This is a genomic window from Lysobacter sp. Root690, from assembly GCF_001427785.1.
GTDB lineage: Bacteria > Pseudomonadota > Gammaproteobacteria > Xanthomonadales > Xanthomonadaceae > Lysobacter.
On sequence record NZ_LMHM01000001.1, the window covers coordinates 307,561 to 404,402 of the forward strand.

The 96,842-nt window shown below is 65.1% G+C and carries 85 protein-coding genes and 1 tRNA gene; 34 read left to right on the plus strand and 52 right to left on the minus strand.

Translation table 11 applies throughout. The annotated features are described in order from the left end of the window. Window positions 1-4 precede the first annotated feature (4 nt). On the minus strand, window positions 5-943 hold the full coding sequence (locus ASD86_RS01315) for a tryptophan 2,3-dioxygenase family protein (RefSeq protein WP_056106066.1): 939 nt from the start codon (window positions 941-943) through the stop codon (window positions 5-7). 207 nt (window positions 944-1,150) lie between these two features. Between ASD86_RS01315 and ASD86_RS01320 the strand changes: the two genes are divergently transcribed. From ASD86_RS01320 to ASD86_RS01350, 7 genes are all read left to right on the plus strand, one after another. Further along, on the plus strand, window positions 1,151-4,735 hold the full coding sequence (locus tag ASD86_RS01320; protein WP_056106068.1) for a lamin tail domain-containing protein: 3,585 nt from the start codon (window positions 1,151-1,153) through the stop codon (window positions 4,733-4,735). 267 nt (window positions 4,736-5,002) lie between these two features. Further along, window positions 5,003-8,494 carry a lamin tail domain-containing protein gene (locus ASD86_RS01325; RefSeq protein WP_056106069.1) on the plus strand — a complete coding sequence of 1,164 codons (3,492 nt, stop codon included), beginning with the start codon at window positions 5,003-5,005 and terminating at the stop codon, window positions 8,492-8,494. Window positions 8,495-9,332: 838 nt separating this feature from the next. After that, window positions 9,333-10,406, plus strand: a complete 1,074-nt coding sequence (gene pdhA, locus ASD86_RS01330) for a pyruvate dehydrogenase (acetyl-transferring) E1 component subunit alpha (protein WP_036106687.1) — start codon at window positions 9,333-9,335, stop codon at window positions 10,404-10,406. Beyond that, the gene (locus ASD86_RS01335) at window positions 10,403-11,434 is read left to right on the plus strand and encodes an alpha-ketoacid dehydrogenase subunit beta (protein ID WP_046657893.1); all 1,032 of its coding nucleotides are present in this window, start codon (window positions 10,403-10,405) and stop codon (window positions 11,432-11,434) included. The genes pdhA and ASD86_RS01335 overlap by 4 nt, the downstream gene beginning before the upstream one ends. Window position 11,435: 1 nt before the next feature. Continuing rightward, the gene (locus tag ASD86_RS01340) at window positions 11,436-11,789 is read left to right on the plus strand and encodes an SH3 domain-containing protein (RefSeq protein ID WP_056106072.1); all 354 of its coding nucleotides are present in this window, start codon (window positions 11,436-11,438) and stop codon (window positions 11,787-11,789) included. A 40-nt stretch (window positions 11,790-11,829) separates the two neighbouring features. Next, a complete protein-coding gene (locus tag ASD86_RS01345) occupies window positions 11,830-13,200 on the plus strand; it encodes a dihydrolipoamide acetyltransferase family protein (protein ID WP_056106074.1) in 1,371 nt (456 codons plus the stop codon). A 229-nt stretch (window positions 13,201-13,429) separates the two neighbouring features. Then, on the plus strand, window positions 13,430-13,819 hold the full coding sequence (locus ASD86_RS01350; RefSeq protein ID WP_056107017.1) for a VOC family protein: 390 nt from the start codon (window positions 13,430-13,432) through the stop codon (window positions 13,817-13,819). 19 nt (window positions 13,820-13,838) lie between these two features. On the opposite strand, the gene ASD86_RS01355 is transcribed toward ASD86_RS01350, so the two are convergent. From ASD86_RS01355 to ASD86_RS01370, 4 genes are all read right to left on the minus strand, one after another. Continuing rightward, window positions 13,839-15,005, minus strand: a complete 1,167-nt coding sequence (locus ASD86_RS01355; protein ID WP_162253589.1) for a sensor domain-containing diguanylate cyclase — start codon at window positions 15,003-15,005, stop codon at window positions 13,839-13,841. 152 nt (window positions 15,006-15,157) lie between these two features. Beyond that, window positions 15,158-16,165, minus strand: a complete 1,008-nt coding sequence (locus ASD86_RS01360; protein ID WP_082577960.1) for an MBL fold metallo-hydrolase — start codon at window positions 16,163-16,165, stop codon at window positions 15,158-15,160. Window positions 16,166-16,276: 111 nt separating this feature from the next. After that, entirely contained in the window at window positions 16,277-16,600 is a 324-nt protein-coding gene (locus tag ASD86_RS01365) for a hypothetical protein (RefSeq protein ID WP_235567630.1), read from the minus strand. Next, window positions 16,597-17,934: a tryptophan--tRNA ligase gene (locus tag ASD86_RS01370; protein ID WP_056106078.1), complete on the minus strand. Its 1,338-nt coding sequence runs from the start codon at window positions 17,932-17,934 to the stop codon at window positions 16,597-16,599. Before ASD86_RS01370 ends, ASD86_RS01365 begins: the two co-directional genes overlap by 4 nt. 220 nt (window positions 17,935-18,154) lie before the next feature. Here ASD86_RS01370 and ASD86_RS01375 point away from each other — a divergent pair, with 220 nt between their 5' ends. Then, window positions 18,155-19,003 (plus strand): hypothetical protein, encoded by an 849-nt coding sequence (locus ASD86_RS01375; protein WP_056106080.1) that lies wholly within the window; start codon window positions 18,155-18,157, stop codon window positions 19,001-19,003. Window positions 19,004-19,186: 183 nt separating this feature from the next. Here the strand turns inward: ASD86_RS01375 and ASD86_RS01380 are convergent, their stop codons facing one another. The 9 genes from ASD86_RS01380 to ASD86_RS01420 form a co-directional block, all read right to left on the minus strand. Continuing rightward, on the minus strand, window positions 19,187-19,387 hold the full coding sequence (locus ASD86_RS01380; RefSeq protein ID WP_036106652.1) for a CsbD family protein: 201 nt from the start codon (window positions 19,385-19,387) through the stop codon (window positions 19,187-19,189). 298 nt (window positions 19,388-19,685) lie between these two features. Next, entirely contained in the window at window positions 19,686-19,835 is a 150-nt protein-coding gene (locus ASD86_RS01385; RefSeq protein WP_036106649.1) for an entericidin A/B family lipoprotein, read from the minus strand. Between the two features lie 183 nt (window positions 19,836-20,018). Further along, window positions 20,019-20,942, minus strand: a complete 924-nt coding sequence (gene rocF, locus ASD86_RS01390) for an arginase (RefSeq protein WP_056106082.1) — start codon at window positions 20,940-20,942, stop codon at window positions 20,019-20,021. A 416-nt stretch (window positions 20,943-21,358) separates the two neighbouring features. Beyond that, window positions 21,359-21,434: transfer RNA gene (locus ASD86_RS01395), tRNA-Thr, on the minus strand. A gap of 110 nt (window positions 21,435-21,544) precedes the next feature. Next, complete coding sequence (locus ASD86_RS01400; protein ID WP_056106084.1) at window positions 21,545-22,390, minus strand: hypothetical protein; 846 nt, start codon at window positions 22,388-22,390, stop codon at window positions 21,545-21,547. Window positions 22,391-22,424: 34 nt separating this feature from the next. Next, on the minus strand, window positions 22,425-23,183 hold the full coding sequence (locus tag ASD86_RS01405) for a type III pantothenate kinase (protein ID WP_056106086.1): 759 nt from the start codon (window positions 23,181-23,183) through the stop codon (window positions 22,425-22,427). After that, on the minus strand, window positions 23,180-24,178 hold the full coding sequence (birA, locus tag ASD86_RS01410; protein WP_056107023.1) for a bifunctional biotin--[acetyl-CoA-carboxylase] ligase/biotin operon repressor BirA: 999 nt from the start codon (window positions 24,176-24,178) through the stop codon (window positions 23,180-23,182). Before birA ends, ASD86_RS01405 begins: the two co-directional genes overlap by 4 nt. After that, window positions 24,178-24,858, minus strand: a complete 681-nt coding sequence (gene plsY / locus ASD86_RS01415; RefSeq protein ID WP_056106088.1) for a glycerol-3-phosphate 1-O-acyltransferase PlsY — start codon at window positions 24,856-24,858, stop codon at window positions 24,178-24,180. Before plsY ends, birA begins: the two co-directional genes overlap by 1 nt. Before the next feature lie 303 nt (window positions 24,859-25,161). Then, entirely contained in the window at window positions 25,162-27,021 is a 1,860-nt protein-coding gene (locus tag ASD86_RS01420) for a DegV family protein (RefSeq protein WP_056106090.1), read from the minus strand. Window positions 27,022-27,234: 213 nt separating this feature from the next. Between ASD86_RS01420 and ASD86_RS01425 the strand changes: the two genes are divergently transcribed. Beyond that, window positions 27,235-27,510: a hypothetical protein gene (locus ASD86_RS01425; RefSeq protein WP_056106092.1), complete on the plus strand. Its 276-nt coding sequence runs from the start codon at window positions 27,235-27,237 to the stop codon at window positions 27,508-27,510. 36 nt (window positions 27,511-27,546) lie between these two features. Next, window positions 27,547-28,353: a M90 family metallopeptidase gene (locus ASD86_RS01430; RefSeq protein ID WP_235567631.1), complete on the plus strand. Its 807-nt coding sequence runs from the start codon at window positions 27,547-27,549 to the stop codon at window positions 28,351-28,353. Window positions 28,354-28,594: 241 nt separating this feature from the next. Here the strand turns inward: ASD86_RS01430 and ASD86_RS01435 are convergent, their stop codons facing one another. The 5 genes from ASD86_RS01435 to dusA form a co-directional block, all read right to left on the minus strand. Continuing rightward, window positions 28,595-30,004, minus strand: coding sequence for an ATP-binding protein (locus ASD86_RS01435; protein ID WP_056106093.1), 1,410 nt, complete (start codon window positions 30,002-30,004; stop codon window positions 28,595-28,597). Window positions 30,005-30,076: 72 nt separating this feature from the next. After that, window positions 30,077-30,760 (minus strand): response regulator transcription factor, encoded by a 684-nt coding sequence (locus tag ASD86_RS01440; RefSeq protein ID WP_036106626.1) that lies wholly within the window; start codon window positions 30,758-30,760, stop codon window positions 30,077-30,079. 57 nt (window positions 30,761-30,817) lie between these two features. Next, window positions 30,818-31,168, minus strand: coding sequence for a hypothetical protein (locus ASD86_RS27615; protein WP_235567632.1), 351 nt, complete (start codon window positions 31,166-31,168; stop codon window positions 30,818-30,820). A gap of 201 nt (window positions 31,169-31,369) precedes the next feature. Then, on the minus strand, window positions 31,370-32,296 hold the full coding sequence (locus tag ASD86_RS01450; protein ID WP_056106097.1) for an arginine deiminase-related protein: 927 nt from the start codon (window positions 32,294-32,296) through the stop codon (window positions 31,370-31,372). A 16-nt stretch (window positions 32,297-32,312) separates the two neighbouring features. Next, on the minus strand, window positions 32,313-33,302 hold the full coding sequence (dusA, locus tag ASD86_RS01455; RefSeq protein ID WP_056106099.1) for a tRNA dihydrouridine(20/20a) synthase DusA: 990 nt from the start codon (window positions 33,300-33,302) through the stop codon (window positions 32,313-32,315). A 145-nt stretch (window positions 33,303-33,447) separates the two neighbouring features. On the opposite strand from dusA, the gene ASD86_RS01460 reads away from it, so the two are divergent. Next, window positions 33,448-34,671, plus strand: coding sequence for a tyrosine-type recombinase/integrase (locus ASD86_RS01460; RefSeq protein WP_056106100.1), 1,224 nt, complete (start codon window positions 33,448-33,450; stop codon window positions 34,669-34,671). 145 nt (window positions 34,672-34,816) lie between these two features. Here ASD86_RS01460 and ASD86_RS01465 read toward each other — a convergent pair whose 3' ends face one another. After that, a complete protein-coding gene (locus ASD86_RS01465; protein ID WP_056106101.1) occupies window positions 34,817-35,080 on the minus strand; it encodes an acyl carrier protein in 264 nt (87 codons plus the stop codon). Window positions 35,081-35,103: 23 nt separating this feature from the next. Here ASD86_RS01465 and ASD86_RS01470 point away from each other — a divergent pair, with 23 nt between their 5' ends. Continuing rightward, window positions 35,104-37,188, plus strand: coding sequence for an ATP-binding protein (locus ASD86_RS01470; RefSeq protein ID WP_056106102.1), 2,085 nt, complete (start codon window positions 35,104-35,106; stop codon window positions 37,186-37,188). A 4-nt stretch (window positions 37,189-37,192) separates the two neighbouring features. Here the strand turns inward: ASD86_RS01470 and ASD86_RS01475 are convergent, their stop codons facing one another. Then, entirely contained in the window at window positions 37,193-38,089 is an 897-nt protein-coding gene (locus ASD86_RS01475) for a crotonase/enoyl-CoA hydratase family protein (protein ID WP_056106103.1), read from the minus strand. Between the two features lie 27 nt (window positions 38,090-38,116). Further along, the gene (locus tag ASD86_RS01480) at window positions 38,117-39,361 is read right to left on the minus strand and encodes a beta-ketoacyl-[acyl-carrier-protein] synthase family protein (RefSeq protein ID WP_162253591.1); all 1,245 of its coding nucleotides are present in this window, start codon (window positions 39,359-39,361) and stop codon (window positions 38,117-38,119) included. 187 nt (window positions 39,362-39,548) lie between these two features. On the opposite strand from ASD86_RS01480, the gene ASD86_RS01485 reads away from it, so the two are divergent. Together ASD86_RS01485 and ASD86_RS26305 are read left to right on the plus strand one after the other, a co-directional pair. After that, window positions 39,549-40,391, plus strand: coding sequence for a hypothetical protein (locus tag ASD86_RS01485; RefSeq protein WP_056106106.1), 843 nt, complete (start codon window positions 39,549-39,551; stop codon window positions 40,389-40,391). Between the two features lie 463 nt (window positions 40,392-40,854). After that, window positions 40,855-41,025 carry a hypothetical protein gene (locus ASD86_RS26305; RefSeq protein ID WP_157475980.1) on the plus strand — a complete coding sequence of 57 codons (171 nt, stop codon included), beginning with the start codon at window positions 40,855-40,857 and terminating at the stop codon, window positions 41,023-41,025. Window positions 41,026-41,483: 458 nt separating this feature from the next. On the opposite strand, the gene ASD86_RS01495 is transcribed toward ASD86_RS26305, so the two are convergent. From ASD86_RS01495 to ASD86_RS26320, 4 genes are all read right to left on the minus strand, one after another. Continuing rightward, complete coding sequence (locus tag ASD86_RS01495; RefSeq protein ID WP_056106109.1) at window positions 41,484-41,768, minus strand: pyocin activator PrtN family protein; 285 nt, start codon at window positions 41,766-41,768, stop codon at window positions 41,484-41,486. Next, the gene (locus tag ASD86_RS26310) at window positions 41,765-42,610 is read right to left on the minus strand and encodes a hypothetical protein (RefSeq protein ID WP_157475982.1); all 846 of its coding nucleotides are present in this window, start codon (window positions 42,608-42,610) and stop codon (window positions 41,765-41,767) included. Before ASD86_RS26310 ends, ASD86_RS01495 begins: the two co-directional genes overlap by 4 nt. Window positions 42,611-43,207: 597 nt before the next feature. Beyond that, entirely contained in the window at window positions 43,208-43,519 is a 312-nt protein-coding gene (locus ASD86_RS26315) for a hypothetical protein (RefSeq protein ID WP_157475984.1), read from the minus strand. After that, window positions 43,500-43,646 (minus strand): hypothetical protein, encoded by a 147-nt coding sequence (locus ASD86_RS26320; protein ID WP_157475986.1) that lies wholly within the window; start codon window positions 43,644-43,646, stop codon window positions 43,500-43,502. The genes ASD86_RS26315 and ASD86_RS26320 overlap by 20 nt, the downstream gene beginning before the upstream one ends. Window positions 43,647-43,816: 170 nt before the next feature. Between ASD86_RS26320 and ASD86_RS25670 the strand changes: the two genes are divergently transcribed. From ASD86_RS25670 to ASD86_RS01510, 4 genes are all read left to right on the plus strand, one after another. Further along, window positions 43,817-44,278, plus strand: a complete 462-nt coding sequence (locus ASD86_RS25670) for a phage virion morphogenesis protein (protein ID WP_082577962.1) — start codon at window positions 43,817-43,819, stop codon at window positions 44,276-44,278. 134 nt (window positions 44,279-44,412) lie between these two features. Then, on the plus strand, window positions 44,413-46,698 hold the full coding sequence (locus ASD86_RS01505) for a hypothetical protein (protein WP_157475988.1): 2,286 nt from the start codon (window positions 44,413-44,415) through the stop codon (window positions 46,696-46,698). Between the two features lie 265 nt (window positions 46,699-46,963). Further along, a complete protein-coding gene (locus ASD86_RS25675; protein ID WP_162253592.1) occupies window positions 46,964-47,902 on the plus strand; it encodes a PIN domain-containing protein in 939 nt (312 codons plus the stop codon). Beyond that, a complete protein-coding gene (locus ASD86_RS01510; RefSeq protein WP_056106115.1) occupies window positions 47,902-50,319 on the plus strand; it encodes a hypothetical protein in 2,418 nt (805 codons plus the stop codon). The genes ASD86_RS25675 and ASD86_RS01510 overlap by 1 nt, the downstream gene beginning before the upstream one ends. A 262-nt stretch (window positions 50,320-50,581) precedes the next feature. Here the strand turns inward: ASD86_RS01510 and ASD86_RS01515 are convergent, their stop codons facing one another. Continuing rightward, entirely contained in the window at window positions 50,582-52,054 is a 1,473-nt protein-coding gene (locus ASD86_RS01515) for a hypothetical protein (RefSeq protein WP_056106117.1), read from the minus strand. 274 nt (window positions 52,055-52,328) lie between these two features. Here ASD86_RS01515 and ASD86_RS01520 point away from each other — a divergent pair, with 274 nt between their 5' ends. The 4 genes from ASD86_RS01520 (at window position 52,329) to ASD86_RS01540 (ending at window position 58,339) form a co-directional block, all read left to right on the plus strand. Beyond that, window positions 52,329-53,312 (plus strand): hypothetical protein, encoded by a 984-nt coding sequence (locus tag ASD86_RS01520; RefSeq protein ID WP_056106118.1) that lies wholly within the window; start codon window positions 52,329-52,331, stop codon window positions 53,310-53,312. Beyond that, a complete protein-coding gene (locus ASD86_RS01525) occupies window positions 53,306-54,064 on the plus strand; it encodes a hypothetical protein (protein WP_056106120.1) in 759 nt (252 codons plus the stop codon). The genes ASD86_RS01520 and ASD86_RS01525 overlap by 7 nt, the downstream gene beginning before the upstream one ends. A 963-nt stretch (window positions 54,065-55,027) precedes the next feature. Then, window positions 55,028-57,085 (plus strand): DUF11 domain-containing protein, encoded by a 2,058-nt coding sequence (locus tag ASD86_RS01535; protein ID WP_056106124.1) that lies wholly within the window; start codon window positions 55,028-55,030, stop codon window positions 57,083-57,085. Between the two features lie 468 nt (window positions 57,086-57,553). After that, window positions 57,554-58,339: a CatB-related O-acetyltransferase gene (locus tag ASD86_RS01540; protein ID WP_157475990.1), complete on the plus strand. Its 786-nt coding sequence runs from the start codon at window positions 57,554-57,556 to the stop codon at window positions 58,337-58,339. A gap of 43 nt (window positions 58,340-58,382) precedes the next feature. Here ASD86_RS01540 and rtcA read toward each other — a convergent pair whose 3' ends face one another. From rtcA to ASD86_RS01555, 3 genes are all read right to left on the minus strand, one after another. After that, entirely contained in the window at window positions 58,383-59,405 is a 1,023-nt protein-coding gene (rtcA, locus tag ASD86_RS01545) for an RNA 3'-terminal phosphate cyclase (protein ID WP_056107028.1), read from the minus strand. A 132-nt stretch (window positions 59,406-59,537) separates the two neighbouring features. Beyond that, on the minus strand, window positions 59,538-60,779 hold the full coding sequence (locus ASD86_RS01550; RefSeq protein WP_056107030.1) for an RtcB family protein: 1,242 nt from the start codon (window positions 60,777-60,779) through the stop codon (window positions 59,538-59,540). Between the two features lie 1,073 nt (window positions 60,780-61,852). Then, window positions 61,853-63,403, minus strand: a complete 1,551-nt coding sequence (locus ASD86_RS01555; RefSeq protein ID WP_056106129.1) for a TROVE domain-containing protein — start codon at window positions 63,401-63,403, stop codon at window positions 61,853-61,855. 178 nt (window positions 63,404-63,581) lie between these two features. Here ASD86_RS01555 and rtcR point away from each other — a divergent pair, with 178 nt between their 5' ends. Continuing rightward, complete coding sequence (gene rtcR, locus ASD86_RS01560) at window positions 63,582-65,174, plus strand: RNA repair transcriptional activator RtcR (RefSeq protein WP_056106130.1); 1,593 nt, start codon at window positions 63,582-63,584, stop codon at window positions 65,172-65,174. 34 nt (window positions 65,175-65,208) lie between these two features. Here rtcR and ASD86_RS01565 read toward each other — a convergent pair whose 3' ends face one another. The 3 genes from ASD86_RS01565 to ASD86_RS01575 form a co-directional block, all read right to left on the minus strand. Continuing rightward, window positions 65,209-66,513: a YcaO-like family protein gene (locus ASD86_RS01565; protein ID WP_056106132.1), complete on the minus strand. Its 1,305-nt coding sequence runs from the start codon at window positions 66,511-66,513 to the stop codon at window positions 65,209-65,211. 51 nt (window positions 66,514-66,564) lie between these two features. Then, the gene (locus ASD86_RS01570) at window positions 66,565-66,744 is read right to left on the minus strand and encodes a hypothetical protein (protein WP_056106134.1); all 180 of its coding nucleotides are present in this window, start codon (window positions 66,742-66,744) and stop codon (window positions 66,565-66,567) included. A gap of 343 nt (window positions 66,745-67,087) precedes the next feature. Then, entirely contained in the window at window positions 67,088-67,909 is an 822-nt protein-coding gene (locus tag ASD86_RS01575; RefSeq protein ID WP_082577964.1) for a penicillin-binding transpeptidase domain-containing protein, read from the minus strand. A gap of 233 nt (window positions 67,910-68,142) precedes the next feature. Here ASD86_RS01575 and ASD86_RS01580 point away from each other — a divergent pair, with 233 nt between their 5' ends. After that, complete coding sequence (locus tag ASD86_RS01580; RefSeq protein ID WP_056106138.1) at window positions 68,143-70,026, plus strand: ABC transporter ATP-binding protein/permease; 1,884 nt, start codon at window positions 68,143-68,145, stop codon at window positions 70,024-70,026. 239 nt (window positions 70,027-70,265) lie between these two features. Here the strand turns inward: ASD86_RS01580 and ASD86_RS01585 are convergent, their stop codons facing one another. The 8 genes from ASD86_RS01585 to ASD86_RS01620 form a co-directional block, all read right to left on the minus strand. Next, the gene (locus tag ASD86_RS01585; protein WP_056106140.1) at window positions 70,266-70,793 is read right to left on the minus strand and encodes a GNAT family N-acetyltransferase; all 528 of its coding nucleotides are present in this window, start codon (window positions 70,791-70,793) and stop codon (window positions 70,266-70,268) included. A gap of 230 nt (window positions 70,794-71,023) precedes the next feature. Further along, on the minus strand, window positions 71,024-71,716 hold the full coding sequence (locus ASD86_RS01590) for a hypothetical protein (protein ID WP_056106142.1): 693 nt from the start codon (window positions 71,714-71,716) through the stop codon (window positions 71,024-71,026). Window positions 71,717-71,902: 186 nt separating this feature from the next. Further along, window positions 71,903-72,376, minus strand: coding sequence for a hypothetical protein (locus ASD86_RS01595; protein WP_157475992.1), 474 nt, complete (start codon window positions 72,374-72,376; stop codon window positions 71,903-71,905). Between the two features lie 232 nt (window positions 72,377-72,608). Then, on the minus strand, window positions 72,609-73,091 hold the full coding sequence (locus ASD86_RS01600; RefSeq protein WP_157475994.1) for a hypothetical protein: 483 nt from the start codon (window positions 73,089-73,091) through the stop codon (window positions 72,609-72,611). A gap of 184 nt (window positions 73,092-73,275) precedes the next feature. Continuing rightward, window positions 73,276-74,022, minus strand: coding sequence for an HAD family hydrolase (locus ASD86_RS01605; RefSeq protein WP_056106149.1), 747 nt, complete (start codon window positions 74,020-74,022; stop codon window positions 73,276-73,278). A 315-nt stretch (window positions 74,023-74,337) separates the two neighbouring features. Beyond that, window positions 74,338-74,712 carry a hypothetical protein gene (locus ASD86_RS01610; protein ID WP_056106151.1) on the minus strand — a complete coding sequence of 125 codons (375 nt, stop codon included), beginning with the start codon at window positions 74,710-74,712 and terminating at the stop codon, window positions 74,338-74,340. 562 nt (window positions 74,713-75,274) lie between these two features. After that, entirely contained in the window at window positions 75,275-76,429 is a 1,155-nt protein-coding gene (locus tag ASD86_RS01615) for a winged helix DNA-binding domain-containing protein (protein ID WP_200957153.1), read from the minus strand. An 88-nt stretch (window positions 76,430-76,517) separates the two neighbouring features. Continuing rightward, the gene (locus ASD86_RS01620; RefSeq protein WP_046657918.1) at window positions 76,518-76,706 is read right to left on the minus strand and encodes a CPXCG motif-containing cysteine-rich protein; all 189 of its coding nucleotides are present in this window, start codon (window positions 76,704-76,706) and stop codon (window positions 76,518-76,520) included. A gap of 409 nt (window positions 76,707-77,115) precedes the next feature. On the opposite strand from ASD86_RS01620, the gene ASD86_RS01625 reads away from it, so the two are divergent. The 3 genes from ASD86_RS01625 (at window position 77,116) to ASD86_RS01635 (ending at window position 79,952) form a co-directional block, all read left to right on the plus strand. After that, entirely contained in the window at window positions 77,116-77,643 is a 528-nt protein-coding gene (locus ASD86_RS01625; protein ID WP_157475996.1) for a DUF4189 domain-containing protein, read from the plus strand. Between the two features lie 270 nt (window positions 77,644-77,913). After that, entirely contained in the window at window positions 77,914-78,417 is a 504-nt protein-coding gene (locus ASD86_RS01630) for a hypothetical protein (protein ID WP_056106155.1), read from the plus strand. A gap of 371 nt (window positions 78,418-78,788) precedes the next feature. Further along, a complete protein-coding gene (locus ASD86_RS01635; RefSeq protein ID WP_056106157.1) occupies window positions 78,789-79,952 on the plus strand; it encodes a PQQ-dependent sugar dehydrogenase in 1,164 nt (387 codons plus the stop codon). A gap of 191 nt (window positions 79,953-80,143) precedes the next feature. On the opposite strand, the gene ASD86_RS01640 is transcribed toward ASD86_RS01635, so the two are convergent. Next, a complete protein-coding gene (locus tag ASD86_RS01640) occupies window positions 80,144-80,938 on the minus strand; it encodes a lytic transglycosylase domain-containing protein (protein WP_056106160.1) in 795 nt (264 codons plus the stop codon). Window positions 80,939-81,172: 234 nt separating this feature from the next. Further along, complete coding sequence (locus ASD86_RS01645; protein ID WP_056106162.1) at window positions 81,173-81,358, minus strand: hypothetical protein; 186 nt, start codon at window positions 81,356-81,358, stop codon at window positions 81,173-81,175. A gap of 852 nt (window positions 81,359-82,210) precedes the next feature. On the opposite strand from ASD86_RS01645, the gene ASD86_RS01650 reads away from it, so the two are divergent. From ASD86_RS01650 to ASD86_RS01660, 3 genes are all read left to right on the plus strand, one after another. Continuing rightward, window positions 82,211-83,473 carry an APC family permease gene (locus ASD86_RS01650; protein WP_162253609.1) on the plus strand — a complete coding sequence of 421 codons (1,263 nt, stop codon included), beginning with the start codon at window positions 82,211-82,213 and terminating at the stop codon, window positions 83,471-83,473. 96 nt (window positions 83,474-83,569) lie between these two features. Further along, on the plus strand, window positions 83,570-84,145 hold the full coding sequence (locus tag ASD86_RS01655) for an NAD(P)H-dependent oxidoreductase (protein WP_056106166.1): 576 nt from the start codon (window positions 83,570-83,572) through the stop codon (window positions 84,143-84,145). After that, complete coding sequence (locus ASD86_RS01660) at window positions 84,142-84,648, plus strand: RidA family protein (protein ID WP_056106168.1); 507 nt, start codon at window positions 84,142-84,144, stop codon at window positions 84,646-84,648. The genes ASD86_RS01655 and ASD86_RS01660 overlap by 4 nt, the downstream gene beginning before the upstream one ends. 114 nt (window positions 84,649-84,762) lie before the next feature. Here the strand turns inward: ASD86_RS01660 and ASD86_RS01665 are convergent, their stop codons facing one another. Further along, window positions 84,763-85,566 carry an N-acetylmuramoyl-L-alanine amidase gene (locus ASD86_RS01665; protein WP_056107033.1) on the minus strand — a complete coding sequence of 268 codons (804 nt, stop codon included), beginning with the start codon at window positions 85,564-85,566 and terminating at the stop codon, window positions 84,763-84,765. Window positions 85,567-86,008: 442 nt separating this feature from the next. Between ASD86_RS01665 and ASD86_RS01670 the strand changes: the two genes are divergently transcribed. Further along, complete coding sequence (locus tag ASD86_RS01670) at window positions 86,009-86,200, plus strand: hypothetical protein (RefSeq protein ID WP_056106169.1); 192 nt, start codon at window positions 86,009-86,011, stop codon at window positions 86,198-86,200. Between the two features lie 112 nt (window positions 86,201-86,312). Here the strand turns inward: ASD86_RS01670 and ASD86_RS01675 are convergent, their stop codons facing one another. The 8 genes from ASD86_RS01675 to ASD86_RS01710 form a co-directional block, all read right to left on the minus strand. After that, a complete protein-coding gene (locus tag ASD86_RS01675; protein WP_056106171.1) occupies window positions 86,313-86,792 on the minus strand; it encodes a hypothetical protein in 480 nt (159 codons plus the stop codon). A 137-nt stretch (window positions 86,793-86,929) separates the two neighbouring features. Beyond that, window positions 86,930-87,415 (minus strand): hypothetical protein, encoded by a 486-nt coding sequence (locus ASD86_RS01680; RefSeq protein ID WP_056106172.1) that lies wholly within the window; start codon window positions 87,413-87,415, stop codon window positions 86,930-86,932. 131 nt (window positions 87,416-87,546) lie between these two features. Further along, complete coding sequence (locus ASD86_RS01685) at window positions 87,547-88,020, minus strand: hypothetical protein (protein WP_056106174.1); 474 nt, start codon at window positions 88,018-88,020, stop codon at window positions 87,547-87,549. Window positions 88,021-88,311: 291 nt separating this feature from the next. Then, a complete protein-coding gene (locus ASD86_RS01690; RefSeq protein WP_082577967.1) occupies window positions 88,312-89,559 on the minus strand; it encodes a glycosyl hydrolase family 8 in 1,248 nt (415 codons plus the stop codon). A gap of 270 nt (window positions 89,560-89,829) precedes the next feature. Then, complete coding sequence (locus tag ASD86_RS01695; RefSeq protein ID WP_157475998.1) at window positions 89,830-91,080, minus strand: heparan-alpha-glucosaminide N-acetyltransferase domain-containing protein; 1,251 nt, start codon at window positions 91,078-91,080, stop codon at window positions 89,830-89,832. 304 nt (window positions 91,081-91,384) lie between these two features. After that, window positions 91,385-92,290: a phosphogluconate dehydrogenase (NAD(+)-dependent, decarboxylating) gene (gene gnd / locus ASD86_RS01700; RefSeq protein WP_056106175.1), complete on the minus strand. Its 906-nt coding sequence runs from the start codon at window positions 92,288-92,290 to the stop codon at window positions 91,385-91,387. A 154-nt stretch (window positions 92,291-92,444) separates the two neighbouring features. Further along, window positions 92,445-92,852: a hypothetical protein gene (locus ASD86_RS01705; protein WP_056106177.1), complete on the minus strand. Its 408-nt coding sequence runs from the start codon at window positions 92,850-92,852 to the stop codon at window positions 92,445-92,447. A gap of 76 nt (window positions 92,853-92,928) precedes the next feature. Further along, window positions 92,929-94,020, minus strand: a complete 1,092-nt coding sequence (locus tag ASD86_RS01710; protein ID WP_056106179.1) for an alpha/beta hydrolase — start codon at window positions 94,018-94,020, stop codon at window positions 92,929-92,931. 259 nt (window positions 94,021-94,279) lie between these two features. On the opposite strand from ASD86_RS01710, the gene ASD86_RS01715 reads away from it, so the two are divergent. The 3 genes from ASD86_RS01715 to ASD86_RS01725 all read left to right on the plus strand — a co-directional run bounded on the left by ASD86_RS01715 (window position 94,280) and on the right by ASD86_RS01725 (window position 96,470). Then, complete coding sequence (locus tag ASD86_RS01715) at window positions 94,280-94,672, plus strand: YciI family protein (protein ID WP_056107039.1); 393 nt, start codon at window positions 94,280-94,282, stop codon at window positions 94,670-94,672. 190 nt (window positions 94,673-94,862) lie between these two features. Next, window positions 94,863-95,915 carry a DUF1615 domain-containing protein gene (locus ASD86_RS01720; protein ID WP_200957193.1) on the plus strand — a complete coding sequence of 351 codons (1,053 nt, stop codon included), beginning with the start codon at window positions 94,863-94,865 and terminating at the stop codon, window positions 95,913-95,915. A 189-nt stretch (window positions 95,916-96,104) separates the two neighbouring features. Further along, window positions 96,105-96,470, plus strand: coding sequence for a DUF1428 domain-containing protein (locus ASD86_RS01725; protein ID WP_056106180.1), 366 nt, complete (start codon window positions 96,105-96,107; stop codon window positions 96,468-96,470). The last annotated feature ends 372 nt before the right edge of the window (window positions 96,471-96,842 follow it).

Here is a 96,842-nt window from a genome sequence, read left to right on the forward strand (position 1 = left end):
AACGTCAGGCCGGACCGGCCCCACCGCCGACCGGACAGCCCTGACCGGGCTCGTCCGCCCCGTAGCCGCCGGCGGCTCCGTACCCATCAGCGACCCCGATGCTGGTGCGCACCTCGAACAACTCCGGAAAGAACGTCAGCTCCAGCGCCTGCTTGAGAAAACCCACGCCGCTGGACCCGCCGGTGCCGCGCTTGAAGCCGATAATGCGCATCACCGTGCGCATGTGGCGGAACCGCCACAGCTGGAACTGGGTCTCCAGGTCGACCAGGTCCTCGCACAGCGCGTATTCGCGCCAATAGATGTCGGTGTTCTCGTAGATGCGTTCGAACACCGGCTGCAGCGCCGGGTCGCTGACGTGCGGGCGGCGCCAGTCGCGCTGCAGATGGCTGGCCGGGATGTCGTGGCCGAAACGCGACAGGTACATCAGGAATTCGTCGTACAGGCTCGGCGCGGACAGCGCGCGTTCCAGCTCGACCTGGCCGTCGGGGTCGTGCGCGAACACCCGCAGCATCGCCTCGTTCTTGTTGCCGAGCATGAATTCGATGGTGCGGTACTGCAGCGACTGGAAGCCCGAGGACGGCCCCAGCGTCTCGCGGAAACCCATGTACTCCGACGGCGTCAGCGTTTCCAGCACCGACCATTGTTCGGTCAGCTGGCGCAGCACCTGCTTGCAGCGCGCGATCACTTTCTGGCTCTGCCAGACCTGATCGCGACGCAGGTGGATCAGCGCGGCGCTCAGCTCGTGGACGATCAGCTTCATCCACAGCTCCGAGACCTGGTGCTGGATGATGAAGAGCATCTCGTCGTGGTGCGCGGGATCAGCCAGGCCGCGCTGGGCCGACAGCAGTTTGTCCAGCTGCAGATAGCCGCTGTAGGTGATGCGTCCGTGCAGGTCGGTATGGATACCGCTTTCCAGTTCGCGCTGGTTCTTCTCGACGGACATCGGCGGGGCTCGCGGCAGGGGCGCAAAGCGTAGCGCATCGCGCCGGGCGCGGGGCCGCGAAGCCTGCGCCATCGCATGCTCTCGCCATGCGCCGCGGGCACGCTGTCGCGATCCGTGCGACACAGCGGACGTAAAATAAACGCGCCTGCCCACTACAGCGCAACGCTGTCGGTTCCAGTCCGCAGGCGCACTTTCCAAGGGGAATTCATGCACAAACTCACAATCCGCGCGCTCGCGGCGGGGATCGCTTTGGCCTTGTCCTCGGCCGGCAACGCTCAGGCCCAGGTCGTCATTTCCCAGGTCTACGGTGGCGCGGGGAGCACCACCAGCGGATACAACGCGGACTTCATCGAGTTGCACAACAACGGCAACAGCGCCGTCAGCCTCAACGGCTGGAGCGTGCAATACGCGCAGAACAACGGCAACTGGCTGCGCACGCCGCTCAGCGGCAGCATCGCGGCCGGCGGCTATTACCTGATCCGGCAAGGTAGCGGCGCCGGCAATCTGAGCCTGCCGCCGTACAACGCCAGCGGCGGCATCGCGATGACGCCCGGCCTGGGCAAGGTCGCGCTGGTCGCGAACAACATCACCCTGAGCGCGGCCTGCCCCACCGGCCTGGTCGATTTCGTCGGCTACGGCGCGGCCAATTGCGCCGAAGGCGCCGCGCCGGCCTCCTCCGCGTCGAACACCACCGCGCAATTGCGCAAGAACGGCGGCTGCACCGACACCCAGGTCAACGCCGCCGATTTCGTCGTCGCCACCGCCAAGCCGCGCGGCAGCACCGCGCCCAAGCTGGTGTGTTCGACCTCGGTGCCGCCGGTGCTGACCGCGAGCGTGGGCGAGATCGTCGAAGGCGATTCGGGCTACACCGATGCGCCGATCACGCTGCGGCTCGATCGTCCGGCCGGTGCCGACGGCGTGGCCTGGAGCGCGTTCACCACCGCCGGCGGCAGCGCCTCGCCGGCCAGCGATTATCTCGCGATCAACAAGTCTGGAACCATCGCGCCGGGCCAGAGCGAAGCCATCGTCGTGCTGCCGATCAAGGGCGACACCGTGGCCGAAAGCGACGAAACGGTGAACCTGCAGATCAAGGTCGCCACCGGCGCGATCACCGCCAACGGCGATTACCTCGACCTCACCGCGACCATCCGCGACAACGACCGCGCGCCGCCGCCGACGCTGACGGTGTCGCCGGTCGCGCGCAACGAAGGCGACGCGGGCATCACGCCGTTCGAATTCGAGCTGCGGCTGGATCGTCCGGCCGGCGCCGGCGGCGTCGCCTGGAGCGCGCTGATCCTGCCCGGCGGCAGCGCCGTGCCGGGCGAGGACTACAACGCGATCGATCCCAGCGGCCTCATTCCCGCCGGACAGACCAGCGCGCGATTCGTACTGCCGGTGCTCGGCGACCTGGGTTACGAAACCGATGAAACCGTCAACCTGCGGATCAAGATCGCCTCCGGCGCGGTCACCGCCAACGGCGATTACCTCGACACCCAGGCCACGCTCATCAACGACGATTTGCGCGTCACGCCGATCCACGAGGTGCAGGGTCGCGACGCGGTGTCGCCGTTGCGCGATCAGTCGGTGATCGTCGAGGGTATCGTCACCGCGGTGGTCAAGGACGGTTTCTTCCTGCAGGCCGACGCCGGCCAGGCCGACGCCGATCCGGAGACCTCCGAAGGCGTGTTCGTGCAGACCGCGTCGGCGCCGTCGCCGCAGCTTCGCGCGCAGCGCGTGCGCGCGAGCGGCACGGTCATCGAGCTGATGAGTCCCGGCGACAATCCGCAGCGCGAATCGATGACCGCGATCGGCGGTTCGCCCTCGGTCACGCAACTGAGCGTCGCGCCGGTGCTGTTGCCGCCGCCGGCGAGTGCGTTGCTGCCGGATTACCACATCGGCGCGCGCGGTTACGAACACTACGAAGGCATGCGGGTAACGTTGCCGCAAACGCGCGTGGTCGGGCCGACCGGCGCGATCACCGACGCAAGCTCGGGCCAGAGCGTCAGCGACGGGCGCTTTTACGTCGTCGACGGCGGGCAGAATCCGGCCGCGCCGTTCGTCGCGCCCGAGCGCGAACCCGGCACCCGCTATCCGGTGTATTCGCAAGGCCAGTTCCAGGGCTGGCTGCCGCGCTGGGACGGCAATCCGGAAGTGCTCGGCGTCGACAGCGCCGCCGCCGGCCATGCGCCGATCGATCTCGCCACCGGCGCGCCGATCGGCGGCCTGATCGGGCCGCTCGATCATCGCAGCGGCCGTTACAGCATCGTGCTGGACGCCGATGCGCCCGCCTGGCTGCCACCGCAATCGCCGCGGGCGCCGTCGCTGATCGCCGCGGGCGCGCCGGACCAGCGCGCGACCACGCTCGCCCATTACGACCTGCGCGATCTGTTCGATTTCAACAGCCCGCCCGGCTCCGGCCAGCCCGCGCCGACGCCGTTCGCGCTGGAACGGCGACTGGGCAAGATCTCGCGCGGTATCCGCGAAAACCTGCGCATGCCCGACATCGTCGCCGTCAGCGGGGTCGAGAACGAACTGTTGCTGCAACGGCTGGCCAACCGCATCGACAGCGATGCCATGAGCAACGGCCAGCCCGCCGCGCAATACCGCGCGATCGCCCCGCCCGGTAACGACCCGAACGCGACCAACCTCGGCTTCCTGGTGCGTAGCGACGCGATCGTCAACGTCGGCGCGCGGGTGATCGTGGACAAGATCGAACAGCTCGGTTCGAACGCCTTCGCGCAGGCGCCGGGCGGCGGCATGATCGCCTTGTTCGATCAACCGCCGCTGGTCATCGACACGCGCAGCAACTACGCCGACGGCAGCGCGTTGCGAACGCGGATCGTACTGGTGCGATTGCAATCGCTGGACGGCATCGACGCCGACAGCGTGCACGCCGAGCGTTTGCGCGACCGTCGCCGCGATCAGGCCCAGTTCCTGGCGCAATGGGCGCAGCAGCAGCAACACGCCGCGGATGGGTTGCCGCTGTTGTTCGTCGGCGATTTCCAGGCGCATGCGTTCAACGACGGCCTGGTCGATCCGCTCGGCACGATCGTCGGCAAGCCCAGCGATCCGCTGCTGACGATGGTCGCGCACGACGGCGCCGATCAGGTCGAACCGGACTTGATCGATCTCAGCGCGATCCAGGCGCGGGAGCAGCGCTACTCGTCGATCGATCAGGGCAGCCGGCAGGAACTGCAGCACGTGCTGGCCGATGAGCGCCTGCTGATGCAGACCGAGTCGATCGAACTCGAACGCGCGCGCATCAACGCCGATTTCCCGGCGCGATGGCGCGACGACGAGACCAGCGCGATACGCGGCGGCGACACCGATCCGGTGCATGTGCGGCTGGTGCCGCGCGACAAGGCCTCTTTGCGGGTGTGGGCGCAACACTCCGCGCCGAGCCATCGGGTCGGCGAGTCGATGCAGCCGACCTTCACCGCGCAGGTGCAGAACCTCGGGCCGGAGGTGGCCCGGCAGGTCGGCCTGGGCCTGGCCCTGTCGGAACCGGTCGAGCCGCTGTGGGTGAGCGTGCATTCGCCCAACTGGAGCTGCGAACCGCCGGTGACCGCCGACGGCCGCACCAGCGTGGCCTGCACCGGCCTGAACGTCTCGCCGCAAGGTCCGTCGAGCAACGCGGTGAGCCTGAGCTTCTCGGCCACGCCCGAGCGGGCCGGCCGATCGATCACCCTGGCCGCGTCGGTGGTCTCCTCGGCGCTCGATGCCGATCCGTCCGACAACGCCGCCCAGACCTCGATCGAGATCCTGCCCGCCCTGCCCGTGCCGCAGCCCTGACCCCGGCGTCGCGGCGTCCATGGGGCGCCGCGGCCCGCGGCAAGGCGCGGATGATTCGCCCCCGGCGCGAGCCGGGGGTTCTTGCTGCGACGCAGCAGGCGCGTGCCGGGGTTCGCGCGGGCCGCACCGCTGAATGCGCCCGGACCGGCGCGGACGGGCTCAGCGTGACCCGCGTCATGCTCCTGCAACGCCAAAAAGTGAGTATTGATGCACAATCCAGCCGTCTGCGACCGGGGAGGTCGGGCAGACGCTCACATGGGGAACCACATGGACAAGCGCACGAGCCGCCTTTTGGCGGCGGCGGTATTGACCTTAGCGGCGGCCGGTTCGGCGCAGGCGCAGGTCGTGATCAGTCAGGCCTACGGCGGCGGCGGCAACAACGGCGCCCGCTACAAGAGCGATTTCATCGAGCTGCACAACAACGGCACCAGCGCCGTCGATCTGAGCGGCTGGAGCGTGCAGTACAACTCGTCCGCCGGCACCGGCGCCTGGCAGCGCACCACGCTGACCGGCTCGATCGCGCCCGGCGGCTATTACCTCATCAAGCAGGCCGACGGCACCGGCGGCACCGACGTGCTGCCCACGCCCGACGTGGTCGGCACGATCGCGATGTCCGGCACCGCCGGCAAGGTCGCGCTGGTCAACAACAGCACCGCGCTCAGCGGCGCCTGCCCGGCCGGCCGCGTCGACACCGTCGGCTTCGGCAGCGCGACGACGTGCTCGGAAGGCACGCCGACCGCGAACACCGCCAACGCCACCGGCGCGGTGCGCAAGAACAACGGCTGCACCGACACCGACAACAACAGCGCCGACTTCGACATCGTCGAACCGACTCCGCGCAACGCCGCCTCGCCGGTGTTCGCCTGCGCCGGCGGCAACCAGCCGGTGCTCTCGGTCGCCGACGTCTCGCTCGACGAAGGCAACGCCGGCGCCACCTCGTTCGTGTTCACCCTGAGCCTGAGCCAGCCGGCCGGCGCGGGCGGCGTGGCCTGGTCGGCCTCGACCGTCGACGGCACCGCCACCGCGGGTAGCGACTACGTCGCCCTGGCCGGCGCCACCGGCACCATCGCCGAGGGCCAGAGTTCGGCCACGGTGACGGTCACCGTCAACGGCGACACCGTCCAGGAACCCAACGAGACCTTCCAGTTGCAGGTCCAGGTCACCAGCGGCGGCCTGCCGGTCCCGCCGGCGTTCGCCCAGGCCACCGCGACCATCGCCAACGATGACGTGACCCTGGTGCCGATCCACGACATCCAGGGCAATGGCGCGACCTCGCCGCTGACCGGCCAGACCGTGACCTTCCAGGGCGTGGTCACCGGCCGCAAGAGCAACGGCTTCTTCGTCCAGGCCAGCGACGCCGAGGCCGACGCGGATCCGGCGACCTCCGAAGGCATCTACGTGTTCACCAGCACCGCGCCGACCGCGGCGGCCACGGTGGGCAACCGCGTGCGCGTGAGCGGCACCGTGGTCGAGTTCATCCCGACCGCCGACCTGGGCCAGCTGCCGCTGACCGAGATCAGCTTCGCCACCTACACCCAGACCGGCACCGACACCCTGCCGGTGCCGGTGGTGCTGCCGCAGGTGCTGCCGACCTCGCCGCTGGATGCGCTGGAACGCTTCGAATCCATGCGCGTGGCGATCAACAGCTTCACCGTGACCGCGCCGACCAAGGGCAGCACCAACGAGCCCAACGCGACCGGCACCAGCAACGGCATCTTCCACGGCGTGATCGGCAGCGTGCCGCGTCCGTTCCGCGAGCCGGGCATCCAGCCGGGCACGGCGATCCCGGGCGGCGGCACCTCGCCGCCGATCCCGCGCTGGGACGGCAACGCCGAACTGATGACCGTCGACAGCGACGCGCTCGGCGCGCCGAAGCTGGAAGTGGCCAACGGCGCGGTGATCACCGGTATGACCGGCCCGCTCGACTACGGCTTCCGCCGCTACACCCTGCTGGTCGATCCGGGCGCGACGGTCAACGTCACCCCGGGTCCGGCGCCGCACGCGGCGGTGGAAACGGTCGACCCGAACGCGGTCTCGGTCGCCGGCTACAACCTCGAGCGCTTCTTCGACACCGTCAACGACCCGGCGATCGGCGAACCGATCCTGACCGCGGCCGCGTACGAACTGCGCAAGAAGAAGGCGTCGCTGGGCATCCGCGACTACCTCAAGACCCCCGACATCCTCGGCACGGTCGAAGTGGAAAACCTGACCGTGCTGCAGGACCTCGCCGCGCGCATCAACGCCGATGCGGTCGCCGCCAGCCAGCCGAACCCGAACTACGTCGCGTACCTCATGGAAGGCAACGACGTCGGCGGCATCGACGTGGGTTACCTGGTCAAGACCGGCGAAGTGCTGCCGGGCAAGCCGCGCGTGCAGGTCGTGTCGGTCATTCAGATCGGCAAGGACACGCTGTGGACCGAACCGGCGGGCGGCAGCAGCCTGCTCAACGATCGTCCGCCGCTCGCGCTCGATGCGATCGTGCATTACGCCGACGGCCGCGAGTTCCCGCTCAGCGTGGTGGTCGTGCATCAGCGTTCGCTCAACGGCGCGGAAACCGACGATGCCGACGGCCAGCGCATCCGCGCCAAGCGTCAGCGTCAGGCCGAGTTCCTGGCGACCTACCTCAACCAGCGCCAGACCGACAACCCGTCCACCCGCCTGATCGTGCTCGGCGACTTCAACGCGTTCGAATTCAACGACGGCTACGTCGATGCGATGAACGTGGTCACCGGCACGCCGAGCGCGGACGCGGCCACCGTGGTGCCCGGCGACGGCGCCGATCTGGTCAATCCCGACCTGATCAACCTCGCCAGCATCACCGAGCCGAGCGAGCGTTATTCGTTCGTGTTCGACGGCATGGCGCAGAGCCTGGACCATGTGCTGGTCAACGAAGAAATGGTCGTCAGCACCAGCCAGATCCTGCCGGCGCATGCGCGCATCAACGCCGACTATCCGGAGATCAACCGCAACCTGGCCGACTCGCCGTCGCGCCTGTCCGATCATGATCCGGTGGTGACCTATCTGTTCCCGCGCGAAATCGCCGACATCGCAGTCCACGCCAGCGCTCTGCCGGACCCGGTGCCGGTGGGCCAGCCCTACGGTTACGCGGTCAACGTGCGCAACCAGGGCCCCGGACTCGCCACCGCGGTCGGCCTGGGTCTCGCCCTCGACGCCGAAGTGCCGTCGCTGAGCGTGACCGCCTTCGGTCAGGGTTGGACCTGCGATGCACCGCAGATCGCCGACGGCAAGACCTCGGTCGCCTGCAGCAAGGCGCAGCTGGCGGTGAACACGCAGGACACCTTCTCGCTGTCGGCCACCGCCACCGCCGACCTGGTCGGCAAGACGGTCAAGCTCGCGGTCTCCGGCACCACCAGCTCGCAGGATCCGCTGGCGCAGAACGACACGGCGCAAGCCTCGGTGTCGATCATCGCCGCTGGCCCGACGGCCACGCCGATCACCAACGGCCAGAGCGTGCTGGTGTCCGGCGCGGCCTACGAAGCGCGCGTGTATCGCATCGACGTGCCGGCCGGTGCGCGCAACCTGCGCATCGTCACCGTCGGCGGCAGCGGCGACATCGCCCTGTACGCCAAGCGTGGCAGCGCGCCGACCGCGAGCGACTACGACCAGCGTTCGATCCGCACCGGCAACAACGAAGTGATCCTGATCGGCGCGCCGCAGGCAGGCAGCTGGTTCATCACCGTCCTCGGTGGTTCGGGCGCCTTCGCCAACGTGTCGCTGCGTCCGAGCTTCGTGCCCTGATCGCGATCGATTGATATATGGCTGTACGCACCACCTAGACCCCGGCCTTGCGCCGGGGTCTTTTTTTGCCTCGGCGATTGTGTCGAGCGAATGCCGTGTCGTTGCGATGCGATGCGCTGCCGTGATGGCCGCGCTCCTGAACGAACGTTGCAAGCATCCGACCTGATCGCGTTGTCGATCGTGTCGCGCGTCAAGCTCGCCCCTCATCCGACTCGCACACTGCGTTCGCCCGACCCGTCGGCCCCGCCGCGATGCTCGACCGCTTTGCCAAAACAGGCCGCTGCGCAACCATCGCCGCGCACGCAACTGTCATCGATATCCATACCGCGCCGTCCTGTACCGATTCGCGCAGGATCGAAACCAAGTCACATTCAGCAAGACACCTCGCGACGCAACGCGACACTCGCATGCAGCGCGGACACGGCGCGCGGCTAGCGCAATCCAGGCCAGCGCGCAAACCCGCGTCGCCGACGCAAGTCGCGACGCCATAACGAAATTCCGATCCGTCATCGTCCGCGCGCCGCGTTTGAATTCCGGGCGAGTTCACGAAATCGGTGATTTCGCCGCAAGCCGCCCGACGCCTAGCGGGTTTCCGCGCGCAATGCATGCCGCAGCGCGCAACGGCGCTTAACACGCGTTTGGGTATCATCCGCGCCATGACGCAGCGCCCCAGGCCCCGATCAAAGGCCGCGGGCGCTGCGGCTTTAGCCCGGCCCGGCTGACTCCGCACTGGAACGGAGAACCGGACCCAGCCGTCTGAAGCTGACCAGCGCGCCCGGCACTGGATCCGGGACCGGAACGATTCGGACCTCATCCCCACCCGTGAGGACCCTTCCCGATGACCGTCGCCGCGACGTTCGAAATCGAATACCTGCAATACCTCGGTGCCGACGGTAAGCCCGTCGCCGAGATCCCGGCCGCGTTCAAGGACGCGAACACCTTGCTGCCGCTGTTCAAGCAGATGCTGTTCGTGCGCACCTTCGACACCAAGGCCATCGCGCTGCAACGCACCGGCAAGCTCGGCACCTACGCCGCCTGCCTGGGCCACGAAGCCACCCATGTCGGCATCGGCGCATCGATGCAACCTGATGACGTGTTCGCGCCGAGTTATCGCGAATACGGCGCCCAGTTCATGCGCGGCGTGCAACCGCGCGAAGTGCTGATGTACTGGGGCGGCGACGAACGCGGCAACGACTTCGCCGGTCCGCGCAAGGACTTCGCCTGGTCGGTGCCGATTTCGACCCAATGCCTGCACGCGGCCGGCGCCGCATTGGCGTTCAAGCTGCGCAAGGAACAAAACCTCGCGGTCGCCTGCTGCGGCGACGGCGGCTCGTCCAAGACCGACTTCTACGCCGCGCTCAATTCCGCCGGCGCGTACGAATTGCCGCTGATCCTGTGCGTGATCAACAACGGCTGGGCGATCTCGGTGCCGCGCAAGGCGCAGACCGGCGCCAAGACGCTCGCGCAGAAGGGCCTGGCCGGCGGTCTGCATTGCCTGCAGGTCGACGGCAACGATCTGATCGCCGTGCTCGAAGGCATGCGCCGCGCCGCCGAACTGGCGCGCAGCGGCGGTGGCGGCAGCGTGATCGAATTCCTGACCTACCGCCTGCACGACCACACCACCGCCGACGACGCGCGCCGCTACCGCGACGATGCCGAAGTGAAAGATGCCTGGACGCGCGATCCGATGCCGCGCCTGCGCACCTACCTCACCGATCAGGGCGTGTGGAACGAGGAGCTCGAAAAAGCCTGGGCCGAGGAATGCGGCAAGAAGGTCGACATCGAGATCAACGCCTACCTGGAAACGCCGGTGCAGCCGGTGGAAGCCATGTTCGATTACCTGTACGGCGACATGCCTGCGGATCTGCAGGCGCAACGCGCCGAAGTACTTGCTCTGGAGGGTCGTCGATGAACGTCGCGACGAAAGCCAACGTGGATACGAGTCAGCCGGTCGCCACGCCCGCCGCGATCACCCTGATCGAAGCGATCACCCAGGCGCTCGCCTACGAGATGCGCCACGACAGCACCGTGCTGGTGCTCGGCGAGGACGTCGGCGTCAACGGTGGCGTGTTCCGCGCCACCGCCGGCCTGCAGCAGATCTTCGGCAGCGAGCGCGTGCTCGACACGCCGCTGGACGAAACGACCATCGCCGGCCTCACCGTCGGCCTGGCCGCGCAGGGCATGAAGCCGGTCGCCGAAGCGCAGTTCGACGGCTTCGTCTATCCGATGCTCGATCACATCATCTGCCACGCCGCGCGTTTCCGGCACCGCACCCGCGGCCGCCTGACCTGCCCGATGGTGTTGCGGGTGCCGTGGGGCGGCGGTATCCGCGCGCCGGAGCATCACAGCGAAGCCAACGAGTCGTTGTTCACCAACGTGCCGGGCCTGCGCGTGGTGCTGCCGTCGTCGCCCGCGCGCGCCTACGGCCTGCTGCTGGCGGCGATCCGCGATCCCGATCCGGTGATCTTCTACGAACCCAAGCGCATCTACCGCCAGTACAAGGAAGTAGTCGCCGACGACGGCGAAGCGCTGCCGCTGGACGTGTGCTACGTGTTGCGTGACGGCACCGACATCACCCTGGTCAGCTGGGGCGCGCAGGTCAAGGAAACCCTGGAAGCGGCCGAGAAACTGGCCGGCGAAGGGATCAGCTGCGAAGTGATCGACGTGGCCACGCTCAAGCCGCTGGACTTCGCCACCATCGCCGAATCGGTCGCCAAGACCGGCCGCTGCGTGATCGTGCACGAAGCGCCGCGCACCGCCGGCTTCGGCGCCGAGATCGCCGCGCGCCTGGCCGAGGAGTCGATGTACGACCTGCTCGCGCCGGTCGAACGGGTCACCGGCTACGACACCCACATCCCGCTGTTCCGCCTGGAAATGAAGTACCTGCCGAGCGTCGACAAGATCGTCGCGGCGGCCAAGCGCGCGCTCGGCCATGGCTGAGATGCGCGCGCTCGTGGTCGCCGATTACCGCACCAAGTATCACGATCCCATCCGCTTCGAGGCGGGTGAGATCGTGCACTTGGGCGAACGCGACCACGAGTGGCCCGCTTACGTGTGGACCCGCCTGGCCGACGACCGCGCCGGCTGGGCGCCGTGCGATCTGCTGCGCCCGCTCGACGCCGAACGCGCCGAAACACTGGCCAGCTACGACGCGCGCGAACTCGACGTGTCGGTCGGTCAGTCGCTGCGATTGCACGACGAACTCGGCGGCTGGTGGTGGGCGCAACGCGAGGACGGCGCGCAGGGCTGGGTGCCCGCGCGCCATCTGCAAGTCATCCAGGACGATGCGTCGTGACGCCGCGTCCCAACTCCCTATTTCAGAGACGAACCCGTTTATGAGCGATACCAAGACCTTCCTGCTTCCCGACCTCGGCGAAGGCCTGCCGGACGCGACCATCGTCGAATGGGCGGTCAAGGTCGGCGACACCATCCGCCTCGACGACACCCTGGTGTCGATGGAGACCGCCAAGGCCGTGGTCGAAGTGCCCTCGCCCGTGTCGGGCAAGGTGCTCAAGCTGGCCGGCGCGGCCGGCGATATCGTCGTCACCGGCACCATGCTGGCCGAGTTCGAACTCGACCTGAGCCAGCCGCAGCGCGCCGACGGTCAGGACACCGGCCATAACCACGGTCACGCCGCGCCCGCGGCACCGGCGCCCGCCGCCGAAGCCGCAACGGCCAAGCCGGCCGAAACCAAGTCCGCGGAAAGCGCCGAACGCGCCGACAGCGGCACCGTGGTCGGCGCGATGCAGTCCTCCGACGCGGTGCGCAGCGAACAGGCGGTCGCGGTCGGCGGAGTCAAGGCGATGCCGGCGGTGCGCGCGCTCGCGCGCAAGCTCGGCGTCGACCTGAGCCGCGTGCGCGCCACCGGCGCTGATGGCGTGGTCAGCAACGACGACGTCAAGCGCGCCGCCGCCGATGGTTCGGCCAAGGTCGGTTCGGCGCCGTCCGCCGCGGTCGCCGCACCGGCGCAAAATCGCGCTCCCGTCGCCGAAGCGCCGGCCGCATCGCGCAGCACCCTGTCGCAGGCCGGCCGTCCGATGCGCACCCAGCCGCCTGGGGTGGCCGCGAGCGGCCAGCCCGAACAGCTCAAGGGCGTGCGCCGCAACATGGCGCGGGTGATGGCCGACGCGCACAGCAAGGTCGTGCCGACCACCCTGGCCGACGACGCCGACATCCACGCCTGGGCGCCGGGCAACGACATCACCGGCCGTCTGGTCCGCGCCATCGTCGCCGCGTGCAAGGCGGTGCCGGCGCTCAATGCCTGGTTCGATGGCGACAAGCTCACCCGCACCCTGCATCCGCATGTCGACATCGGCATCGCCGTGGACACCGACGACGGCCTGTTCGTGCCGGCGCTGCGCAATGCCGACGTGCTCGACACCCGCGGCGTGCGCGAAGCGATCAACCGCCTGCGCGTGCAGGTCGAAGACCGCAGCATCCCGGCCTCGGAACTGACCGGCTACACGATCTCGCTGTCGAACTTCGGCATGTTCGCCGGCCGCTACGCCACCCCGGTGGTGGTGCCGCCGACCGTGGCGATCGTCGCCGCCGGCAAGGGCCGTCACCAGATGACCCCGGTGATGGGCGGCTTCGAATCGCACAAGGTCATTCCGTTGTCGTTGACCTTCGACCACCGCGCCTGCACCGGCGGCGAAGCCGCGCGCTTCCTCAAGGCCATGATCGACGATCTGGCCCGCGCCAACTGATCGACCCGCGCGGCGCCGGTCCCTCGCGGGCCGGCGCCCGCCTCGCGACACCTTGCATGAGCGCGAATACCCGGCGCGCTGAGTGCGCGCGCAGTTAGCGAGCAAAACCGATGCGATGGCCGCGCAAAAAAATCGCGCGCGAACTGCGACCGCTTCGACACCCGGACACTTCCGCATTCGCCGCCCGCGCGGCAGTCTGTCGCTCGACCTCGGACAACGGAGCGACGACATGGCCCACCGCAGCCGCCTGGCCGGCTTCATCATCGATTGTCAGACCGGCGAGATCGACCCCGCCGCGGATTTCTGGAGCGGCGCGCTCGGCCTGGCCCGCGGCGAAACCGACGAAGACGATGGCGACGGCGCGCAATACGCGCAGCTCGCCAACACCGCCGACGAGCTTTACGTCGCGGTACAGAAGGTCGCGCATCCCTCACGCGTGCACCTGGACATCGAAAGCGACGACATCGAAGCCGAAGCCGATCGCCTGGAAAAACTCGGCGCCACCCGGGTCGAATTCATCAATCGCTGGTGGGTGATGCAGGCTCCGACCGGCCATCGCTTCTGCGTGGTGCAGATGAAGCACCCCGAGCGCGGACCGCCGCCGAATCAGTGGGATTGAACGCGGACGCGTCGCGCGCTCAACTGTCGTCGACCACCAGCCGATCGCGCCCCGCCGCCTTCGCGCGGTACAAGGCCTGATCGGCGCGATCGAACACCTGCTCGGGCGCATCGCGTCCGGGCTCGCCGCCGGCCACGCCGATCGACACGGTCAGCGCGAACGGCAAGGACGAACGCGCGACGCGCTGGCGAATGCGTTCGCCGATTTCGCTGGCGGTCGCCAGACGCGTGCCCGGCAACACCACCAGGAATTCTTCGCCACCGTAGCGCACCGCGACATCGTCTTCGCGTATCGACGCGGCCACCGCGTCGGCCACCGCGCGCAAGGCGCGATCGCCGAGCAGATGGCCGTGGCGATCGTTGACCTGCTTGAAGTGGTCGACGTCGATGACCATCAGGGTGTAGGCGGCGCGACCCAGGCGCTGCATCGCGTCCGGGCTGTCCTGCAACTGCGCCAACGCGCTGCGATTGAGCAGGCCGGTCAGCGCGTCGTGGCTGGCGCTGTGCTGCAGCAGGTCGTGACGCCGCTGCAGATCGGCCTGCGCGCTTTCCAGTTGCTGCGCGAAGGCCTCGCGCTCGGACAACAGGCGGCGCTGTTCGATCGCATACCGGCGCAGTTCGAACAGATGCTGGATCTGCCGCGCCAGCGCGGCCAGGCCGTCGGCCTGCGCCGCCGACAGCGCGCGCGGTTGAGTGTCGAGGACGCACAGGGTACCGAGCGGATGGCCGTCGGGGCTCATCAGCGCCGCGCCGGCATAGAAACGCAGCGCTTGCCCGCCTTGCAGGCTCAGGCCGAGCGCGGCGAAACGCGGGTCCTGGGCGACGTCGCCGATGAGCAGCAGGCGATCGGGCCGGGCCTGTCCGATCAGTTGATTGCAGATCGAATGCGAGCGCGGCAATTGCTCGGCGTCGACACCGTGCCGCGCCTTGAACCAGACCCGCTCGCGATCGATCAGCGCGATCGCCGCGCCGTGGGTGCCGCATAAGGTCGCGGCGAGTCGGACCAGATCGTCGTAGGCCGCCTCCGGCACGCTGTCGAGCAAACCGTAGGACTCCAACGCGTATTGGCGGCCGTCGTCCAGCCCGTCATCGAGTGAACCCGACGGCGAATCGGCCGCGGGCGCATCGTCCTGCGCGGGCAGGCCCGGGATCGACAGCGGCAGGAAGTGGCGAAGTCGCAGCGGCACGACGGGCATCGGCGATGTAGGGGGGGAGGGATGCTACGTGGTCTCGCTCAAGCTACCCCGGCAACGATTCAATGCCCGTGACGGCCGCGCGGCCTAACCGTGGCGATCCGGTGTCGGTTCAGCCAATCGGTCGCGGCGACGGCCGCGACCGCTCAGCCGCGCCGATCCAGCCAGACTTCCAGGCCTTGGGCGTTGAGCTCGATGTCGACCGCCAGCACCGCCTGCATCTGCGCCGGGCTCAGCGCGCTGCCGTGCGCCCGTGCGCGCGCCAGGAAATAGTCGGCCAGCGCCGCGACCAGATGTGCATGCCGGTCGCCGCCGGCCGCCGACGCGCCGCGCGCGAGCCGCACCATCGCATCGATCTGCTCGATCAATTCGGCGCCGAGCCGCTGCACGTCGCCGACCCGGCCGTAGTGGGTCAGGTACATCGCCTCGGGATCGCGCGCCAGCAAGGTGCGGATCGAGGCCTTGAGCGGCTCGGGTTCGAACTGCACCGGCGAACTGGTCGGCACCACGAACGGGCCGCGCGGCGCATCGAATTCGCGATACGACAGACCGAAGGTGTCGCCGGTGAACCAAGCGCGGCTGCGCTCGTCCCACACGCACAGGTGATGGCGCGCATGCCCGGGCGTGTCCACGCACAGCAGCGGCCGCCCGGCCAGATCGACGACATGACCGTCCTTGGCGACGACCACGCGCTCGGCCGGAATCGGCACGATCTGCCCGTAACTGCGCTCGATTTCCTCGGCGCCGTAGACCGCGGTGGCACCGGCCACCAATACCGAAGGATCGATCATGTGCGGCGCGCCGCGCGGATGCACGACCGCGCGCGCATTCGGCAGGCGCTGCATCAGCGCGCCGGCGCCGCCGGCGTGATCGAGGTGCACGTGGGTGAGGATCAGCCAGTCGACCTCGGCCGGAGTCAGCCCCTGCCGCGCGAGCGCATCGAGCAGGGCCGGGATCGAATGCTGGGTGCCGCAATCGACGAAGGCGGCGCGGCCGTTTTCGACGATCAGATAGGCCGCGTCGAACACCGGACGATGAAAGCCGGTGTCGATGGTGACGATGCCGTGCGAGTCGGTTGCGTGCGAGTCGGCTGGGTGCGAAGCCGCGGCATGCTCGGAAGCGGCGTTCGTGCTCGGATCGGAAGCTGAGGTCATGGCAGAGAATCGGGCTGTGACTGGCTTGCAGTCTATGCCTTCATGGCGCGCCGCCGCGATGCGGCTTTGGTCGGCATCATTTCGCGGATTCGCCGGCGGTTTCGCCCGCTCTCACTCGCGATGATCGACCACCCCGCGCAACCATCGCCAACGCACTAAGCACGCGATCGCCAGCACCAGCAGGAACACGCCATACCCCAGCGAGGTGGCGAGAATCTGCGGCCACATCGCGCCGTGCCCGCGTCCGGCATGCAGGTGCGCCCAATGCACGGTGAGCACGAACGCGCACACCGACACCGCCAGCGACACCGCATCGAACAATTTGCGCGCCGGGTTGCGCGGCCGGCGCGGATACAGCCAGAACAAGGCGCCGAGGATCGCGAACCACGGCAGGAACAGGATCAGCGCCAGATTGAGTTCGACGAAGCGACTCACGACTGGGCCGACTCCTTGGCCGCGCGCGCGTCGGCTTCGGCCTGCGCGATCGCCGCCAGCGCCGCGGCGATCGCGGCGCGCTGCGATGCATCCACCGGATCGGACGCGGCCAATACCGCGTCCAGGTCGCCGCGACCGGCCTTCACCGCGCCGATCAGCTGGCCCACATCCTTGGGCGAGGCGAAACCGCGGCTTTGCAGCAACACCTGTTCGCCATCGGCAAGCTTGAAATAGAACTGCCCATCGGCTTCGCGATACTGCTTGAACACCGGCACCGAATCCGCTTTCGCATCGGCATGCGCGGACGCGGACTCGGCCGACACTTGCGACAGATCGCGCAAGCCCACCGCCGCGCGCAGGCGCTTCATGGTCGAATGCGCGTAACGCTCGCGCACCCGGCGCGCGCCATCGATCAGGATCGCTTCGATCTTGTGCGGTTGCGCGATCAGCGTTTCGTACTTCTCGCGCAGCGGAGAAATTTCCGCGTCGATGCGCTCGAACAAGGCCTGCTTGGCCTCGCCCCAGGCGATGCCGTCGGCGAATGCGCGCCGCATCGCTTCGGTCTCTTCGACGCTAGCGAACGCCTGGTAGATCTGAAACAGCGCCGAGCCTTCGGTGTCCTTGGGTTCGCCGGGCATGCGCGAATCGGTGACGATCGAATAGATCAACTTCTTCAACTGCTCGCGCGGCGCGAACAGCGGAATGGTGTTGTCGTAGCTCTTGCTCATCTTGCGGCCGTCCAGGCCCGGCAAGGTCGCCACGCTTTCCTCGATCAGCGCCTCGGGCAGCACGAAATGCTCGCCGTACAGATGATTGAAGCGCTGGGCGAAATCGCGCGCCATCTCGATGTGCTGGACCTGATCGCGACCGACCGGGACCTTGTGCGCGTTGAACACCAGGATGTCGGCCGACATCAGCACCGGGTACATGAAAAGACCGGCGTTGATCGCCGCGTCGTCGTCCTCGCCCTCGGCGCGGTTCTTGTCGACCGCGGCCTTGTAGGCGTGCGCGCGGTTGAGGATGCCCTTGCCGGCGACGCAGGTCAGGAACCAGCTCAGCTCCGGAATCTCGACGATTTCGCTCTGCCGGTAGAACCACACCTTGGCCGGGTCCAGGCCGCAGGCCAGCCACGCCGCGGCGATCTCCAGGGTCGAGCGCTGCACGCGCTCAGGTTCGGTCACCTTGATCAGCGCATGCAGGTCGGCGAGGAAATAGAAACTCTCCACGTCCGGCGTGAGGCTGGCGGCGACCGCCGGGCGGATCGCGCCGACGTAGTTGCCGAGGTGGGGAGTGCCGGAGGTGGTGATGCCGGTCAGGACGCGGGTCTGGGTCATGGTGAATCGCGGGTGGATCGTGGTCGGCCAGTGTACCCGCTGGCCGCCGCGGCCGACCTCTGAGCCGCGCCGCCCGCGGGGCTGTCCGGCTGAGCGGCGGCTGAGCGCCGTCGGCCGGCGAGGCCGCGCGATCGGGCCTGTGATCGCAACCACAACCCCGTTTCGATCGGGCGGGCGTTTGCAGGATCGACCACCTCATCGACCCACCAGGAGACCCGCCATGTTCCGCTCGCTAGTCCTGCTCGTCGGCGCCGCACTGACCGCAAGCGCCTGCACCCCGAGCTACGCCCGCCCGCTGGTCGATGTCGCCGTGGTCGACCGCGACAACGGCGACTGGCTGCCGAGCTGGCCCCATCGCGGCCAGCAGTGGATCGCCGGCACCCCGGGCCACCGTTATTCGGTGCGTCTGACCAACACCACCGGCCAGCGCGTGCTGGTGGTGCTGTCGGTCGACGGCGTCAACGCGGTCAGCGGCCAGACCGCCAACCCCTCGCAGGCCGGTTACGTGCTCGATGCGTGGCAGTCCACCGAGATCAACGGCTGGCGCAAGTCGCTCGACGACGTCGCCCAGTTCGTGTTCACCGATCTGCCCGACAGCTACGCCGCGCGTACCGGCCGGCCCGACAACGTCGGCGTGATCGGCGTGGCGGTGTTCGAGGAGCGCGTCTATCGCGAACCGCCGCGGCCGTATCCCACGCCTTATCCCTATGGGTATCCGCCGATGGCGCGCGAAGGCGAAGCGGCCAAGGCCGAGCGTCGCGCATCGGGCAACGCCGCACCCGCGCCGGCGGCGAGCGAGATGGGCCGCGAATCGGCCGCCGCCGATGCGGCCGCGCAATCGATCGGCACCGGGCACGGCTCGCGCGAATGGTCGCCGGTGTCGCAGACCCAGTTCGTGCGCGCCTCGCGTTCGCCCGCGCAGATCGTGCAGTTGCGCTACGACGATTACCGCAGCCTGGTCGCGCGCGGCGTGGTGCCGCGCCAGCGCGATCCCTACTACCGCAATCGCAACGAACCCAACGCATTTCCGAGCGGCTTCGTCGCCGATCCCCCGTCGCGCGGGTGGTGAGCGGGAATCGGCTCGCGTCTTGCTTGACCAGTCGACCGCACCTGCGATGAAAAACGCGAGGCAATAAAAACGGGCCGGATTCGCATCCGGCCCGCTTCTCCTCGTACCTCGCAACGGCGGCTGTCCACAACCCCGCCGATGCGATTGGCGCNGCCGCTGATTACATCATCCAGACCCGTCGGGTCAGTTCAAGGTCTTGCCGAACTCGCGCACTTCCTTCTCGGCGCGGTCTTTTTCCCAGCCATAGCGTTCCTGCAGCTTGCCGGCGAGGTATTCGGAGTTGCCCTCGGCGACATCGAATACGTCGTCGGTCAGGTCGCCCCACTTCGCCTTGGCCTTGCCTTTGATCTGGGTCCACTTGCCGGCAATGATGTCTTTGTTCATCGATGTCCACTCCTTCAGTTGGGGGATTCGGATTCGGCGCCGCGCACTGCGTCGTGTCGATCGCGTCGTGCGTGATCGGCCTGCCGAGATCACGAGGCCAGCTTCGCAGCCGCGACATTCGCATCCGATCACGATTGCGTTAGCCCGGACTTGATGTCGATGAACGAAGTGAATCCTTCAGCCGCAAACTGAGCGCTGCGTGGCGTAACCACTGTCGTCGCGTGGTTTCGAACAAAACGCCAGGCAAACAAAAAGGCCGGATCGCTCCGGCCTTTTTGCTTGTAGCGGTTCGCGCTGCTTACTTGCCGTCGCGTACTTCTTCGGCCTTCTGCTCGACCTTCTCGCCGGCCTTCTTCACGTCCTTACCGGCGCCGGCCACGGTGTTGCAAGCACTCAGGGTGCCCATCGAAAACAGGGCCAGCAGCAACAGGGCAGTCAAACGCTTCATAGAATCTCCTTGGTCATAGCGGCCGCGCCACTCGTCGCGTCCTGGAGCCGATCAGACGCGAATGAACGTGAAGCCCGCGTGGAGTGAGGCGCGAAAGCTACGCGAAACAATGCCTTACATGGGTTCGTCGCGTCCGGCGTCAGCCGCGATTCATCGCCGCGGCCGACATTGGCGCGATCTGCCTCACTCGCGCATCAAGGTGGATTTTCCGAACAGGCTTTCGACCAGGTCCACCGACAACTTGGCGGTGCGGTTGCGCTTGTCGAGGATCGGATTGAGTTCGACGATGTCCAGCGACGCGAGCCGTCCGCTGTCGGCGATCATCTCCATCACCAATTGCGCTTCGCGGTAGTTGGGGCCGCCCGGCACCGTGGTGCCCACGCCCGGCGCGATGCTCGGATCGAGGAAGTCGACGTCGAAGCTGACATGCAGATGGGTGTTGTCGTCCACGCCTTCCAGCGCTTCCTCCATCACCCGCTTCATGCCGATCTCGTCGATGTAGCGCATGTCGTACACATCCAGGCCGTGTTGCTGGATCAATTGCTTCTCGCCCGGATCGACCGAGCGGATGCCGATCTGGCGAATGTCTTCGGCGCGCATCGCCGGCGCCGGGCCGCCGAGCGTGGTCAGTTCCTGCGGGCCGATGCCGCACAGGCACGACACCGGCATGCCGTGGATGTTGCCCGACGGCGTGACCTGGCTGGTGTTGAAATCGGCGTGCGCATCGAGCCACAGCACGCGCAGCTGCTTGCCGGTTTCGCGGCAGTAGTTCGCCACCGCGGTGATCGAACCGAGCCCCAGGCAGTGATCGCCGCCGAGCAGGATCGGCATGCGCCCGGCGCGCAGTTCCGCGCCTACCGCGTCCATCACCAGACGGTTCCAGGTCACCACTTCGGGCAGATGGCGATAGCCTTCGACCGGTTTCTGCCAGGGATTGCGCGGGCCGTCGAGATTGCCGCGATCGACCACGTCAACGCCGCGCGCGACCAGGGCTTCGCCGAGGCCGGCGATGCGCAGGGCTTCGGGTCCCATACGCGCGCCGCGGTGGCCGGCGCCGACGTCGGTCGGCGCACCGATCAACGAAACCGGGGGATAGGTACGACTCATAAGGATGTCCTCTGCCGCGCTGGCTGACGGATGAGCGCGCGGCATCGATAGGTGAACGCGGACGATGCCCGCGGCATCGCGCGATCGCCGCAACAGGGCCGTTGCGGCCGCCGACGATGGGGGCATTCTAGTGCCTAAGCGCGAACTGGGCTTAACCGTGAAGGCGTGCGCAAAAACGCGGGGGGGTGAATGGCGAATGCGTTGATTCGTGGCGAGGCGATCGCGCCGTGAGGCCAGGCATGGGTGCTGGGGAGTTTGCTGTTGTTGGTTTCGTTGGCGCGGGGCGCGAGTTGGGCGCGGCATGCTGAGCTGATGTGCTTGCTCGGATGCGGTTGGGGTGCGGCTGGGAGTGCGGCCGGAATTGGCGCGGCCTTCGGATGCGGTGGCCGGGCGGTTGTTTTCTTCTCGGCTTCACGTGGTGCCGCTTGTCCGAATCGAACGGACGACCGCTCGCTTACAAGGCGAGTGCTCTACCAACTGAGCTAAAGCGGCAGCTTGACGTGACGGGCGACCAGCGAGCGGATCGATGGCGCTGGCGCATTCTATCGCGCCCGGGTCTCATCGCGACAGCGCGACGCGTGCGGGCTGCGAATGGGCCGCTATCAACCCAGACCGGCGCAGGAACGGCCGCGCCAGCGCGAGGCGCCGGCGGCGCGGCGCAACGCATCGCCGTTGGAGGTGGTGGTGGCGACGTCGATCCAGGTCGGGCCTTCGCCGCTGTCGCCGAGCGCTTCGACCCGCGCGGTGAAGCCGGCCGCGCTCAACTCGGCGCCGCGCTTGCGCGCCGATTCCTCGCTGCGGAAACGGCCAAGCGCGATGGCGTTGGCTTCGCTGCCGCTCATCACGAACAGATCGCTGAAACCGGCCGCGCGGATGCGCAGCGCGGTGGCCTGCGCGGCCTCGGCGCTGGCCTGCGGCATGTACACGCGCCAACCGCGTGCATTGCTGGTGCTCGCCTGGGTGCGCGTGGCCAGTTTCTGGGCCAGCGGCTGCAGCTTGGCGCGTGCCTCGGCGGCCGCGGCGGTATCGGCGAACGGCCCGATGCTGAAGCATTGCGGCTTGGCTTCGGGCGGTGGTGCGATCGGCGCGGGTGTGGCAGCGGGTGTCGTCGGCAACGGCGTGGCCGTCGCTACCGTGGCGGTCGCAGACGGCGTTGCGGCCGGCGGCGTCTGCGGTTTCTCCGTCGCCGGGGCCGGCGCCGAATTCGCGGGCGCGGCCGACGCGGGCTGCGACGACGGCGCCACCGACGCGGCGGCGACCGTCGTCTTCGGCGGCGTAACGGCTTGCGGCTTGGCCGCGCTGCGCGGTTCGTCGACCATCTGCAGCCGCGCCACGCCGAGCGGAAGTTGTTCGCGCGGCGGCGCGGGCGGCGCGGGCCGCGCGATCCACCACGCGGCGACGCCGAGGTTGAGCGCGATCAGCAGGACGATGAGGGCACGAACGAGCATGCGCAGATTCTAGCCTGCCCGATCGCCGCCCCGCTCAGCGCGAAGTTTCGATTCCGGCCCAGATCGCGAGACCTTCCAGCACCAAGGTCGGCGCGGCGATCGGCGAAGGCAACGCGGCGGCGAGCGCGTCGCTGCCGCCGCCGTGCAGCAGCAACTGCGGCACGGTGCCCAACTTCAACTTGGCCACCGTGAGGCTGCGCTCGATCAGCGCCAATGCCGCGCCGTCGCAGCCCGACGCCAGCGCATCCTCGGTATCGGAGGCGAACGACATGCGCTGGCCGCCGAGCTCGGGCAATTGCGGCGCGCGCCCATGCAGCGCTTCGCGCATCAGCGTCGGCGACGGCGCGATCAGGCCGCCGTGATGCAGGCCGTCGGCGTCGAGCAGGTCGATGGTCAACGCGGTGCCGACCCCGCAGATCAAGGCCGCGCCTTCGCCGCGCGCGTGCGCGCCCAGCAGGGCGAGAAAGCGGTCGACGCCGAGCTTGCGCGGGTCGGCATAGGCGATGCGCACGCGGCCGAAACCGTCGAGTTCGAAACTCGGCTGGGTGCGCGCGATCGAGATCCGTCCGCACCGTTCGGTCAGCGCCTGCAACACCGCCATGCGCAGCGCCGGATGGGCGACGCTGGCCAGATAGGCGACCTCGATGCGCTCGTCCGGCAACGCGTCGGCCAGGGCCGCGGCGACGTCTTCCTCGCGATGCGGCAGCGCCAGCGCCGGGCCGGGGCGGCCGTGCGCATCCAGCGGCGCACACTTGAGCCGGGTATTGCCCAGATCGAACAGCCAGGCGCTCATCGCGCGTCTCCCGCGCCACGGCGCACGCTGACTTCGCCGGCATGGAAGCGGCGTTCGTCGCCGTCGGCCAGACGCACCCGCAACGCGCCGTCGTCGGCCAGACCGATCGCGGTGCCGGCGTGATCGGCCTGCGCGCCGTGGACGGTCACCGCCTGCCCGGCCAAGGCGTCGAACGCGGCATAGCGATCGATGAAAGGCGCCAGGCCGGACGCATCGAATTCGTCCAACGCCGGCAGCAGGCTGTCGAGCAACGCAGCAGCGACCGCATTGCGCGATAGCGGGCGCTGCGCCGCAAGCGTCGCCAGATCGCACCACGGCTGATCGATCTGCGCCGCGGCCGCGGCCGGCATGCGCACGTTGAGGCCCAGGCCGATCACTGCCCGTGCCGGGCCGGCGTATTCGCCGCCGCCTTCGATCAACAGGCCGCCGAGCTTGCGCAGCCCGGCGCCGTCGAGCACGACCAGATCGTTCGGCCACTTCAATCGCACGTCGGCATAGCCCAAGCGCTGCAGGGCCTCGACCGCGGCGATGCCGGCGACCAGGCTCAACCCGCCCAGGCGTGCGAGGCCACCGCCGAAATTGCGCGACAGCGACAGATACAGATGCGCGGCCAGCGGCGAGGCCCAGACCCGGCCGCGCCGACCGCGCCCGCCAGTCTGGCGTTCGGCCAGCAGCACCGCGGCGCCCTGCGCGGGCGTGGGCCGGCGCAGCAATTCGCTGTTGGTCGAATCGATCGTCCAGGCCACGTCCAGCGCCGTCAGGCGCGCGCGCGCGTCGGCGTACATGGCGGCGGTGATCGCCTGCGCATCGAGCAAGTCCAGCGGCTGCGACAAGGCATAGCCGCGACCGGGCTTGGCCTCGATCGCGACCCCGGCTTCGCGCAGGGCTTCGATGCGTTTCCACACCGCGGCGCGGGTCTGCCCGGCCGCGCTGGCCAGCGCGTCGCCGGTGGCGGGACCTTCGATCAGGCGTTGCAGCAGCGCGCGATCGTCCATCAGCTCCGGCGCCAACGGTGCAGCAGGCGCGCGCCGTTGAAGCGCGATTCGGTGCCGGCGCGCAGGCGCGCGATATTGCCGCGATGGGTGAACACGATCAGCACCGCCGTGGCCAGGGCGAAATACAGCCGCGGCAAACCGGCATCGCCGAGCCAGGCCAGCAGCGGCAGGCACAGCGCGGCGATCACCGTGGCCAGGCCGACATAGCCGCTGAGCACGATCACCATCGCCCACACCGCCAACAGAATCGGCAAGGCGAACGGCCACAACACCGCCAGCCCGCCGACCAGGGTCGCCGCGCCCTTGCCGCCGCGAAACCCGTGCCAGATCGGCCAGACATGGCCGAGCACCGCGGCAAACGCGGCCAGATAGCCATGCGAGGTCACCGACAAGGCATGCCCGACCGGCGCATAGCGCAGCGCCAGCCAGGTCGCCAATGCGCCCTTGCCGATATCGAACACCACCACCGCCGCGGCGAACCGCAGCCCCTGGGTGCGGAAGGCGTTGGTGCCGCCGGCATTGCCGCTGCCCTGGGTGCGGATGTCGACCCCGCGCAGCTTGCCCAGCAGCAGGCTGCCCGACAGCGAACCGATCGCGTAGGCGGCCACCAGCAACGCCACCGATACCGGCGCCAGTTGGGTGACCACGGACAATTGCGGAGACAGGAGGTCGAACGGCATGCGCGGATTATGCGCGAGCCGGCGCGGGTTCGAGCGCGGCGCGGATCGATTGGCGATCGGCGCAAACCGGTGGTGGCGTGCGGGTTGTGACCCGCGTGCTGATTGCGTGCACCGCCGCGCGGGTCGTCGCGACGGCAGCCCCGTATCCGACTGTAGGAGCTGCGCAAGCTGCGACCGCGAAACCGCGGCAACGACGTTAGTTGCAGGGACCCGCGCCGCAGCCCCATTGGCGCGGTCGCGGCTCACGCCGCTCCTACAGGTAGGCCATACGGCGGCGGTCCCGCGCGCTGTCCGACGCCACCCTCAAACCGCCCCGGGCACCGGCTGCAACGACACCAGCAACGCGCCGCGCCCCGCATGCGCGCCCAGCGCCGGGCCGGTCTCGACCAGCCAGGCCTGTTCCAGGTCCAGTCGCCGCCGCAGCGCTTCGAGCAGGCGTTCGCCGTCGGTGCGCGCATCGCAATGGCCGACGATCGCGCGCCAGCGCTGGCCGCGCGGCGCGCGCCGGGCGATGTAGCGCGCGAACGCTTCCGGCGCGCCGGCCTTGGCGAACACCCCGCCGCTGACGCCCAACCGGCCTTCGGGCTTGATCTTCGCGATCGGGGTCAAGCCGGTGAACCGCACCAGCGGCACCGCCCACGGCGGAACCCGGCCGCCGCGCACCGCATGCGAGATGTCGCGCGCCATCGCCCAGGTCAGGGTCAACGGCCGCAGCCGTTCGAGTTCGGCCACGATCGCCGCCAGTTCGATGCCGTCGGCGGCCAGCTCGGCCGCGCGCCAGGCCAGCAAGGCCTGGCCACCGGCGGCGTTGAACGTGTCGAACACCTGGACCCGGCGAGCGCCGCTGTCGTCGGCGCGGCCGGCGGCCTGTTCGCCCGACTGCAAGGTGCCCGACACCGCCCGCGACAGCCCCACGTACAGGACCTGGGCGCGATGGCCCAGCAGGAATTCGAAGGTCCGGCGGAAATCGCCCGCCGGCGGCTGGCTGGTGCGCGGAAGATCCGCGCTGACCGCCATGCGCCGGTAGAACTCCGCGGTCGCCAGTCCGATCTTGTCGAGGTAATCGCGGCCGTCGATCGACACCCGCACCGGCACCACGTGCAGGCCGTAATGCTCGGCCAGTTCCTCGGGCAGGTCGGCGGCGCTGTCGGTGACCACGGCCACCCGTTGCACGCGTTCGATGCTGCGCTGCTGCGCGAGCATATCGTCGGCCTTCATGCCCTCGACCGCGCCGAACCGCGCGCACGCGTCGAACAGCGTCTGCGGGGCGCCGACGTGGGCATGCACGCGCATCCGCGTGGCGCCGCCGGCCAGCACCAGCGAATCGGCGCCGATCGCTTCCAGCGCGTCGCGCAGCCGGTCGCGTTGCAGGCCCTCGCCGACCAGCAGGCATTCGCTGCACCAACGGCGCAGCGGATCGACCGTTTCGTGCAAGGCGGGAATCGCCGGGTCGGCGTGATCGCCCGCGTGGGCATGCCCACCGCAGCCTTCGTTCGCGGCGATGCCGGCGCCATGCATGCGCAGCGCGCGCGGGCCGCCGTCGACGAATTCGGCGATGCCTTCGAGCAGGTCGACGAAACCCTGCGCGCCGGCATCGACCACACCGGCCTTTTGCAGCAACGCCATCTGCTGCGGCGTGTACGCCAGTGCCGCGCGCGCCCGTGCCAGTGCGCTGACGAAGCCCGGGCGCGGGTCGCCGTCGGCGCTGGCCGCGGCGGCTTCCTCCAGCGCATCGGCAAAGGCGTTGATGACGCTCAGGATGGTGCCTTCAACTGGATGCGCCAGCGCGGCGCGGGCGTTGGCCGCGCCATGGCGCACCGACGCGGCCAGGGTGGTCGCGTCCAGCTCGGGTTGGGCGCGCGCGTGTTCGGCCACGCCGTGCAGGAACTGGGCCAGGATCGCCCCGGAATTGCCGCGCGCGCCGTCGATGGCGTCGTCGCCGATGCGCTTGAGCAGTTCGCCGATGTGGCGGCTGCGGCGGCTCAGCGCCCCGTTCAGCAGGCTGCCCAGGGTATGCGCGAGGTTGTTGCCGGTATCGCCGTCGGCGACCGGGAACACGTTGATCCGATTGAGCAGGTCGCGCCCGGCGATGACCCGGCGCGCGCCGGAGATCAAGGCCCGGCGCAGGGCGGGCGCGGTCAGCGGCAGGCGGGCGTTGGGCATGGAGCCAGTCTGGCGCAAACACGGATCGGCGCTTGCTGCGGCGCACAAGCGACGCTCCGGTCGAACGGCCGGGCGCGCTTGGCGACCATCCGGCCGAACGGCCGGGCGCACGTGACAACCATCCGGCCGAACGGCCGGATTCGGTAACGGTTTCGCGCTATAGTCGGCAATGGTCCCGGGCGCATCGCCGGGCCGACCTCCAAGGATTCCGCCATGTTACGGATCTGCACCTGCCTGCTGCTCGCTCTCGCCAGTGTCCTGGTCGTCGCGGAGGTGAGTGCGCGCGAGGTCAACAAGCTCAGCCCGGCCGACGCCTGCTCGGCCTCGCAGAAGACCGCCGCCGCCGACCGTCCCGCCGCGCGCACCAGCGCGCCGCCGCCGACCGCGCGCGACACCAAGGCCAAGCCGAGCATGCACAGCGATTCGGACAGCACCAACCGGCTGCAGTCGCCGCGCTGGCACAACTTCCTGCCGGGCATGTTCCGCTGATCGGACCGTTCCGCTGATCGTCTAGGCCGCCGCACCTTGTTCGAGTTCCTGCGCCGTCTGCGGCGCCCCGCCCCATCCATCGACGACGAACTGTGGCGCATCACCGTCGCCGCCCTGCCGTGGGCGAACGATCTGGATGCGTCGCGACAACAGCGGCTGCGCGAACTGAGCGCGCGCTTCCTGCATGAGAAGACCATCACCCCGGTGCAGGGCCTGCATCTGGACGAAGTCCAGCACTGCATGCTCGCGGCGATGTGTTGCCTGTCCTTGCTCGAATTCGGTGCCGAAGGCCTGCACGGCTGGTCGCAGATGCTGGTCTATCCCGACGAGTTCCGGGTCAAGCTGGTCGACTTCGACGAAAACGACGTGCAGCACGAGTGGCACGAGGAAATCAGCGGCGAGTCGCACGACAACGGCGTGCTGATCGTGTCCTGGGCCGACGTCGCCGCCGAATGCGCGGCGCCGCACCGCGGCGACATGGTCGTGGTCCACGAAATGGCGCACAAGCTGGATCTTCTCGACGGTCTGGTCGACGGCACCCCGCCGTTGCCGCGCGAATGGCAGCTCGAATGGGCGCGCGATTTCCAGGCGGCCTACGAGGATTTCGGCGACGAGGTCGATGCCTTGCTCGATGCCGAGGACGAAGACCCGGATCGCTCAGCGAACGACGACGAAGACGCCGGCTACCTGCACGGCATCCGCATCACCGCGGCCGACGCGCCGGAGGAATTCTTCGCCGTCGTCAGCGAATGCCATTTCAGCAATCCCGACGCGTTGCTGGCGCGCCTGCCGCGGGTGGCCGCGCACCTGACCCGGTTCTACGGGCCTTCGCCGTTCGCCTGAACGCACTCGCTTCGATTCGCGCGGATGCATCGGCCCGGACAATCGTCGCGAGCACGAAGTTTTTTTGAGAGAGGCTTCAGCCGCGGTGCTTTACCTTCGACTCACTCGAAGGTCCGCGGCGATCCGAGCGAAAAGCATCCGGTCCGAAGCGTCGTCCACGCAAAACTTTATGAGTCGCGGGTCTCGACGATCCTGCGCGCACAGCAAACGCACGCCGCCGAAAACATCGCACAACCCGGGCCTACAACCCCGGCGGCAACTTCACTTCGAATCGCGTCCCGCCCAATTCCTCCGACGGCGTGACATCCAGAGTGCCGCGGTAGCCGCGCACCAGATCCTGCACGATCGCCAAGCCGATGCCGTGGCCGTGCACACGTTCGTCGCCGCGCACGCCGCGCTGCAGGATCGAGGCGACCTTGTCGGGCGGAATGCCAGGGCCGTCGTCGTCGACCGCGAGCAACAGACCAGGCCTGCGATTGGCCGCGGTCTCGCCGGGCTGGACCGTCAGCAGCACCCGCGAATTCGCCCACTTGAACGCGTTTTCCAACAGATTGCCGAGCAGTTCCTGCAAGTCGCCGGGTTCGCCGTGAAACTGCACGCCGTCGGCGAGATCGAACTCGCACAGCACGCCCTTCGAGGCATAAACCTTTTCCAGGCCGCGCACGATTTCCTCGGCATGCGATTCGATCGCGATCGGCGCGGCGAACAGCGCATGCCCGCCCGACGCGGCGCGCGCGAGCTGGTACGACACCAGATCGTTCATGCGCCGCAATTGCACGCTGACGTCTTCGCGCAATTCAGGATCGATCGGCACCGGCCCGTTCTCGTCATCCAGGCGCGCGTGCAGCACCGCCAGCGGCGTTTTCAGACTGTGGGCAAGATCGGCCAGGGTGTTGCGCTGGCGATCGAGATTTTCGCGTTCGCTCTCGATGAAGGCGTTGATGCTTTCGGTCAGCGGTTCGAGCTCGCGCGGATGGCGTTCGCTCATGCGCGAGGCCAGGCCGCGCTGCACGCGCTTGAGTTCCTCGATCACGCGTTTGAGCGGACGCAGGCTCCACTGCATGATCAAGGCCTGCAACAGCAGCAGGATCACGCCGGCGCCGCCGAGATAGCGCCACAGCGCCTGACGGAACACCGCGACCTGATGGCGCAGCGCGCTGGTGTCTTCGAGGATATAGATCGTGTACTGGAATTCGGCCTTGGCGTCGCCGTCGACGCTCCAGATCAGGCCGCGCCCGTAACGGTAGGCCTCGCCGGTGCGGCCGCTGATCTCGGTGACCGGCAGCGGGCCTTCAAAGGTTTCCTCGGTGGGCTTGAGCATGCCGCCGTCGGGCAGCACCGGGCCTTGCGCTGACATCGAATCCCAGTGCCCGTCGGGCAGGATGACTTCGGCATACAGACCGCTGCCGGGCCGGTCGAAACGCGGGTCCGGCGGATCGTAGGGCGGGATGATTTCGCCGCCGCGACCGAAATCGGTGTCGGCCGCGTAGGCCAGCGCGTAACTGGTCAGGCGCTGGCGCAGATTGCTTTCGGCGGTCTCAAGGAAAGCGCGGTCGAGCGCGTAACCGGCCAGGGCCAGGAACGCCAACAGGCCCAGGCTCGCGGCCAGCAACTGGCGCGCGCGCAGCGAACGCGGCTGCCCCCAGCTCACGGCATCGGGCGGGCAACGCGGCCCGCATCAGGAAAAGACGCGGGCCGCATACGGTCCGTCAGGTACTCCGGATCAGTCGCCGCTGCGCGGAATGGCGAAACGGTAACCGCGGCCGCGCACGGTCTCGATCGGCTTGAGCGCGCCGTCGGGATCGAGCTTCTTGCGCAGGCGGCCGATGAACACTTCCAGCACGTTGGAGTCGCGGTCGAAGTCCTGTTGATAGATGTGCTCGGTCAGGTCGGCCTTCGAGACCAACTCGCCCGCATGCATCATCAGGTACTCCAGCACCTTGTACTCGTAGCTGGTGAGGTCGACGTTGGTGCCGTTGACGCTGACCGTCTGCGCGGCCAGGTCCAGCATCACCGGGCCGCATTCCAGGGTCGGCTTGCTCCAGCCCGCGGCGCGGCGCACCAGCGCGTTGAGACGCGCCAGCAGTTCCTCGACGTGGAACGGCTTGACCAGGTAATCGTCGGCGCCCTGCTTGAGGCCCTCGACCTTGTCCTGCCAGCTCGAACGCGCGGTCAGGATCAACACCGGGAATTTCTTGCCCTCATCGCGCAGGGCCTTGATCAGTTCCATGCCCGACATCTTGGGCAGGCCCAGATCGATGATGCCCAGGTCGAACGGCACCTCGCGGCCCATGTACAGGCCTTCCTCGCCGTCTTGCGCGGCATCGACCGCGAAGCCCTCGCGCTTCAAGCGCGCGGCCAGGGTCTCGCGCAGAGGCGCTTCGTCTTCGACCAGCAGAATTCGCATGGGCACTCCCTTGATGAAGTCGGTCCGACCGGATCGTTTGGACCGTCGGAGCGAAGGTTAGTCGTTATCGTTGTCGTCGCGGCGTGTAGGGCGATCGTCGTCGCGGCGCCCACGCTGCTGGGGATCGTCCATGTAAACACGGACCCGGCCACTGGAATCGACCACTTTGACCCGATTTACGTCACGGCCGTCAAAAGGGATGCGTTCGGCGCTGAGCACCTGGCCGCCGCCGCTTTCGCGCTCGACCCGGCGGATCGCGTCGGACAGGGAGCGGTGGTCCTCGCGACGGTCGTGGCCGCGCCAGGGCCGGCCGCCGTCGTCTTGCTGCTGCGCCACGGCCTGGCCGACCGCCGCCGACGAGGCGACGAGCAGCAGCAAGGACAGGACGCGGGCGGACCGGATGCTCATGACTTCGAAGTTGACCCCAGCGGAACAATAAAGTGCGTAAATCGCAATGTGCAGGCATTTTCGAAACGTAGCGGTGAATCCGATCTGAACTTTTCCGAACGGTCCCAGCCGCCATTCAGGCCGGTACGACCGCCATCACACGTTGGCGCTGTTGAAACGGGCCCAAGCGTGGGCCGAAGCCCGGGCCAATCATCGGCACGATCAGTAGATTTCGCCGACACAGCAACGCAGCGACCCGCCGCCAGCCTCGATCGCGTCCAGTTCGACCGTCGCCACCGCGAACCCGGCCTCGGCCAGTCCGGCCCGGGTCGCGGGCGTCAGCGAACGCCCGGCCGCGGCGCTCATCCAGACTTGGTCCGAAGACAGCGCGATCGAATTGGCCGCGAACGCCGCGTGCTCGGCGGCCGACAGCAGCCAACCGTGCGGGGCATGGAAGCCGGCGATCGCCTCGGCCACGCCAGCATCGGCGAATCCGCCCGGACACACCAGCGCGGCGCGGCCGGCCAGCACCGCCAGCACCACATTGGTGTGGTATTCGCCCGGCGCCAGGTCGAACAGCAGGGTCGCGCGCAGCCCCAGCGCCTCGTGCATCAGCCGCGCGCCGGCCTCGTCGCAGCGTTCCGACAGACCCACGTAGCCCAGCCCGCGGGCGCGATCGATCACCAGCGCGCCGGTGAGTTCGCACGGATGCGGCTGGGTCGACAGGTCCACTTCGGCGTAGCCCAGCATCTGGGTGAAGAAGGCGCGGATGTCGGCGCGGGTCGCCTCGCGCTGGCGCACCGGGTGGCGCATGCGCCCGATCACGCAGCGCGGGCCGGTGGCCGCGCCGGCGCTGGTGGCGAAGACGTTGTTCGGAAACAGCGCGTCCGGGGTGTCCGGGTCGCCGGCGAAACAGATCGTCGGCAGCACCGGCGACAAGGCACGCTGCAGCGCGCGGTGCTGGGCGCTGGCCCGGCCCGGGTCGAACTCGTCGGCCTGGGCCATGTAGCGGTTGTCGCCGGCCGATTGCTCGGCGCGGGCGAAGCCATCGGGCGCGACCAGGAACGCGGCGCGCGCGGTCGCCGCGCCGAAATCGGCCGACAGCGAGCGGGCGTGGGCGAAGAAGGCGGCGTGGTCGCGAGTGATCATGCGTGAGTGCAGCCGCTCAGGCGGCGTCGCGCGCGGCGAACGATTCGGTCACCGCCAGCGCCTGTTCGATCAGCGACCAGTCCGCGCCGGGCTTGTGCGCGCCTTCGCTGAGGACCTGCCGGAACGCGCGACCGCCGCGCTCGCCATGGAACAGGCCGAGCATGTGCCGGGTGATGTGCTTGAGGAACACGCCGCGTTCGAGCTGGCTTTCGACGTATGGGCGCAGCGACCGCAACAGTTCGGCGCGGCTGCGCAGTTCGCCGCCGAACCACTCCGTGTCGAGCCGATGCAGCACATAAGGCTCGTGGTACGCGGCGCGGCCCAGCATCGCGCCGTCGGTGTGCTGCAGATGCGCGGTCGCTTCTTCCGGCGTGGCGATGCCGCCGTTGACGACCACCTGCAGCGCCGGGCGTTCGAGCTTGAGCCGATACGCCCAGTCGTAGCGCAGCGGCGGCACCTCGCGGTTTTCCTTCGGCGACAGGCCCTTGAGCCAGGCGTTGCGGGCGTGCACCACGAACATCCGGCAGCCGGCCGCGGCGACCTCGTCGACGAAGGCCAGGAACACTTCGAAACGATGGTCGTCGTCGACCCCGAGCCGGCACTTGACCGTGACCGGCACATCGCAGGCCTCGACCATCGCCGCGACCGAGGCCGCCACCAGCGCCGGCTCGCGCATCAGGCAGGCGCCAAAGCGTCCGGCCTGGACCCGGTCGGACGGGCAGCCGCAATTGAGATTGATCTCGTCAAACCCCCACTCGGCGCCGGTCCGCGCCGCCTGCGCCAGAAAGGCCGGTTCGCTGCCGCCGAGCTGCAACGCGACCGGATGCTCGATCGGATCCATCGCCAGCAAGCGCGCGCGGTCACCGTGGATGACCGCGTTGGCGTGGACCATCTCGGTGTATAGCCGCGCATGCGGGGCCAGGGTGCGGTGGAAGACGCGGCAGTGCGAGTCGGTCCAATCCATCATGGGCGCGACAGAAAGCATAATTTCTTTCTTATTCAACATTTTAGGTGGCTTTTCACCCCATGAGGCGGTGCAGTTCATCCCGCTGAGTCATTGGCACTCCCTCCCAATCGCATTCCAGCGTAACGTTGCTGCACCACGTGGAATCGGGTGTATCAACAAGAGGGGGTAGTCGAAAAACGCGGGAATGAAGTGGCGCGCGATGGTGCGGTTGAAGGGCCATCCTACCAAGACCTCGACCTTCCACGGCCGGAAGACGGCAGAGGACTGGGCGCGCGACACGGAGGATGCGCTCCGCTCCGGCAAGACCTTGCCGGGTCCGAGCCCTACCCTTTCGGCCGTGATCGACCGCTATATCAAGGGGCTACAAACCTTCAAACCGGTGTCCGACACCAGACTCGGCAATCTCACACGCCGGAAAGAATCGCTCGGTGATCGTAAAGTTGCGAGCCTCACTGGGCAGGATGTCCTCGACCACGCCGCCAAGCGCTGCGAGGTCATTGGACCTGCAACGATGCAGATCGAGTTGGGGTACCTCGCCGAGACGCTGAAGGCCGCGCGAACTTTTTGGGTTATGACCATCCCAGACATCGTTGCCGCGGCGCGGCCGACTCCTGTACGCACCGGCATGATCGGAGACCCCTACGAGCGCGACCGGCGTCCGACCGCTGAGGAGTTGAAGAGCCTTGAGGCGTTCTATCGCTACAACCTCGCGCGGACGCCAATGCGAGATTTGATTCCCTTCGTGATCGACAGCGCAATGCGACTAAGCGAAATCACATCGATTCGCTGGGAGGACTACCGCCCAGGCAACAAGCCGCTGGTCCTAATCCGAAGCCGGAAAGACCCGAAGAAGAACATCAATCATCAGTGGGTCCGCTCTTGGGACCTTGCGCCGAGATTATCGATCGCCAGCCGAAGAAGGGTAAGTGCATCTTCCCCTCACAAGCCGGACACCATCGGCTCCAGTTTCCGCCGTGCGTGCCTGCGTCTGGAAATCGCTGACCTTCCCTTCCACGATTTGCGCCACGAAGGCACATCGCGACTGTTCGAAGCGAATTATGACATCCGGCGGGTCGCCATCGTGACCAGCCATCGCGACTGGAAGTTACTGAAGCGCTATACGAATCTGAAGTCCGCTTCACTTCATCCCGAAAAGCCCGTTGCTCTGATCCAGTTCTACCCCTCAAAGAAGCGGCCTGACATATCGGTCGCGCAGTCGCCTCATGCATGCAGCCTTCATGAGCGGACGACGGGGCTGGCACGATCAGTGCGCGGCGGCCGATTGGAACGGATGAAGGAAGTTCACGATGGCGGGATTAGCCTGCCACCGGCCCTTTTTTTGTTCCCGACAATCGTCCTGTGCCGCACACACCAGCTAAGAAGCTTTGGCCAGCGCCGTACAGTGTGAAGCCGGTCAATGACGATGACGTTTTCTAGGCTAATGTGCCAGCGCGCGGTGCAGCCCAGGCCGCCGACAATCGTCACTATTCGGCCGTGTCCGACGCTTGCAGCATTGTTCGATGACGCAGAAGAGTCGCTACAACCGTCGACGTTCAGCCATTTAAATTCGCCTCAATAAGATCGGCTATGTCATTGAGCGACGGGTTTTTAGGAAACTGCAACTCCCGAAATTCGATGCCAAACCGCTCTTCAACATCCATCATCAGATCGACCATTATTATCGAGTCGATGCCGAGTTCGCCTTGAGTCGTCGAAGCACTTACGCTTTCCGGTTTCAAGTCGAACTTGTCCACTATCATGCTCTTCAACTTATCTAGTATCTCGTCCCGCAGCATAAATAAGCCCCCGTCGTTCATTCAGTGGCAGCAAGGTTAAAGGGATGGATCAGGTAACGCCAGAGCAATTAAAACAGAGTGTACAGGCTCAGTCCTCGGTCAGGGTCAAACTCGGCGTGCCTGTGGCGCTTGCCACCATCGCTGTCAACTTATTTTCGCAATCTGCCAGCGAGGCTTCCACCTCTGGAATAGGCGTACTTGCTGGTTACATATTTTACGCTCTAACCACGTACGTCGTGGCGCGCCATCCAGGCCACCTCTCGTGGCGCAATATAGCGATAGGCACGGCAGCACTCGATCCCATCATTCTATCCGCCTGGCTGTACTTCGAAGGCGAAGCAGCGATTCTGATAGTCGGTTTTTACCTCTTCACAATACTTGGATTTGGCTTCCGCATCGGCCCAAAGATAATGCGGTTCTGCCAAACGGTCGCCATAGGCTGTTTTGGCCTGGTGCTCATGGGCTCTCCAATATGGAGAGATAACCTATTCTTCGGCCTATCCCACCTGATTCTCCTTCTTATCGTTCCGATGTATGCCGGATCGCTCATGCGCGACTTGCGTGCAGCGAAAGCTGATGCCGAGCGTGAAAGCAAGGCCAAAACACAGCTACTGGCCAATGTCAGCCACGAGCTGCGCACTCCGCTCACGGGCATCGTGTCTGCCGCGCAGCTATTGGACAGTCACAGCAATACGCCCGAAGCCAACCGGCTAGCAGCCACCATACTCAAGCTGTCTTCTTCTCTCGACGCTGAGATCAGCCAGCTCTTGGACTTGTCCAAACTTGGCATTCAACCTGCTGCCGGTCCACCGATCGCGTACGAGCTTCGCACCGTCATCAACACGATCGAAGTGGCGCTGAAAGAGATTGCAGCATCGAAAGGGGTTGAATTAAAGACGGAAATTTCACCGGACATCGCTCGACCGGTGCTGGGTCATCCCCATGAATTGACGAGCATCCTCATGAACCTGGCTGGCAATGCCGTCAAGTTCACCCACACCGGCTCGGTGACCATTCAAATCAACTTGAAGGCCGCCACGGAGCGCACTTACTCGCTCGCGTTCATCGTCTCCGACACCGGTATCGGCATACCGCTGGAGCACCAGGAAAAGCTGTTCGAACCGTTCTATAGGATCGAGACCGGCGATCGGCGCCAGTACCGCGGAACCGGATTAGGCACGACCATCGCACGCGAACACGTTCGGCGGATGGGCGGTGAGCTTTTGGTTTCCAGTTCCCCTGGCGAAGGCTCCACGTTCTGGTTCGACATCGAACTGCCCATAGCCAGCTTGCCGGTCGTGCCCGTAGACGACCAGCCACCACCGATCCTTGCTCCGAAGCGCATCCTCGTGGCGGACGACAACGCCCTCAATCTGGAACTGCTACTGCAAATGCTGGCGCGAGACGGCCACATAGTGACCGCAGCCCACAACGGCAATGATGCGTTGAGCCAACTCGCGCTGGATGACTTCGATGTCGTCATGCTCGATTTCAACATGGATGACCTTGACGGCCTTTCCGTTTTTCAAACCTACGCGATGGGCCGCCTGCATCCCGCACCGACGTTCTTCGTCACTGCCGACACATCAAGTTCGACCGCCGCGAAATTGAGCAAGGCGGGTGCGGCCGGCGTGGTGTATAAGCCACTGACGTTCGACAAGCTACGCGGCGCGATCGCTTCCGTCTTTCCGAACGAGGCCCCGGTCGCCCGGCCCGACGCCACCGATCACGGCGGGACTCGACTGAGCGCTGTTCCTGTCGAGCACATCGATCCGGCGATCTTGGATCTATTGCGCGAAATCAAAGATCAACCGGAGTTTCTGCATAAGATCATCGGCGATGGCATTGCCGACCTGCGCGATCTTTTCAGCCAACTGTCCGACGCCATCACCGATCGCGACCTCCATCTGGTCCATCACCGCGCTCACGCCATGCGCGGTGTCGCGCTAAACATCGGAGCAGTCAGATTAGGCGCTCAATGCGAGCGCCTAATGGACATCCCCATGGATCAATTGAACGCATCCAGCGAGCGGCTTCATGATGAACTGGTATCAACCTGGAAGGAGGCGCTGCAGGCGCTTGAAGAACTTCGCGCCCCCTTCGCCGGCACCGCGCACCCGACGGCATGATCGCTTATTTGCCGCCAGCGGCATCTCGCGATTGCATCAGGATCAGCATTTCCATGGTGCGAATCTCTTCAGCGCTCAGATTCATGGCGGTTTCAACCCAGTCCTCGACGACCCTGACCCCTTCGTCATAGTTGAGCGGAGCCGTCCTGTATCTGCTTGCTTGCACCTTCAACAAGGCCTTCTGCCTGCGTGAGTGCTCGGCGACATACCTCTCCACGGCACGCTCACCTTCTCCATCGCGGCATAGCTCATCAATGATGCCCATTTCGTACAGCTCGGCGGCGGAATAAATCCGTTTGTTCGTCATCATCTTCTCGGCCTGCCTCGCACCAACCTTGCTGGCCAACAGCCCCATGGCTCCTGTGCAGGGAAACAAGCCGAACATGATTTCAGGAAAACCAAACGAGCTCCGCTGCTCGGCGATTACATAGTCGGTGCTCAGCACCATCTCGAATCCACCGCCCAATGCCCGACCCTGCACCAGACTGATCGACGTGCTCTCGCCCTTGAGCCGCGTCGACCAACCGTGCATCAGATCGAGGCAGGCCATCGAGTACTGCCTGAGCCTCTCTTCGTCGCGGGCCGCGATGCAGGAGCGAAAGAACCGCAAGTCGCCGCCAACACTGAAGTAGTCGGGGTGCGTCGACTGGATCACGGTGTACCGGGTGGGCAACGCAGCCGTCACACCAACGGGCCTGCGGATCGAGTCCAGTACGCTCTGGAATTCACCTACCAACGCGGGAGTGAAGTTTTGAAGACCGGAATTTTGATCTGGGGAAAACCGCACCCAAAGCACGTTAGACGCCAGCCGCCTATTTTCCGTCACGATGCGACGGGAAAATTGAACGGGCTGGATCGACGATTTGGGCAGATAACTCTGCAAAACGGGCATGGCGCTCATAATTAAATCCTCGGGAGGTTGGCGTGGTTACATCGAAAGGCTGCGCTCGGTGCCTAGCACCAGAGCAGCATTTGTTCCACCAAACCCGCAAGAGAAGCTAACTGCCAAGTCAATTCTGCAATCTGTGCGCGGAAGCTCTCCTACGTGATTTAGGCTACAACGTTCATCAACGACTCCAATGTTGCCGCTCGCCGGCAACAACGACTCGTTCATTGCAACTACGGTGATAAGACATTCCATTGCGCTGGCCGCGCCGAGCAAATGTCCATGGACAGATTTGGTCGAACTGACAGCCGCTGAGGCCGGACCATCACCGAAGACCCCCCTTATCGCCGCCGCTTCTATTACATCGCCGCCTTCCGTAGCCGTGGCATGTGCATTTATATATCCCACCTCTTCCGCTTCGACTCCGGCGTCCTCTAACGCCGATTGCAAACATTCGATCTGGCCGGCACTATGCGGCATTCCGATGTGATACGCGTCGCATGAGACTCCGTAGCCGCGTACATATCCGTGAATTTTCGCTCCGCGTCGTTCGGCCAAATCGGCGGCTTCCAGCACGAGAAAAGCGGCGCCTTCGCCAAGCACCAATCCGCTGCGGTCCTTTGAGAACGGTCTGCAGGAATGACCGGGATCGTCGATACGCGGTTTCGACAGAGCGCGCGTGCCATCAAACACAGCAATCAGGGCCGCGCTCAGTGGCGCTTCCGCTCCCCCCGTCACGGCCACATCAAGATACCCATCGGCAATGGCTCTCATCGCCTCACCGATGGCCACTCCCGATGAGGCGCACGCGCTTGAGTGGGTGATAACCGGCCCGCGAATCTTGTGGCGGATCGCAATTTGAGCGGCGCCGCTATTGGCCATGATGGACATCGCGGTGAACGGCCTGGATTTATGCTTCCCGTTTAACAGCGATTCCTCAAACCAATTTTGAAGGGACGCCATCCCGCCATTGACGTTTCCATAGTAAACGCCTGCCTTAGAGCCAAAGCTTTCAAAAGTACCCAGCCCAGCGTCAGTGATCGCGTCACCGGCGGCGATGACCGCCATTTCATGGCATCTATCCAGAAACGGCCGCTCGATATAACTGAATCGTTCCGAGAACGTCCCTTTCACGGTGCCCGCTACGTGTTGGCTCGGCAATCTAGGAACCGTGATCAGCTCGATCCCAGTCGTGCCGACACGTAACGCGCCTGCCACTTCGGAGACCGACAGACCGAGCGGACTGAGCACGCCCATACCTGTAATAGCAACTTGCCGCCTTTTCATCGTGGCCCCCCTGTGAGCCGACCGTTGCGACGGCCAGGGCGCATGAAGCACCATCCTCAGGCCGCCGCCGTGCCAATTACGTCACAGTAGGCGCCCTTTTCGCCGTTTTGCAACCGTGAATCGGCCCAAACCGACCGCCGATAAAACCGGGTAGCCTTTCTCGTCTGCCTCTTCCGCGAGACCATCCTTGTCTGGCCCCACCCGCCCCGCGCCTAACGGCATTACGACCCTTCAGACATCAATCGCCAGGCATCGGCGCGATGTTCAGCCGATTGCCGGCGTCGTTCTGTCACCAGGCTCCGCAGAGCGGCACCGTATTCAGGAAATTCTGCGGCGCGCTGGGCACACGATCTTCTCCACGGGCGACTCCGAGGACGCACTCGACCTCTATGCCGATGAGCAGCCCACGCTATTCATGATTGTGGCTGACGAGGGCCAGGACGCAGACGTGCAGGACGCAGTCGATGCGTTGAAGCAGCTGAGAGTGCTCCGTGCGGGTTGGCGAAAAGAAGTAAAAATCATGGTGATCGGAGACGGCGTACCAGGAGAGTTCGTTGACCTAAGGCTCGGACCCGGAGTCACCGCGGAAGCTTTACTGACCTCAGTGGAGACGTTGTTCCGCCGATCACGAGAATCGGCAACGATGCACACTGAAACGCAGGGCTCTGACGTCCAGGCCTCTCATGAGCACCTCGCCGATATTGCGGCAAGTTTGGGAGTGGACTTTGCCGCTGAATACGTTCGATGCAGCCTCAGCGACATACAACGACAAGCACGGATGCTGGAAGTCGAGTTGTTCCGCAAAAACCCCTCAGCCATCAGATCGTCGCTGCATGCCATCCAAGGCCTAGCGCTCAATGTTGATGCCACAGAGCTAAACACCTCATGCCGCGAGTGGCGCGCAAAAACGGACGATGAACTTTTGCACTCGACCGTTCTGATTGCCCAGTCGATTTGGAACATGCTTCCATCGGCCCGTGAACGAGCTAAGCAGGCACTTTCCAAGCTCGGCCACGGCGTAGACGTTTAGCTGAAGGCAAACAACACATGCGCTCTAGAATTGACATACGACCGCGCAAGAAGATCCTTATAGTGGACGACGTTCCATCCGGGAGAATGCTTCTTGCGGCAGTCCTGAGCAAGCACGGCTAACCACCTCAGAAGCGTCCTTTGGTGACGCAACCACTGAGCTGCTGGCTACTCAAAAGCACAATGCCGTAATTCTGAATGTGTCGATGTTGGCTACCAGCATCGAGTATGTGCATAAGGTGCGGTCACTGATGAAGCCCGAAGCACATCTGTTCGTCGCCAGTGCAAATGACCAAGGCGACTTGGAGCAGACGGTTGTCCGAGCTGGAGCTCACCATTTCCTGAGAGCACCTATCGGATTTGAAGATCTCCTCGCGAGGCTTGAGGCTATCGACCCGCCCGGGGCAGCTACGTAAGCCTGCAGACATGGATCAGGGGCTTCGATTCCTCTCGCCGATACCGCGATGAAAATCGCAATTCTCGGCGATGTCTCTTACGGCAGTCAGCCGCCACCAGCGAGGCGCTTTCGCACGGTGCTTAATTTCGGGATTCGGCATGACGCGAAACTGTTCGCGGCAGGTCCCGGACAGCACCGCTTCGGGCGACTGATCTCGCACGCCCAGGTCAAGCGCTGACAGTGTAGACGTCGAAGGCTGAGATGCCCCTACCGTAAATAGCGAGGTGAATGGCAAGACCATGAGTTGCAGCGCGCGACGCAAGACCAATTCAATGTCCAAAAGGACTTCCCTATCCCAGCCATGCAGAATATCTATCGGCCGCCCCTGGCGAGTGGAATTTGTCACATTTTCTAGCGTACCTTTCAATCTGCAGTTTTATTATGCCTAGATATAAATGGCTCAAACGGCAGCCCATGGATGTATCAAGCTCGCCCGAACCGGGATAGCATCTAGATCCAATCACGAAAAGGACGTTCTCATGACCGACATCAGGGATGCAATTAATGCAAGAACCACAGCGATGTATTCAGTTCTCATCCTCAATACCTTTTGATCCTGCGCGCCTGTTTGAATGGCGCGAGTGCAGCCGCAAGTGAGCGATACCATCGGATGGCGGCACGCCGATGCGCTCGACGTCATAGCGATCGCCTATCCAACAGAGAGACAGCGAGTTGGCTGTTGATTCGCCGCCACTCGTCCGCGGCCTTGGCCTTCTGCTTGTCTAGGTAGTCGGCAAGCTGCGTCGCATCCACAATCCATGGAGACTTCTGGCTGCCGACGCGGTACACAGGCACAGGTAGTGCATGTCGGCAGGCGCGCTTCGCCGCCTCCGCCGGCGTCATCCCGAACAAGTGAGAGCACCGATCCAAAGGAATCTGTGCGGTTTCGTACTCGGCCATCAACAAGAGCAGAGTATTCACGCCCCCGTCCTCCCTCGAAGCACACGCTGAATCTCAGCGATATGGGCTTGGGCCGCTGAAGGGTCGATATGGGTCCGTTGCTTTATGTCGACTCGGTTGGCTGCTTGCTCCGCTTCTCGCTTCCGACGCTCTCTAACCTGAGCACCAAGATCTAGAACGAATGCACCAGCAACTGCAGATCGAGCCAAGCCTCGCAGTAAGCGCAATGGCGAGGACCTAACTTCACCACGTTCGATAGCCCCCTGCAGTTCATCCAGCACGTCTTGCTGAAGGTGGCTAGGGCACCCCTCCTTGGCGAGGATCTGCGTAGCAGATAGGGCCTGCGCAGCGGCTAACTGCGGGGGCACGCTTAGATCCTTAAGCACTTCAACAACCACGGCATTCGACGCCTCACCTAGCAAATGGGCTTCCGGCTGTAGTTGTTGTGCTTTGCTTATAGTCTGGTGCTTGGTACTACTGCTCTTAGCGCCTAGACGCCCGGCTTTCGGCAGTCCAGCCGTCGGTTTTCCAGTCATCGGGCGACCGACGCCTGAAAACCCGTCGTCGGTAGATGGGGTATCGGAGATCGTGACCTCGGTGGTCCAGCGACCGCGATCGTTCTGCCGCTTACGCCGACGCAGATATCCGGCAATCTCAAGTTCGCGTAGTGCTGCCCGAATAGCATCACGTCCCTCCGCGCGCTCGCTGGCGAGATCATCTGAAGTCATGGTGTAACCGTCGGCGTTCGAAAGCAGCCGGATCGCAACCCCTAGGGCGCGATGGGTGATTCGGAAGTCGCGAATCAACGTATGAGGAACGATCTCAAACTGGCCACTTCTCGGTGCTCGGACGATTGCCGTCATGGCTTCGCCCTCTCGGAACCCGCACCCGGCGCGCTTTCATGAAGGATGTCTGCGACGATCGAGACGTCGAACAGAACGCGCCGACCCGCACGACGCTTTGCCGTATTCAGTCGGCGCGCGAAATCGGTGTCCAGGCGACTGAGGGATACTCGCAGGCCATCCTGACTCCAAGTGCCGCCAAGAATCTTTGCAAGTCCTGCATATCCGGTATATGCACCGAACGCGGTTAACAAGTAGTCCTTAGCCGATGGTCGAGCTGGACTCGCTGTCTCTGTAGTACCACTGCCAGAGCTCACCTAGAAATCTCCGTTAGCTACAAGTAACGGAGAGAATCAGAGCGAAGCCTCGGCGGTTACAAGACACCTCAGCAAGTTTAGGTTTGACAATGGATTTCCGTTGCCTTGCTCTCACTCAGACTTCCTATATATAGGAAATCCGAACGAAAATCAGTGAGAATTAGCCAACTCTCACATGAAGAACAGTTTATAAGACATTCAGCGAATTTCATCCGAGCATCGCCGTAAGTCTCAACAGTGCGCGAAGCAACGCACTTCGCCCTGCTCTGCAAGCATCTATCCTTGGATCAGGAACTCGTTCTCACTGGCCACGATCTTCATTAACAAAAAGTCGCTCCAAAGTCGCAGGCAGCAGGGTCGCATTGGCCTCGCGGAACGCGGCATGTCGGAACTTGAGTGCCGAGACAGTGGCTTGCAGATCGACGAAGACCTGCTGAACGGCAAGCGGAGGAATAGCGACTTGGATCTTGGCCAGTTTTCCACGCCCAGTGTGCGGTTGCGTCCAGCCCCTCCTGGTGAGCCTCGCCGACCTTTTCCAAGCCAGCAGGGCTGAGTAAGTAGTACAGCAGAAAGTCCACCAGCACACTTGTTGTTCATTGACGACGCAGGTCATGGTTGATCTTGTTGATCACGTCACGCAGCGGGTAGCCGCTGAGCATGCGGTTCTGCACGCCCTTGAACACGCTGGAGATGACGCGGCGCTCTCCGCCATTGGTCTCGCGGTCGGCTAGGGAGCGCAAGCAGGCGAACACGCCCTGACGGAGCTTGCGGTCCAGACCTGACGCTGACCTGACCGACCACGAATGCGCCGAAGTGAAAATCCGTTTCCGCCGAGCGGAGAAGAACGCATTACACCGTGGCCCGAGCCGAGATTCGATCGCGATTCGTGGGACAACGTCGGCCCGCAGCCGTGAGCGATCTTGAGCAATGGGAAACGTGGGCGCCGCCGCTGATTGTGGCGCTGGCCCCGTCTGCGCGGCGCGTGTTGCTACAAGCGATAGCCGTCGATCTGCGACGGTCACAACAGCGGTGTGTCGTGCAGCAACGCAACCCGGACCGCAACGCGTATGCGCCGCGTAAGCCGCAGCGTGAAGACCGCGCCGGCCGCATCCGTCGCGGTGCCATGTTCCGCCGCATCCGCGTGGCCCGGCATCTGCGAGCGACAAGCGACGCGGACGGCTTGCGCGTCGGTTACGCCGGGCGCGTCGCGCGCATCGCCCGCGCCCACCAAGACGGCGGGACCGACCACGTGTCATGCAGCGGCGCTCTTGTCCGCTATGCCCGCCGCCAACTACTGGGATTCAGCGACACTGATTGGGAACGGATTCGCGTCTGCCTTCTCAATTATCTGACGCGTCAGGGCAAGACATAGGCTATCCACCGAAATTCGCTAGCTTCGACTTTTGAAAGTTGGCTGTATCAGGGCACAACCACAACCAATCCTGCCGATTGTTGCTAGATTTAGGTGCCGGCGCATACTCAGCCGAACCGAGAACCTTACGGAAGATGCACGACTTCAAAGCACTTTCACCCCCAGACTTCGAGCACCTTACCCGGGACCTAATTGGCAAGGATCTAGCCCTGAGCTTTGAAGGTTTCTGTGCAGGTCCTGATGACGGGATAGATGGTCGCCATGCTGCAGCGGGGAAAACCACTATCTTGCAAGCCAAGCACTATGCAGGATCTTCATTCTCTAAGCTGAAGTCGGCCATGAAGCAGGAGCGGCCAGCAATCGATCGCCTAGCGCCCGATCGCTACCTGTTGGCAACGTCTTGTCCGCTTACTCCAGCCAACAAGGCGGAGCTCGCGAAGATCATTGGCGGAAAGCTGCAACAACTCGCCGACATCCTGGGGCCAGAAGATCTCAACGCGCTACTCAGAAAATACCCGAACATTGAGAGAAGCCACGTCAAACTTTGGCTATCCAGCGCCATGGTTCTGGACCGAATTGTTCGCTCCGCACATTACGATTTCGCCGCATTCACGCGAGAAGAGATGCTAGAGAAGGTGAAGATTTATGCGCCAAACTCCAGCTTTGAAAGATCTTTCGAGAAGCTGGAGAAACACCACATCCTAATCATTTCTGGCCCGCCCGGCGTGGGCAAAACCACCCTGGCTGAGATGCTTGCTTATAGCTATATCGGTGACAACTGGGAATTAATACCGATTCGTAACCTGGACGACGGCTTCGGCGCATTGAATGATACAAAGAACCGCGTTTACTACTTCGACGATTTCCTCGGGCAGATCTCGCTAGACCCAAAAACACTTGCAACAAAAGACGCTGAGCTAGCCAAGTTCATTCGAAAAGTTCGAGCCACGAGAAACGCACGATTCATCTTAACCACACGCGCTTACATTTTTGAAGAGGCCAGGACTTTATCGGAATACTTGGGAGACCCAAGCTTAAACGTCAGCAAGTACGTGCTGGACGTTGGCGTCTACACTCGCAAGATTAAGGCACTCATTCTTTACAATCACCTACTCGCCCGGAACACGCCCCAACAGTTCGTAGACGCGTTAATTCTTAGCGGGAAGTTAAAAAGCATTATTGACCACAAAAACTACAATCCACGCGTAATCGAATGGATGACTGATGTTCAGCGCATCCAGGATATCGTGCCAACTCAGTACGCAGAATCCTTCCTTCACTCATTGGCCAACCCCAAGAAGCTCTGGGAAAAAGCCTTTGACAAGCACATCAAGCCACACTGCCAACATCTGTTGATGGCGTTGTTCTTCATGCCCGAACACGGCGCAGACATAGATGAACTGCGGTTGGCATTTGACGCACTTCACTCCGTACTATGCGAGAGACACTTTCTGTCCTCTACGCCAAAAGACTTCAACGAATCGATCAGAATTTTGGAAGGTGGTTTTATTGCCCTAACCAACCACAAAGTCTCGCTCATAAACCCCTCACTTCGCGACTACTTATCTACTTACTTGAACGACCTTAGCTTGCTCCTTGCCATAGCGTCAACTGCAAAATTGGCCGTTTGGGCAAAAAATTTATGGAAGCACGCAAAATATATAAAGTCAAATGAAGAAGAACAAAAGCAACTCGCATTTGCTTTAGTTTCGGTAGCCAAGAAATTCCGAAGCTTCCCTGTCTGGAAACGCAGCCGCCAAAGTCACAATGGGCTCGAGTCACACGATATCTCAAGTGGCGAAAGACTTGGCTTGCTCCTTGAGTGGTGGCGTGTTACCGAATCGAAGACGCTTGCAGGCGTGGCGCTGGCATTTGCCAAAAGCCCAGTGGAATCTTTCGAAGCTTGGAACGATGTGGAAGAGATTGTAAAAATCTTTGATGATCTAGCGGAAGGTGACTTCGATAGATTCGATGGATACAGCAAGCTAGTGACTGAACTTGAGGGTATTCTGACGAGTTTGCTCTTAGAAGATTTAAACGGTGACCAGTTAGGCCAATTGACCAGAGCAGTAAAGTCATCTCATCACCATATAAGCGCGCAAGCCAAGATCGACCTAGTCAAAGCGATCCGACATCAAGTTAAGCAGGCCGGAAAAATAAGCTTCGACTCTGAATCCGTGTCAGATCTGTCTGATTTCGAGGATGCGTTGAGAGACCTCGCCCCACGCGCAAGCATTCCCAAAGCAGACCTCGACTACGCGATTGACATACTCCGCGAACGGCAGCAGGACATCGAGGAGAGGATGACGAAGACTCCCGCGCCGTCCATTTCACGAGTGCGCCGGAAAGAGCCGGACGATTTCAGCGACAACGAGTTGAGCAATCTTTTCAACGCTCTACTGTCTCGACCAGAGGAGTAGATATCGCTACAGCTTCTTTTACCGGCTGCACGCCTGATGCACGTTCGACGCATCTTGATGAAGTTACCAGAATTTAGTGGATGTGGAACATCACGCCATCTAGCCCCTAGCACTGTCGATGATGCCCCTTAAACCAATCGCCGCCACCTCTCTGCGCTCGGAATAAAAACTGATTACAATTGGGACTAGCGCAGCTCCTCAGGCGCGATATCATGGCTCAATTTCTCGACTTCCAGCCCGGAAGATCGACAGCATGACCTGAGCCATGGACATATTTCACGTCATCATCGACACCAGCATTTTGACCCGCACTCCTTTTAGAAGCGGAGGCTTTGATCGGCTCTTGCTTCGCGTGCAGCAGGGTCTAATTAAGCTCTATATTCCGCATATTGTTGTAGAAGAGCGGCGCTCGCAACTACTGTCCGAATACAGCAAACACGCAGAGGCAGTAAAAGCGGCACTACAACAGATGCAGCGCGGCCATATGGCGATGCTCCTAGAAGGCTTACCGGCGGTTGAATGCGTAGTTCCAACCCGTGAAGAAGTAGATAGAAATTCGCGTTCGGTTTTCCAACGGTACTTGGCGGACAACCGCGTTAACGTACTACCTTTCACCTTCGACCATGCATCAAAGGCGCTAGAACGGTACATGCTTGGAGCCCCGCCGTTCAACCCCAATGAAAGCCGCACTGGCGAGCGCAAGCACATTCCTGACTCTTGGATTTTGGAAGCCGCCCTCGAAATAAAAATGAAACCCGGTCGGCACTGCGTTCTGGTCGACGATGCGCGATTTGAATCGGCATTGAAGAATGCGGAGTTTGAGGTCTTCAAAGATCTCGACACACTTGACTCTGAAATCGAAACAGCAACCGCTGTAGTGCCGATCCTCGGAATTAACCCAGCCCCGCCGAGCAGTAGCCAGCCTGCACCACTCAACAAACTTCGAGGCGTAGCATTTAAAGATGTAGATGTTATTGTCTTGGGCATAAACGAAGCATTGAGCAACCCGAGTAAAGAGAAGCTTTTCGGGACCCTGGCGGACATGGGTATCGAGCGAACGATTGCAGAGCATGAAGCGAGAACATTAGTTCTATCAGGCGTCTTGACAGATACAGGCAGCCATCTCGTGCCGACGAACACAGAATTGGCCCGCAGCGCGGCAAGCGAACAAGTGGTAATAGACCTGCTACTGAGAGTAATCTGATGATGGACCTTGAACTCCGCTTGTCTGCGCTGAGGAATTTGGTACCCGTCAAGACTGACGAAGTAGAACAGCGGCTACTAGCAGAACTAACGCGCGTAGAGGGCGTGCTGCAGAATGGCGTGGACTACGATGAACTGTCAGCCGCCTTGAAGGCTCTAGCCGTACTAGCGCCTAGATTTCACGCACGCGTGATACCGATGCTATCTGACTTCGTGCGGTCTGTTCTGAATCGTACTTTAGAGCAGGGTGGGGAATCTATTCCAACATCGTGGATCAAGTATCGATCCGCCAGCCATTTGGTTCGCGAGGCAATCGACGTTCCTCACGCCGTGCGCTTCGTGCACACAGCGCCTCTATTGGACTTTCTGCTGGATCTGTGGAAGCTGGACGATGAAGAGGTTCAGAATAAAGCAGCGCGGATGCTGGAAGCTATAGCCGAGTTCGATCTGAATCTCTTTTATGGTCAACAAGGCCTCGGCGCAAGACCACAAGCCGAGATCGTGGCGTATTTCGGTGCATTTGACGATCAATCCCTCGTCATGCACGCTGATATTATTTTAAAGATGTTGCGTAAAGTGTTATCTCCATCGATCGAGGGCCACACCTGGAACTACAACAGCATGACCATCAGCCGCAGCGGCGTTAGGGCTTCTAGCGGTATAGCAGACATGCGCAGGTCTGCCATCTTCTTACTGAAACGCATGTATGCTCTCGACGATAACGTTAGCTACCGAAAGCGGCTTCTGAGCACCCTAGGCGAAGCGACACGCCGAGAACAGCCGAGCAATGATGCCGAAACGGCTGCAATGTTCGACCGAGACGCGGTGGATATCCTGGACTTCCTACGCTGTCAAATTCCTTCTGAGCAACTACCGCTTGTTCAAGCCATAGAGCACGACGCCTACTGGAACTACTACCACGCTGCTTCGAATGTGATTTCTGAAGCCGCAATCCACGTACGAGATTCCATTGAGGCGCGCGGCGATTATCAGATCTACAAGCAATTGATCGGCTTTGAAGGGATACATGGCTCCTGGGAGGAGCTGAAACGCTCTGAGGCAGCTTGGGAGTACGGAGACGATAAGCGCCTGCGCGCCGCCGAGCAATATGTTGACGGCATTAATGACGATAACCACATCGTCTGGCGCGACCGTATTCTAGAGTTCTCAAAAACCCGATCAGACGACTTGGCAACCTTCCCTGTCTACTACGAGTTTCTGAAATCTGTCGGCCAGAAGCGACCAGATCTTGCGTTGGAGCTAGTGCAAGACCATCAGGAGGTCATGGAACCATTTTTGATTGCGTTATTGCGCGGTCTTTGGTCTAGCGAGCGCAATGCGGAAGTTGAGGCGATCGCACAGCAATGGCTCACTAACCAGACCCACTTGGCTGATTTAGCAAAATCTCTAAATGTAGATTATCGCCCGAGATTTGATCTTCTAATCAAAGTGATCTCGGAGGCTGACCGTGTTGGGGATACGATCGCCATTATTCATGCGATGGGCGTGGCAGCTCGCCAGTACGCGCTAGGGCATACAGAGGCAAAGTCAGTATTCATGCAGGGCCTGCGCGAAGTAGCCAAGCGTGAGGATGCCCGCTGGGCAAATGTCATTTGGTTTAACCGAGACTTCGCGAAGCTCATTGAATCGATGCAGCCTGCCGAGCGGGCTGAGATAATGGCCAGCATGACACCTCTAACAAAAATCGACTATCAAGCCGAAGAAATTCTGTATGCCATTGGCCGAAGCGACCCGCCAGCGCTCGTTAGCTTTCTGATGACGCGAATACGCGAAGAGCATATCCGTGATGAACAGAGGCGCGAAGCCGCGACAGATGAAGAAAAGGGTTTCGAAGCAATACCCGATAGCCTACACAAGTTGAACAAGGTGCTGGTGGAGATGCCGGGGCCTCTACTGTCTGAAATACGTGCCAATTTTGATGCGGGCAGCTCAAGCATGTTCCCATACAGTAGCAGTGCGCGCTTGGTTATGGCTGTATTCCCAGCCTTTGAGAAGCCACTGCAAGACCAACTGTTGACCTATATCCGAACTGGGGGAACTGAGGACATCGAATTCGCAATCGCGATTCTTCGCGCATATGGAGGTACCGCACCTATCCTTCCGCTTTGCAAGGAGATCATCAAAGCCGTCCCAGAAAAGTCTAACGCCTGGAAAGGAATAGCAGCTTCTTTTCAGTCGACTGGCGTCGTGTCTGGCGAATACGGCATGGTCAACGCATTTGAAGCTAAACGCGTCGAGATTTCGTCTTGGCTGGAGGATGACAACGCGAAGGTGCGAGCGTTCGCGGAGTGGCTCACGGAGAACCTGAGTCATTTAATTGTGCAAGAGCGCCAGCGCGCGGACGAAGATTTAGCCCTGCGCAAGCACAGATACGGAATCGGCACGAACGACACTTGATGCACGTTATCAACTGAAGACAAATTCTCGCAGCCCGTGCGCCAAGATCGTCCACCGCGAGCACGCGCCGTCGCGCGAGTTCCATGTCGATGCGACCGACATCAAGCGCATCCGCAGGCCACCGGTTTGTCGCTGGCTAAGCTCATTAACATCCTAGTGAGCACGCTGCAGAACTGGGAGCAGGTGCGCTGCGAAACCAGCGGCGCCGCACGTGCTCGAAAAGGATCCTGAGCACATAATGCAAGCGCTGATCTGATTGTTTTTAGCCTGGCTCGACGTCTTTCTCATCGGGCCGACCGAACTCCTGGCGTAGGATCAGGTCCACACGCTTGGGCACCTTGCCCGCATCGTCGACCGTTGACTCGAAGACCAAGGCCAGCATCTTGACGATGACTCCCTCGTCCATCAGGTAGTCCTGGATGGCCCGGATATAGAAGCTCGTTCCTTCGGACTGGAACAGTGCATCCCCTTGGCGGCGGGAGATCTTCGCGTTGCGCGGGTCCGTGCTGTCCACATTAAACCCGGCTCCTTCCAGCGCCTGGAACAACCAAGCCGGGTTGTAGGCGGTGCCAACGATCATTTGCCGGAATACCACCGGCTTAAGAGCGTCGGGACTCAGCGGCCACCAGAACGGGTGCGTCATCCCGGGCAGATAGTGGAAGTGGCCGTCCTGTCGATAGAAGAACCAGCTCAACAAGACGGCGTTGTCCAGTCGGCCCGGCACGAGGATCTCCTGAACCTTGTTCGGCAGATCCTCCAGCCCGCGCATCATCTTCCTCGCTGGCTTGCCCATATTGCGAAGCCTCTTCGACAACGGCTGCGAGGCCAGGCGGTACGCGAACAACGCCAAGCTGCGGCCGGAAACCGCATAGGCAACACGACCGGCAGGCGCTCGCCGGAGTAACCGCTGCATCGCAACGACGCGGTTCTCTGATTCGATCGATGCCAGCGAGTCCGGCTTCTTCCGCGCCTCGACGTGGGATTTCTGGATCCGGTCCATCTGCCGCTTTAGCCGGTCCTTGGCAGCTTTGGTCAATTGGTCCACGACGTTGAACAAGGGTGCTTCGGGCACAGGCTCGGGCATTCCCTGATGCAGATCGATACCCGATCCTTCGCCGAGAATGGACATCGAGACAACGACGTGCCCGGCTTGGTCGGAATGCGATTTGAGCTCGCCGATCCCTACCACCTTGAATCCGTGCAAGTCGATCAGCGTCACATCGCCCAGCCGAAGCATGCTGGTGACGCAGTGATGCACTAGGAAATAGCCGCCGAGTAAGCGCATGTTCTTGGCAGCCTGGAGTTCGCCGATGCCGCCGATTCCCGTCGACATCACCCCCGGCTTGGGCTCTCGCACCTGCTGCGCAAGGAACTGCACCTCCTTCTGATAAAAGAAGAACGCATAGGCATCGCCGATACTACGTCCGATCTGCAACGCTTCTACCAGCCGCTCTTGTTGGCGGCTCAGGAATGACATGCGCGCCTTGAACCATGACGGCGCGTAACGGCGCTTGTCCGAGATCCTGGCTTTGCGCTCCTTGGCAATCTGAGCATGGACCTTGGACAGATCGAACAAGGCCGAGGCCAGGATCGGCTGGAACTCGACAAGCGGATCGAGCTTGTCCTTGCTGAACTTCCCAGCTTTGATGGCCGTCAGGTAACACCAGCATTTGTTGAACCTGCGCTCAGCGCGGTCCAGGGCGGTATCGACGTCCTGCTGGCGAATTCCGGCCAAACCGATTGACCTGTATAAGACGATCGGCACCGAGTCTAGTTGAAAATCCCGGGGAGCCCGGCCTAGTCGGTGCCCGCGTACGCCAGGACTACATCGCGATCGACCAGCAGTCGCACGGGAGACGCCGCCCGTACGGTCAACGTCGGCGGTAGGTCGAGGTTACGATGATTAGGTCACTCCGGTATAAATCTATATAAATTAAAAACTTAACAATTAAATTGCACAATAACAATAACAATGTTAGCGTGCTGAAACTTTGTTACTGTGGCCTTGCATGGAATACCACGGCATCCAGCGCTACCTGCAGGAAGTCCTCGCAACCAGCGTCCGCATCCGGCCGTGGGACGACGCACAGCAACTGCCGTTCTATCTCCGCAACGCCTACGACTTCGCCGAAGTCGCCCTGTTCGACACTCCTTGCTTACTGGTCATCGCGGACCGCCCTCTCGACATCGAAGCCGACATCCGCCGCCACCTCGACGTGGTGGCGAAGCACGCGCCCCAGGATGTGCTCCCGGTTTACGTCACCACGGCACTGGCGTCCTATGAGCGCAAGCGGCTAATCGCCCAAGGCGTTCCCTTCATCGTGCCCGGCAACCAGTTGTTCCTACCGCCGCTGGGGATGGACCTGCGCGAGTATTTCCGCGAGCGCCCGGACAACACCAGCAATGCGTTGAGCCCAGCCACACAGGCACTGCTGTTCACTGCCCTACTGCGCCCATGGAAGGACGAAATCCACCCGGAACGATTAAACGAGCGATTCGGCTACACGCCGATGACCGTGTCGCGTGCCACCCGGGAACTGCAGGCCGCCGGGCTGGCCAGGACATTCGCGGTCGGACGCGAGAAATGGCTGCGGTTCGACCAGCGACCGGAAGCCGTCTGGCAGCGCGCGCAATCTTGGTTGCGCAGCCCGGTACGCAGGAGCGTCTGGGCCGTGCATGCCGTCGACCCAATCAATGACGCTCCGCTCGCCGGGTTGAGCGCACTGGCCGCACAGTCCGCGTTGGCGGACTCGGCCTATCCGGAGCGCGCTATGTCTAGTGAGCGCTGGAAGCATGCGCAGCACAAGGGTCTGCTGCTCCTGCACGCACCGGAGCCAGGCGCGACCCGCTGGCAGATCTGGCGCTACGATCCCAGCCACCTCGCCGACCACGGCTTGGTTGATCCATTGTCGCTGATCGTCAGTCTTCGCGAGGACACCGACGACCGCGTACAGCAAGCCGCCGAGCAACTGGAGGCTAAGCTGCCATGGTGAGGGGCCTCGATCGCTTCCGCGAGCACTTCGTGGGATTCAGCGACCGCTATGTATTGATCGGCGGCACGGCCGCGACCGTGACGATGGAAGAGGCCGGCCTCGAATTCCGAGGCACGAAGGATCTGGATATCCTCCTGGTCGTGGAAGCGCTGGACTCCGCCTTCGGCGACCGGATGTGGCAGTTCGTAGAACGGGCCGGCTACGAGATCCGGCAGACAAGCACCGGACACCCCCGGTTTTACCGGTTCGAGAGGCCCGCCGATGTCGCTTATCCGCACATGATCGAGTTGTTCTCGCGGCGGCTCGACGACCTGGTGCTGGGCGACGATGCCTACCTCACCCCGTTGCCGATGGATGGAACGGTGTCCAGCCTGTCGGCGATCCTGCTGGACGACGACTACTACGCGTTCGTCATGGAGGGACGCCGGCAGACCGACGAACTTGCGTGGATTGAAGCCGATCGGCTCATCCCGCTGAAGGCCAGTGCGTGGCTGGATCTGAGCGCGCGGGAGGCGGCAGGGGAACCGGTCGACGGGCGCGACATCCGCAAGCATCTCAACGACGTGTTCCGGCTTGCGCAACTGCTTTCCGGCGACCAACAGATCGTGCTGCCGGGAAAGGTCACGCAACAGTTCACGGAATTTCTGGCACGTGCGGACCAGGAGAAGATCGACCTCAAGCAGCTCAAGATCGTTGGCACCACTCAAGCCGAGACCATTGCCCGGCTTCGCGACATCTACCGCGGACCATGATCAACGCGCCGCCACGGACACAATCGTCCGAACTGACGGGCGGCGCCGGGTTCACTACGAGGCTAATGTCGCCGCGCGCTATCTGGTCGCGCTGCTGACCGAAGTATTGGCGCCGGGATTGAACCATCGGATCGTCGAACGAGTCGCGTTGCAGCAGGGCGCAGGCGAACCGCTGGATGACATCATCGTCGATGCGGCCGCCAGCAGAGACGAGCTGGCAATACAGCGCACTGAAGACCTTCGGCGACTAGAGGCTGAAGAACGACATCGGAAAAAAGAGGAGCGCGACGAGCTCCTGCGCCAGAAGGCGGAAGAGAAAGGAGCTCGCGCGACGCATTGTTACCAGCCCGATGGGTTGACCAAGGCCTGCCTAATCGCGTCTCAGGTCACACTATCGGAAGGGGACAGCTGTGTCTGCACCGGGCTCTGGCGTGGCGTGCAATTGACCATCACTAGAGATTCGGCCGGCATGAGGCGAAGCGCGAGGGTCGTTTTCAAGAGGCTCGGCGCAGGAGCTGGCCAGGCTCGTCGACGGGCGGCCACGGCTGGCGCGAGATGACCGGGCTAGCGTGCGGGGTGCTGCGTGAGTGTTACACCGACTTCAGCGGCCGGCCTAACTAGCTGAACTAGTTCACGTATTTCCCGGCATCGATCCAATCCATCATGGGGGCGACGGACAAGCGCAACTGCGCGGCGGGAATGGCGGGGGTTGGAATCATCGCGGCCCATTGTAATGGCGGGACCGTAATCGCAAGAGCCGTGGCGATACGCCGACAGCCGGTGGCTACCGAGGCATGGCCGCCTGCCGGGGCGCGACTCGCGATTTGCGACTAAGCGCCCGAAACCCGGAAAAAGGCCGCATTTTATGCATCATTTTTGATCTTAATTTCATCGTAACAAGCGGATTTTGAGTGCGTGCCGGACGCGTCCATGGGGGATGCCGGATCGCGCCGGGGGAGCCGCATGTTCAGATCGGAGCGAAACCGCCGGACCGGCCTGTCGGCCGCGGCCCTCCTGGCCGCGATGCTGTCGTGCATGTCCGCCGCGCAGGCCCAGTTCAAGGTTTCCTCGACCTTCCGCAACAACACCGAGCCCGGCTGGACCATCACCGGCACCAACAATGCCGGCATCAACGACAGCGGCATCCTGACCGGCGGCTACGGCGCCATTCCCAACAACGTCAACGACGCCAACGGCAGCGGCTGGCTGCGCCTGTCGACCAACAGCAACAACCAGCAGGGCCTGGCGTTGTATACCGGCGGCTCGTTTCCGTCCTCGCAGGGCGTCATCGTCGAATTCGACTACGTCAACTGGGGCGGCAATGGCGCCGACGGCACCACGTTCTTCCTGTACGACGCGCTGGGCACCATGGTCGGCGCGCAACCCGGCGGCAGTCTGGGCTATTGCGGCGGCAACGGCGGTTACCTGGGCATCGGCCTGGACGAATTCGGCAATTTCTCCGGTTCGCTGCCCGGCGTGCTCGGCGGTTGTCCCGCCAACAGCAGCAGCCCCGGCAGTCAGGCCCAACGCGTGGTGCTGCGCGGACCGGTGACCGATAACAACCGCTGGCTCGCCAACGCGGCCGTCAGCGGCGGCATCGACACGCCCAACGTGACCACCCGCCCGGCCGCCGAGCACATGTTGGTGGCATTGCTGCCGAACACGCCGCAGCCGGGCTATACGGTGACCGTGTCGATCGGCGTCAACGGCGGCACCCCGACCACGGTGCTCAACAACGTCAATTTCAACTACCTCGCCCCGGCCAATCTGCGCATGGGCTACGCCGGTTCGACCGGCGGCCTCAACAACGTCCACGAAGTGCGCAACATGACCGCCTCGGTGCCGGCCGACATCGGCATCACCAAGACTGTCTCGGCCGCGCGCGTGCGCCGCGGCCAGCCGGTGACGTACACGGTCGTGGTCAGCAATCTCGACATCAACCCGGTCGTCGCCGGCAACCAGGCGCCGTCGATCCCCGGCACCGACGCACCCGACATCACCGACACCTTTCCCAGCCAGCTCACCGGAACCACCTGGACCTGTGCTGCCAGCGCCGGCTCCACCTGCCCGGCGCCGACCGGCACCGGCAACATCGCCGTCACCGGCGGCTACAGCCTGTTGCCGGGCGGCACCCTGACCTACACCGTGACCGGCACGGTCGCCAACAACGCCGCCTGCAACGCGACCGTGACCAATACCGCGAGCGCGGTGTTCTCCGACACCGATCGTTTCGGCGACATCAATGCGGCCAACAACACCGCCAGCGCGAACTTCGCGGTCGACTGCATCAACTTGGCGGTCGACAAGACCGCCGCGCAGACCCAGTTCACCGCCGGCGGCACCGGCACCTACAACATCGCGGTCAGCAACAGCGGCACGATCGCCACGACCGGCGCGCTCACCGTCACCGATACGTTGCCCGCCGGCCTGAGCGTGCCCGATGGCGCGGTCGCGCTGAGCGGCGCCAATGCCGTCAACTGGACCTGCGTCGCCGCGTCCAACACCTTGACCTGCACCAGCACCACCGCGATCGCCGCCGCGGCCAGTTCGACCTTCGGTTTCAACGTCGCCGTCGCCTTCGCCGCGACCGGGCCGGCGGTCAACACCGCGCGCGTGGCCGGCGGCGGCGACGCCAACTGCCCGCTCGCCACGCCCTGCGCCGACCCCACGCCCACGAGCACGCCGATCGTGCGTCCGTCGGTGAGCCTGCGCATCAGCAAGACCGATGGCGTCGGCAGCTTCACCCCCGGCGGCAGCGCGACCTATGTCATCACCGCCTGCAACCAGAGCGGCCCGGATCCGGCCAACGGCGCGACCATCACCGACCCGCTGCCCGCGGGCGTGACCCTGAGCGGCCCGTGGACCTGCGCCGGCAGCGGCGCGGTGCTGGGCACCTGCCCGGCAAGCGGCGGCGCGATCGGAGGCAACGCAGTCTCGGTGACCGGCGTGGTGCTGCCGGTCGGCGGCTGCGTGAGCGTGAATGTGCCGGTGAGTTTCAGTTCGAATCCGGCGGATTATTGAACCTGGCGGTGGCGTGACCGCGCCGCCGCCGACGCGCCTGCCGTCATCGGCAATGAGCGCGTTCGACGACGCGGTGCAAGCTCGCACTCGACCGAGCCGACGCAGTGGAACTAATGCGCTTACGTGTCAATTGCATGCTCGCCGTATCGGCGGGTCTTTTCGGCTCGCCCGACAGGCGCGCACCGCATGAGCGAGTAATAAGCCGCGCGATCGCAGCCGGTTTACGCTGCATGTCTCGACATAGCAACGTCCATTGCGCAATGCGTGCGCAGTGCAGGCGATGTGCATCGTTTGAGTCGAATGCGCGCATTCCAAACATGCTTGATCCATGCCCGACGCATACGACCGTTCCAGCCGCCTCGCATCGCCCCGAAAACGCCGATAGGATCGGCCGACTGATGCGTCACTGTCGCTGCACGCCGCGACAAAGCGCCTAACACCCCGATCGTGTACCTGTCGAAGATCATCATGCCGTTCAATCTCACCGTAACCCAGGCCCTGCTCGACGACTTATTTTCCAGGCGCATCCTGCTGCGGTTCAATTCTCCGGCGCCCGCCGCCGGCCAATACGGATGGCTGCGCGAAGATCAGACCATCACGCTGTCGAGGCAGCTGACGATCGAACAGAACGTCGGGCTGTACGGTGGCGCCTACGCGCCGATGGTCGGCGGCATGCCGTCGAGCGGCCTGTGCAGTATCGGCGCCTTCAGTTATTCCTATTCGCCGCTGCCGGACTATCTGAGGGTAGGCCGCTATTGCTCCATTTCCACCGGCCTTCGCTTCATCGACTCCCATCATCCCACCCATGCCATCACCACCTCGGCGATGACGTTTCGGCCGCACAATCATCTGTTCGCCGATCACGTCACCGATGCGGTGCGGAAGTTCGCGGAAAAATTCCAGGTAGGCGGCGAAAAACCGGGCCCGGTCATCGAACACGATGTGTGGATCGGCGCCAACGTGACCCTGGCCATGGGCATCACGCTCGGCACCGGCAGTATCGTCGCGGCCAACAGCACGGTCACCAAGAGCACGCCGCCCTACGCGATCGTGGGCGGCAACCCGGCCGTCATCATCGGCTTCCGCATCGCCCATGAGCTGATTCCCGCGCTGCTGTCGACCCGTTGGTGGGACCATCGGCCCGATCAGGTCTTCGCGCTCGGCTTCGAGGACCCAGCAACGTTCATCGATGCTTTTTCCGCGCAGCGGCCCGAGCCCATGGCGTTCGATTCGATTCTGCTGGCTCCACCCTGAGCGCGGAAGACGACAGATCGGCCGCCCCGCGGCGACCGATCCGTCAAGAGCGCACGGTGACGCGCCAGCACTTGTGCTCGACCTGCACCCAATCGATCTCCACCGGCAGGAACTTCTCGATCAGGCGCGCGTTGCTCGACAGGTGATCGCTGATGAACGCGGTGGTGAACTCGCCGCCGCCGGCCAGCGCCATCGGCAACAGCAACTGATCGGACAAGTGCTCGCCGACCGCGGCGCTCGACGCCAGGTAGTCCGATACCTGCTTGACCACGCCGATCGCGACCTGCTCGGCGCTGAGACCGCGCTCGCCCAAGGCCGTGAACAATTCGGTGTGCTGCTGCTCACCCTGCACACGCAGCATCAGCACATTGCCCGGGCTCTGCGCGAGCGCGGCGCGACGCAGGTGCTGATGCTCGGGCGCCAGACCCAAACGTTCGGCGACGACCTGCAACTCGCGCTGGCCGATCTGGTCGTGCAAGGCCGACAGCAATGCGGTCGCGTCCAGTTGCGGCGCCGGGTCGCGCTGATCGAACACATGCGTGCGCAGTTGCGCGTTCGGCGCGACCCGCAGCTGCAAGGCGCCGCCACCGGCCGGGAAGAAGCCGTGACGCAGCAAGGCGAATTCGGTGTCCACGCCCATGCGCCGCAAGGCCGGCAGGTAGGCCTCGGCGATGAAGTCCGCGCACGGCGCGAGCGGGTTGTGGGTGCCGCCCTCGATGGTCACCTCGGACGGCCCGTCGCACGACCACAGCGCCGGCAATACCGTCTGCATCACCAACGTCGCCGAACCGGCGGTGCCGATCGAGAAACGGTAACGCCCCGGATTGACCGCGCCCGGGATGAAACGCAGCGTGGTCGCGCCCAATTGCGCGCCATCGACATGCGCGCAGCCGATCTGCGCGGCCGCACCGACCGCGGTCAGATGCTGGCGCATCAAGCCCGGGCGCGAACGCTTGGCGCGGATGTGCTGCATCTCGAACGCGGTGCCGGTGCACAGGCTCAGACTCAATGCGGTACGCAGCAGCTGTCCGCCGCCCTCGATCCCGCTGATTTCGATCAATTCCATCTTGCGATCCATGACTCGGGGCGGCCTTGCGGACGCCCGCACTCCTTTGTCTATCCAATTTCGTCGAACGGCCAACACCGTCCATGTGTATCGCCGACCCGCGCGCGGACCAACTTCATCCGCGCCACGGCATCAGCCCTTGACGCACACCACCTGCCGCAGCGTATGCACGATTTCGACCAGGTCGCTCTGCGCGGCCATGACCGCGTCGATCGACTTGTAGGCGGCCGGCGACTCGTCGACCACCTCGGCATCCTTGCGGCATTCCACGTGCGCGGTCGCCTTGGCGTGATCCTCCAGGCTGATGCGCTTCTTCGCCTCGGTGCGGCTCATCACCCGGCCCGCGCCGTGACTGCAGCTGTGGAAGCTGTCGGCGTTGCCGAGGCCGCGCACGATGAAGCTCTTGGCGCCCATGCTGCCCGGGATGATGCCCAACTCGCCCTTGCGCGCGCTCACCGCGCCCTTGCGGGTCACCAGCACGTCCTTGCCGAAATGGTGCTCGCGGTTGACGTAGTTGTGGTGACAGTTCACCGCCTCGGCCTGGGCCTCGAACGGCTTGGCGATCACCGTGCGCACCGCGTCGACCACATGCTTCATCATGATCTCGCGGTTGCTGCGCGCGAACTGCTGCGCCCACTCGACCGCGTGCACGTAATCGTTGTAGTGATCGCTACCCTCGGGCAGATAGGCCAGGTCCTGATCCGGCAGATTGATCATCCAGCGGCGCATGTCCTGCTTGGCCAGTTCGATGAAGTGGCTGCCGATCGCATTGCCGACCCCACGCGAACCCGAGTGCAGCATGAACCACACGCGGTTCTCCTCGTCCAGGCAGACCTCGACGAAGTGGTTGCCGGTGCCAAGCGTACCCAGGTGATTCAAGTGATTGCTGCGCTCGAGCTTCGGATGCTTGGCGATGATGCGATCGAAGCCCGCGTGCAGGCCCGACCAGCGCTGCAACGAAGCCTCGGGCGGGTTCGCCCAGGCGCCCTTGTCGCGCAGACCGCGGCCGACGGTGCGGCCATGCGGCACCGCTTTCTCGATCGCCGCGCGCACTTCGCCCAACTGATCCGGCAGATCCTCGGCCATCAACGTGGTACGCACCGCGATCATGCCGCAGCCGATATCGACACCGACCGCCGCCGGCACGATCGCGCCCACGGTCGGCACCACCGAGCCCACGGTCGCGCCCTTGCCGAGATGCACGTCGGGCATCACCGCGATCCAGCGGTGGATGAAGGGCAGCTTGGCGATGTTCTGCAACTGGCGGCGCGCTTCGTCTTCCAGCGGCACGCCGCGGGTCCAGTGCTTGATCGGCACCGAGCCCGGGTCGTTGATGACGTCGTAGTGGACGGCGGCGTTGGTATTGGCGTTCATGCTCTTGCTCTCTGTGTTGCGGGCCTTGCGGCCCTCGCTCCCGCCGTCGATCCTCGCCGGCGGGAAGGTGAAGGATGCAGCGTCGCGGCGCATGCGGCCAGCGCTGGTCAGCGCCCGGGGCACGGCGACCGCTCGCGGCGGTAAAGGGCGCGGCACGATGCGACCAGTAAAAACGGAACCTTGAACTTGGAAGGTTGTAGTTCCGCCCGCATTCGCGTCGTGACGCGTTTGAAACAAAAGCCGATGTATCGCGACCAGGTTTACGTGGAACGTTCTGTGCTCTACCGACTGAGCTACCGTCTCGCAACGGGCGGGGATCGAACCCGCGACAACAGGTCAATGTAGTTCCACAGGCATTCGCGATACAGCGGTAAAACGGTTGAAGCGTTGCAAGGATCGCCCCTCGCAATCCTCCAGTTCGTCATTCCCGCGGACGCGGGCTGCGCTTCACTTCGGCGGAGCCGAACATCCAGCGACTTTCGTGCAGGTAGCGGCAAAGGCACTGGATTCCCGCGTTCGCGGGAATGACGAACTGATGGATTCGTTGATTCTTGAAAAAATCGATGCATCGCGACAAGAAACGACGAAACGTTTACCTGCTCTACCAACTGAGCTACCGCTTCGCGGCGGACGGGACTCGAACCCGCGACCTGGACATTCAGAGTGTAGTTTCGCCAAGCATTCGCGATGCACCGACAAGTTAAAGCACACGCTGGAACAATGGACGACTTGAAACCTTGCATACCGACATATCGCGACTAGAAACGACGAAACGTTTTCCCGCTCTATCCGCTGAGCTACCGTCCTGCGACGGGTGGGATTCGAACCCACGACCTGGCACGTGATAGGTGTAGTTTCGCCAAGCATTCGCGATACATCGCCAAACCAGAATCCTGGGCCGGCCGGCGGACCCTATTGTCCGCCGGCCCTTCCTGTACCGCATCGCACCTCCATGGCGCGTGCGGCCGACGGACCGTCCTGGTCCGTCCGCGCGAACGTATCCCTCGTTCGCGTCGCGGCGCGTCCCTGCGCCGCGCGGCACCGTCCTGTTGCCGCTTGCAATCGATCAGCGCTTACAGCGCGATCGAATCAATCCGCTCCACCCATCGCGCCGCCGTTCCGCCCTGCGCCGCGTACACCGCCAACAGGTCGAACACCGCGTCGCTGAAGCCACCGATATGCAACACGTCCGGCGACTCGACCGTCTGGCTGGTCGCGGTCGGCTGCAAGTCGATGCAGACCAGCCGCGCATCCGGGCAACGCGCCTTGATCTGCGCCCACTCGCGCATGGTCGCGGTCGCGCCGCCGTTGCGGGTGTCGCGCCAGCTTTCGTTGTCCGACACCAGCACCAGCAAATCGACCTTGGACTTATCGCGATTCAACTGCGCCAACGGCGCGCTGACCGCGGTACCGCCACCGCACAAGCCCGCCAACTGCATCGCCAGCGTCATCACGCTGTCGCGCGGATTCAAACGCAGCTTGCGCACCTCGGTATCGAACGGCATCACCCGCGCACCCTTGTGGTTGCGCTGGATGCAGGCCGCGACCAGCGCCGCCACGTCGACGCAACGCATCTTGGTGGTCGCGCCCTTGCGGTAGCCGGTGACCGGCGAAGCCATCGAACCCGACACGTCCACCGCGACCACGACCTCGCCTTCCAGCGCCGGCACCTGACGGGTCGCGATCTCCATCGCGTCCTGCAGAGCCTCCACGATCGGCGTCGGCATATCGGCGGCGGCGTGGTACGCGCTCAACAACTGGTACGGAAACACGCGGGCGTTGCGGATTTCGTCGGCATCGGTCAAACGCGCGACGATTTCGTACACCACCGCCTTGTCATCGAACACACCATGGCGCTGGAACGTGTTGAGGTTCATGCGCAGCGTCTGCCACGACACCGTCCGCGCCAGATGGATCCAATGCGACTTGGTCAGCGGCAACGAGCTGAAGTACTGCATCGGCAGCTTCGGCATCGGCGTGGACTGCGAGCGCTTGAACGCCTCATACGCCCGCACCTTGGCCGGCAACACCGCCTCGTCGACCGGCTTGCCGATCAACCACGCATACAGCGCGGCGCGCTCGGCATCGGCCGGCTTCGGGTGGACCATCTTGATCACGTCGGCGAGCGAAGGCTGGTTGCCGATCGCCGCGTTCAACAACTGATCCACCGAAGCGCGATCGAGCCACTGTCGCACCAGCCGCTTGGGACGCGAGCCCAACGACTTGCGACCGACCTGCCCGCTGCGCACGATCTGGACGAAGTTGCGCAGCATGCGGCCGTTGTCGATCACCCGGCCGAACGCGCGCTCGAACGCCTCGCCGTCGCGGCCGGTCAGGCTGGCCAGGAACAGCGCCGGCATGTCCTTCATATGGCCGCGCTGGCGGGTATAGATCGCGGTCTTGGCGACGAACGCCGGCTCGACCTGCGCGCACAGCTTCAATACGTGATCGAGTTGCTGCTCGGCGCTGGCGTAGAAGGTGTTGTTCAAGCAGCCGGTGGCCGCGTACAGCGCCAGCGCCGACTCCGGGCGGCGCGCATGCGCCAGGCCACCGGCCTCATTGCGCGAGGTGGCCGCCGGCAGCGCCGGGCCGCGGGTCGAAGCGAAGAGGTTGAGGTTGGCCATCGGGGTATTCCGGGTTGGGACTTGCCTGTACTAGAGCAAGCGCCGTGCCAACTTCTCGCCGCGATAGCTAACCAGTTGAATAAATAGATATTTCCATCGTTATCGGGTCGGCAGCTCGGAAACCCGACAGAGATATATCTATACTGTCAGATATAAATTTATCCATACAGATATCCCAATGAAGCGCCAAGTCATCATCGGCATGCTCGGCACCCAACTCGACGCCGCCTCCGGCCCGGGCCGCTGGGAAAAATGGCGCCCCACCGTCTCGCTGGGCATGCACGAGGACTTCCTGCTCCACCGCCTGGAACTGATCGTCGACGAGCGCCGCTTCGGCAAGCTCGCCCATCTGGTCGCGCAGGACCTGGCCCAGGTCTCGCCGGAAACCCAGGTGCGGCGTCACGACACCTTCCTCGCCGATCCCTGGGATTTCGAGTCCGTCTACGGCGTGCTGCACGACTTCGTGCGCGCTTACGACTTCCAGCCCGAGGAAGAGGACTACTACGTCCACATCACCACCGGCACTCACGTCAGCCAGATCTGCTGGTTCCTGTTGACCGAAAGCCGATTGTTTCCGGGACGCCTGCTGCAGACCGCGCCGCCGCGCAAACAGACCGGCGAGGCGCCGGGCACGTATGCGGTGATCGACCTGGACCTGTCGCGGTACGACCGCATCGCCCAGCGTTTCGCGCAGGAACGGCTGCACGATCGCGACCTGCTCAAGAGCGGCATCGCCACACGCAATCCCGCCTTCAACCGCATGATCGAGCAGATCGAGACCGTGGCCACGCGCTCGAAGTCGCCGATGCTGTTGATGGGCCCGACCGGCGCCGGCAAGAGCCAGCTCGCGCGGCGTGTGTTCGAACTGAAGAAGCAGAAGCACCAGTTGCCCGGCCGTTTCGTCGAAGTGAATTGCGCGACCCTGCGCGGCGACGGCGCGATGAGCACCTTGTTCGGCCATATCAAGGGCGCCTACACCGGTGCTTCGACCGATCGCGCCGGCTTGCTGCGTTCGGCGCATCAGGGCCTGTTGTTTCTCGACGAGATCGGCGAACTCGGCCAGGACGAGCAGGCGATGCTGCTGCGCGCGCTGGAGGAAAAACGCTTCCTGCCGGTCGGCGGCGACAAGGAAGTCGAAAGCGATTTCCAGTTGATCGCCGGCACCAACCGCGACCTGCAGGCCGCGGTGCACGAAGGCCGCTTCCGCGACGACCTGCTCGCGCGCCTGAACTTGTGGACCTATCGCCTGCCCGGCCTGGCCGAACGCGCCGAGGACATCGAGCCGAACCTGGATTTCGAACTCGAACGTCACTCACGCGAAAATCGCCAACGGGTGACCTTCAACCGCGAAGCGCGCGAACGTTATCTGAGCTTCGCGCGCAGCGGCGAAGCGACCTGGGGCGGTAATTTCCGCGACCTGGGCGCGTCGGTGATGCGGCTGGCGACCTTGGCCGACGGCGGCCGTATTCGCCTGGATCTGGTCGACGAGGAAATCGAACGCCTGCGTCGGCAGTGGCATGGCGCGGGCGCGCAGCGATCGCTGCTCGACGAGATGCTCGGCGAAGGCGCGGCGCAACTCGATCGCTTCGACCGGGTGCAGCTGGACGACGTGCTGCGCGTATGCCGGCAGGCGAAGAACCTGTCGCAGGCCGGGCGCGAGCTGTTCGCGGTGTCGCGTTCGCTCAAGGCCAGCAGCAACGACGCCGACCGGCTGCGCAAGTATCTGGCGCGGTTCGGGCTGGATTGGGAACAACTGCGCGCCGGGATGTGATCCAGGCGCGCCGCGCGGCGATCAGGCTTGGGGATCAAGCCTCCTGGGGCTGCGGCTCGCGCTGCGTCTGCGCCGCCAATGCTTGACGCGCCAGACACTCGCGCCCACGCCGGCCCGGCGCCATCAACAGGCCGGTGCTGGCGAGGAAGAAACGCTCCAGCTCCATCGACACACTGCTGACCACGCAGAACTCGTCGCCTTCCTGGTGATTGATCGCGTGGTACAGGCCGATGCCACGCGCTTCCAGATCGGCCACGACCTGCGGCAGCAATTGCTTCGGCGGCTGCCACGGCAACTGCGGATAGTCCCAGTCGGCGTGATGCAGGCGTCGCGGATCGATCTCGCCCATCACGCAGGCGCGCAGCTTGGGGTAGTCCAGCAGCAGATCCAGGGCGAGCTGATCGAGTTCGACCAGATGCGGCGCGTTTTCCTTGATGTCCACGCACTGGGTCAGCTCGGTCAATGCGCGCGTCGCCGCGTGCGCGGCATACGGCGATGCGCCGCAGCCGTGCGGGAACACGATTTCCTCGGCCAATCGTTCCTGGGTCGTGGCGATGAAGGCCGGATAGGCCAGATCGCTGGTCACGTCGATCAGCAGCACCCGACGCTCGAGACGACGCTGCGCCAACTCGTGGATGCGCGCAAGCTCGGCCGGCAGCGAGGCAGGCTCGATCAAGCGGCCGTAACGCGCCGGTGCGCCAAGATAGTGCGCGAGCATGAACAACGCCCACGCATCGCGTTCGACGATCTCGCCGATGCCGTGCAACGCGGCTTCCTCGAAGCTGGCGCCGATCGCGGTGCCGCTGTTGGAGCTGTAGCGGGTCGCGCTGTGGTAATCGAAATCATCGCGCGGATCGCGCAGTTCGGGCGCGGGCGGATAATCGGGGAATACCATGAACAACGGCACGTCCAGATCGGCTCGGCCCGAATACGACGCGTACTGGCGGCAGGCCAGATGGCGTTGCGATTGATCGGCGAACTCGGATACGAACGGCAAGCCGGCGCAGCGCGGGTCGTCGGCGAGTTCGCGCGCCGACACGAACCGCGGCGCGGTGGCCAGCGCGGACGCGCGGCAGTAGTAGTGTTCGACCGCTTCGTACAAGGCACCGGTCAACGAAGCGGCGGGCTCGCCCTTGCCGGAACCGCGACTGAGCAATCGTCCCTGCGCATCGTGCAAGGCGCACTTGATCGTGACCAGGCCACGGCCGAACTCGCCGGTATCCGCGCTCCAGCCGCGCCGCGCGATGCAGGCGTGGATGATGCGGTTGGCCTCGTCCAGGCTGCGCTCTCGTTCGTACGGAATCATTCCTTGTTCCTCGCCGAAGTGCATGCGGTGCATGAGCGCGAACGCATGGCGCGCGACGCTGCGCGCGCCATGCGGGTTCAGCGCTTACTTTGCGAACTCGTCCAGGAACGCCTGCTCCTGCGCGGTCGGCGCATTGAGCTCGTTCATCGCGACCTTGAAGTCCACGCCGGACGCGGCACTGCTGATGCGCAGCGCTTCGGTGGCGGGGATGTACTTCGGCTTTTCGAGCACGGTCTTTTCGAAATCGAGGCGGGTAGCACCCATGACTAAACCTCCTGTTAGGTCGAATGAGACACGGACGCGAACCGACGAGGTGTCGTCCACCAGGCTGCGGGCCGTCCTGTGCCGCAGCCTGCGGCTGCGCGATCAGGGTTAACCGCTGCCACCGCCACAGGTCCATGAAACGCGTCACCAAACCGCACAACCGCGCCGGTTCGGGCTGGAATGCTGTGTTGCCGCCGGCGGATACGATTCATGCCTGAAACATCGCGGCCACCGCCACGCGCGCGATAGGCGCGCGATACGCAGGCGCACGCCGCGCGCGGCGCGGCGAGACGGATATGCGATCGAGTGCATGCGACAGCGGCGACGGCCGCTGCCGCCGCGGTCACAGCACGCTGGCGGCGCGCAGCTCGTTCGCGGCGAAGGTCGCCGCGGCACCCTCGGGCAGGTTCAACGGCCCGGTCACGCAGCTGACGAACACGAGCGAACGCGTGCCGCGGGTGATCTGGCCGACCTGCCAGCGCACCGCTTCGCTGCCGGCCATCACCGCCGACCCGCTCTTGGCGACCACCGAGACATCGCTGCGCGCGGGATAACGCCCGATCCCGATCGCGCCGTAATTGCCGATCAGGGCGCCCGGCGGTTGCCGCAGGCCGGCGCGCACGTCGGCCATGGCCTGTTTGTTGACAGGCAATTGCTCGCTGAAGAAGCGGCGCAGGAACAGCATCTGTTCGTCCGGCGAAATCTGCAGCGAACCTCCCATCCAGAAGTTGGCGCCGCTGCTGGTGTCGGCGTTGCCGTAGTTGAAGCGGTTCATGTACTCGCGTTCGCGGGTCTCGCCCAGGCGCTGGGCGATGAACTGGAAGTACTCGGTCGACGAATACATCAGCGCGGTGTCGAGCGAATGGGTGCCGCTGCCGGCCAGCGGCTGGCCGGCGCGCACGATGCTGCCGTCGAGCCCGGCCAGGGCGTGCGGAATATCGAAGGTCGCCGCCGGCGTGACCCGGCGCTTGCAGGCCGGCGACGGGGTGCGGCGGATCTCGCCCGCGCTCATGTCGTACAGCAGGAAACAGGCCTGGACCTTGAGCGGCTCGGCGTCCGTGTCGGGCTCGATGAACGGATAGGGCAGCTTGCTGGCCCGGTTCTGGGCGCTGGCGTTGAAGCTCAGCAACAGCATGCTCAGAACGGCGACGATTGAGGCTTTCATGCCTGAAGGACTCCTTGCAGGAAGGGCGCGGACGGCCGCAGCGCCGTGGCGCACCCGCGCCGGCCTGCGTCCTTACCGCGCGGACCGGAGCAGAATGCCATGCCCGGCAGGCACATTCGACCGCGGCCGGCCGCACTTTCCGCATCGGCACGCGCGTGGCTTGACCTGAAGCGGGCTTGAGGTCCTATGCTCGCCTGCCCCGATACCGCGCGAACCGCTTCGCGAAGGACCGCATGTCCGCCACGCCACCGCGGGTTCCACCCGCCGCCGAGCCAGCCGCCGTCGACCCGCACGCGGCCGAGCCAGGCGCTGCCGTCGACTCCGCCGCCGAGGTCACACCGCTCGCGCGCGCCGCCGGCCATCGCGGCGATTGGTCGGTGCTGACCTCGCTCGCGCCGTACCTGCGCCCCTACCTGGGCCGGATCGCGATCGCCCTGGCGATGGTGTTCGCGGCCAAGCTGCTGAATCTGTACGTGCCGATGGCGCTCAAGCAGCTCATCGACCGGCTCAACGTGCCGCTGACCCCGCTGCTGCTGCCGGTCGGCCTGTTGCTGTCCTACGGCGCCGCGCGCATCGGCGTGACCTTGTTCACCGAGCTGCGCCAAGTCGTGTTCGCGCGGGTGATGGCGCGCACCTCGCGCCAGGTGACGCTGCAGGTGTTCCAGCATCTGCACGGGCTGAGCCTGAAGTTCCACCTCGCCCGCCGCACCGGCGGCGTCGCCCGCGATGTCGAGCGCGGCGGCAGCGCGATCGCCGACCTGCTGGACTGGACCATCTACACGATCATTCCGGTACTGCTCGAAGTGGCCATGGTCACCACCGTGCTGGTGTGGATCTACGACTGGCGTTTCGCCGCGATCGCGATCGCGACTCTGCTGCTGTACGGGCTGTGGACGTTCTCGGTGACCGAGTGGCGCACGCGTTACTACCGCGCCCAGGTCGAGGCCGACACCCACGCCAACGAACGCGCGGTCGACTCGCTGCTCAATTACGAAACGGTCAAATACTTCAACAACGAAGACCACGAGGCGCGGCGCTACGACGACAACCTACGCCAGTTGGAGAACGCCCAGGTCATCTCGATCAAGACCCTGGCCGTGCTCAACCTAGGCCAGAGCCTGGTGGTCGCGCTCGGCGTCACCGCGATGATGTGGCTGGCCGCGCGCGGCGTGGCCCGCGGCGAGATGACGGTCGGCGACCTGGTCCTGGTCAACGCCTATCTGCTACAGCTGTCGGCGCCATTGTTCATGCTCGGCATGATGTATCGCGAAGTGAAGCAGGCGCTGACCAATATGGAGCGGCTGTTCGGCCTGCTCGACGAGCGCCAGGACGTGCGCGACGCGCCGGATGCGCAGACGCTGGCGTCGGCGCGGCCGCGGGTCGCGTTCCGCAACGTGCGCTTCGGCTACGACCCGCGCCGCGAAATCCTGCAGGGCATCGACTTCGACATCCCGGCCGGTGCCACCGTGGCCGTGGTCGGCCATTCGGGCTCGGGCAAATCAACTCTGGCGCGGCTGCTGTACCGCTTCTACGACGTCGACTCCGGCGCGATCGAAATCGAAGGCCACGACCTGCGCGCGTTGACACAATCCTCGCTGCGCGGCGCGATCGGCATCGTTCCGCAGGACACCGTGCTGTTCAACGACAGCATCGGCTACAACATCCGCTACGGCCGGCCCGAGGCCGACGACGCCCAAGTCGAAGCCGCCGCGCGCGCCGCGCATATCCACGACTTCATCGTCGGCCTGCCCGACGGCTACGACACGCCGGTCGGCGAACGCGGGCTCAAGCTGTCGGGCGGCGAAAAACAGCGCGTGGCGATCGCGCGCGCGCTGCTCAAGAACCCGTCGATCCTGATCTTCGACGAAGCCACCTCGGCCCTGGATTCAAAATCCGAACGCGCGATCCAGTCCGAACTCGACCGGCTCGCGGTCGGCCGCACCACGTTGGTGATCGCGCATCGGCTGTCGACGGTGATGGACGCCGACCAGATCCTGGTGATGGACGCCGGCCGCATCCTCGAACGCGGCACCCATTCGCAGTTGCTGGCGAAAAATGGCGTGTACGCGCAGATGTGGGATTTGCAGCAGCGGCAAGCCGACGAAGTCGTTGTGTAGTCACACGCCATCGCGATCTCTCGGCAACGTCGCAAGCGATGTGTCGCGGTCGCGGCTCGCGCCGCTCCTACAGTCGGATACCGTCCGCCGCGGAGTCCCATGCAACCCCCTGTAGGAGCGGCGCAAGCCGCGACCGCGACATCCCGGCAACGACGCAACCCGTGCGCAGCAATCGCAATTAGCAACCGACGAAAATCCCGCGCAACGTCACCGCCACGATCGACCAGCGATCACGCGCATCAGCTTGCCGCTGGCGCTTCCCAGATCATGTACACATCCGCCCGCTGGTAATGCGAGCCCGGACGCGGCGCCGGATGATGGCGAAAGCCGACGCTTTCGTACAACTTCAGCGCAGGCCCCAGCCGATGGCTCGACTCCAGAAACAACTCGCGCCCACCCATGTCCTGGAACGCGGCGATCGCCCCGGCCATCAGCTTGCGGCCGATGCCGCCGCCGCGTAGACCGGGCTCGACCGCCATCTTGGTCAGTTCGACCAGGCCGTCGTCGTAACGCAGCAAGGCCACCGTGCCGAGCGCGCGGTCGGCCTCGTCGACCGCGAACAGCACGCGACCGCCGCCGGCGAGCAGATGGGTTTCCGGATCGTTGAGCACTTCGCGATCGATCGGCTCGACCACGAACCAGCGCTCCAGCCATTCGATGTTGAGACGGGCGAAATCGCCGCGCCAGCGCGGCTGGAAATCGACGATGCGGACGTTACCGACGATTTCGATCGGCGGCGTGTCGGAGGGGGAGGCGGAATCGTTCATGGCCCGATGATAGCCGCGCCGAGCGCGGCTGGCCGCAGTACCAAAGTCGCAGGCGAAAAAGGCCGGTCGCGGCCTCGGCCCGCGGCACTGCTTCGGCGGACGAAAGCGCATCGCCCGATTCGTGCCGACCTGTCCGGAAGCACCCCAAGCACGTCGGCAGGAAGCCGAGGCCGAAACACAAACGGCGGCCTCGCGGCCGCCGTATTCATCGCGAAATTCGCCCGTGCGACTCAGTCGCGCCTGGCCTCGCCGGTGGTCGGCTTGCCTTGGCGTTTGGCCGTGCCCTCGCCCGCTGCGCGGCTTTTCGCAGCCGCGCCTTTGGCCTTGGCCGAATCGGCCTTACCCTTCTCCGACTTCGCCTTCTCGTCTTTGCCCTTGTCGGCCTTGGCCGCGGCCGGCGGCTTCGGCGGCGGATAATCGCGGTACGGCCGGTTGGGGAAATCGCGGTGCAACTCGGTATCGATAGTGATCGGCCGGCCCCAGCGATCGTAGGTCGGCACGAAACCGCGCTTGAGCCGATGGAATTCGGCCGAGCCCGGCTTCACGCCCAGGCGCTGCGCGACCTCGCCCCAGCCCTGGCCATGCTCGCGATCCCATTCGTCGACCACGTAACGGCACGGCCGGCCCAGCACCTGCGCGATCGCGCAGGCGTAATACACGTCGCCCGGCGTCCAACCACGTCGATCGAGCAGATCGCCGATCAGTTCGCGCGGCGCGCCGTAGTAACGCACCATCTCGTCGACGAAGGGTTCGCGATAACGCGTGGCGTAGCGGCTGATGTCGCCGAGCCACGCGTCCACCCAGACATCGCCGCTGCGCGGGTCCCAGCCCGCCGGCAGGTCCTGCGCCTGCGCCGGCGTGCCGAGCAGCGCGGCGACCGACGCGGCCAAGGCGAAGAAACGGGTCTTGAGCTTGTCGGTCATGGCGGGCTCCTGGGACGGTCCGGCGCGAGTCGCGCTCCGGGTCGTCTAGAACGTTGGGACCGGCCGGTCCGGATCAAAGCGCGGCGCGCATCGCTATTCATTCGGCAGCCACGTCGATACCGCGCGTGGCCGTTACCACGAGGGCGGCGGTCGCGGCGATCAGGTCGCGACCGCGCCGGCGTTGCCTCATCGCGAAATGGTGAACTTGCCGAACGCCACGCCGAGGTCCCAGCCCTGACCAGTACCGGCCAGCGCCAGCGACACATCGCCCTTGGTCATGACCTGCGCCTTGCTCGACTTCGACGCGCCGGCGTGGGCTTCGGCGGTGGCGTAACTGCCCAGGGTGTCGTTGAGGTTGTGGACGCCGGCGAATTCGCCGGTGCCGTGATCGATGCGCGACTTGCCCACGGTCAGGCCGCCGCCCTTGGCGCTGATCTTCACCGACGCACTCTGGCCATTGCTGCAACTGATGGTGCCGCGGCCGGACGAGGTCTTGTAGAACACCGACCAGCCCGACATGGAGAATTTGAGTTTGCAGGTGATGGTGTCACGCGCCGATGCGGCGCCCGGCAAGGCGATCGCGGCCAGCAACACCGCGGCCAGGATCATGCGGCGCGGACGACGGGCGGATGGGACGGCGGATGCGGTGACGGAACGCATGGCGGACCTCGGGGCGAAATCGTTCGAGTGGAATCGTTCGGGTGGAATCGGGGGACGCGCCACCACGGCGACGGGAAGCGGCAGGCTACCATCCGGCGCCGCGCAAGGGACCCGGCGATCACGAGATCCGGCGATACCGACGCAGCCATCCGGGCATTCCAGGCGCTGCCGGCCGCAAGCGCAGACGGCGCCCTCGGGCGCCGTCGTACACATACCCCTAAGGGGTCAGCAATCAGTCGTCGTGACGATCGCGCCAGCGGCCGTTGTCGTGGCGACCACGATGGTCGTCGCGATCGTGACGGTCGTAGCGGTCGTAGCGACGGTAATCGTCGCGACGGTCGCGGCGCGCATCGTAATAAGTCACGCGGCACTTGCCGTGGCGGTTGCAATCGCGATCGTAATAGCGATTGTTGTTGTAACCGTTGTTGTAGCCGTAATAGCGCGGCGGCGGGGCCGGGCGATAGCCGACGTAACGCGGGACGTTGCGGTAATAGGTCGGGCGGCCCCAGCGGTCGTTGACCACCACCAGCCGGTCGGCGTAGCCGTAATTGCCGTAACGGTAGTACGGGGTGTTGTTGCGCACGATGACGTCGGCGATGTCGACGATCACGCGAGCCAGCTGATCATCGGCGCGGGCCGGCGCCGGCACCATCGCCACCGCGCCCAAACCCAGGGCGAGTACGACGGGGGCAAGCCAGCGGGACAGGGCAATCATGTCGGTCTCCTGAGAAGCCTGCATCGTCGGCAGGCACGCTGCGACTGTGAGCCCGCGACAGTGAACCGGTTTTTAATGATTCGGGCCCGCGCCGAAGCCGCTCAGCCGGCGTTGCCATGGCCAACGCCGGCATAGGGCCGGCGCACGGCCTACACGCGACCGGCGTCGACCCGAGCGCGCGGCCTCAGGCCGCAGCGACCCGCGCCAGCTCGCGCACCGCCTGAGGCAGTTCGGCGGCCTGGTCGACCCGGCGCAGCCGCGGCGCGTCGGCGGCGATCTCGGCCTCGTTCTCGTGCGCCCAGGTGGTGTGGTACGGGATGTGGATGCCCCAACCGCCGAGCGCGAGCACCGGCGCGATGTCCGAGCGCAGCGAATTGCCGATCATCACGAAGCGCTGGGCCGGCAGATCGAATACGCGCAGCAGCCGCGCATAGGTCTGGGTGTCTTTCTCGCTGACGATCTCGATGCGCTGGAACAGGTCGGCCAGGCCGCACTGCCGGACCTTGGCTTCCTGATGGAACAGATCGCCCTTGGTGATCAGCACCACCTCGAACTCGGCGGCGATCTGCGCCACCGCCTCGGGGATGCCCGGCAGCATTTCGACCGGATGCCGCAGCAGGTCCTTGCCCAGCTCGACGATGCGGTGCAGATCGGCGGCGCTGATGCGTTCGCCGGTGATCTCGACCGCGGCCTCGATCATCGACAGGACCATGCCCTTGACGCCATAGCCGAAGATGCCGATGTTGCGTTTCTCGATCTCGTACAGGCGCTCGTGCAAGCGCGCATCGCGCAGGTCGACATAGCCGCCGACGATGCGTTCGAAATCGAGCTGGGCCTGATCGAAGTAGTCCTGACTGCGCCAGAGGGTGTCGTCGGCATCGAAACCGATCATGCGGATACGCGAATCCGCCACGGGGGTACGGGAGTTCATGGGCGGCATTATGCGCCCGCGCGCATTGCAGTGGTTGCCGGGTTGGCGCTGGAACCACCCGCCGATCAACGACACCGCACCTCCTGGCGTCACTCCGAGCCGGGTTCCCCCCTTTGCAAAAGGGGGGCCAGGGGGATTCGCTTTTGCCTTTGCTGTTGCCCTTACCGCAAAAGGCAACCACCCAAACGAATCGTCCGCACACATCGTCAGCCCCTACCGACAAGCCCCCTGACGGCGCAAACAAAAAAAGAGGGCGGCCTAAGCCGCCCTCCCCACAACGCAGGTACAACCTACACCCCAAGGGCGCGGCCGGAATCAGCCGCCCTTCTTGCTGCCGCCGCTGGACTGGACCTTGGCGACGTAATTCTTGTATTCGTCCGGTGTCAGCGAACCATTGGCGTCGGAATCGGCCTGATCGAACACCTGACCCAGCGCCGGCACGGCGGAGGCTTCGGTCTTGCTCAGATTGCCGTCCTTGTCGCCGTCGACGTCGGACCAGCTCTTCTTCTGCGGCGCGGCCGCGGTGGCCTGCGCGTCGGTCGCCGCGCCAGCATCCTGGGCGCCAGTGGCCGGAGTCGCCGCTTCGGTCGGCGGCGCCTGTTCGGCGGTTTGCGCGAACGCCATCGGGGCGGACAGCGAAGCAACCAGAGCCAACGTACCGATCAGCGACTTGCGGTTGGTGAAGTTCATGAGTCGTGTCTCCTGGAATGAGTGTGCTGTGCTGCGCGGTGCGAGCCGTCGATCGGCGTCGCTTGTTGCGCAGGGCGCTTACCGCACGGCCCCAACCTTGCCGCCGCGCGTCTGAACAAAACCGCGGACGCGGGTGTTAAAGCTACGTTCGCTTAACCACACGGCGCGGCACAGGCGCTAGGACGACGGCGCGGCGCGGGCCGAAAACGCGGTAAAACGTGACATGCGGCGAGATTCCGCGATTGCCTCGCGCGGGAGATTTGCCTGAACGGAACACAACCTTTACGAATCGAGCTGTCAACGAGGTGATCGGCTTGAGTCCGGCGGACGGCCGGATGATTCGATGTGAGCAATCGCGGCTATCCGCAACCAGACCGCCAAACGCGAGGCGCTTCGCGCAACGTGCCCGTCGTGCGCCAGCATTGCGGGCCGGCGCTTGCCGTTGTTATCGCGAGCGATGGCTCCGCCCCCGAAGCTGTAGACCGACGCGACACGGCCGGCCGCCGGCTCCAGCGCATGCATTCAGACGATGCGTCGCACGCCCAAGGCCGCGGCTCGATCGCTAGGCACCGAGCACGGACAAACGCACCTCATGTCGCGAATACCCGGGCGCCGCGACTCGCAGACAGCATTCGGCCTCGTGTTGCAGAGCGGTGCGATCCGCGGCCCGCGGCCGCTTGAAGGTTTCGACCATCAGCGTCGCGGTATCGCCTTCGCGCTGCAGCTTCCACACCCCGGCGACGAAGCCGTCGATCAACACCGTCGCGGCGACCAGACCGTTACGGCTGAAGATCGCCGCGCGCAAGTTCTCGTCGAAGATGCGGGAGCGATCGCGATGCGCCAGCAACACGTTGTCGAACTCCGGCAACAAACGCACCGGCGCCACCGTGTCGGGCGCGGGCCTGGGCGCATCGGGCAGATCGAACAACTCGATGCCGGTCTCGTCGAGAAACACACGCAGGCGCGGACGCAGGCGTTGCAGGCGCTCGCGCGTGCCGGTCAGGCCCGACCATGCGCTCGCATCGCGCGCGCTGGCCGGACCGAACGCGGCCAGATAGCGCAGCAGCATCGCATCAGCGGCGTCTTCGTCGGCGGCCTGCGCGATCGGCGTGCCCAGCCAAGCGTGCGCGACGGCGAAGGTCGCGGCCTGATGCGAATCCCACACCCCGGCCGGCGGCACATGCACCAGCAGTTCGACGCTGCGCACCAGCTTCGCCAACTCGGCGGTGTCGTGCGACGGCCAGCGCGCCCGCAAGGCCTCGCCGAGCGCGGTCGCACTGAGCGGACCCGCGCGCAGCGCGTCGATGCCGGCTTCGCGCAATTCGTCCAGCTCCAGGCCGCGCAAGGCCTTGGCATGCGCGGTTTGCAAGGACAAACGCTGCAGCACCGGCTGCAATACCGGACGCAGCGCGCGGTAGTCGTCGGCGCTGACCAGATGCAAGGTGCCGCGCATCATGGTCGCGCGCACGACCCGGCGCGCGCGCATGGCCTGGGTCAGATCGTCGAGCGCGAATTCGCGCAGCCGCGTCCACAGGCCGAGGTACGGCGGATTCGGCGCCTGCGCCTGCAAGCCGACCAATTGTTCGATCATCGCCAGCGGCGAGGCCGCGCTGCGTTCCAGCAGCGATTGCCGCGCCAGCAATGCGCGATTGAGCGTGCGCGTGTCGAGCCGTTCGGGACGGATGCTGATTGATCCACGCGCTGCGGGCGGCGTCACGGTCAATGCAGTCTCGTTCGGCGCGTGGCTATCGCCGCGACGGACGCGGTGGAGCGTCGCGCAGTGTTGATGCTGACAACTGCGTGGATCACGCTTCGTCCTCGGCGTAGACATCGACCCGCGGCTCGCCGTCGTCGTCGACGCTGACCGCGACCACGATCGGCCGGCAGCACACCTGGCAGTCTTCGATATAACGCTGATCGCCGGCGGAATCGTCGACGATCAACTCGATCGGCTCGCCGCAATAGGGACAGTCAACTTCGACACTGGGCAACATCGCGCGCCTCGCGGGGCCGGCAGGAATGGGCTACAGCTTAGCGCTCCGCCAATGGCCGCGATGTTCTTCCAGGGTCTGCTCGGTACGCCTGGCGCCTGCAACGCCATGGGCTCGCGGGCGGCCCAGCCGGGCGCGGGCATGCCTGCGGATTATGCCGGCAGCACGGGCTGCCGTCCGACCACGCCGAACACCGGCCCATCGCAGGCACAGAACGCGCCGAATCCGAGCACGGTCGAATCACAAGGCGCACGGGTCTCCATTGGAAGACGACGCTGCCGTTCAAGGGCGCAGACTCGGAAACGTCGATGGCGCGGACGGTTTTGTTCCCAGGCCGATGCGAATCCCACCCACGTTCATTGCTATTGAATTGCGATAGGCTCGCGCCCTATCTCACCTCGAAGGATCGACCGTGATTACGCGCAATCTCATTGCATGTGGCCTGTTGCTGGCAAGCGCGTCGTGGGCCGCAGTGGCGCAGGCCGAGCAGGGTTGTCCCGACGGCCAGGCGCCGATCGGCCGGCAACCCGGTCCGATCTGCGTGCCGCAGCCCGGTTACGGTGTCGGCGGGCCGAGTCCGATCCAGCAGCAGCCCAACGTGAGGCAGCCGCGTTGGCTCGATCGCTGGGGCGCTATCGCCATCGATGGCGTCGCCCAGAAGATGGGGACGGCGGCGGACAAGAGCAGCAGTCGCGACGCGAAGAACGCAGCTCTCAAGGATTGTCAGACTCGCGGCGGATCCGCGCAGGAATGCAAAAAGACGCTGTTGGTTTACCGCAACGGTTGCGCCGCCGTCGCGTTGGGCGCCGATTTCGTGGCGACCAGCAGCGCCGGCAGTATCGAAGAGGCTTCGGAACGCGCGCAGAAGGACTGCAACGCGAACTCGACCAACTGCGAGGTGTTGTACACCCCTTGCAGTTTCGCGGTGCTGGTCGACTGAAGAGTGGCGCGATGCGGGGACGTCCATTGATGTTTCTCACGCCTTACCGAGGCTGGCCGAGTGTCCGCGTCCGAGGATCTGCGGCAGCGCAGCAATGACTGTGCGGGCCACTCAAGCAACGCGCCCCATCACCGCCGACTAACCCGATCCGGCACATGCTCGGCGCAGGGCCCGGACTGGCCGTTGGACCCGGTCCGGTGCGATCCGCGTCGTCCGCCGACGCGGTCAAGCGGCGCTCGCTGTCCGCTCGCGAGCGCCCGGGAGACCGTCATGAAAACTCGCCACGTATTCAGCACACCCGATCTCGTCACCGCCCAGGCCACGATGGACGCGGCGCGCGAAGCCGGCGTGGACGACCGCGATATTCTGCTGATCGCGCGTTCGGATATCGAACTGACTTCGATCCCCAACGAGCGCAAGGAAGCCGACACCGACCTGATGCCGGCGGCCGTGCGCGGCGCGGGCTACGGCAGCGCGGCCGGGTTGCTCGCCGGATTGGCCGCGGTGGTGATCGCACCGATCGGCCTGACCCTCGCCGGCGCCGCGGCCGCGACGGTGGCCGGCGGCCTGGTCGGATGCTGGGCCTCGGCGTTGATGGGTTCGGCCCTGCCCGATCCGATCCGGCGCAAGTTCGATGGCTTGATCCAGCAAGGCCGCATCCTGGTGATCATCGACGGCGATCGCGATCTGCTCGCACAGGCCGAGGCGCGGGTGCTCGCCAACACCACCGACGTGGACGTGCTGCCGTTCGATGCGCTCAGCGCGATGGCTTGAAGCACGATGATTTAAAGCCGCGATGGTTTAAAGCCGCGACGACCGGAAGCCGCCGGGCCCACGCGGCGCGATATGCAGATCGTGTGCCGCTCATGCGACTGTGCATACGCAACCGGCACAAACGCATCCATGCTGCATCGCGCCGTGCGAAACGCATGCGCGCGATCGTGAGAACTGCGTCGTGTTCCGCGCACGGCGCGCTTACGATTTCCTAGCGCGAACACCCCATTGCCCGCGTGATCGCGGTTGCGAATCGCGGCAGCGTCGACGCCTGCGCCGCGAACTGCCGAACCGGTCGCAAGACCGCTGCGGCTTCGATGGCACTCTCGGCCGGCCTCAACCCCACGCCATCGATTTCCGGAGAAACGCAGATGACACGTTCGACGCTCTCCATCGTGTGCTCCACCGCGCTGCTGGCCGCGTTCGCCGCGCCGGCGGCGGCCAGGCCCGACACCGCCGCGCAGGACAACGACACCGCCGACGCCAGCGCCCAGGCGGTCAAGGCCAATCCGTTCACCGCGACCGAAGTCGCGCGCTTCAACGAACCCTGGGCGATGACGTTTCTGCCCAACGGCCGGTTGCTGGTGACCGAAAAGCGCGGTGTGCTGAAGGTACTGACCATCGGCGGCACCGCGCAGACCATCACCGGCGTACCGGCGGTGGCCTACGGCGGTCAGGGCGGCTTCGGCGATGTGGTCTTGCATCCGCAGTACGCGACCAACGGCTTGGTCTACATCAGCTACGCCGAGAAAGGCAGCGTCAGCGGCACCGCCGGCGCGACGGTCGCGCGCGCCAAGCTCACCCTCACCAGCAGCGGCGGCTCGCTGAGCAACCTGCAGGTGCTGTGGCGCCAGCCGAAACTCAGCGGCAGCAATCACTACGGTCATCGCCTCGCGTTCGGACCGGACCGCAAGCTGTGGATCACCTCCAGCGAACGGCAGAAGTTCGATCCGGCACAGGATCTGAATTCGCCGCTGGGCAAGGTGATCCGGCTCAACGACGACGGCACCGTGCCGACCGACAATCCGTTCTACAGCCGCGGCGGCGTCGCCGCGACGGTGTGGTCGTACGGCCACCGCAACCTGCTCGGCATCGCCTTCGACGCGCAGAGCAAGCTGTGGATCCACGAGATGGGCCCGAAGGGCGGCGACGAACTCAACCTGATCGAGCGCGGCTCCAACTACGGTTGGCCGCTGGTGTCGCAGGGCGATCACTACGACGGCACGCCGATCCCGCGCCACAGCACGCGCCCGGACCTCAACGCGCCCGAAGCGTGGTGGAACCCGGTGATCGCGCCGGCTGGTTTCGTGATCTATTCGGGAACGCGTTTCCCGGCCTGGAACGGCAGCGGCCTGATCGGCGGTTTGGCCTCGCAGGCCTTGGTGCGGGTGCGCTTCAACGGCAACACCGCGGCCGAGGCCGAGCGTTATCCGATGGGCAAGCGCATTCGCGAAGTCGAGCAAGGCCCCAACGGCGATGTGTGGCTGTTGGAGGATGGGGCTAATGCGCGGTTGTTGCGGCTCACGCCTATTTGAGGAATGAGTGAAGAGGAGTGAGTAGAGGCGGTAACGCGCATCTGCCAGTCTCATCGAGCAAAAAGCGGGCTTCGGCCCGCTTTTTTCATGCCTCGCCTTTTCATCTACTAGTTACTCACTCCTTTCAACTCGTTCCCGCTTTCCCGCCCTTACTCGTTCCTCACTCCTCTCAACTCACTCCTCTGAACGCTTCACTGCGCAGCCTTCAACACCGGCTTCCGCGTCCCCATCGCCAACTGATAACGCTGATGCAGCGCCTGCACCTTGGCGATGTATTCCTGGGTTTCGCGATAAGGCGGTACGCCGCCATAGCGGGTGACCGTGCCGATGCCCGCGTTGTAGGCCGCCGCGACCAGCATCAGGTCGTTGTTGTAGCGGCGCATCAGCGACTTGAGATGACGCGCGCCGGCATTGATCGATTCGGCCGAAGAAAACGGATCCACCACGCCGTATTCCTTGGCGGTGTCCGGCATCAGCTGCATCACGCCCTGCGCGCCCTTGCTCGATACCGCTTTTTCGTTGAAGCCGCTTTCGGCGTGCGCGATCGCGCGCAGCCATGCATCGTCGATGCCGTTGGCCTTGGCGGCGCTGCTGAACTGCTTGGGGAATTTGTCCAGCTGCGGCTTGCCGACCGTGCCCAGGCCCGGATGCGCCGGCTCGCCCGGCGGGGTCTCGACGGTGAAGCCCATCACCCGCACCGAACCGGGCAGCTTGCGCGTGCTGTAGACGGTCTTGCCGTCCTGCTGGCGCTCGTAGAGATTGCCGTTGATCACGCCCATCTCGCCCCACAGGTTGGGCAGCTTGACCGCGTTGTCGTCGATCTCGCGCGCGGTGCAGCGCGAACCGGGCTCCGGCGCGGTCGCCAGGCTGACCGTGCCGTCGCGCACGCAGCGGTACACGGTGCGCGCCTGCGCGCCGGCCGTCAGCGCCAACAGCAGCGTGGCGACGACGAGGCGCGGGACATAGCGGGACGGACGCGCGTTCATGGGGCGCGATTCTAGGGCCATGCACGCCCCACGCCAGCGCCACAGGTCAGGGGCCCGGCGCGGCGTTCACGAATGCAGCGGCGGCGTTCAGCCAGAACACGCAGGCGCTGGCTTGGCCGGATTGTTCAGCGCCCGGCTCGAAAAGGCGACCCGCCAAGACTGTCCCATGAAAACGGGCGGCCCGTGGCCGCCCGCGGTGAACATTACGCAGCCCGCGGGGCTACGCGCCTGGGCTCAAGTCCCCGAACCGTCGCCGGTCGCGGGCGGCGCGCCGCCGGTATCGGCCGGTGCCGCTTCGGCGGGCGTCGCGCTGGACGCGGCCGGCGCGTCGGTGGTCTCGCCCTTGCTCGCGCAGGCGGCGAGCGACAGCGTGCCAGCGGCGGCCAGTACGTACAGGGCGTTGCGGATCGTGGTGTTCATGGATGCGGTTACCTCCGTTCGTGGCCGGGACGCGTGCGGGTCCCGGCGTCGGTTGCTTCGGTGAAAGGCGTGCAATGCATTCGACCGCACTCGTCGCGATCGAATCGGCTGCCGTCGCACTGGTTTTTCGAAAGGTTTTATCGGCAGCGGCGGCAGCGCATGCACACTGGCGTCACCGCGATGAACCACAGCGCGACAGCGGTTCGCGCAAGTACGTTTTCTTAACCCGCTGCGCGCGGATCTTCGCTAAGCCCGCGCATCCAGGCGCGGGAAAATGTGCGCTGTGCCGCGTTGATGGGCGATATGCAGTGGCGTTCACGGCTGAATGGAACAAAACGTTTACGACTCGCGTGTGTATGCGGAAACCTGTTGCAGGCGCGAATCCCGCATCGAGGTTGGAAAAGATCAGCTGATCTTCGTTGATTTGTTTGCGATGGGCGCCCGCCCCTGCGCAACCGACAACAGGATCTGCTGCGATCGCTTGTTCGCAGGCCCGATCGCGCATCCGCTCGCAAAGGCCGCGCCCCTCGACAGATGCAAAGCAGCGCGATTTTCCTTTCGCGCGCGGACAAACCGACCCGGCCGCATTCGCCCCATCTTCCTGATCGCGCCGCTGCGCGCTCCCTATCGCACAAAGACGGCCGGGGTCGCGCGCGCCGCTCTTGCATAGCCACATGCCGCAACGCACATTGAAACCCGCCGCCCACACCCTCTAAGGTGCAGGCAGACCGGCGCAGCCAACGCCGCACGCCACCGAGCGAGGGGAATCACCTTTTGAGCCAGCCGCCGAGCCAGCCGACGCCGCGCGCGTCCGTCCCGTCCCCGTCCACCCTCAGCGAAACGCCCGGGACCGTGCGCGCGGTCAGCCGCTGGCAGATCGTCGGCCTGTCGATCAACGACGTGATCGGCAGCGGCATCTACCTGCTGCCGGCCGCCGCCGCGCTGCTACTCGGGCCAGCCAGTCTGTGGGCGGTGCTGCTGGCGGGCTTCGCGGTCGCGCTGCTGGTGCTGTGCTATGCCCAGGCCGCCAGCTACTTCGATCAGCCCGGCGGCGGCTATCTGTATGCGCGCGAAGCGTTCGGGCCGTTCGCCGGATTCGAGGTCGGCTGGATGCTGCTGCTGACCCGCATCTCCACCGCCGCCTCGCTGAGCAACGGCCTGGCCGAGGCGGTGGCGCTGTTCTGGCCCGCGGCCAAGGCCGGACCGGCGCGGGTGTTCGTGGTCGCCGGCTCGCTGGCGCTGCTGGTGCTGATCAACGTGGTCGGCGTGCGCACCGCCGCGCGCGCCGGCGTCGCCCTGGCGATCGGCAAGCTGGTGCCGCTGGTGCTGTTCGTGGCGATCGGCGCGTTCTACTTCGACCCGAGCCTGCTGCATAGCGATGCGCCGTTCCCGGTGCACAACCTTGGCGAAGCCGCGCTGCTGTTGTTGTTCGCCTACGCCGGCTTCGAGAACCTGCCCGCCGCCGCCGGCGAATACCGCAACCCGCGCCGCGACGTACCGTTCGCGCTGCTGACCATGATCGTGCTGGTCACGATCATCTACTTCACCGTGCAGCTCGTCGCGCTCGGAACGCTGCCCGGCATCGCGACATCGTCCAGTCCCTTGGCCGAAGCCGCCGCGCGTTTCAGCGGCACCGGGCTGGCGCTGGTGCTGACCATCGGCGCGGCGATCTCGATCCTGGGCACCAACAGCAACACGGTGATGATGGGGCCGCGCTATCTGCTGGCGTTGTCGAAGGACGGCTACGGCCCGCGGGCGCTCGGCGCGATCCATCCGCGCTTCCACACCCCGGCGCGCGCGGTGCTGTTCATCGGCGTGATCGCGCTGGCGCTGGCGCTGACCGGCTCGTTCCAGCAACTGGCGCTGCTGTCGGTGGTCGCGCGGCTGTGCACCTACATCGGCACGGCGGTGTCGGTGCTGGTGCTGCAGAAGCGCCACCATGGCCGCGAAGGCGCGCTGCATCTGCCGGGTGGGCCGTTGATTCCGATCGCCGCGATCGTGTTGTCGCTCGGGCTGCTGGCCAGCGCGAGCACCGCCAATCTGATCGCGGCCGCGGTCGCGCTGGTGATCGGCGCGGTGATCTACAAGCTGCGGCGCACGCCCGAGGCGGCCTGATTCGTTCATCGATGGCCCGGCCTGAGCCACTCGCTTGACCTGAACTAAGATTGAGGTTTTAGCCTGCGCGCATCCCCCTTCCCGTGGAATGCCTGCATGACCCCCAATCTCCGTCTGGCGCTGATTTACGGCAGCGCCCGCGAGGGCCGTTTCTGCGACGTGGTCGCCGACTGGGCGAAACGCCGGATCCTGCGTCATGGCGGTTTCGAGATCGAAACCATCGACCCGCTGGACTGGCCGCTGTCGGGCCGCATCGGCCGCCAGGACGAAGCGCGGCTGCAATCATTGCGGCAACGCCTGCACGCCGCCGATGCGTTCGTGGTGGTGACGCCCGAGTACAACCACGGCTACCCGGCGCCGCTGAAAGCCTTGATCGATGCCTGCTACGAACCGTGGCAGGCCAAGCCGGTCGCGTTCGTGAGCTATGGCGCCAGCTCCGGCGGCTTGCGCGCGATCGAACAACTGCGTCAGGTGTACGGCGAGTTGCACGCGGTCACTCTGCGCGACTGTGTCACCCTGGCGCACGCGTGGCGTCAGTTCGGTCCCGACGGCGAACTGCGCGAACCGCAGGCCGCGCACAAAGCGATGACGACCCTGCTGTCGCGCCTGAGCTGGTGGGCGCTCGCCTTGCGCGATGCGCGCGCCAATACGCCGTACGAGGTGGCCGCATGAACGGCTTCGAGCGCGCCACCCGCGAACCGGTGCGGCGTCACGACTTCGATGACGGCGATCATGCGCAAGGCCCGCAATCGGGCGATCGCCTGCTGGCCAGCGGCGGCGTGTTGCCGTTCCTGGTCGGCGCGACAGTGCCGGCCGGTCGTCCGCTGTTGTTGCTCAGCGGGCATACGCCGCCGGTGATCGATCGCAATGCGCCGGCCGACAGCATCGCCGCGTTCGGCGATACCCATGCACAGACCGACGGCTGCCTGCGCGAGCTCGAGCGCAGTCTGCAACGTCTGGGACTGGAGATGGGCGATCTGGTGCAGTTGCGGGTGTATGTGGTCGGCGACCCGGCGCTCGGCGGACGCATGGACAACGAGGGCTTTTCGCGCGCGTACGCGCGCTGGTTCGGCACGCCCGAGCAACCGCATCGGGTGGCGCGCACGCGGGTGCAGGTGGCCGGCCTGGTCAATCCGGGCTGGCTGGTGGAGATTGAGGCGATCGCCGCGGCTTGAGTTCGATCTGGGTTCGGCCCGATGCGATACCGCGCGAATCAATAGCGCAATGCCGCGCGGCGCGAGCGATTCGAATCCCGATCACGGCGAACCTCCACCCGGCCAACGACTGTCTCAGCGCAGCGGAGGCGCCGGCAACGGCGCAGGCGCTCCCTCGGGCAGCGCCAGCAATTGGCGTTGCAGGTCGTACAGGATCTCCGCATCGCCTGCCTGCCACTCGCGCGCCTCGTTGCCACGGAAGTGACGGTGGAAGGACGCCAGCGCGGCGCCGGGCTCGCGCAGGTCGTAGCCGACCAGGCGCAAGGCCGCCCAGGCATCGAAGCCCGGCGGCGGCGCGCTCAGCGGTGCGCGCGGCCACAGGCCATAACCGGCCTGCGCCAATCGCTGCCACGGAAACAACACGCTCGGATCGGTCTTGCGGGTCGGCGCGATATCGCCGTGCGCGACAATCAGGTACGGCGGGATGCTCAACCGTTTGGTGAGGTCGGCGAGCAGGCGGATCAGGCTGTCGATCTGCGCGTCGGAGAACGGCTCGGTGCCGTCGTTGTCGAGTTCGATCCCGATCGAGGCCGAGTTGAGGTCGGAGATATCGCCCCAGCGGCCGGCGCCGGCGTGCCAGGCGCGCTGGTCGTCGGCGACCAGTTGATAGATACGGCCGTCGTCGCCGATCAGATAGTGCGCGCTGACCTGCCCTTGCGAATTGCGCGTGCGCAAAGTCTGCAGCGAGCGCTCGACGCTGTCCTGCTGGGTGTGATGCAGCACGATCAATTGCGCGCGCCGCTGGTTGAAGTTCGGCGAGGGATGCCACTGCGCGAGCGGATTGTGCGGTGGAACCGAGGCGCAAGCGGCCGCGAACAGAATCGACGACAGCGCGGCGGCGCGCAGCGAGCGGTGCAGTGCGAAGGTCACGGGCGGCACTCGTGCGGCGGGGTTGCGGCGATGATCGCGCGATGGGGCGACCTTGGGCAAATCCGCGGATTGTCAGATTTCGATGCGCATCGGTCGCAAAGCATCTGGCTTGGAAGCCTTTCCATAAAAACTCGAGGCCGCGCGATCTCGCGCCCATCCCTTCAAGACCGACGCTTTGCGTTGGGTAGCGAAGAAGGCCGGACATCATCGTGTTCGAGCAATCCGACGAAAACCGCGGGCTCCGCCCTGCCGGATCACGCGTCGAAACCTCGCGTGATGGGTAAATCCTTACAACTGTCACTCCCACGGCCTTTGGTGATGCATTGAACAGTTCGCGGCCGATACGCGGCCTACAGTGGCCGCGGCGCGAGCGCTCGCCCGTGCTCCGGCGCGCGCGATCAGCGCCCTTGTTCGGTTCGCCGGCTCAATCGCCACGGCAGGAGGATCACCCATGAAATCCAGGACGATCGGCTATCTGGCCGCGTTCGCGTTGGCCGCTTTCGGATTCGGGTTCGGCGTGCAGGCCGCTTCGTCGGCGCCGCCCGACCAGGCGCTGTGCAACTACAAGGTATGCCAGGACCGCTGCGGCGGACTGCCGGGCTGGAGCCCGGGCAACGGCCAGCCGTGCCGCTGCTGCGATTGATACGCCGGCCGTCGCTCAGGCCGGGCCGGCCGAGGTCGCGCGCCTTGCGACGCGCGCCTGAAACCGGTCGATCGCCGCGCGGGCCGGAGCCTCGCGCGGCGATCGGTTCCGATCAGCTGCAGCCTTCCGGACCGCACGGCGACAGATTGCGGTTCTGCAGCGCCCGATCGGCGCTGTCCTTGTTGCTCTTCTTCTCTTCGCGGCGCTGGGCCACGGTCTTGCAGATGCGTTCGACCCGGTTGCTGCCGACGGTACGCACGCGTTCGCAGACCAGGCGGTCGTCGTCGGTCTTGCCGGCGTATTCGATCCAGGCCATGTCGACCCGCGCCTGATCCTGCTCGGCCTGGCTGAGGTCTTCGTAACGGCGGTTTTCCAGCAGCTTGCTGAGCTTGTCCTGGCGCTCGCGTACTTCCTGGCGAGTGGCCGGGTTCAATTTGCCGTAGGCGCCCTTGCCGGCATCGATGTCGGCACGGATGGTCTTTTGTTGTTCGAGCACGGCCTGTGCGTCGAACGGCGTCGCAGGGGGAGCGGCGAACGCGGTGGCGGTGGCGCACAAAGCCGTCAAGACGACGGACAGAAAAATCTTACGCATGGCAATGGCTCTCGGTCCTGGATTGAAAACGAGCGGGAGCATCAGTGCTCCACGCTTACGACGCATGGCCCGGCCGGTCATGAACGTCCGGGTCGTGCGGGCAACGCACGGGCTCCGCCCGCGCGCTGTACAACGCATCAGATGCAGGTCAATGCATCGGGTTTGCAGCTAGTTAGGTTGCGATTCTGCAACGCGCGATCGACGTTGTCCTTGCTGTTTTTCTTGTCGTCGCGGCGCTGGGCCACGGTCTTGCACACGCGTTCGACCCGGTTGCTGCCGATGGTGCGCACGCGTTCGCAGACCAGGCGATCGTCGTCGGTCTTGCCGGCGTATTCGATCCAGGCTAGGTCGAGCCGCGCCTGGTCCTGCTCGGCCGGGCTGAGGTCCTCGTAGCGACGGTTCTGCAGCAGTTTGCCCAGCTTGTCCTGGCGCTCGCGCACTTCCTGCCGGGTCGCCGGGTTCAACTGGCCGTAGGCGCCCTTGCCGGCATCGATGTCGGCGCGGATGGCCTTTTGCTGTTCGAGCACGGCCTGGGCGTCGAACGGCGTTGCCGGAGGCGCGGCGAAGCTGGCGGTGGAGGCGCACAACGCCGTCAATACGACGCCTAGAAAAATCTTACCCATGGCGGTGGCTCTCGATCGTGACTTGGAAACGGGCTGGAACGAAAGGAAGAATCCGCGTCCCTGGCGAGGCGCGCATGCCGACGATGGCGCGGCGGAGACTGGCTCCGCCGCGCCGCGGCGATGCGTAACGCTCAGCAACCGCCCGGACCGCACGGGGTGATCGTGCGGTTCTGCAACATCTGCATGGCCTGATCCTTGCTGTTCTTGTTCTCGTCGCGCTGTTGCGCCACCAGCTTGCACACGCGCTCGATCCGGTTGCTGCCGGTGGTGCGCTTGCGCACGCAGATCAGCTGATCGTCGTCGGTCTTGCCCAGGTACTTGATGAAGACCATGTGGGTGCGCGCGCGGGTGCGCTCGGTTTCGTTGAGATCGTCGTACTGATGGCCTTCGAGCATCGCCACCAGCTTGCGCTGGCGCTCGCGCAGTTCCTGCATCGAGATATCGTCGAGCTGGGCGTACGGCCCGGTGCCGGCGTCGATATCCTTGTTGATCTGCGTCTGTTCGTCCAAGACGGTCTGGACGTCGAAGGGTTCGCCCGGCAGGGTCTGGCCGATGGCGGGGGCGATAGCGGTGAGCAACAGCAAGCTCAGTAGGATGGCGCGCATGTCCGTTTGCCTCGTTGGTGGCGGCCGCACGGCCGCAGGCGAGACGCCGGCCGGCGCCTCGCGGCACTCCACAAATCCACTACGCCGACGGCCCCAACCGTGCCGGCGATTCGATCCTAATGGAGACCCGAGACACACTCCACCGACTTTTGACCTAAATCGGTACGAACGGTTTGCAAAATTCGCTTGTTTCGTGATGCACCGCAACACAAACGCACGGGAACGGATGGCGCCCTACCCCGTCGGGCCGCGCCGTTGCGGGCGGCGCCGGAGCGCCGCCCGCGGCCGGACTCAGGGCTTGAGCCAGTTGTTGGACACCGCCAGCATCGACAGCAGCTTGACGCTGTCGCCGTAGTAATCGCCCGGCGCGCCGCTGGCCATGTAGGTCCACAGCTTGTCGAGCCAGGCCTGCGCGTCGGGATCGACGGTCGCCGCGACCGCGAACGGCGCGGTGAAGAACACTTCGTTGTAGTTGTCGATCACCGTGCCGTCGAGTTTGTAACCGGCCTTGACGTTATTGGGATTATTCCCCGCCTTGCCGCGAATCCACACACTGAGCTTGCGCGCCGCGGTGCGCGAGCGGGTGTCGCCGCTGACCGCCGCGTCGATGCCGATCCGCCACGGCACCCGGCCCGCGTTCCAGGAATAGTGGCCGTCATGGGCGCCTTCGAGGAAGCCCGCCGACGCCGGCTTGGGCGTGGTGTTGGTGTTGACGATAAAGTCGGGCAGCAGGCCGGTGTTGGGCGCGTAGCTGCTCTGCATCCGGGTGATCAGGTTCTGGTGGGCGTCGAGCACGCCGGTCCAATAGCTGTCGCCGAGCTTGGCGCCGAACGCGCGGAAGTGGCCGAGCATCCAGTCCGAACTGCGGGTGGAGTTGTAGTAGCCCGGCGAACTGCTATCGACCCAGTCGCCCAGGTTCACCAGCTTGCTGGTCGGATGCACGTTGCTGCGGCGGATCGCCGCGATCACCTTGCGTGCCTCGCTGGCGTAGTTGATCGCGCCGGCCGAGCCCCACTGCAGATCGGCCAACAGCAACGCGTAGGCGATGTCGAGATCGCCGTCGGTGGCCGAATCCGCGCCGACCACGTTGTTGCAGTTGACGTCCTGCGCCCAGGCCAGCAGATCGGCGTCGTTGTTGCTGGGATGGCCGCGGTTATAGCGATGCAGGCCGTCGAAGTAGGTCTGCGCCTGCGGATCGTTGCCGGCCATCATCACCGTGATCAGCATGCCGTAGCCCTGGCCTTCGGAAACCACATAGGCATCGCCGGTGTCGGCCTTGATCCGGTACTCGCCGGCCCGGCACGCCGGCTTGAGATAGCGCTGTTTCCAGGTGGCGTAGAACGACGCGGTGGATTGATCGGCCGAAGCGCGGCCGACGCTCGGGCTCAAGGTGCCGCTCACATAGGCCTGGCGATGACTGCCGAACGGATAGTTGGGCGCGGCGATCGCGCTACCGGCCGCGGTCGCGGCGACCAGGGCGAGCAATTGCAGGCAGCGCCGCAGCGGCGGCCGGCGCGTGGGGGAGGTGACGGTGGTCATGGGACGTCTCCGAAGTGGGGAACGAAGCGGGACGGCGCCGCGCACGCCAGCGTCCGCCGACGCGCCGCGCGCGCTGCGTTTCGACGATGGACGAAAGAAAAACCGATCCGGTGTGGCGGCGAAGGAGTGCGTCGCGTCGCCGCGCATGCCGGGCAACGAACGCAACCCAGGCTAGCGCGCTCGCCCCGGCGCGTACCTGAGCGGCCGTGACCGCGCGTGTGAACCTGGCTTGCGCTGCTTCGCAGATCGACCAAGGTCTAAGGTCTCAGGTCACAGGTAGCTCAACCAGCGATCGCGGCGTCGCTGCTTGAGCCGCGCGAACCAGCGCGAGAACGGATACAGCAACGCCAGTATCGCCAGCCAGACCGCGAACACCGCCGGCAAGCCCAGGCCCCAGCCCGATTCGAACACCTCGCGCGGATGGCTGAGGATGCCCACGAACACCGCGGCCGGAATGCCGCTGGCCACGCCGATCGCCAGGGCCGCGCCATGCACCAGGTAGATATGCAGCAGATAGGTGAACAACGGCGTGCGGCCGTAAGCGAGCAGGACCTCACGCAACGGCCCGCGCAAGCGTTCCAGCGCCAGCATCAGCAGCAGCGACACGCCGAGCGTCGCCAGCGCGTACTGCAACGACGGCGGGTATTTGGACACGTTGATGAAGGACAGCACATCGAACAGCGGATCGGGCATGCGTCGCCACGGCGAGGGATCGCCGATCGCGGCCAGACGCAGCAGCGCGAACGCGATCAGCATCGCCACGGCCAGCGCGGCGAGTGCGCGCGCGCGGCGCGCCCGGGGCAGCACGAACAAAGGGCCGATTCCGTAGCCCAGCAGCATCAGGCCGATCCACGGCAGCGCCGGATAGGCGACGAAACCCTCGATGCCCGGCAGCACGCCGGGCCGCATCATCAAGGTCCATCCGGGCGCCAGCGCGCCGAGCCGCGCCGGATCGAAGCCGCCCAGCGCGCCATGGCCGGCGACGATCGCGACGCCGAGCGCGAGCACCAGCGGTCGCGGCAACCACAGCAACGCCGCCATCGCGATCATGCCCGCGCCGATCGCCCAGATCACCTGCAGAAACAGGAACGGCCACAGGAACTGGAAGCCGAACACGATCACGCTCAGCTCCAGCACGATCAGCCAGACGCCGCGCGCGAGCAGGAACCGCGACAGCTCGGCGCGGGACTTGCCGGACATGCCTTGCAGGAAGATCGACACGCCGGCGAGGAACACGAAACTGGGCGCGCACAGATGAGTGACCCAGCGCGTGGCGAACAGCAGCGGCGTGGTCTGGTCGAGATCGGTGGGGTTGAACGCGAACGCCTGGCGATGGAAATAGTCGCGCACGTGATCGAGCACCATCAGCGCGATCACCAAGCCACGCAAGCGGTCGATCATGTCCAGGCGCGGCAGGCCCAGGCGGGTCAGGCCGGCGCGGTCCGGATCGGTCTGGCCGGATGCGAGCGATACCGGTGCGGGATCGGTCGCGGTTGCCGAAGGCGGCGATGAGGTCGACATGCGCGCAAGCCCTGAGTGCCGCCGGATGCGGCGCAGGCGAGCATAACGCTGCGGGCCGGGGCGGGCGCGGGCCGGCCCGCGCAGGCCGGCAAAATCAGCGAGGTCGTTGCGGGATGGACTTCAGATCCGGCGCTTTTCGAAGCGGCGCGTTTCGAAGCGGCGCGTTTCGAAATACGCCGATCCGGCGTCGACAGCGAACCCGCTCAACGCACGCAGCGCGATCTCAGCGAAACCGCGACAGCGCAGGCACCGAGCCGCCTCGACCGCCGCGGCGTTCCCGCGCCGCCGTCACGGCAACCTACTTTCATTCCTTGCGAATCGCGTGCCCACCGAATTCGTTGCGCATCGCCGCCAGCAGCTTGTCGGCGAACGAATCCTTGTCGCGCGAACGCAGGCGCTCCAGCAAGGACGCGGTAATCACCGGCGCCGATACGTTGAGGTCGATCGCCTCGGCCACGGTCCAGCGGCCTTCGCCGGAGTCTTCGACGTAGGGCGCGATGCCGTCCAGGCTCGGGTTCTTGCCCAGCGCGTCCGAGCTCAGGTCCAACAGCCACGAACGCACCACGCTGCCGTGGCGCCAGATTTCCGCGATCTGGTGCAGGTCCAGGCCGAAGTCGGCCTTGTGGCCCATGATCGCGAAGCCTTCCGCGTAGGCCTGCATCAAGCCGTACTCGATGCCGTTGTGGACCATCTTGGTGAAATGGCCGGCGCCGCTCGGACCGACCCGGCCCCAGCCGCGATCGGCCGCGGGCGCGAGGGTTTCGAAGATCGGCCGCAGCCCTTCAACCGCCGCTTCTTCGCCGCCGATCATCAGGCTGTAGCCTTCCTTGAGGCCCCACACGCCGCCGCTGGTGCCCGAATCGACATAGTGCAGGCCATGCCCGGCCAGTTCGGCCGCGCGCCGCATCGTGTCCTTGTAATTCGAATTGCCGCCGTCGATCACGGTATCGCCGGGCGACAGCAGCGGCAGCAGTTCGGCGAGGGTCGCGTCGACGACTTGCCCGGCCGGCACCATCAGCCACACCGCGCGCGGCGCGGGCAACGCGGCGACCAGTTCGGCCAGCGAGGTCGCCGGCGCGATGCCGCGCGCGGCGGCCTGCTCGCGCGCGGCCGGACCGGGATCGTAACCGCCGACGGTGTGGCCGCCGCGGACCAGGCGTTCGGCCATGTTGGCGCCCATGCGGCCGAGGCCGACCATGCCAAGTTCCATGTTTTCTCCAGTAGCGGTTGCTGTTCGTTGGGCCGGACCGGCGGAGGATTTCGCCGCGGCGAAGCCGCTGATGTTCCCGCCGGGTGCGATAAGGAAGTGTGAGCGAAAATGCGCAATCAAAGTCCGCCGACGCAACGCAGTGTCACGCGTTCGATCAAGGCGGCGCGGATGCGTCCGCCGCCGCGCCCCGGCGCGCGGCGCGGTGGCGATGGATCGCGTGCATGCCCATCGGCAGGAACGCCAGCACGAGCAGCAGCGTGTTGACGCCGATCGCCAGCCACAGGAACTCGGGATCGCGGTAATCAATCAGGGCCACGAACAGGCCGACGATCGGCCCGGCCGCGGCGATCGCGCTATGCCACAACGCGAGCTTGCGCGAGCGGTAGCGATCGAATAACGCCAGCAGCGCGAACACCAGCAGATGCAGCGCGCTCCACGGCGCCACCAGGTAGAAGGTGAAGAACAACGCAAGCATGCCGTCGTAGTTCGACGCCCAGGCCGGGGCCGATGCGGCCAGCAGCGCCAACGCCGCCAAGGTCGTGAACACAGTCTCCGCCCGCATGGTCCTCACCTGCCCTGGAATGGACCTTGCGACTATCGACGTTCGCCGCGCGCGTCGCAAGCAGGGGCCGAAAGGCTTAATGCAGCGCGCGATCGCCGATCCGCCACAACGATCCTCGCGCGGCCTGCTCCTTGTCGCGCTTGCGCATCTGCATCGCTTCGAACACCGCGATCGCGGTCGCTGCGGGCTGATCGTTGGGAATATCGTGGCTGCTGTTCTCGATCACCACCCGCTTGCCGGTGCGCGAACTCGCCATCAGCGCCAAATGGGTCTGCTCGCGCGCCGCGGTAAGCGCCTTGAGATCGTCGGGCGCGACGCCCTGGTACGGACGGTCGGCGCTGAGCACGATCAGCGGCTTGCCGTCGTGGCGCTCGCTCTTGGCCACCGCGCCCGCGTACAGCGCTGCGCGCTGTTGCGAGGCGGAGATCATGCTTTCCCAGAACGCGGGCTGCGACCGCCAGCCGCGAATGGCCGCGTTCAAGCCGTCGCTGTAATTCGGATTCGCGCCACGCAGGCAATTGCGCAACGCCGGCGGTGGCGTGGCGGTCGCGAGCTTGCCGTCCTTCGCGCCCTGTTCGCAGGCGCGGTACATCGCCAGCATCTTCGGCGCGACCTCGACCTCGGACTTGGCGTAGGCCGGCGAGAATTCGCCGACGTTCTGCGCCGGCGGGTCGATCAGAATCAGCGCCGACACCCATTTCGGATACAGCGTATCGAAGCGGCGCACGACCAGACTGCCGTAGGAATGGCCGGCCAGGATCACCGGCGTGTCGATATCGGCCGCGTCGATCAGGGCATGCAGGTCGGCGACATCGGCCTCGAGATCGCGCGGCAACGGGCCGGTATCGCTATAGCCCATGCCGGCGCGATCGTACGCGCAGACGCGGTTGTGTTCGGCCACCGCTGGCTGCGATCGGGCCCAGGCCAGCGAATCGGCGGCGAACCCCGCTTCCAGGATCACGGTCGGCTCGCCCTGGCCGCTGCAGCGCAGATTGAGATGACGGCCCTTGCCGATGTCGACCCGTTGCGCGGGCGCGGCATACACGTCCAGGGCCGGATCGGGCTTGGGCGAGGTCGGCGGGGCCGCGAGCGCCGGCACTGCCGCCAACGACAGCAACGCCCACAACGGCGGCGACACACGCCCGCGCTTCGTCCTGGAATCGCTCATGCCCGCCCTCGCCTTCGGTCGATGAAGGCGCGATGGTAAACAGCGAATTGTCATGTCCGCTCGCGCGATCGCGCAGCCGAGACAGACCCGATTCAGCTGCGGGGCGCAGAGCTCGCGCGCTCGCGAAAAAAACTTCGCCGGCGCTGTCGATCCGGCCGCGGCCGGTTCGTCGTCCTTACAAGAACGCGGCAATGCAGCATGGCCCAGCGCCAACCGCGCGCCGCGACTACCCACCCGCTACACCACCGGAGACACGTCCATGCGCTTCATGATGCTGATGATTCCCCAGGGCTACGAATCGGCCGCGCCCGGCACCCTGCCGAGCCTCGAACAGATCGAAGCGATGACCGCCTATAACCACTCGCTGCAGGAGGCCGGCGTGCTGATCGCGCTCGACGGCCTGCATCCGCCGTCGATGGGCGCGCGGATCAGTTTTCCCAAGGGCCAGAAGCCGCGCGTGGTCGACGGACCGTTCCCGGAAGCCAAGGAAGTGCTCGGCGGCTATTGGATGCTCGACGTCGCCTCGCGCGAGGAAGCGATCGAATGGGCCAAGCGTTGCCCGGCCTCGGAAAACGAAACCATCGAGATCCGCCAGGTGATGGGCATGGAGGATTTCCCCGAGGACGTGCAGAAACAGGTCGGCGATCGGTGACCGATGCGCGAGCGTTGCGCCGCCGCGCATCCCACGCGCGCGGCTGAACGCCATCGCGCGAACGTGCTGGCCGGGCCGCCAAGCCGCCCGTATCCTGCGTGCGTCCTTCCCAGGCTTGGCGAACCCCGTGCCCCGATCCCCGTCCGCCGCCGGTCCGACCTCGGCACGCCGACGCTTCGCGAGCTTCGCGCTGCTCGCCGCGCTGTTGGCGGGCTGCGCGAGCCAGCCCAGCCAGGAAGGACGCCAACCCGCGGACGTGCGCGCCGAGCTGGTGCGCAAGATCCCGGCCTCGACCGCGGACCGCGACGGCTGGGCGGCCGACATCCAGGCCGCGCTCGCCGCGCAGCGGATCGATCCGTCCAGCGAGAACCTGTGCGCGGTGCTGGCGGTGGTCGAGCAGGAATCCGGCTACCGGGCCGATCCCCGCGTGGACGGGCTGGCGCGGATCGCGCGCGAAGAGATCGACCGCCGCGCCGCGGCCAAGCACATTCCCAAGTTCATGGTGACCGCGGCGCTGCAGATCAAATCCCCGGACGGACGCAGTTACGCCCAGCGCCTGGAATCGGTGCGCAGCGAACGCGAACTGAGCGAACTCTACGAAGACATCATCGGCCGCGTGCCGCTGGGCAGTCGTTTGTTCGCGGGCATGAACCCGGTGCAGACCGGCGGCGCGATGCAGGTGAGCATCGACTTCGCCAAAGCCAACGCGCGCGACTATCCGTATCCCGTGACCGGTTCGATCCGCGACGAAGTGTTCACCCGACGCGGCGGCCTGTATTTCGGCATCGCCCACCTGCTCGGCTATGCCACGCCTTACACCCGCAAGCTGCACCGTTTCGCCGACTACAACGCCGGCTGGTACGCCAGCCGCAACGCGGCCTTTCAGAACGCGGTGAGCAAGGCGTCGGGCATCGCGTTGGCGCTGGACGGCGACCTGCTGTCCCCCGGCGCGCCGATGAAGGCGCCCGGCAAGACCGAGATCGCGGTGCGCGCGCTGGGCACGCGGTTGGGCATGGACGATGCCGCGATCCGGCGCGCGCTCGGCCGCGGCGATCGGCTCGACTTCAGCGAGACCGATCTGTACACGCGCGTGTTCGCCCTGGCCGAAACGCGCGGACCGCTGCCGCGCGCGCTCGTGCCCGGCATCGCGCTGGAAAGCCCCAAGATCACCCGCAAGCTGACCACCGCCTGGTTCGCCGATCGCGTTAACCAGCGCTATCAGCGCTGCATGCTCAAGCCCTGACGGGTCTTCGCGGCGCGATGCGAATGCCGAGATCGGCTCAAGGCAGCGTTTCCTGAACAGGCGAAAATCATTTCGACCGCGATGTCGATTCCCGCGCCTTCGGTTCGTCGTTCAAGTAAGGCGGCCAGCTAACCGGTGCCGTTGCGCACCGCCGCCCTATTCGTTCCGTGTTCCCACCAGGAGATTCCCATGTCCTACATCGACGGTTTCGTGATCGCCGTACCCGCGGCCAACAAGCAGAAATTCATCGACCACGCCCGCCAGCTCGATCCGATCTTCATCGAACTCGGCGCGCTGCGCGTCATCGAAGCCTGGGGCGACGACGTGCCGGACGGCAAACTCACCGACTTCCGCAAGTCCGTGCAGGCCACCGACGACGAAGTGGTGGTGTTCTCCTGGATCGAGTGGCCCGACAAGGCCACCCGCGACGCCGGCATGAAGAAAGTGATGGACGACCCGCGCATGGACCCGTCCAACCCCGACACCCCGCCGATGCCGTTCGACGGCAAGCGGATGATCTTCGGCGGCTTCGAGCCCGTGGTCGAAGTCAAGTAAACACCGCCCATCCGGACCTTCGCCCCGCCCTCCAGCGTGGCGAACGCCCGAGCACAACCGGCAACACACAATGGCCGAACTCGGCCAAAGTCGCGTCACAACGTGTCGTATCGTGTCGAGACCGAGACCGAGACCGAGACCGAGACCGAGACCGAGACCGAGACGCTATCCCAACATCAACCCACGATGCCAGGTTGATTCACCAGCGCTGCGAAGCCTGTAACTCGCGTTAGCAAAAGCCCACCCGAAGGGCGGCGCACATGGATGTGCGCCGTGCGCCACCGAGACAGGATGTCTCGTGTGGNNNAACGCACGCGCGGGCCCTTGATTCACAACAAAGCATTTTTCTTTGGTTACCTTTCTTTTGTTGCT

What these genes read in the sequence shown, in the direction of transcription:
- ASD86_RS01405 (WP_056106086.1), bottom strand. Translation starts at nt 23,183, where the DNA reads ATGAGCGCCTGGCTGTTCGATCTGGGCAATACCCGGCTCAAGTGTGCG.
- ASD86_RS01480 (WP_162253591.1), bottom strand. Translation starts at nt 39,361, where the DNA reads ATGAAAAGGCGGCAAGTTGCTATTACAGGTATGGGCGTGCTCAGTCCG.
- ASD86_RS01630 (WP_056106155.1), top strand. Translation starts at nt 77,914, where the DNA reads ATGAAAACTCGCCACGTATTCAGCACACCCGATCTCGTCACCGCCCAG.
- ASD86_RS01325 (WP_056106069.1), top strand. Translation starts at nt 5,003, where the DNA reads ATGGACAAGCGCACGAGCCGCCTTTTGGCGGCGGCGGTATTGACCTTA.
- ASD86_RS26305 (WP_157475980.1), top strand. Translation starts at nt 40,855, where the DNA reads ATGAAAATCGCAATTCTCGGCGATGTCTCTTACGGCAGTCAGCCGCCA.
- ASD86_RS01360 (WP_082577960.1), bottom strand. Translation starts at nt 16,165, where the DNA reads ATGACCTCAGCTTCCGATCCGAGCACGAACGCCGCTTCCGAGCATGCC.
- ASD86_RS01440 (WP_036106626.1), bottom strand. Translation starts at nt 30,760, where the DNA reads ATGCGAATTCTGCTGGTCGAAGACGAAGCGCCTCTGCGCGAGACCCTG.
- gnd (WP_056106175.1), bottom strand. Translation starts at nt 92,290, where the DNA reads ATGGAACTTGGCATGGTCGGCCTCGGCCGCATGGGCGCCAACATGGCC.
- ASD86_RS01510 (WP_056106115.1), top strand. Translation starts at nt 47,902, where the DNA reads ATGATGGACCTTGAACTCCGCTTGTCTGCGCTGAGGAATTTGGTACCC.
- ASD86_RS01600 (WP_157475994.1), bottom strand. Translation starts at nt 73,091, where the DNA reads ATGATTGCCCTGTCCCGCTGGCTTGCCCCCGTCGTACTCGCCCTGGGT.
- ASD86_RS26315 (WP_157475984.1), bottom strand. Translation starts at nt 43,519, where the DNA reads ATGACCTGCGTCGTCAATGAACAACAAGTGTGCTGGTGGACTTTCTGC.
- ASD86_RS01315 (WP_056106066.1), bottom strand. Translation starts at nt 943, where the DNA reads ATGTCCGTCGAGAAGAACCAGCGCGAACTGGAAAGCGGTATCCATACC.
- ASD86_RS01705 (WP_056106177.1), bottom strand. Translation starts at nt 92,852, where the DNA reads ATGCGGGCGGAGACTGTGTTCACGACCTTGGCGGCGTTGGCGCTGCTG.
- ASD86_RS01450 (WP_056106097.1), bottom strand. Translation starts at nt 32,296, where the DNA reads ATGATCACTCGCGACCACGCCGCCTTCTTCGCCCACGCCCGCTCGCTG.
- ASD86_RS01680 (WP_056106172.1), bottom strand. Translation starts at nt 87,415, where the DNA reads ATGGGTAAGATTTTTCTAGGCGTCGTATTGACGGCGTTGTGCGCCTCC.
- rocF (WP_056106082.1), bottom strand. Translation starts at nt 20,942, where the DNA reads ATGAGTCGTACCTATCCCCCGGTTTCGTTGATCGGTGCGCCGACCGAC.
- ASD86_RS01695 (WP_157475998.1), bottom strand. Translation starts at nt 91,080, where the DNA reads ATGTCGACCTCATCGCCGCCTTCGGCAACCGCGACCGATCCCGCACCG.
- ASD86_RS01645 (WP_056106162.1), bottom strand. Translation starts at nt 81,358, where the DNA reads ATGAACACCACGATCCGCAACGCCCTGTACGTACTGGCCGCCGCTGGC.
- ASD86_RS01385 (WP_036106649.1), bottom strand. Translation starts at nt 19,835, where the DNA reads ATGAAGCGTTTGACTGCCCTGTTGCTGCTGGCCCTGTTTTCGATGGGC.
- ASD86_RS01715 (WP_056107039.1), top strand. Translation starts at nt 94,280, where the DNA reads ATGCGCTTCATGATGCTGATGATTCCCCAGGGCTACGAATCGGCCGCG.
- ASD86_RS01565 (WP_056106132.1), bottom strand. Translation starts at nt 66,513, where the DNA reads ATGCACCGCATGCACTTCGGCGAGGAACAAGGAATGATTCCGTACGAA.
- ASD86_RS01710 (WP_056106179.1), bottom strand. Translation starts at nt 94,020, where the DNA reads ATGAGCGATTCCAGGACGAAGCGCGGGCGTGTGTCGCCGCCGTTGTGG.
- ASD86_RS01685 (WP_056106174.1), bottom strand. Translation starts at nt 88,020, where the DNA reads ATGCGCGCCATCCTACTGAGCTTGCTGTTGCTCACCGCTATCGCCCCC.
- plsY (WP_056106088.1), bottom strand. Translation starts at nt 24,858, where the DNA reads ATGCCGTTCGACCTCCTGTCTCCGCAATTGTCCGTGGTCACCCAACTG.
- ASD86_RS01585 (WP_056106140.1), bottom strand. Translation starts at nt 70,793, where the DNA reads ATGAACGATTCCGCCTCCCCCTCCGACACGCCGCCGATCGAAATCGTC.
- ASD86_RS01420 (WP_056106090.1), bottom strand. Translation starts at nt 27,021, where the DNA reads ATGCCCAACGCCCGCCTGCCGCTGACCGCGCCCGCCCTGCGCCGGGCC.
- ASD86_RS25675 (WP_162253592.1), top strand. Translation starts at nt 46,964, where the DNA reads ATGGACATATTTCACGTCATCATCGACACCAGCATTTTGACCCGCACT.
- ASD86_RS01555 (WP_056106129.1), bottom strand. Translation starts at nt 63,403, where the DNA reads ATGGCCAACCTCAACCTCTTCGCTTCGACCCGCGGCCCGGCGCTGCCG.
- ASD86_RS01580 (WP_056106138.1), top strand. Translation starts at nt 68,143, where the DNA reads ATGTCCGCCACGCCACCGCGGGTTCCACCCGCCGCCGAGCCAGCCGCC.
- ASD86_RS01505 (WP_157475988.1), top strand. Translation starts at nt 44,413, where the DNA reads ATGCACGACTTCAAAGCACTTTCACCCCCAGACTTCGAGCACCTTACC.
- ASD86_RS01460 (WP_056106100.1), top strand. Translation starts at nt 33,448, where the DNA reads ATGAAGTGGCGCGCGATGGTGCGGTTGAAGGGCCATCCTACCAAGACC.
- ASD86_RS01610 (WP_056106151.1), bottom strand. Translation starts at nt 74,712, where the DNA reads ATGAACTTCACCAACCGCAAGTCGCTGATCGGTACGTTGGCTCTGGTT.
- ASD86_RS01340 (WP_056106072.1), top strand. Translation starts at nt 11,436, where the DNA reads ATGCGCGCGCTCGTGGTCGCCGATTACCGCACCAAGTATCACGATCCC.
- ASD86_RS27615 (WP_235567632.1), bottom strand. Translation starts at nt 31,168, where the DNA reads ATGAGCATCCGGTCCGCCCGCGTCCTGTCCTTGCTGCTGCTCGTCGCC.
- ASD86_RS01590 (WP_056106142.1), bottom strand. Translation starts at nt 71,716, where the DNA reads ATGACCGACAAGCTCAAGACCCGTTTCTTCGCCTTGGCCGCGTCGGTC.
- dusA (WP_056106099.1), bottom strand. Translation starts at nt 33,302, where the DNA reads ATGTTGAATAAGAAAGAAATTATGCTTTCTGTCGCGCCCATGATGGAT.
- ASD86_RS01400 (WP_056106084.1), bottom strand. Translation starts at nt 22,390, where the DNA reads ATGCTCGTTCGTGCCCTCATCGTCCTGCTGATCGCGCTCAACCTCGGC.
- ASD86_RS01620 (WP_046657918.1), bottom strand. Translation starts at nt 76,706, where the DNA reads ATGTTGCCCAGTGTCGAAGTTGACTGTCCCTATTGCGGCGAGCCGATC.
- ASD86_RS01335 (WP_046657893.1), top strand. Translation starts at nt 10,403, where the DNA reads ATGAACGTCGCGACGAAAGCCAACGTGGATACGAGTCAGCCGGTCGCC.
- ASD86_RS01570 (WP_056106134.1), bottom strand. Translation starts at nt 66,744, where the DNA reads ATGGGTGCTACCCGCCTCGATTTCGAAAAGACCGTGCTCGAAAAGCCG.
- rtcR (WP_056106130.1), top strand. Translation starts at nt 63,582, where the DNA reads ATGAAGCGCCAAGTCATCATCGGCATGCTCGGCACCCAACTCGACGCC.
- ASD86_RS01540 (WP_157475990.1), top strand. Translation starts at nt 57,554, where the DNA reads ATGCCGTTCAATCTCACCGTAACCCAGGCCCTGCTCGACGACTTATTT.
- rtcA (WP_056107028.1), bottom strand. Translation starts at nt 59,405, where the DNA reads ATGGAATTGATCGAAATCAGCGGGATCGAGGGCGGCGGACAGCTGCTG.
- ASD86_RS01660 (WP_056106168.1), top strand. Translation starts at nt 84,142, where the DNA reads ATGAACGGCTTCGAGCGCGCCACCCGCGAACCGGTGCGGCGTCACGAC.
- ASD86_RS26310 (WP_157475982.1), bottom strand. Translation starts at nt 42,610, where the DNA reads ATGACGGCAATCGTCCGAGCACCGAGAAGTGGCCAGTTTGAGATCGTT.
- ASD86_RS01635 (WP_056106157.1), top strand. Translation starts at nt 78,789, where the DNA reads ATGACACGTTCGACGCTCTCCATCGTGTGCTCCACCGCGCTGCTGGCC.
- ASD86_RS01320 (WP_056106068.1), top strand. Translation starts at nt 1,151, where the DNA reads ATGCACAAACTCACAATCCGCGCGCTCGCGGCGGGGATCGCTTTGGCC.
- ASD86_RS01725 (WP_056106180.1), top strand. Translation starts at nt 96,105, where the DNA reads ATGTCCTACATCGACGGTTTCGTGATCGCCGTACCCGCGGCCAACAAG.
- ASD86_RS01655 (WP_056106166.1), top strand. Translation starts at nt 83,570, where the DNA reads ATGACCCCCAATCTCCGTCTGGCGCTGATTTACGGCAGCGCCCGCGAG.
- ASD86_RS01535 (WP_056106124.1), top strand. Translation starts at nt 55,028, where the DNA reads ATGTTCAGATCGGAGCGAAACCGCCGGACCGGCCTGTCGGCCGCGGCC.
- ASD86_RS01605 (WP_056106149.1), bottom strand. Translation starts at nt 74,022, where the DNA reads ATGAACTCCCGTACCCCCGTGGCGGATTCGCGTATCCGCATGATCGGT.
- ASD86_RS01670 (WP_056106169.1), top strand. Translation starts at nt 86,009, where the DNA reads ATGAAATCCAGGACGATCGGCTATCTGGCCGCGTTCGCGTTGGCCGCT.
- ASD86_RS01465 (WP_056106101.1), bottom strand. Translation starts at nt 35,080, where the DNA reads ATGAACGACGGGGGCTTATTTATGCTGCGGGACGAGATACTAGATAAG.
- birA (WP_056107023.1), bottom strand. Translation starts at nt 24,178, where the DNA reads ATGGACGATCGCGCGCTGCTGCAACGCCTGATCGAAGGTCCCGCCACC.
- ASD86_RS01595 (WP_157475992.1), bottom strand. Translation starts at nt 72,376, where the DNA reads ATGCGTTCCGTCACCGCATCCGCCGTCCCATCCGCCCGTCGTCCGCGC.
- ASD86_RS01640 (WP_056106160.1), bottom strand. Translation starts at nt 80,938, where the DNA reads ATGAACGCGCGTCCGTCCCGCTATGTCCCGCGCCTCGTCGTCGCCACG.
- pdhA (WP_036106687.1), top strand. Translation starts at nt 9,333, where the DNA reads ATGACCGTCGCCGCGACGTTCGAAATCGAATACCTGCAATACCTCGGT.
- ASD86_RS01350 (WP_056107017.1), top strand. Translation starts at nt 13,430, where the DNA reads ATGGCCCACCGCAGCCGCCTGGCCGGCTTCATCATCGATTGTCAGACC.
- ASD86_RS01690 (WP_082577967.1), bottom strand. Translation starts at nt 89,559, where the DNA reads ATGACCACCGTCACCTCCCCCACGCGCCGGCCGCCGCTGCGGCGCTGC.
- ASD86_RS01675 (WP_056106171.1), bottom strand. Translation starts at nt 86,792, where the DNA reads ATGCGTAAGATTTTTCTGTCCGTCGTCTTGACGGCTTTGTGCGCCACC.
- ASD86_RS01470 (WP_056106102.1), top strand. Translation starts at nt 35,104, where the DNA reads ATGGATCAGGTAACGCCAGAGCAATTAAAACAGAGTGTACAGGCTCAG.
- ASD86_RS01370 (WP_056106078.1), bottom strand. Translation starts at nt 17,934, where the DNA reads ATGACCCAGACCCGCGTCCTGACCGGCATCACCACCTCCGGCACTCCC.
- ASD86_RS01375 (WP_056106080.1), top strand. Translation starts at nt 18,155, where the DNA reads ATGTTCCGCTCGCTAGTCCTGCTCGTCGGCGCCGCACTGACCGCAAGC.
- ASD86_RS01345 (WP_056106074.1), top strand. Translation starts at nt 11,830, where the DNA reads ATGAGCGATACCAAGACCTTCCTGCTTCCCGACCTCGGCGAAGGCCTG.
- ASD86_RS01475 (WP_056106103.1), bottom strand. Translation starts at nt 38,089, where the DNA reads ATGAGCGCCATGCCCGTTTTGCAGAGTTATCTGCCCAAATCGTCGATC.
- ASD86_RS01525 (WP_056106120.1), top strand. Translation starts at nt 53,306, where the DNA reads ATGGTGAGGGGCCTCGATCGCTTCCGCGAGCACTTCGTGGGATTCAGC.
- ASD86_RS01550 (WP_056107030.1), bottom strand. Translation starts at nt 60,779, where the DNA reads ATGAACGCCAATACCAACGCCGCCGTCCACTACGACGTCATCAACGAC.
- ASD86_RS01425 (WP_056106092.1), top strand. Translation starts at nt 27,235, where the DNA reads ATGTTACGGATCTGCACCTGCCTGCTGCTCGCTCTCGCCAGTGTCCTG.
- ASD86_RS01575 (WP_082577964.1), bottom strand. Translation starts at nt 67,909, where the DNA reads ATGAAAGCCTCAATCGTCGCCGTTCTGAGCATGCTGTTGCTGAGCTTC.
- ASD86_RS01380 (WP_036106652.1), bottom strand. Translation starts at nt 19,387, where the DNA reads ATGAACAAAGACATCATTGCCGGCAAGTGGACCCAGATCAAAGGCAAG.
- ASD86_RS01520 (WP_056106118.1), top strand. Translation starts at nt 52,329, where the DNA reads ATGGAATACCACGGCATCCAGCGCTACCTGCAGGAAGTCCTCGCAACC.